Annotated in this window: 101 protein-coding genes, 2 rRNA genes, 5 pseudogenes and 1 riboswitch (1 of these 109 running past the window's edge); of the genes and pseudogenes, 63 read left to right on the forward strand and 45 right to left on the reverse strand. The window is 71.1% G+C overall.

All coding sequences use genetic code 11. The features are described from left to right. The first annotated feature begins 354 nt into the window (after positions 1-354). A 23S ribosomal RNA gene (locus Phou_RS45250) occupies positions 355-3473 on the forward strand. Between the two features lie 69 nt (positions 3474-3542). After that, positions 3543-3659: ribosomal RNA gene (gene rrf / locus Phou_RS45255) — 5S ribosomal RNA — on the forward strand. Positions 3660-3734: 75 nt separating this feature from the next. Here the strand turns inward: rrf and Phou_RS45260 are convergent. Then, on the reverse strand, positions 3735-4361 hold the full coding sequence (locus tag Phou_RS45260) for a hypothetical protein (RefSeq protein WP_173070185.1): 627 nt from the start codon (positions 4359-4361) through the stop codon (positions 3735-3737). Between the two features lie 82 nt (positions 4362-4443). Between Phou_RS45260 and Phou_RS45265 the strand changes: the two genes are divergently transcribed. From Phou_RS45265 to Phou_RS45275, 3 genes are read left to right on the forward strand one after another with little or no spacing between them, the layout of a single operon-like run. Further along, the gene (locus Phou_RS45265) at positions 4444-7059 is read left to right on the forward strand and encodes a valine--tRNA ligase (RefSeq protein ID WP_173070186.1); all 2616 of its coding nucleotides are present in this window, start codon (positions 4444-4446) and stop codon (positions 7057-7059) included. Next, complete coding sequence (locus Phou_RS45270) at positions 7056-8384, forward strand: bifunctional folylpolyglutamate synthase/dihydrofolate synthase (RefSeq protein WP_173070188.1); 1329 nt, start codon at positions 7056-7058, stop codon at positions 8382-8384. Before Phou_RS45265 ends, Phou_RS45270 begins: the two co-directional genes overlap by 4 nt. Further along, positions 8381-8809 (forward strand): DUF4233 domain-containing protein, encoded by a 429-nt coding sequence (locus tag Phou_RS45275; protein WP_173070190.1) that lies wholly within the window; start codon positions 8381-8383, stop codon positions 8807-8809. Before Phou_RS45270 ends, Phou_RS45275 begins: the two co-directional genes overlap by 4 nt. 972 nt (positions 8810-9781) lie before the next feature. Here Phou_RS45275 and Phou_RS45280 read toward each other — a convergent pair. Then, a complete protein-coding gene (locus Phou_RS45280) occupies positions 9782-11107 on the reverse strand; it encodes a VOC family protein (RefSeq protein WP_173070192.1) in 1326 nt (441 codons plus the stop codon). A gap of 103 nt (positions 11108-11210) precedes the next feature. On the opposite strand from Phou_RS45280, the gene ndk reads away from it, so the two are divergent. Continuing rightward, positions 11211-11636 (forward strand): nucleoside-diphosphate kinase, encoded by a 426-nt coding sequence (ndk, locus tag Phou_RS45285; protein WP_173070194.1) that lies wholly within the window; start codon positions 11211-11213, stop codon positions 11634-11636. Here ndk and Phou_RS45290 read toward each other — a convergent pair. Together Phou_RS45290 and Phou_RS45295 are read right to left on the reverse strand one after the other, a co-directional pair. Then, positions 11629-12462: a sigma-70 family RNA polymerase sigma factor gene (locus tag Phou_RS45290; protein WP_246274639.1), complete on the reverse strand. Its 834-nt coding sequence runs from the start codon at positions 12460-12462 to the stop codon at positions 11629-11631. The two genes, ndk and Phou_RS45290, sit on opposite strands and share 8 nt — an antisense overlap. Next, complete coding sequence (locus tag Phou_RS45295) at positions 12459-12893, reverse strand: carboxymuconolactone decarboxylase family protein (RefSeq protein WP_173070196.1); 435 nt, start codon at positions 12891-12893, stop codon at positions 12459-12461. Before Phou_RS45295 ends, Phou_RS45290 begins: the two co-directional genes overlap by 4 nt. Positions 12894-13267: 374 nt before the next feature. Here Phou_RS45295 and ileS point away from each other — a divergent pair, with 374 nt between their 5' ends. Further along, positions 13268-16375 (forward strand): isoleucine--tRNA ligase, encoded by a 3108-nt coding sequence (ileS, locus tag Phou_RS45300; RefSeq protein WP_173070198.1) that lies wholly within the window; start codon positions 13268-13270, stop codon positions 16373-16375. A 302-nt stretch (positions 16376-16677) separates the two neighbouring features. On the opposite strand, the gene Phou_RS45305 is transcribed toward ileS, so the two are convergent. Next, positions 16678-18126, reverse strand: a complete 1449-nt coding sequence (locus tag Phou_RS45305; protein WP_173070200.1) for a cryptochrome/photolyase family protein — start codon at positions 18124-18126, stop codon at positions 16678-16680. 284 nt (positions 18127-18410) lie between these two features. Beyond that, on the reverse strand, positions 18411-19379 hold the full coding sequence (locus Phou_RS54065; protein ID WP_246274835.1) for a hypothetical protein: 969 nt from the start codon (positions 19377-19379) through the stop codon (positions 18411-18413). Between the two features lie 113 nt (positions 19380-19492). Here Phou_RS54065 and Phou_RS45315 point away from each other — a divergent pair, with 113 nt between their 5' ends. The 8 genes from Phou_RS45315 (at position 19493) to Phou_RS45350 (ending at position 28345) form a co-directional block, all read left to right on the forward strand. Next, the gene (locus Phou_RS45315; protein WP_173070202.1) at positions 19493-21427 is read left to right on the forward strand and encodes a TIGR03960 family B12-binding radical SAM protein; all 1935 of its coding nucleotides are present in this window, start codon (positions 19493-19495) and stop codon (positions 21425-21427) included. 60 nt (positions 21428-21487) lie between these two features. Then, positions 21488-22225, forward strand: coding sequence for a TIGR03936 family radical SAM-associated protein (locus tag Phou_RS45320; protein ID WP_173070204.1), 738 nt, complete (start codon positions 21488-21490; stop codon positions 22223-22225). A 134-nt stretch (positions 22226-22359) separates the two neighbouring features. Further along, a complete protein-coding gene (locus tag Phou_RS45325; protein ID WP_173070206.1) occupies positions 22360-25080 on the forward strand; it encodes an Rne/Rng family ribonuclease in 2721 nt (906 codons plus the stop codon). A gap of 10 nt (positions 25081-25090) precedes the next feature. Then, on the forward strand, positions 25091-25609 hold the full coding sequence (locus Phou_RS45330) for a hypothetical protein (RefSeq protein WP_173070208.1): 519 nt from the start codon (positions 25091-25093) through the stop codon (positions 25607-25609). A 131-nt stretch (positions 25610-25740) separates the two neighbouring features. Then, positions 25741-26055 carry a 50S ribosomal protein L21 gene (rplU, locus tag Phou_RS45335; protein WP_173070210.1) on the forward strand — a complete coding sequence of 105 codons (315 nt, stop codon included), beginning with the start codon at positions 25741-25743 and terminating at the stop codon, positions 26053-26055. Positions 26056-26067: 12 nt separating this feature from the next. Beyond that, entirely contained in the window at positions 26068-26325 is a 258-nt protein-coding gene (gene rpmA, locus Phou_RS45340; protein ID WP_173070212.1) for a 50S ribosomal protein L27, read from the forward strand. A 107-nt stretch (positions 26326-26432) separates the two neighbouring features. Then, on the forward strand, positions 26433-27872 hold the full coding sequence (gene obgE, locus Phou_RS45345) for a GTPase ObgE (protein WP_173070214.1): 1440 nt from the start codon (positions 26433-26435) through the stop codon (positions 27870-27872). 62 nt (positions 27873-27934) lie between these two features. After that, positions 27935-28345, forward strand: a complete 411-nt coding sequence (locus Phou_RS45350) for a GNAT family N-acetyltransferase (RefSeq protein WP_173070216.1) — start codon at positions 27935-27937, stop codon at positions 28343-28345. A gap of 10 nt (positions 28346-28355) precedes the next feature. On the opposite strand, the gene Phou_RS45355 is transcribed toward Phou_RS45350, so the two are convergent. Then, on the reverse strand, positions 28356-29990 hold the full coding sequence (locus tag Phou_RS45355; protein WP_173070218.1) for an MFS transporter: 1635 nt from the start codon (positions 29988-29990) through the stop codon (positions 28356-28358). A gap of 319 nt (positions 29991-30309) precedes the next feature. Here Phou_RS45355 and Phou_RS45360 point away from each other — a divergent pair, with 319 nt between their 5' ends. Beyond that, positions 30310-30813 carry a helix-turn-helix transcriptional regulator gene (locus Phou_RS45360; RefSeq protein WP_173070220.1) on the forward strand — a complete coding sequence of 168 codons (504 nt, stop codon included), beginning with the start codon at positions 30310-30312 and terminating at the stop codon, positions 30811-30813. Between the two features lie 11 nt (positions 30814-30824). On the opposite strand, the gene Phou_RS45365 is transcribed toward Phou_RS45360, so the two are convergent. Next, positions 30825-31043 carry a DUF397 domain-containing protein gene (locus tag Phou_RS45365; protein WP_173071469.1) on the reverse strand — a complete coding sequence of 73 codons (219 nt, stop codon included), beginning with the start codon at positions 31041-31043 and terminating at the stop codon, positions 30825-30827. 92 nt (positions 31044-31135) lie between these two features. On the opposite strand from Phou_RS45365, the gene pepN reads away from it, so the two are divergent. From pepN to Phou_RS54070, 10 genes and pseudogenes are all read left to right on the forward strand, one after another. Continuing rightward, positions 31136-33589 carry an aminopeptidase N gene (pepN, locus tag Phou_RS45370; RefSeq protein ID WP_173070222.1) on the forward strand — a complete coding sequence of 818 codons (2454 nt, stop codon included), beginning with the start codon at positions 31136-31138 and terminating at the stop codon, positions 33587-33589. Between the two features lie 66 nt (positions 33590-33655). Then, the gene (nadD, locus tag Phou_RS45375; RefSeq protein ID WP_173070224.1) at positions 33656-34249 is read left to right on the forward strand and encodes a nicotinate-nucleotide adenylyltransferase; all 594 of its coding nucleotides are present in this window, start codon (positions 33656-33658) and stop codon (positions 34247-34249) included. Positions 34250-34302: 53 nt separating this feature from the next. Beyond that, a complete protein-coding gene (gene rsfS / locus Phou_RS45380) occupies positions 34303-34686 on the forward strand; it encodes a ribosome silencing factor (RefSeq protein WP_173070226.1) in 384 nt (127 codons plus the stop codon). Continuing rightward, positions 34683-35312, forward strand: coding sequence for a histidine phosphatase family protein (locus tag Phou_RS45385; protein WP_173070228.1), 630 nt, complete (start codon positions 34683-34685; stop codon positions 35310-35312). Before rsfS ends, Phou_RS45385 begins: the two co-directional genes overlap by 4 nt. A gap of 122 nt (positions 35313-35434) precedes the next feature. Further along, the gene (locus Phou_RS45390; protein ID WP_246274640.1) at positions 35435-35749 is read left to right on the forward strand and encodes a hypothetical protein; all 315 of its coding nucleotides are present in this window, start codon (positions 35435-35437) and stop codon (positions 35747-35749) included. A 78-nt stretch (positions 35750-35827) separates the two neighbouring features. Further along, a complete protein-coding gene (locus Phou_RS45395; protein ID WP_173070232.1) occupies positions 35828-36667 on the forward strand; it encodes a DegV family protein in 840 nt (279 codons plus the stop codon). A gap of 273 nt (positions 36668-36940) precedes the next feature. Next, the gene (locus Phou_RS55935) at positions 36941-38035 is read left to right on the forward strand and encodes a helix-hairpin-helix domain-containing protein (RefSeq protein ID WP_371872270.1); all 1095 of its coding nucleotides are present in this window, start codon (positions 36941-36943) and stop codon (positions 38033-38035) included. Beyond that, a complete protein-coding gene (locus Phou_RS45405; protein ID WP_173070234.1) occupies positions 38032-40395 on the forward strand; it encodes a ComEC/Rec2 family competence protein in 2364 nt (787 codons plus the stop codon). The genes Phou_RS55935 and Phou_RS45405 overlap by 4 nt, the downstream gene beginning before the upstream one ends. 83 nt (positions 40396-40478) lie before the next feature. Beyond that, positions 40479-41519 (forward strand): DNA polymerase III subunit delta, encoded by a 1041-nt coding sequence (gene holA / locus Phou_RS45410; protein ID WP_173070236.1) that lies wholly within the window; start codon positions 40479-40481, stop codon positions 41517-41519. Positions 41520-41752: 233 nt separating this feature from the next. Next, positions 41753-42022 (forward strand): annotated as a pseudogene (locus Phou_RS54070) (hypothetical protein); the annotation flags it as partial. 1007 nt (positions 42023-43029) lie between these two features. Here Phou_RS54070 and rpsT read toward each other — a convergent pair. Both rpsT and Phou_RS45425 read right to left on the reverse strand, forming a co-directional pair. Beyond that, positions 43030-43296, reverse strand: coding sequence for a 30S ribosomal protein S20 (gene rpsT, locus Phou_RS45420; protein WP_173070238.1), 267 nt, complete (start codon positions 43294-43296; stop codon positions 43030-43032). 136 nt (positions 43297-43432) lie between these two features. Continuing rightward, the gene (locus Phou_RS45425; protein ID WP_173070240.1) at positions 43433-44416 is read right to left on the reverse strand and encodes an aminoglycoside phosphotransferase family protein; all 984 of its coding nucleotides are present in this window, start codon (positions 44414-44416) and stop codon (positions 43433-43435) included. Positions 44417-44463: 47 nt separating this feature from the next. Between Phou_RS45425 and Phou_RS45430 the strand changes: the two genes are divergently transcribed. The 4 genes from Phou_RS45430 to Phou_RS45445 all read left to right on the forward strand — a co-directional run bounded on the left by Phou_RS45430 (position 44464) and on the right by Phou_RS45445 (position 47766). Continuing rightward, positions 44464-44994 (forward strand): DUF4240 domain-containing protein, encoded by a 531-nt coding sequence (locus Phou_RS45430; protein WP_173070242.1) that lies wholly within the window; start codon positions 44464-44466, stop codon positions 44992-44994. A gap of 86 nt (positions 44995-45080) precedes the next feature. Further along, positions 45081-46937, forward strand: a complete 1857-nt coding sequence (lepA, locus tag Phou_RS45435) for a translation elongation factor 4 (RefSeq protein ID WP_173070245.1) — start codon at positions 45081-45083, stop codon at positions 46935-46937. Further along, on the forward strand, positions 46934-47437 hold the full coding sequence (locus Phou_RS45440; protein ID WP_173070247.1) for an NUDIX domain-containing protein: 504 nt from the start codon (positions 46934-46936) through the stop codon (positions 47435-47437). The genes lepA and Phou_RS45440 overlap by 4 nt, the downstream gene beginning before the upstream one ends. A gap of 50 nt (positions 47438-47487) precedes the next feature. Then, positions 47488-47766, forward strand: coding sequence for a GlsB/YeaQ/YmgE family stress response membrane protein (locus Phou_RS45445; RefSeq protein ID WP_173070249.1), 279 nt, complete (start codon positions 47488-47490; stop codon positions 47764-47766). A 49-nt stretch (positions 47767-47815) separates the two neighbouring features. Here the strand turns inward: Phou_RS45445 and Phou_RS45450 are convergent, their stop codons facing one another. Then, entirely contained in the window at positions 47816-48628 is an 813-nt protein-coding gene (locus Phou_RS45450; RefSeq protein WP_371872280.1) for a hypothetical protein, read from the reverse strand. Positions 48629-48761: 133 nt separating this feature from the next. Then, on the reverse strand, positions 48762-49553 hold the full coding sequence (locus Phou_RS45455; protein ID WP_173070253.1) for an enoyl-CoA hydratase-related protein: 792 nt from the start codon (positions 49551-49553) through the stop codon (positions 48762-48764). A 17-nt stretch (positions 49554-49570) separates the two neighbouring features. Here Phou_RS45455 and hemW point away from each other — a divergent pair, with 17 nt between their 5' ends. Beyond that, a complete protein-coding gene (gene hemW / locus Phou_RS45460) occupies positions 49571-50767 on the forward strand; it encodes a radical SAM family heme chaperone HemW (protein WP_173070255.1) in 1197 nt (398 codons plus the stop codon). A 232-nt stretch (positions 50768-50999) separates the two neighbouring features. On the opposite strand, the gene Phou_RS45465 is transcribed toward hemW, so the two are convergent. Then, entirely contained in the window at positions 51000-51641 is a 642-nt protein-coding gene (locus Phou_RS45465; RefSeq protein ID WP_173070258.1) for a DUF4870 domain-containing protein, read from the reverse strand. Between the two features lie 166 nt (positions 51642-51807). Here Phou_RS45465 and hrcA point away from each other — a divergent pair, with 166 nt between their 5' ends. From hrcA to Phou_RS45480, 3 genes are read left to right on the forward strand one after another with little or no spacing between them, the layout of a single operon-like run. Next, positions 51808-52830: a heat-inducible transcriptional repressor HrcA gene (gene hrcA / locus Phou_RS45470; protein WP_173070260.1), complete on the forward strand. Its 1023-nt coding sequence runs from the start codon at positions 51808-51810 to the stop codon at positions 52828-52830. A 37-nt stretch (positions 52831-52867) separates the two neighbouring features. Continuing rightward, entirely contained in the window at positions 52868-54001 is a 1134-nt protein-coding gene (gene dnaJ / locus Phou_RS45475) for a molecular chaperone DnaJ (RefSeq protein WP_173071473.1), read from the forward strand. Next, on the forward strand, positions 53998-54711 hold the full coding sequence (locus tag Phou_RS45480; protein ID WP_173070262.1) for a 16S rRNA (uracil(1498)-N(3))-methyltransferase: 714 nt from the start codon (positions 53998-54000) through the stop codon (positions 54709-54711). The genes dnaJ and Phou_RS45480 overlap by 4 nt, the downstream gene beginning before the upstream one ends. A gap of 605 nt (positions 54712-55316) precedes the next feature. Here the strand turns inward: Phou_RS45480 and Phou_RS54075 are convergent. The 4 genes from Phou_RS54075 to Phou_RS45495 form a co-directional block, all read right to left on the reverse strand. Next, positions 55317-56354, reverse strand: a complete 1038-nt coding sequence (locus Phou_RS54075; protein WP_246274641.1) for a glycoside hydrolase family 3 protein — start codon at positions 56352-56354, stop codon at positions 55317-55319. Next, positions 56303-57748, reverse strand: coding sequence for a glycoside hydrolase family 3 protein (locus Phou_RS54080; protein ID WP_246274642.1), 1446 nt, complete (start codon positions 57746-57748; stop codon positions 56303-56305). The genes Phou_RS54075 and Phou_RS54080 overlap by 52 nt, the downstream gene beginning before the upstream one ends. 67 nt (positions 57749-57815) lie before the next feature. Beyond that, positions 57816-58604: a S1 family peptidase gene (locus Phou_RS45490; RefSeq protein ID WP_173070264.1), complete on the reverse strand. Its 789-nt coding sequence runs from the start codon at positions 58602-58604 to the stop codon at positions 57816-57818. 112 nt (positions 58605-58716) lie between these two features. Then, on the reverse strand, positions 58717-59142 hold the full coding sequence (locus tag Phou_RS45495) for a MarR family winged helix-turn-helix transcriptional regulator (protein WP_218579598.1): 426 nt from the start codon (positions 59140-59142) through the stop codon (positions 58717-58719). A 75-nt stretch (positions 59143-59217) separates the two neighbouring features. Between Phou_RS45495 and Phou_RS45500 the strand changes: the two genes are divergently transcribed. Together Phou_RS45500 and Phou_RS45505 are read left to right on the forward strand one after the other, a co-directional pair. Then, positions 59218-60060 (forward strand): NAD-dependent epimerase/dehydratase family protein, encoded by an 843-nt coding sequence (locus Phou_RS45500; protein ID WP_173070266.1) that lies wholly within the window; start codon positions 59218-59220, stop codon positions 60058-60060. Between the two features lie 277 nt (positions 60061-60337). Beyond that, a complete protein-coding gene (locus Phou_RS45505; RefSeq protein ID WP_173070268.1) occupies positions 60338-60691 on the forward strand; it encodes an HIT domain-containing protein in 354 nt (117 codons plus the stop codon). Here the strand turns inward: Phou_RS45505 and Phou_RS45510 are convergent. From Phou_RS45510 to Phou_RS45535, 6 genes are read right to left on the reverse strand one after another with little or no spacing between them, the layout of a single operon-like run. Then, entirely contained in the window at positions 60668-62824 is a 2157-nt protein-coding gene (locus Phou_RS45510) for a glycoside hydrolase family 31 protein (protein ID WP_218579599.1), read from the reverse strand. The genes Phou_RS45505 and Phou_RS45510 overlap by 24 nt on opposite strands. A gap of 5 nt (positions 62825-62829) precedes the next feature. After that, complete coding sequence (locus Phou_RS45515) at positions 62830-63870, reverse strand: glycoside hydrolase family 15 protein (protein ID WP_173070272.1); 1041 nt, start codon at positions 63868-63870, stop codon at positions 62830-62832. Next, positions 63867-65135 carry an ABC transporter substrate-binding protein gene (locus Phou_RS45520; RefSeq protein ID WP_173070274.1) on the reverse strand — a complete coding sequence of 423 codons (1269 nt, stop codon included), beginning with the start codon at positions 65133-65135 and terminating at the stop codon, positions 63867-63869. The genes Phou_RS45515 and Phou_RS45520 overlap by 4 nt, the downstream gene beginning before the upstream one ends. A gap of 15 nt (positions 65136-65150) precedes the next feature. Beyond that, entirely contained in the window at positions 65151-65963 is an 813-nt protein-coding gene (locus Phou_RS45525) for a carbohydrate ABC transporter permease (RefSeq protein ID WP_173070276.1), read from the reverse strand. Further along, positions 65956-66897, reverse strand: coding sequence for a carbohydrate ABC transporter permease (locus Phou_RS45530; RefSeq protein WP_173070278.1), 942 nt, complete (start codon positions 66895-66897; stop codon positions 65956-65958). Before Phou_RS45530 ends, Phou_RS45525 begins: the two co-directional genes overlap by 8 nt. Continuing rightward, positions 66894-68105, reverse strand: coding sequence for an ROK family transcriptional regulator (locus tag Phou_RS45535; RefSeq protein WP_173070280.1), 1212 nt, complete (start codon positions 68103-68105; stop codon positions 66894-66896). Before Phou_RS45535 ends, Phou_RS45530 begins: the two co-directional genes overlap by 4 nt. A 119-nt stretch (positions 68106-68224) precedes the next feature. On the opposite strand from Phou_RS45535, the gene Phou_RS45540 reads away from it, so the two are divergent. From Phou_RS45540 to Phou_RS45580, 9 genes are all read left to right on the forward strand, one after another. Next, positions 68225-69571: a serine hydrolase domain-containing protein gene (locus tag Phou_RS45540; protein WP_173070282.1), complete on the forward strand. Its 1347-nt coding sequence runs from the start codon at positions 68225-68227 to the stop codon at positions 69569-69571. Between the two features lie 165 nt (positions 69572-69736). After that, positions 69737-70795 (forward strand): hypothetical protein, encoded by a 1059-nt coding sequence (locus Phou_RS45545; RefSeq protein ID WP_173070284.1) that lies wholly within the window; start codon positions 69737-69739, stop codon positions 70793-70795. Beyond that, a complete protein-coding gene (locus Phou_RS45550) occupies positions 70792-71316 on the forward strand; it encodes a SigE family RNA polymerase sigma factor (RefSeq protein WP_246274644.1) in 525 nt (174 codons plus the stop codon). Before Phou_RS45545 ends, Phou_RS45550 begins: the two co-directional genes overlap by 4 nt. A 168-nt stretch (positions 71317-71484) precedes the next feature. Next, complete coding sequence (locus tag Phou_RS45555; RefSeq protein WP_173070286.1) at positions 71485-72537, forward strand: PhoH family protein; 1053 nt, start codon at positions 71485-71487, stop codon at positions 72535-72537. 26 nt (positions 72538-72563) lie between these two features. After that, positions 72564-73031 (forward strand): rRNA maturation RNase YbeY, encoded by a 468-nt coding sequence (ybeY, locus tag Phou_RS45560; RefSeq protein WP_173070288.1) that lies wholly within the window; start codon positions 72564-72566, stop codon positions 73029-73031. A 21-nt stretch (positions 73032-73052) separates the two neighbouring features. Then, on the forward strand, positions 73053-74408 hold the full coding sequence (locus Phou_RS45565; protein ID WP_173070290.1) for a hemolysin family protein: 1356 nt from the start codon (positions 73053-73055) through the stop codon (positions 74406-74408). Then, on the forward strand, positions 74401-74790 hold the full coding sequence (locus Phou_RS45570) for a cytidine deaminase-like protein (RefSeq protein ID WP_173070292.1): 390 nt from the start codon (positions 74401-74403) through the stop codon (positions 74788-74790). The genes Phou_RS45565 and Phou_RS45570 overlap by 8 nt, the downstream gene beginning before the upstream one ends. Next, the gene (gene era, locus Phou_RS45575; RefSeq protein ID WP_173070294.1) at positions 74787-75659 is read left to right on the forward strand and encodes a GTPase Era; all 873 of its coding nucleotides are present in this window, start codon (positions 74787-74789) and stop codon (positions 75657-75659) included. The genes Phou_RS45570 and era overlap by 4 nt, the downstream gene beginning before the upstream one ends. A gap of 120 nt (positions 75660-75779) precedes the next feature. Then, positions 75780-76982 carry an acyltransferase family protein gene (locus Phou_RS45580; RefSeq protein WP_173070296.1) on the forward strand — a complete coding sequence of 401 codons (1203 nt, stop codon included), beginning with the start codon at positions 75780-75782 and terminating at the stop codon, positions 76980-76982. On the opposite strand, the pseudogene Phou_RS54085 reads toward Phou_RS45580, so the two are convergent. Then, a pseudogene (locus Phou_RS54085) lies at positions 76931-77632 on the reverse strand (DUF4097 family beta strand repeat-containing protein); the annotation flags it as partial. The gene Phou_RS45580 and the pseudogene Phou_RS54085 sit on opposite strands and share 52 nt — an antisense overlap. A gap of 89 nt (positions 77633-77721) precedes the next feature. Between Phou_RS54085 and recO the strand changes: the two are divergent. Beyond that, a pseudogene (gene recO / locus Phou_RS45585) lies at positions 77722-78466 on the forward strand (DNA repair protein RecO). A gap of 34 nt (positions 78467-78500) precedes the next feature. After that, positions 78501-79274 (forward strand): isoprenyl transferase, encoded by a 774-nt coding sequence (locus Phou_RS45590; RefSeq protein WP_173071479.1) that lies wholly within the window; start codon positions 78501-78503, stop codon positions 79272-79274. Here the strand turns inward: Phou_RS45590 and Phou_RS45595 are convergent. From Phou_RS45595 to Phou_RS54090, 9 genes are all read right to left on the reverse strand, one after another. Next, positions 79267-80184: a hypothetical protein gene (locus tag Phou_RS45595; protein WP_173070298.1), complete on the reverse strand. Its 918-nt coding sequence runs from the start codon at positions 80182-80184 to the stop codon at positions 79267-79269. The two genes, Phou_RS45590 and Phou_RS45595, sit on opposite strands and share 8 nt — an antisense overlap. A 139-nt stretch (positions 80185-80323) precedes the next feature. Further along, on the reverse strand, positions 80324-80641 hold the full coding sequence (locus Phou_RS45600) for a hypothetical protein (RefSeq protein WP_173070300.1): 318 nt from the start codon (positions 80639-80641) through the stop codon (positions 80324-80326). 545 nt (positions 80642-81186) lie between these two features. Continuing rightward, positions 81187-82593, reverse strand: a complete 1407-nt coding sequence (locus Phou_RS45605; protein ID WP_173070302.1) for a peroxidase family protein — start codon at positions 82591-82593, stop codon at positions 81187-81189. Between the two features lie 291 nt (positions 82594-82884). Beyond that, complete coding sequence (locus Phou_RS45610) at positions 82885-83583, reverse strand: HAD family hydrolase (protein ID WP_246274646.1); 699 nt, start codon at positions 83581-83583, stop codon at positions 82885-82887. 4 nt (positions 83584-83587) lie between these two features. Further along, positions 83588-83962: a hypothetical protein gene (locus Phou_RS45615; RefSeq protein ID WP_173070304.1), complete on the reverse strand. Its 375-nt coding sequence runs from the start codon at positions 83960-83962 to the stop codon at positions 83588-83590. A gap of 143 nt (positions 83963-84105) precedes the next feature. Continuing rightward, positions 84106-85800 carry a PHP domain-containing protein gene (locus Phou_RS45620; RefSeq protein WP_173070306.1) on the reverse strand — a complete coding sequence of 565 codons (1695 nt, stop codon included), beginning with the start codon at positions 85798-85800 and terminating at the stop codon, positions 84106-84108. A gap of 116 nt (positions 85801-85916) precedes the next feature. Then, positions 85917-86666, reverse strand: a complete 750-nt coding sequence (locus Phou_RS45625; RefSeq protein WP_173070308.1) for an energy-coupling factor transporter transmembrane component T family protein — start codon at positions 86664-86666, stop codon at positions 85917-85919. Then, positions 86663-88036, reverse strand: coding sequence for an ABC transporter ATP-binding protein (locus tag Phou_RS45630; RefSeq protein WP_246274808.1), 1374 nt, complete (start codon positions 88034-88036; stop codon positions 86663-86665). The genes Phou_RS45625 and Phou_RS45630 overlap by 4 nt, the downstream gene beginning before the upstream one ends. Beyond that, positions 88036-88608, reverse strand: a complete 573-nt coding sequence (locus Phou_RS54090; RefSeq protein ID WP_246274648.1) for an ECF transporter S component — start codon at positions 88606-88608, stop codon at positions 88036-88038. The genes Phou_RS45630 and Phou_RS54090 overlap by 1 nt, the downstream gene beginning before the upstream one ends. A gap of 53 nt (positions 88609-88661) precedes the next feature. After that, a riboswitch (TPP riboswitch) is annotated at positions 88662-88773 on the reverse strand. Between the two features lie 152 nt (positions 88774-88925). On the opposite strand from Phou_RS54090, the gene Phou_RS45635 reads away from it, so the two are divergent. From Phou_RS45635 to Phou_RS45655, 5 genes are read left to right on the forward strand one after another with little or no spacing between them, the layout of a single operon-like run. Next, on the forward strand, positions 88926-89882 hold the full coding sequence (locus Phou_RS45635; protein WP_246274810.1) for a permease: 957 nt from the start codon (positions 88926-88928) through the stop codon (positions 89880-89882). Further along, entirely contained in the window at positions 89879-90607 is a 729-nt protein-coding gene (locus Phou_RS45640) for a TIGR03943 family putative permease subunit (RefSeq protein ID WP_173070314.1), read from the forward strand. Before Phou_RS45635 ends, Phou_RS45640 begins: the two co-directional genes overlap by 4 nt. Continuing rightward, on the forward strand, positions 90600-91352 hold the full coding sequence (locus tag Phou_RS45645; RefSeq protein ID WP_173070316.1) for a sugar isomerase domain-containing protein: 753 nt from the start codon (positions 90600-90602) through the stop codon (positions 91350-91352). The genes Phou_RS45640 and Phou_RS45645 overlap by 8 nt, the downstream gene beginning before the upstream one ends. A 53-nt stretch (positions 91353-91405) precedes the next feature. Then, a complete protein-coding gene (locus Phou_RS45650; protein ID WP_173070318.1) occupies positions 91406-91891 on the forward strand; it encodes a DUF6328 family protein in 486 nt (161 codons plus the stop codon). A 19-nt stretch (positions 91892-91910) separates the two neighbouring features. Then, positions 91911-93830, forward strand: coding sequence for an acyl-CoA dehydrogenase family protein (locus tag Phou_RS45655; protein WP_173070320.1), 1920 nt, complete (start codon positions 91911-91913; stop codon positions 93828-93830). 120 nt (positions 93831-93950) lie between these two features. Here the strand turns inward: Phou_RS45655 and Phou_RS45660 are convergent, their stop codons facing one another. From Phou_RS45660 to Phou_RS45690, 7 genes and pseudogenes are all read right to left on the reverse strand, one after another. Then, on the reverse strand, positions 93951-94550 hold the full coding sequence (locus tag Phou_RS45660; protein ID WP_173070322.1) for a hypothetical protein: 600 nt from the start codon (positions 94548-94550) through the stop codon (positions 93951-93953). 58 nt (positions 94551-94608) lie between these two features. Further along, on the reverse strand, positions 94609-95025 hold the full coding sequence (locus tag Phou_RS45665; RefSeq protein ID WP_281365187.1) for a Fur family transcriptional regulator: 417 nt from the start codon (positions 95023-95025) through the stop codon (positions 94609-94611). Between the two features lie 170 nt (positions 95026-95195). Continuing rightward, positions 95196-95486 (reverse strand): annotated as a pseudogene (locus tag Phou_RS45670) (ArsR/SmtB family transcription factor); the annotation flags it as partial. Between the two features lie 30 nt (positions 95487-95516). Then, complete coding sequence (locus Phou_RS45675) at positions 95517-96392, reverse strand: metal ABC transporter permease (RefSeq protein ID WP_173070324.1); 876 nt, start codon at positions 96390-96392, stop codon at positions 95517-95519. Further along, the gene (locus Phou_RS45680) at positions 96389-97153 is read right to left on the reverse strand and encodes a metal ABC transporter ATP-binding protein (protein ID WP_371872271.1); all 765 of its coding nucleotides are present in this window, start codon (positions 97151-97153) and stop codon (positions 96389-96391) included. Before Phou_RS45680 ends, Phou_RS45675 begins: the two co-directional genes overlap by 4 nt. Continuing rightward, a pseudogene (locus tag Phou_RS45685) lies at positions 97150-98099 on the reverse strand (metal ABC transporter substrate-binding protein). The gene Phou_RS45680 and the pseudogene Phou_RS45685 overlap by 4 nt, the downstream one beginning before the upstream one ends. 48 nt (positions 98100-98147) lie before the next feature. Continuing rightward, positions 98148-98396: a DUF6703 family protein gene (locus Phou_RS45690; RefSeq protein ID WP_173070326.1), complete on the reverse strand. Its 249-nt coding sequence runs from the start codon at positions 98394-98396 to the stop codon at positions 98148-98150. Between the two features lie 24 nt (positions 98397-98420). Between Phou_RS45690 and Phou_RS45695 the strand changes: the two genes are divergently transcribed. The 3 genes from Phou_RS45695 (at position 98421) to Phou_RS45705 (ending at position 100840) form a co-directional block, all read left to right on the forward strand. After that, positions 98421-98774 carry an antibiotic biosynthesis monooxygenase family protein gene (locus Phou_RS45695; protein ID WP_173070328.1) on the forward strand — a complete coding sequence of 118 codons (354 nt, stop codon included), beginning with the start codon at positions 98421-98423 and terminating at the stop codon, positions 98772-98774. 57 nt (positions 98775-98831) lie between these two features. After that, positions 98832-99344: an Rv0361 family membrane protein gene (locus tag Phou_RS45700; protein WP_173070330.1), complete on the forward strand. Its 513-nt coding sequence runs from the start codon at positions 98832-98834 to the stop codon at positions 99342-99344. 116 nt (positions 99345-99460) lie between these two features. Next, positions 99461-100840 carry a glycine--tRNA ligase gene (locus Phou_RS45705; RefSeq protein WP_173070332.1) on the forward strand — a complete coding sequence of 460 codons (1380 nt, stop codon included), beginning with the start codon at positions 99461-99463 and terminating at the stop codon, positions 100838-100840. 131 nt (positions 100841-100971) lie between these two features. Here Phou_RS45705 and Phou_RS45710 read toward each other — a convergent pair whose 3' ends face one another. After that, positions 100972-101496, reverse strand: coding sequence for an XdhC family protein (locus tag Phou_RS45710; RefSeq protein WP_173070334.1), 525 nt, complete (start codon positions 101494-101496; stop codon positions 100972-100974). Between Phou_RS45710 and dusB the strand changes: the two genes are divergently transcribed. After that, entirely contained in the window at positions 101487-102641 is a 1155-nt protein-coding gene (gene dusB, locus Phou_RS45715) for a tRNA dihydrouridine synthase DusB (protein WP_246274655.1), read from the forward strand. The genes Phou_RS45710 and dusB overlap by 10 nt on opposite strands. A gap of 172 nt (positions 102642-102813) precedes the next feature. Continuing rightward, entirely contained in the window at positions 102814-105510 is a 2697-nt protein-coding gene (ppdK, locus tag Phou_RS45720) for a pyruvate, phosphate dikinase (RefSeq protein WP_173070336.1), read from the forward strand. A 57-nt stretch (positions 105511-105567) separates the two neighbouring features. On the opposite strand, the gene Phou_RS45725 is transcribed toward ppdK, so the two are convergent. The 4 genes from Phou_RS45725 to Phou_RS45740 are packed head-to-tail and all read right to left on the reverse strand — an operon-like array spanning position 105568 to position 108058. Further along, a complete protein-coding gene (locus tag Phou_RS45725) occupies positions 105568-105939 on the reverse strand; it encodes a hypothetical protein (RefSeq protein ID WP_173070338.1) in 372 nt (123 codons plus the stop codon). Between the two features lie 43 nt (positions 105940-105982). Beyond that, positions 105983-106456 carry a roadblock/LC7 domain-containing protein gene (locus tag Phou_RS45730; protein WP_173070340.1) on the reverse strand — a complete coding sequence of 158 codons (474 nt, stop codon included), beginning with the start codon at positions 106454-106456 and terminating at the stop codon, positions 105983-105985. Between the two features lie 36 nt (positions 106457-106492). Next, positions 106493-107599, reverse strand: a complete 1107-nt coding sequence (locus tag Phou_RS45735; RefSeq protein ID WP_246274657.1) for a DUF4388 domain-containing protein — start codon at positions 107597-107599, stop codon at positions 106493-106495. Between the two features lie 3 nt (positions 107600-107602). After that, the gene (locus Phou_RS45740; RefSeq protein WP_218579600.1) at positions 107603-108058 is read right to left on the reverse strand and encodes a hypothetical protein; all 456 of its coding nucleotides are present in this window, start codon (positions 108056-108058) and stop codon (positions 107603-107605) included. A gap of 330 nt (positions 108059-108388) precedes the next feature. On the opposite strand from Phou_RS45740, the gene Phou_RS45745 reads away from it, so the two are divergent. From Phou_RS45745 to Phou_RS45770, 6 genes are all read left to right on the forward strand, one after another. Further along, the gene (locus tag Phou_RS45745; protein ID WP_173070341.1) at positions 108389-108742 is read left to right on the forward strand and encodes a VOC family protein; all 354 of its coding nucleotides are present in this window, start codon (positions 108389-108391) and stop codon (positions 108740-108742) included. Between the two features lie 74 nt (positions 108743-108816). After that, positions 108817-110025, forward strand: a complete 1209-nt coding sequence (locus tag Phou_RS45750) for a deoxyguanosinetriphosphate triphosphohydrolase (protein ID WP_173070343.1) — start codon at positions 108817-108819, stop codon at positions 110023-110025. 6 nt (positions 110026-110031) lie between these two features. After that, on the forward strand, positions 110032-111273 hold the full coding sequence (locus tag Phou_RS45755) for an NAD(P)/FAD-dependent oxidoreductase (RefSeq protein ID WP_173070344.1): 1242 nt from the start codon (positions 110032-110034) through the stop codon (positions 111271-111273). Between the two features lie 139 nt (positions 111274-111412). Next, on the forward strand, positions 111413-112177 hold the full coding sequence (locus Phou_RS45760; protein WP_173070346.1) for a thioesterase II family protein: 765 nt from the start codon (positions 111413-111415) through the stop codon (positions 112175-112177). Between the two features lie 17 nt (positions 112178-112194). After that, positions 112195-113607, forward strand: coding sequence for an acyl-CoA carboxylase subunit beta (locus Phou_RS45765; RefSeq protein ID WP_173070348.1), 1413 nt, complete (start codon positions 112195-112197; stop codon positions 113605-113607). A gap of 329 nt (positions 113608-113936) precedes the next feature. After that, positions 113937-115343: the 5' portion of a BREX system ATP-binding domain-containing protein gene (locus tag Phou_RS45770; RefSeq protein WP_173070350.1), read on the forward strand. It continues 1386 nt past the right edge of the window; the window shows 1407 of its 2793 coding nt (coding positions 1-1407); its start codon is at positions 113937-113939; the stop codon falls past the right edge of the window.

A 115343-nucleotide genomic window follows, 5' to 3' on the forward strand; every position in this document is an offset into this window, starting at 1 on the left:
CCTGCGTATGTCGGGTCGGGGTGCTCATTGGCGGAGACACTGGCGAACATTTCTGCCGGCAACGGCCAACTTTCCTAGTACTGCTCGACGTGTTCGAGTGTGGAATGGTGTGTGGTTGGTGCGGCTGGTGGGGATGGTACATGACACCCTGTTGAGTCCTGAGAGAACAAACTGTGTCGCCTTCGGGCGGGGTTTGGGTTCTTTCAGTGTGAGCTGCCAGGCATGGCCTGCTCTGACATACCGATCATTGTTGCGGCCCCGGGTGGGGTTGTGGTGGTGGTGTCTGGTGTTGGGGTGTGGGGTTGTGGGTTGGTTGTTTGTTGAGATTTGCATAGTGGACGCGAGCATCTTTGTGGTCAAGTTGTCAAGGGCGAACGGTGGATGCCTTGGCACCAGGAGCCGATGAAGGACGTGGGAGGCCGCGATAGGCCTGGGGGAGCTGTCAACCGAGCTGTGATCCCAGGGTGTCCGAATGGGGTAACCCGGCACCAGTTGTGTGGTGTCACCTGCATCTGAATGCATAGGGTGTAGGAGGGAACGCGGGGAAGTGAAACATCTCAGTACCCGCAGGAAGAGAAAACAATAGTGATTCCGTGAGTAGTGGCGAGCGAAAGCGGATGTAGGCTAAACCGGTTGCGTGTGATACCTGTCAGGGGTTGCGTAGTCGGGGTTGTGGGAGCCCGCTCACTGTGCTGACACATGGTGGAGGAGTTATAAAGTTTGCTGCTAGTTGAACAGTCTGGAAAGGCTGACCGTAGACGGTGATAGTCCGGTAGGCGAAAGTAGTGGACCTTCTGTGGGTTTTCCCGAGTAGCGGCGCACTCGTGGAATGTGCCGTGAATCTGCCAGGACCACCTGGTAAGCCTGAATACTCCCTGGTGACCGATAGCGGACGAGTACCGTGAGGGAATGGTGAAAAGTACCCCGGGAGGGGAGTGAAATAGTACCTGAAACCGTTCGCCTACAATCCGTCGGAGCTGAGTGCCTTTGTGTACGAGGTGACGGCGTGCCTTTTGAAGAATGAGCCTGCGAGTTAGTGGCATGTGGCGAGGTTAACCCGTGTGGGGTAGCCGTAGCGAAAGCGAGTCTGAAGAGGGCGTTGAGTCGCATGTTCTAGACCCGAAGCGGAGTGATCTAGCCATGGGCAGGCTGAAGCGCGGGTAAGACCGTGTGGAGGGCCGAACCCACCAACGTTGAAAAGTTGGGGGATGACCTGTGGTTAGGGGTGAAAGGCCAATCAAACTCCGTGATAGCTGGTTCTCCCCGAAATGCATTTAGGTGCAGCGTTGCGTGTTTCTTGCCGGAGGTAGAGCACTGGATGGTCTAGGGGCCCTACAAGGTTACCGAAATCAGCTAAACTCCGAATGCCGGTAAGTGAGAGCGCGGCAGTGAGACTGCGGGGGATAAGCTTCGTAGTCGAGAGGGAAACAGCCCAGATCACCAGCTAAGGCCCCTAAGCGTGTGCTAAGTGGAAAAGGATGTGGGGTCGCTTAGACAACCAGGAGGTTGGCTTAGAAGCAGCCACCCTTTAAAGAGTGCGTAATAGCTCACTGGTCAAGTGGTTCCGCGCCGACAATGTAGCGGGGCTCAAGTACACCGCCGAAGCTGTGGCATTCACATGTGTGCTTCGCCTGATCCTTTTGGGGGTTGGGTGCAGGTGTGTGGATGGGTAGGGGAGCGTCGTGCCGGGGGTGAAGCAGCGGGGTGACCCAGCTGTGGACGCGGCACGAGTGAGAATGCAGGCATGAGTAGCGAAAGAAGGGTGAGAAACCCTTCCGCCGGATGACCAAGGGTTCCAGGGCCAGGTTATTCCGCCCTGGGTGAGTCGGGGCCTAAGGCGAGGCCGAGAGGCGTAGTCGATGGATAACGGGTTGATATTCCCGTACCCGCGAAGGAGCGACCATGACGAACCTATCTGTGCTAACTGCCCGCTCAGGGGGATCCTTCGGGTGAACCGGAAAGTGCGCAGGAACCTGGGTGGTAGTAGTCAAGCGATGGGGTGACGCAGGAAGGTAGCTGAGCCCGGCCGGTGGTTGTGCCGGGGTAAGCGTGTAGGCAGGTGTGTAGGCAAATCCGCGCACCGTTAATGCTGAGGCGTGATGCCGAGCCGATTCAGGTGAAGTCAGTGATCCTATGCTGCCGAGAAAAGCCTCTAGCGAGTTCCGAGCGGCCCGTACCCTAAACCGACACAGGTGGTCAGGTAGAGAATACCGAGGCGATCGGGTGAACTGTGGTTAAGGAACTCGGCAAATTGCCCCCGTAACTTAGGGAGAAGGGGGGCCGGACGCGTGAAGCCCCTTGCGGGTGGAGCGTGGTATGGCCGCAGAGAGCAGGGGGAAGCGACTGTTTACTAAAAACACAGGTCCATGCGAAGTCGTAAGACGCTGTATATGGACTGACGCCTGCCCGGTGCTGGAACGTTAAGGGGACCGGTTAGCTCCTTTGGGGGCGAAGCTGAGAACTTAAGCGCCAGTAAACGGCGGTGGTAACTATAACCATCCTAAGGTAGCGAAATTCCTTGTCGGGTAAGTTCCGACCTGCACGAATGGCGTAACGACTTCCCCACTGTCTCAACCACAGGCCCGGCGAAATTGCATTACGAGTAAAGATGCTCGTTACGCGCGGCAGGACGGAAAGACCCCGGGACCTTTACTATAGCTTGACATTGGTATCCGAGCTTGATTGTGTAGGATAGGTGGGAGACTGTGAAGCTGGCACGCCAGTGTCGGTGGAGTCATTGTTGAAATACCACTCTGTTGGGTTTGGGTATCTAACCTTGGGCCCTTATCGGGTTCAGGGACAGTGTCTGGTGGGTAGTTTAACTGGGGCGGTTGCCTCCTAAAGGGTAACGGAGGCGCCCAAAGGTTCCCTCAGCCTGGTTGGCAATCAGGTGTTGAGTGTAAGTGCACAAGGGAGCTTGACTGTGAGACTGACGGGTCGAGCAGGGACGAAAGTCGGGACTAGTGATCCGGCACTTGCGAGTGGAAGCGGTGTCGCTCAACGGATAAAAGGTACCCCGGGGATAACAGGCTGATCTTCCCCAAGAGTCCATATCGACGGGATGGTTTGGCACCTCGATGTCGGCTCGTCGCATCCTGGGGCTGTAGCAGGTCCCAAGGGTTGGGCTGTTCGCCCATTAAAGCGGTACGCGAGCTGGGTTTAGAACGTCGTGAGACAGTTCGGTCCCTATCCGCCGTGCGCGTAGGATACTTGAGAAGGGCTGTCCCTAGTACGAGAGGACCGGGACGGACGAACCTCTGGTGTGCCAGTTGTCCCGCCAGGGGCACGGCTGGTTGGCTACGTTCGGAAGGGATAACCGCTGAAAGCATCTAAGCGGGAAGCCTGCTTCAAGATGAGGTATCCCACCCCTTGTGGGTTAAGGCCTCCAATAGACGATTGGGTTGATAGGCCAGAGCTGTAAGCCAGGTAACTGGTTGAGGTGACTGGTACTAATAGGCCGAGGACTTGACCTACAAAGCTGCTACGCGTCCACTATGCGAATCTGAACCAACAACCAGTCATGGTTGACAGGTTTACAGTGTTACGGCGGTCATGGCGGAGGGGAAACGCCCGGACACATTCCGAACCCGGAAGCTAAGCCTTCCAGCGCCGATGGTACTGCACTCGGGAGGGTGTGGGAGAGTAGGACACCGCCGGACTTCTTAACAATCGAGGCCGTCCCTTCGGGGACGGCCTCGATGTATTTGTCGTGGAGAAGCGGCGGCGGAAGCGGCTCAGCCGCGGGTCTCGATCGTGTCGCGGATCTGGACGAGCAGCTTGGCGCCCTCGTCCTGGGTGCGGCCGGGGAGCAACGCGATCACGACGCTCCCGTGGTCGGCCCAGCCGCAGACGGTCGTGTTGCCCTCCGGTGCCACGCTCTCGCCGCACTTCATCACGCCGCCCAGGTCGCCGGCGTCCACCTCGTGCAGGTCCTTGACCGCGCCGGTGTCGTCGGCGAGGACGTCGAAAAGCGTGTCGAGGTCGCTGCCGGGCGTCCAGATCAGCGTGGTGCCGCCGAAGAGCAGGACGCTGCGCTCGGCGCTGGCCGGGTCGGTGTAGACGACACCGATGCTCTCGTCGAGGTCGATCCGGGCGCCGATCGCGGTGCGCAGGTACTCAGCTGTCTCGTGTGCCCGGTCGCTGTCGTCGAAGCGCAGGCCGGCGACCTCTGGTGGCGTCGTGAGCTGGGCGTCCTTCTGCTGGTACACCCGCCAGCCGACGGTGCCGACGATACCCGTGCCGACCAGGCCGACGGCGAGCAGTGAGCCCAGCACGATGCGGCGGGTGCGGCGGCTGCGAGGTGTCCTCTCCGGCTCCTCCACCGGCTCGCCGGGCGGGGGCGTGACGTCGATCGGCTGCATGGCGTCACCGTAGCTTAGGAGCAGCGCAGCGGAGGCAGGGTGGCGAATGCCACCACCTGTGGCGTCTCCGTAGACTCTACGGGTGACCGAAACACCGCAGACCCAGAGCTCCGCGACACCGACGTTGGCCGCCCAGTACCAGCCGGGCGAGGTAGAGCAGCGGCGGTACGAGGAGTGGGTACGCGCGGGTTACTTCAAGGCGAGCGCGGCCAGCGACAAGCCGCCTTTCACGATCGTCATCCCCCCGCCGAACGTGACCGGGTCGCTGCACATGGGACACGCGCTCGACCACACCATCCAGGACTGGCTCACCCGGCGCAGGCGGATGCAGGGTTACGAGGCGCTGTGGCTGCCGGGCATGGACCACGCCGGCATCGCGACGCAAAACGTGGTGGAGCGGCAGCTGGCGCGCGAAGGGCTGTCCCGCCACGACCTCGGCCGGGAAAAGTTCGTCGAGCGCGTCTGGCAGTGGAAGTCGGAGTCCGGCGGCGCCATCCTCGGCCAGATGCGGCGGCTGGGTGACTCGGTCGACTGGGACCGCGAGCGGTTCACGATGGACGAGGGCCTGTCCCGCGCTGTGCTCACCATCTTCAAGCGGCTGTACGAGGACGGCTTGATCTACCGCGCGGAGCGCATCATCAACTGGTGCCCGCGCTGCCTCACCGCGCTCTCCGACATCGAGGTGGAGCACAGCGACGACGAGGGCGAGCTTGTCTCCATCCGGTACAGCGACGAGATCGTGGTCGCCACCACGCGGGCCGAGACGATGCTCGGTGACACTGCGGTGGCCGTGCACCCCGACGACGAGCGGTACAAGCACCTGATCGGCACCGAGGTGGAGCTGCCGCTGACCGGGCGGCGCATCCCAGTGGTGGCCGACGCGCACGTCGACCCGGCGTTCGGCACCGGCGCGGTGAAGGTGACGCCGGCGCACGACCCCAACGACTTCGAGATCGGCCAGCGGCACGACCTGCCGAGCCTCACGATCATGGACGAGCGCGGCGTGATCACCGCACACGGGCCGTTCCTGGGGCTCGACCGTTTCGAGGCCCGGCCCGCGATCGTCGCGGCACTGCGCGCGCAGGGCCTGATCGTGGCCGAGAAGCGGCCGTACGTCCACGCGGTCGGGCACTGCTCCCGCTGCAAGACCACTGTGGAGCCGCGGCTGTCGCTGCAGTGGTTCGTCAAGACCGAGCCGCTGGCCAAGGCGGCCGGCGACGCGGTGCGCGACGGGCGGGTGCGGATCGAGCCCGGCGAGCTGGCCAAGCGGTACTTCGCGTGGGTCGACAACATGCACGACTGGTGCATCTCCCGCCAGCTGTGGTGGGGGCACCGCATCCCTGTGTGGTACGGGCCGGACGGCGAGATGGTCTGCGTCGGCCCTGACGACCAGGTGCCCACCGGCGAGGGGTGGCGCCAGGACGAAGACGTGCTCGACACGTGGTTTTCCAGCGCGCTGTGGCCCTTTTCCACGCTGGGCTGGCCGGAGCGCACGGCCGAGCTGGAGAAGTTCTACCCGACCAGCGTGCTGGTGACGGGCTACGACATCCTCTTCTTCTGGGTCGCCCGGATGATGATGTTCGGGCTGTACGCGATGGACGGCAAGCAGCCCTTTGACGTCATCGCGCTGCACGGCATGGTCCGCGACGAGCACGGCAAGAAGATGTCGAAGTCGTTCGGCAACGTGGTCGACCCGCTGGACTGGATCGAGCGGTACGGCGCGGACGCCACCCGCTTCACGCTCGCCCGCGGCGCCAACCCCGGCGGCGACGTCCCGGTGAGCGAGGAGTGGACCCAGGGCTCCCGCAACTTCTGCAACAAGCTGTGGAACGCGACCCGCTTCGCGCTCATCAACGGCGCGCACGTCGACGGTGAGCTGCCGGCCGACCTGAGTCCGGTCGACCGCTGGATCCTCTCCCGGCTCCAGCACGTGATCGGCGAGGTCGACCAGCTCTCCGACGCCTTCGAGGTCGCCAAGATCTGCGATGTGCTCTACCACTTCGCGTGGGACGACGTCTGCGACTGGTACGTCGAGCTGGCCAAGCCGGTGCTCGCCGGCGGTGGGCCCGCGGCCGAGCGCACGAAGCGGGTGCTGGGACACGTCCTCGACCAGCTGCTCCGGCTGCTGCACCCGGTGATCCCGTTTGTGACCGAGGAGCTGTGGACCGCACTGACGGGCGGCGAGACGGTCACCACGGCGGCCTGGCCATCGCCGGTAGCAAATCTTGTGGATGATGCCGCGGAGGGTGAGCTCGCCACGCTGCAGCGAGTGGTCACGGAGATCCGGCGTTTCCGTTCCGACCAGGGCCTGCGGCCCGCTCAGCGGGTCGCGGCGCGGCTCGACGGGCTGGCGGCGGCGGGCGTCGCGGCGCACGAGCCGCTGATCCGGTCGCTGGTGCGGCTCGACGAGGCCGGCGACGGGTTCTCCGCCACCGCGCAGCTCGCGGTCACCGGCGACGTGTCGGTGGCGCTCGACACCCGCGGAGCGATCGACGTGGCCGCCGAGCGCGCCCGGCTGGAAAAGGACCGGGCCGCGGCGCTCAAGGAGGCCGAGCAGACGCGGGCGAAGCTGGACAACCCCGCGTTCGTCGGCAAGGCGCCCGAGCCGGTGGTGCGGAAGATCAAGGACCGCCTGGCGGCCGCCGAGGCCGACCTCGCGCGCATCGCCACGGCACTGGAGGCGTTGCCGCCCGCATGAGCAGCGAATTCGAGCAGGTCGACGCGGAGCTCAACAGCCGGGGGTACACCCGGATGGTCTTCGACCTCGGCCGCATCAAGGAGCTTCTGGACCTGCTGGGCAGCCCGCAGCGGGCGTACCCGTCGATCCACCTGACCGGCACGAACGGCAAGACGTCGACGGCCCGGATGATCGACTCACTGCTGCGGGCGCACGGGCTGCACACGGGGCGGTACACGAGCCCGCACCTGGAGACGGTCCGCGAGCGGATCAGCCTCGACGGCGAGCCGGTGAGCGAGCGGCGCTTCGTCGCGGCGTACCGCGAGGTGGCGCCGCTGGCCGCGCTCGTGGACGCCGCGGCCGACGAGCCGTTGACCTACTTCGACATGACGACGGCGCTGGCGTTCGCGACGTTCGCCGACGCGCCGGTCGACGTCGCGGTCGTCGAGGTGGGGCTCGGTGGCGCGGAGGACTCGACAAACGTGCTCGACGCGGGCATCGCGGTGATCACGCCGATCGGGCTCGACCACACCGAGTGGCTCGGCGACACGATCGAGGACATCGCGTACGCCAAGTCCGGGATCATCCACAAGGGAGCGACGGTGATCGCCGCCGCCCAGGAGGAGGAGGCCGCGCGCCCCATCCTGGAGCGCAGCGTCGAGGTCGGGGCCACGATCGCGCGTGAGGGCAGCGAGTTCGGCGTGCTCCGCCGCGCGGTGGCGGTCGGCGGTCAGGTGCTGACGATCCAGGGCCTCGGCGGGGTGTACGAGGAGGTGTTCCTCCCGCTGCACGGCGCGCACCAGGCGCAGAACGCGGCGGTCGCGCTCGCGGCGGTGGAGGCTTTCCTCGGCGCTGGTACGTCCCGCCAGCTCGACCCCGAGGTGGTGCGGGAGGGCTTCGCCGGTACCTCGTCGCCGGGGCGGCTTGAGCGGGTGCGAAACGCGCCGACGATCCTGCTCGACAGCGCGCACAACACGCACGGCATGGCCGCTACGGTGACCGCGCTGCAGGAGGAGTTTGCCTTCTCGCGGCTGGTAGCGGTCGTCGCGGTGCTCGCCGACAAGGACGCGGCCGGGCTGCTCGAGCTGCTGGAGCCCGTGGTCGACGCCGTGGTCGTCACCCGCAACACCTCGCCCCGGGCCATGCCGGCCGATCAGCTGGCCCAGGTCGCCGAGGAGATCTTCGGCGAGAGCCGGGTCGAGATAGCCGCGAACATGCCGGACGCGATCGAGGTGGCGGTGGCGCTCGCGGAGTCCGATGTGGAGGCCGAGCTGGCCGGCGTCGGCGTGCTGATCACCGGCTCGGTGGCGACGGTGGCCGACGCGCGGCGGCTCCTGAAGCGATGACCGAGCCCACCGGCTCCGAGCCGCTGCCGCCGGACGACACGCTGCGCTCCGGCCTGCGAAACCCGATCGCGGCGGCGCGCGGTCTGGGCGCCGGCACGCTGATCCTCGAGACGATCGTGCTGCTGCTCGCCATCCAGCCGATGCGCATGCTCGGCGACGACCTGAGCGGCGCCACGATCGGCGTGATCGTCGCCGCGGCCGTCGCTTGCGTGGCGCTCGCCGGCCTGCTGCGCCACGACTGGGCCTGGTACGCGGCCGCCGCGCTCCAGGCCCTGCTCATGGTGGCTGGCTTTCTGCACTGGGCACTGGCCGGCGTGGGGCTGCTCTTCGGCCTGGTCTGGCTCTACGTGCTGAACGTCCGCCGCACGATCCTGGCACCACCCAAGCGCGACGCGCCTCCACCGCCGCAGGACGGCGACGCGTAGGGCCGGGATGTCGCTCCCGCCCCGCGCTTGATCGTGTGGTCTCGGAGCTCCGCGACGGTGCTTTCGGTCGGCCTCGCCCGACGGCTGAGCAGCGGCCGGAGGTAGCCGGTGCGGGGGATGCGGCGCCGTCGCGCGGACCTTGAAGGCAACGCGGACCAGATCGTGTTACGGATCGGCCCCCATAGGGCGGATCGATACCACGATCGGCCTCCGCGCTTGAGTTGGACCCGCCACCCCTTTGCCGCGGGCGCCTCTCAAGCTGGGCGCACGGATGCGCCCACGGAATCCGGTGGCCGTGTGGGGCCTCGCGGCCAGCGAGACAACAGGCGGGGCCGTCGGGTCTCGCGCGGCGACGGGCTGGGGCGCCGGAAGGTTAGAAGCCGTTTGGCGATGTTCAGAGCAAGGATCAAGCTGGATGCCTTGCCTTTCGCGGCCTCGCGCGGGACAAAGGCAGCGTCGCCGTGGCGGTCCGTGACTATCGATCAAGGCAGGCGGCGTTGGCTTCGAGATCTAGGGAAGTTGGTGCGCCATAGCGACGGCTCGACTTTCGGAGTTGGGATTGCGATCGTCGGGGCGGGAGTGCGCGAGGGCGCCCGCAGTTCGGCGCCGTCGTCGCGGTTTGTGACTGTCGATCAGATGCGGGCGGTGTGCGCTTCGAAATCTTGGTGAGTTTGCGCGTTATTTCGACGCTAACTTGCCAAGATCTGCCGGAGCGGGCTCCTGGGTTGAGCTGGGCGACCGCGGAGGGTGAGGCGGCAACCGCGGGCACAGCGGCAGCTCACCTCTAACTCGGCGTCGGACTTTAAGAGCGCTCACCCTGACCGCGAAAAACGCCCAGACGACGAAACTCCGAAGTCGAGCGACGCCAGCTCACCAAGATCTGCGGGAGCAGGCGCACCGCGGAGGGTGAGGCCGCGGGAGCAACGGTCCGGACCACCGCGGACGTCGCGGTAGCTCAAAGCTCCAAAAGGGTTATGCGCCGTCGTCCATCGCCTGGCGGTCGGCCTCGTCGGCGCGGTTGCGCCACTGGGTGATGGCGATGCCGTGGCCGTCCGGGTCCTTGAAGGCGGCCGCCCACAGCTCCAGCTTGGCGCCCTTGTTGACGGGGCGAGGACCGTACGTGAACTTGACGCCCTTCGACTTCAGCTCGTCGTGCGTGGCCGTGATGTCGCCGACCTCGAGGTTGAGGTGGACGGTGCGCGGGCCGGCGGGTGAGAGGTCGCTGATGACGCGGAGGACGAGGCGGGTGTCGCCCGAGGCGAGGACCGCGTTGCCGTCGCCGCCGTCGATCTCGTAGAAGCCGAGCATGTCGCGGTAGAACTCGATCGAGCGGGCCAGGTCGGTGACCAGCACCGTCACGCCGACGCCGTGGATCGAGCCGCTCGGGCCGGGGTGGGCGCTCGGGTACGCGGTGATCAGGTCGGCGAGGTCGTCGTCATCGCCGGCGGTGGGTGGCAGGCCCGACTCGTCGTCGAGTGGCAGGTCCAGCGGGTCCGGCCCCGAGAGGTCGTCGACGGCCGGACCGGAGCCCGCCGGCTCGGCGACCGCGGTGGCCGCACCGTTGCCGTTGCCGTTGTCGCGCATCGGGCGGGCGCGGCGGGGGAGCGGGACCGAGCGCGGTTCGCTGCTCGACGGCTGCTCCACGACCGTGCCCTCCAGCACGATCGGGCCGCCCGGCGTGGCCTGGTGCACCACGATCGGCGGCTCGTCGCGGATACCGCCGCCGAGGTCGTCGGTGAGGTCGGCGGTCACCGGCTCGTCCGGGCCGCGGCGCGACCACGGCGGCTCGTCCTCCTCGAAGAGGAGGTCGTCGCCCTCGGGGATGTAGTCGCGCTCGGGCTCCATCGTCGCGGCGGCCTCGGCGTGCGTGAGCGCCTCGTCCCAGAGGATCCGCACGTGCCGCAGGTCGTCGACCGCCACCATGATCGGCAGGGTGACGCCGGGCAGCGGCCACTTGGCGACCGGCACCCGCGACTCGCGCACCTTGATCGACGCGGCGGGAAGGCCGGGCGCGTCGATGACGATCTGGAGCTCGCACCGGCCATAGGTGGAAGATGCGGGCGGCTCGGTCGCCGTCATCACGTGCGCGGTGCCGGCGACCCACGCGCGGGCGCCGCCCCGGATCGTGTTGACCAGGACCATGCTGATCGCCAGCACGAGCACCGCCAAGCCGACGGCGACGATCGCCCAGCTCTGCATGCCGGCGCCGAAGAGCATGACGAAGACGGCGAACGTGCCCAGCACCGCGGCGACGAGCTTGCGGACCGGTGCGATCGGCCTCCGACGAGCGTCAGCCACAGTGGACCTCCCTCGGGTTACCCGCCAGGCTAGGCCGGGCAAGCCAGTGATGGGAAGACCGATACCCTAGGACGGTACGTCCGCCCCGCGCACTGGAGGAAGAGTGTCGACGAGCAGCCCGGCCGAGCGCACGTTGGTCCTGATCAAGCCGGACGCTCTCCGGCGGGGACTGCTCGGGGAGATTCTCGGCCGTTTCGAGCGCAAGGGCTTGGCGATCGATGCGCTCGTGCTGCGTGGCATGGACGCCGCGCTGGCCGACCAGCACTACGCGGAGCACGTGGACAAGGCGTTCTACCCGCCGTTGAAGGAGTTCATGACGGGCGGGCCGCTGGTGGCCGCGGTCCTGTCCGGAGACCAGGCGATCGAGGTGGTGCGCACGCTGGTCGGCGCCACCGACGGGCGCAAGGCCGCCGCCGGCACGATCCGCGGTGACCTCTCGCTGTCAAACCGGGAAAATTTGGTACACGCCTCCGACTCGCCGGACAGCGCGAAGCGCGAGATCGCGCTCTGGTTTCCGGAGCTCAGCTGAGCTCGGGAAATCTGCGTAGTTTGTCCGGGTTGCCGATCAGGTAGACGCCGGTCACCACACCGCCGGTGACGTCGAGCGTGAGCACGTGCCGTCCCACGATCGTGGCCGGCTCACCGGCGAGCATGACCGGGCACACCGAGCAGACCCCCGAGTAGATGCCGGCGAAGAAGCGGGCCACCCGGTCGGCGCCGACGATCGGCCTGCGGGCGGCCTTGACCCGCCCGCCCCCGTCCGACCAGGCCACCGCGTCCGCGGCCAGCAGTCGCTTCAGCGCCGCCAGGTCACCCTCGCGGGCGGCCGCCAGAAAGCGGTCGAGCAGCCGCTCCCGCTCGGCCGGCGCCGCGGTGAACCGCCGCTGCGCGGGCAGGTGCCCCGTGGCGCGGTGGTGCAGCTGCCGGCAGTCCTCCGGCGTGCGGTCGAGGATCTCGGCGATCTCCGGGTACGGCAGGTCGAAGGCGGTACGCAGCACGTACACCGCGCGCTCCGGCGGCGTGAGGCGCTCCAGCAGGTGCAGCATCGCCAGCGAGAGCGACTCGCGGTGCTCGGCCGGGTCCACGTCGCCGGCCGGCAGCGGCTCGGGCAGCCACGGGCCGACGTAGGGCTCGGCCTGCCGCGCGCGCAGCCGGTCCATCGCCAGGTGGGTGACGATGCGGGACAGGTACCGGCGCGGCTCGGCGACCGCCGCCCGGTCGGCACCGAGCCAGCGCAGGTACGCGTCCTGGAGCACGTCCTCCGCGTCGTGCGCGCTGCCGAGCAGCCGGTAGGCGAGCCCGAACAGCATCGGCCGGTGCGCGACAAGGTCGGCGGCCGCCGCGCCAGCGGTCACGCCGGCAGCGGGTTGCGGCTGGGGATCGCGATCCGGTTCCACATGTTGATGGTGACAATCGCGAGCAGGAGGTCGGCGAGCTCCTCCTCGGTGTAGACCTTCGCCGCGGTGTCCCAGACGTCGTCGGGCACGCCACCTTCACCCAGACGGGTGACGGAGTCGGTCAGGGCCAGCGCGGCCCGCTCCCGCTCGTCGAAGAGATCCACTTCGCGCCAGGTCGCGACGGCGAAGAGCCGACGCGTGCTCTCCCCGGCCTCGATCGCGTGCTGCGAGTGCATGTCCACGCAGTACGCGCAGCCGTTGATGAACGAAGCGCGCAGCTTCACCAGGAAGAGCAGCTTCTTGTCGAGACGGCGCTGGATGTAGCCCTCCAGCCGCCGCACGTGCTCGAAGCCCTCGGGGGCCACCTCTTGCAGGTTGATGCGTCGCATGACGTACCTCCTTCGCGAGGACGACAGGACGCGGCGGTCCGGGCGTGACAATCCGGGGTGTGAGCTACGGCGCATCCCGGCCGACTGCGGGAGGGCGGATCTGCGGCGGCGTCGCTGTTCAATACGGCGCTGCTCCCGTAGCGGTGGAGTACCCTTGACGGTCGTACAGGCGATGACCCGGCCATCACCGGTGAGCCTCCGGAAGAAAAGGCCTCCCCGCGGGCGGCCCCAGTAGAACCGGACGGGTCCGGCCCGTCACAGCCGGCCAACGAGCGGGCGCTTCGATCCTGGAGCGCCAAGCGGGGTGGTACCGCGGGCTTCGGCTCGTCCTCGCAGTGTGCACATGAGCTTTGTGAGCTGCGAGGAGACCGAGGGTGTACCCGAAGACCGATCCGAAGGCCGGCGTGCCGGCGAGTCCCGACCTGCCCGAGGTCGAGCGCCGCGTGCTCGACCACTGGGCGGCGGACAAGACCTTCCAGGCATCGGTGGACGCGCGGGACGCCGGCGTCGACGGCGCGAACGAGTACGTGTTCTACGACGGGCCGCCCTTCGCCAACGGGCTGCCGCACTACGGCCACCTCTTCACCGGGTACGTGAAGGACGTCGTGCCGCGCTACCACACCATGCGCGGCCGCCGGGTGGAGCGGCGGTTCGGATGGGACACGCACGGGCTGCCGGCCGAGGTCGAGGCGGAGAAGCAGCTCGGCATCTCCACGAAGGCGGAGATCCTCGATCTCGGCGTGGCCCGGTTCAACGACGTGTGCCGCACGTCGGTGCTGACGTACACCCAGGACTGGGAGCGGTACGTCACCCGCCAGGCGCGCTGGGTCGACTTCGCCAACGACTACAAGACGCTCGACCTGGACTACATGGAAAGCGTCATGTGGGCCTTCAAGACCCTCCACGACAAGGGCCTGGTGTACGAGGGCTTCCGCGTGCTGGCGTACTGCTGGCGGTGCGAGACGCCGCTGTCCAACACCGAGACCCGGATGGACGACGTCTACCGCGACCGGCAGGACCCGTCGCTCACCGTGTGGTTCACCCTGGACACCGGCGAGAAGGTGGCGGTCTGGACGACCACGCCGTGGACGCTGCCGTCCAACCTGGCGATCGCCGTGGGGCCCGACATCGAGTACGCGGTGCTCGCCGACTCGGCCGGGCAGCGCTACATCATCGGCGCCGCGCGGTTGGGGGCGTACGAGAAGGAGCTGGGCGACCTCACCCCGGTCGGCGTCGTGCGCGGTGCCGAGCTCGTCGGCCGCCGGTACACGCCGCTGTTCGACTTCCTGGCCGACACGCCAAACGCGTTTCAGGTGCTGGGCGCCGACTTCGTCTCCACGGAGGACGGCACCGGGGTCGTGCACATGGCGCCCGCGTTCGGCGAGGACGACCAGAACGCGTGCAACGCCGCCGGCATCCCCACCGTCGTGACCGTCGACGAGCACACACGCTTCACCTCGCTCGTCCCGCCGTACCAGGGTGAGCAGGTCTTCGACACCAACAAGCCGATCTCCCGTGCGCTGCGCGAGCGGGGCGTGGTGGTGCGGCAGGAGACCTACACGCACTCGTACCCGCACTGCTGGCGGTGCGACACGCCGCTGGTGTACAAGGCGGTGTCGTCGTGGTTCGTCGCCGTGACCCGGTTCCGCGATCGGATGGTGGAGCTCAACCAGCAGATCAACTGGACGCCTTCGCACGTCAAGGAGGGCTCGTTCGGCAAGTGGCTGGCCGGCGCGCGGGACTGGTCGATCTCCCGTAACCGCTTCTGGGGCTCGCCGATCCCGGTGTGGAAGTCGGACGACCCGGCCTACCCGCGCGTGGACGTCTACGGCTCCCTCGCCGATCTGGAACGCGACTTCGGCGTCGCCGTGACGGACCTGCACCGCCCCTCCGTCGACGACCTCGTGCGCCCCAACCCGGACGACCCGACCGGACGGTCGGTCATGCGGCGCGTGCCCGAGGTGCTCGACTGCTGGTTCGAGTCAGGCTCGATGCCGTTTGCCCAGGTGCACTACCCGTTCGAAAACCGCGAGTGGTTTGAGCACCACTACCCCGGCGACTTCATCGTCGAGTACATCGGACAGACGCGGGGCTGGTTCTACACCATGCACGTGCTGGCGACCGCGTTGTTCGACCGGCCGGCGTTCCGCAACTGCCTGAGCCACGGCATCCTGCTGGGCGAAGACGGGCGGAAGATGTCCAAGAGCCTGCGCAACTACCCGGACGTGTACGGCGTCTTCAACTCGCACGGCTCCGACGCCATGCGGTGGATGCTGATGTCGTCGCCGGTGCTGCGCGGCGGGGACATGCCGGTTACGGAGGGCGCGATCCGCGACGCCGTCCGCCAGGTGCTGCTTCCACTGTGGAATGTCTGGTACTTCTTCTCGCTGTACGCCAACGCGTCGGGTTACGAGGCGTCGAAGCGGACCGACTCGACCCACCTGCTCGACCGGTACGTGCTGGCGAAGACCGCCGAGCTGGTGTCCACAGTGCAGCGCCAGATGGACGACTACGACATCTCCGGTGCCTGCGCGTCGGTGCGGTCCTATCTGGACGCGCTGACGAACTGGTACGTGCGGCGGTCGCGGGACCGGTTCTGGAGCGGTGACCGGGACGCGTTCGACACTCTCTACACCGTGCTGGAGACGCTTTGCCGCGTCGTGGCGCCGCTCGCGCCGCTGACCGCGGAGGAGATCTGGCGCGGGCTCACCGGCGAGCGCTCTGTGCACCTGACCGACTGGCCGGAGGCGGAGGCGTTTCCCGCCGACCGCGAGCTTGTCGCGACGATGGACGCCGTGCGTGAGGTCTGCTCGGCGGCCCTGTCGCTGCGCAAGGCGCGCGGCCTGCGGGTGCGACTTCCGCTGGCCCAGCTCACCGTGGCGACGCCGGCGGCCGACGCGCTGCGGCCCTTCGCCGACCTGGTGGCCGACGAGGTCAACGTGAAGTCGGTCGTGTTCACCGGCGAGCTGGCGTCCTATTGCGAGCAGGTGCTGACCGTCGTGCCCCGCGCGCTCGGCCCGCGGGTCGGCGGCGCGGTGCAGAAGGTGATCAAGGCGGTCAAGGCCGGCGAGTGGTCGCTTGTGGACGGTCGCCCGGTCGCCGCCGGCGTTGCGCTGCAGGACGGCGAGTACGAGCTGAAGCTCGTCGCCGCCGACGCCGAGCACTCCGCGCCGCTGCCCGGCGGCGAGGGCGTGGTGGTGCTCGACACCGCGGTCACGCCCGAGCTGGCGGCCGAAGGCCTGGCGCGCGACGTGGTCCGGGTCGTGCAGCAGGCCCGCCGCGACGCCCAGTTCGACGTGAGCGACCGCGTGGCCGTCGCGCTCGCCGGCTCGCCGGAGGTGGCGGCCGCGGTCGAGGCGCACCGCGACTTCGTGGCCGCCGAGGTGCTCGCGACCGAGCTGCGCCTCGACGGGGCCGCGACCGGCTTCGAGGGTGAGGTCGGCGAGGGCGAAAAGGTGACGGTCGCGGTCACCCGCGCCTGACCAGGGGCTTCGGGTCCGCTCGCGGCGGCGACGGACCCGAGCCCATTTCCAGAGACTCTGAGCTACCGCGACGCCCGTCGTGGTCCGGACCGTTGCTCCCGCGGCCTCACCCGCCGCGGGGGCCGGGCTTGGCCCGCGGACCTTGCAGCGGAGGTCGGGGATTTCGGCGAGCCCTGGCGAGCCGCCGACCGGAGCGGTGCCCGCGGGAGCATGCGGTCCGCAGGTGGCGCGGGCGGGGGCAAACATCTGTTTCGCTTCAAGGTGTGGCGGTGCGCTTGCCCACGGGTGGGCGCGCTAAAGGGTTACGGCGCGCGGTCGCCGCGGTCGTGCTCCTGGGCGACGATCTCGGGGAGGTCGGGGATCTGGCCGAGCTGCTTCAGCGCCCGCGTCATCCGCACGTTGCCGTGCAGGCGCTCCCTCGTGCGGTGCAGGTAGGCCCAGTAGCCGCCGGTGAACGGGCAGGCGCCGGTGCCCGCGCGCTGCCTCGGGTCGTACCGGCAGCCGCCGCAGAAGTCGCTGGTGCGGCTGATGTGCGTGCCGCTGACCGCGTGTGCCTCGGTGGTCACCGAGCCGAGCTCGGCGTGGCGGGCCATGCCGGCGACGTTTCCGATCATCACCCACTCGTGCCCGTCGACGAACGCGCGCTCGAACCAGTCGACCATGTCGGTCGGCCGCCAGCCGCGCTGCACCGCGTAGTTGCCGAGCACCGCCTGCCGGACCGCGTGGTGGGCCCAGCCGCGGTCGCGGACGGCCGCGAGCGCGCTGGACAGGCAGCGGGCCTGCACGGACTCGGCGTCGAGCGTGGCGAACCACGAAGGGATGGAGCTGCGCCCGGGTGTGCGGACGCCGGCGGGGTATCCGGCGTCGAGGTACCAGTACAGGTGCCACAGGTAGTCGCGCCACCCGATCACCTGGCGGGTGAAGCGCTCCACACTGGACAGCGGCGCGTGGCCGGCGCGGAACTCCTCCTCGGCCTGCCGCACCGCCGGCAAGGGCTCGAGCAGGCCCATGTTGAACGATGTGGACAGTCCACTGTGCGCGAGCCAGGGATCGCCGGCGAGCATCTCGCCGGTGCGGCCGAAGTGCGGCAGCCGGTGCACGAGGAAGTGCTGCTGCCGGTCGAGCGCCTCGGCGCGGCTCGCGGGAAACTGGCGCGGGCCGTCCCGCCCGATGAACTCGATGCCCTCCGCGGCCCACCGGTCGAGGTCGTCGCGGACCTCGGCGTCGATGTCGTCTTCGACCGGCGCGGGCGGTGGCGGCAGCTCGGTCTGGTGCGGGGCGTCGTTGAACCGGACCTGCCACCGCCCGCCGGCCGGCTCGTCGCCGTCCATCAGCACGCCGTGCGCCTGCCGGGCGTGGCGGTAGAAGTCGTCGAGCCGCGCGGCGCCGCGCCGCCCGTCGGCCCAGGCGGCGAAGTCTTCGTGGCTCGTGACGAAGCCACGCGGAGGGAGCACGGTGACCTTTTCCTGTGCGCGCACGAAGTCACGGGCCCGCCGGGAGGTCGGGTGGCACACCTCGACCACCTCGCCGTACTGCCGGAGCCCGTCGCGGAAGGTCTCGGCCTTGAGGTGCACGGCCTGGTCGCCCAGCTCGGCGGCGCGGTGACGGATCGCGGAGAGGATCAGATGCGCCTTCTGGCGGTGGAGCGCGCGGCGACGGAAGACCGCCTTTGACTCGATCAACAACACCGGTTGGTGCGCCCCGTCGAGGAAGTGCGGCCCCAGCTGGTCAGCGAAGAGCCATCGCCGCATGTCCAGATTCTGCCTCGCACTGCCTGGTTGTCGCCATCCGGCAGCCAACTGGTTTCCGGCCGGCTCCTACCCTCGGCTGACGACCGTGCCGCGGAGGCGCTCCAGGAGCGTGGCGCTGTCGTCCACCGAACGGCGGGTGAAGACGCCCGTCGCCAGGCTCCCGTGGTCGGCCCACCCGCACACCGCGACAGTGGCCTGGCCGTCCTTGCCGATGCCGCAGCGCAGGTACTCGCCGCGGGTGCCGGTGTCCAGCGACTCGATCTCGCGCAGCCGGTACCTCTCGGTCAGCCGGCTGAACTCTTTCTCCAGGTCAGACTCGGGGAGAAGCGGAAACCGGTGGTGCCGAAGAGCGTCACCCGCTTGCCTGCGCCGTCCGCGTACACCCCGGCGAACGTCTCCTCGGCGAGCATGTGGGTGCCCCGCAGGTCGGCCTGCAACTCGGTGGCCACGCGCTGGCTGGCCGCGTCGTCGCGCAGGCTCAGGTCGGAGATTTCGGCGGGGAGCGAGACGGACGCGGGGTACTGCTCCCACATCGGCTTGCCGAAATACGCGGGGCAGCCACAGCAGCACGCCAGCGTCATGAGCAAAAAAACCCACGGCCACTTGCGCCGCCGGCGGCGGACCGGCACCGGCACGTACCCCTGTGGGGGCCGCCAGCCCGGCGGCGGTCCCTGCGGCGGCGGTGGTGGGCCCTTGCGCGACTTCTGCTTTTTGGGAGGTTTGCGCACGTCGGGCAGCACCTGCCGGACCTGGCGGGCCGGGAGGTTCGCGGGTGGCGGCGGCGGTGGCAGCTGCGGCGGTGGCGGCGGGACGGCCGGCTGGTGCCGCGTGGGCGGCAGGGCGCGCGGCGGCGGGGGTGGTGCCGCCGGGAGCGCTGGCGGCGGCGCGTGCGGCACATCCAGCAGGGTTTGCGGGTACGGCTGGTCGAGCGGGTCGGCGTCGGCCCACGGGTCGACCGGCGCCGCGCCCTCGTACGCCCGGCGCTCCTCCTCGGGCAGCTGCATGGTGGGGTCGCGCGGCGGCAGCGAGGGGGCCAGGCCCGGCGCTTCCAGGTCGTGGGCGGTGGCGAGCCAGCGCTTGCGCTTCTTTTCGCTGGGCGGCGGCACGGCCGCGGAGCCGGACCACCGGGGCGGCTCCTTGAGGGTCGGCTTGAGGCCGCTCACGCCGTCGTCGTCCTCGGCGGGCGGGGTCACGGCCGTCGGCTCCTCCCCGGGGAGCTCCCGTCGGGTGGGGTCGGGATCCGGTCCCGGCATTTTCCCGTGCACTCCTTCCACAGCGGCTCGTGACCCCTCCGAGGCTAATACCGCGGCACCACCCGTCATACCGGCGCGTATTCTGGGCGATTGGACAGCACCCTGGAGGTTTCGTGAGCGTCCCGTCCGTCTTTCCGCAGCTCGAGCAGCTGCTGCCACGCATCAGCAAGCCGATCCAGTACGTCGGCGGGGAGCTGGGCGCGGTCGTCAAGGACTGGGACTCGGCGACCGTCCGCTGGGCGCTGATGTACCCGGACGCCTACGAGGTGGGCCTGCCCAACCAGGGCGTCCAGATCCTGTACGAGGTGCTCAACGAGCTGCCCGACGTGCTGGCCGAGCGGACCTACGCCGTGTGGCCCGACCTCGAAGGGCTGATGCGCGAGCACGGCGTGCCGCAGTTCACGGTCGACGCGCACCGGCCGGTGGGCGCGTTCGACATGCTCGGCGTCTCGTTCTCCACCGAGCTGGGCTACACCAACCTGCTCACCGCGCTCGACCTGGCCGGCATCCCGCTTCTGGCGCGCGACCGCACGGCGGAGCACCCGGTGGTCGTGGCGGGCGGGCACGCGGCGTTCAACCCGGAGCCGATCGCCGACTTCGTCGACGCGGCGGTGCTCGGCGACGGCGAGGAGGCGGTCCTCGAGATCACCGACATCGTCCGGGCGTGGAAGTCGGAGGGCAGCCCCGGCGGCCGCGACGAGCTGCTGCTGCGCCTCGCGCGCACCGAGAGTGTGTACGTGCCGCGTTTCTACGACGTCGACTACCTGCCCGACGGCCGCATCCAGCGGGTGGTGCCCAACCGGGCGGACGTGCCGTTCCGGGTGCACAAGCGCACGACGATGGACCTCGACCAGTGGCCGTACCCGAAGAAGCCGCTGGTCCCGCTCGCTGAGACCGTGCACGAGCGGTACGCGGTGGAGATCTTCCGGGGCTGCACCCGGGGCTGCCGCTTCTGCCAGGCCGGCATGATCACGCGGCCGGTGCGGGAGCGGTCGATCACGACGGTGGGCCAGATGGTCAAGGAGGGGCTGGAGTTCTCCGGCTTCTCCGAGGTGGGGCTGCTCTCGCTCTCCTCGGCCGACCACTCCGAGATCGGTGACATCTGCTCCGGTCTCGCCCAGCAGTACGAGGGGACGAACGTCTCGCTCTCGCTGCCCTCGACCCGGGTCGACGCGTTCAACATCACGCTGGCGCAGGAGCTGTCCCGCAACGGGCGGCGCACCGGGCTCACGTTCGCGCCCGAGGGCGGCTCGGAGCGCATCCGCAAGGTGATCAACAAGATGGTGTCGGAGGAGGACCTCATCCGCACCGTCGTCACGGCGTACAGCAACGGCTGGCGCCAGGTGAAGCTCTACTTCATGTGCGGCCTGCCCACCGAGACCGACGAGGACGTGCTGCAGATCGCCCGCCTCGCGCACGAGGTGATCCGGGCCGGCCGCGCGGCGACCGGCTCCAAGGACATCCGCTGCACGGTCTCGATCGGCGGGTTCGTGCCCAAGCCGCACACGCCGTTCCAGTGGGCCTCGATGTGCACGCCCGAGGTGATCGACAGCCGGCTGCGGAAGCTCAAGGCCGAGATCAACTCGGACCGTTCGCTGGGGCGGGCGATCGGCTTCCGGTACCACGACGGCGAGCCCTCGCTGATCGAAGGGCTGCTCTCCCGCGGCGACCGGCGGGTCGGCGCGGTCATCCGCCGCGTGTGGGAGGAGGGTGGCCGCTTCGACGGGTGGAGCGAGCACTTCTCGTACCAGCGGTGGGTGGACGCGGCCACCGCGGTGCTGCCGGACTTCGGCGTCGACCTCGACTGGTTTACCACCCGCGAGCGCGACGAGACCGAGGTGCTGCCCTGGGACCACCTGGACTCCGGCCTCGACAAGGACTGGCTCTGGCAGGACTGGCAGGACTCGATGTCGGAGTTCGAGCAGGACGACTGCCGCTGGACCCCGTGCTTCGACTGCGGCGTCTGCCCGTCGATGGACACCGAGATCCAGATCGGGCCGACCGGCCGCAAGCTGCTGCCACTGACCCCTGTTTCCACCGCCCGCTGAGCCGACGGGAGCACCACGATCAGCAGGAAACCACAGCCGGAGGGCGGCCAGGCTCCGGTCGTGCAGCGAATCCGGATCCGGTACGCCAAGCGCGGCCCGCTCCGGTTCACCTCGCACCGCGACTTCGCCCGTGCCTTCGAGCGGGCGGTACGCCGGGCCGGAGTGCCGATCGCCTTCTCACAGGGCTTCACCCCGCACCCCAAGATCTCGTACGCGTCGGCGGCGCCGACCGGCGTGGCCAGCGAGGCGGAGTACCTGGAGATCGGCCTGCAGGCGGCGACGGACCCGGCGACCGTCCGGGCCTCGCTCGACGCCGCCCTCTCACCCGGTCTGGACGTGCTGGACGCGGTCGAGGCGCGGGCCGGCACGAGCCTTCCCGACCGGATCGACGCGTCTCACTGGCGGATCGAGCTTCCCGGCGTCGGGCCCGACACGCTGGGGCGGGCGGTGGCCGCGTTCACGGCCGCCGAGGAGGTGCTCGTGGAGCGCCTGACGAAGCAGGGCCGGCGCACTTTCGACACGCGGGGCGCAGTGGCCGCCATCTCTGTGATCACCGATTCGGCGGCACCTAGCGAGGTCACGGGCGTACCGTGTGCGATACTCGACCTAGTCGTACGGCAGGTCACCCCGTCCGTACGGCCCGATGACGTTCTTGCCGGCCTCCGCGTGGTGGCCGACCTGGAGCCGCCGGTGCCCCCTCGGGCGACCCGGCTGGCGCAGGGCACGCTGACCGCGCAGGGGGCGATCGTCGATCCGTTGGAGGCGGATCGCGACGAGATACCCATCGGTGAACGCTAGCCGGTCTCCGGCCAGCGCTCAGCAGGCAGACTTCGGTGGCCAGCCCGCCCGGGCAAGCCGCCGGAAACACTTTGCGGCGACCCTGCGTGGCAGCGCTCACCCGCGCCCGGGGCCGCCAGAACTGGAGAACGCCCATGCTCGACAACGAGCCAGAGGGCGGTGACCGGACCGGTTCCGAGCCGGCCGGCGATACCGCCGAAAGCAGCACCCCTGTCAAGCGCACTCGGACCACGCGGCGCAAGGCGGCCGATCCGGCCGAGCCGGGTACCGAGGCCACCACACCGACCCGTCGACGGCGGAAGGTCGCCGCACCGGATGAATCGGGCATAGCGCCGGAAGTCGCTGCGGAAGCCGCGCCGGTCGTCGAAGAGCCCGCGCCGGTCAAGACCACCCGCGCCCGGCGGAAGAAGGCGACCGCGGCGGCGGAGCCGCTGGCCGAGCCGGTCACCGAGGCCGTCGTGACCGAGCCCGCGGCCGTCGAGGCACCCGCCGAAGAGGCGCCGACGGGCCGTCGGCGCCGGGCCGCGCTGTCCGCGCCGACCGTGCTCTTCATGGCGCCCGAAGCCGAGGACGAGCCCCCCGCGAAGGCAGCCCGCAGGGCGCGCGGTGAGAAGGCCGCCGAGCCCGTGGCCGCCGAGCCGGAGGCCGCCCCGGTGGCGGCCGCTGCCGAAGAGGCCACCGAAACGGCGGAGCCTTCTCGCCGGCGACGTCGCGGGCGGCGTACCACCGAGGTCGTCGAAGCGGAGCCGGAGGTCGTCGCGGAGAGCACCACCGTGGAGGCCGAGGAAGACGAAGATGACGACGAGGATGACGAGGAAGGCATCGGTCGCCGGCGGCGCCGCCGCGGCCGGCGCGGTCGCGGTCGCGGGCGTGGCACCGCAGACGACGAGGCCGACGAGGACGAGCCGGCGGCCGAGGCAGCCGACGAGGAAGACGAAGACGAGGACGGCGAGCCGCTGACCCGCCGGCGCCGGCGGCGGCGCCGGAAGGGCGCCAGCGACGTCGAGTCCAGCGCCGACGACGGTGTTCCGACGGTCGTCAAGATCCGGGAGCCGCGGCGCGGTTCCGACGAGGTACAGGGCGTCTCCGGCTCGACCCGGCTCGAGGCCAAGCGCCAGCGCCGCCGTGACGGCCGCGAGCAGCGCCGCACCCGCCCGCCGATCCTGAGCGAGTCGGAGTTCCTGGCCCGCCGCGAGGCGGTCGACCGGGTGATGGTCGTGCGGCAGCGCGGCGACCGCACCCAGATCGCCGTGCTCGAAGACGGCGTGCTGGTCGAGCACTACGTGACCCGCGCGTCGGCCGGCACGATGGCCGGCAACGTCTACCTCGGCAAGGTGCAGAACGTCCTGCCCAGCATGGAGGCGGCCTTCGTCGACGTGGGGCGCGGGCGCAACGCCGTGTTGTACGCGGGCGAGGTCAACTGGGACGCCACCGGCCTGGAGGGTCGGGCCCGCTCGATCGAGCAGGCCCTCAGGTCCGGCGACTCGGTGCTGGTGCAGGTCACCAAGGACCCGATCGGCCACAAGGGCGCCCGCCTCACCAGCCACATCGCCCTCTCCGGGCGGCACCTGGTGTACGTGCCGCACGGCAACGCCTCCGGCATCAGCCGCAAGCTCCCCGACAACGAGCGCAAGCGCCTCCGTGACGTGCTGAAGAAGCTCGTGCCGGACGGTGCCGGCGTGATCGTGCGCACCGCCGCCGAGGGCGCCAGCGAGGACGAGCTCGCCCGCGACGTCAAGCGGCTGCAGGCGCAGTGGGAGGAAATCCAGGCGCGGTCCGCGGAGGGTGGCGCCCCGGCGCTGCTCTACGAGGAGCCCGACCTGGTCATCCGGGTCGTCCGCGACCTGTTCAACGAAGACTTCCGCGACCTCGTGGTGCAGGGCGACGGCGCGTACGACATGGTCGAGTCGTACCTGCAGCACGTCTCGCCGGACCTCGTGGCGCGGCTGCGGCGGCACACCGGCGCGGTCGACGTGTTCGCCGAGAAGCGGATCGACGAGCAGATCCTCAAGGGCCTGGACCGCAAGGTCTTCCTGCCCTCCGGCGGCCACCTGGTCATCGACCGCACCGAGGCGATGACGGTCATCGACGTCAACACCGGCAAGTACACCGGCGCGGGCGGCAACCTCGAGGAGACCGTCACCCGCAACAACCTCGAGGCGGCCGAGGAGATCGTGCGCCAGCTGCGACTGCGCGACCTGGGCGGCATCGTCGTGATCGACTTCATCGACATGGTGCTGGAGTCCAACCGCGAGCTCGTGCTGCGCCGCCTCACCGAGTGCCTCGGGCGCGACCGCACCAAGCACCAGGTCACCGAGATCACCTCACTCGGCCTGGTGCAGATGACCCGCAAGCGGATCGGCGCGGGCCTGCTGGAAGCGTTCAGCGAGACCTGCGAGGTCTGCAAGGGCCGCGGCCTGATCGTCCACACCGAGCCGGTGCCGATGCGCGGGTCCGGTTCGGGCGGTTCCAGTTCCGGCGGCGCGGGCGACAAGGTCAAGGCCGTCGCCGCGGCTCCGCGGACGGAGACGGCGGCCGCCAACGGCTCGTCGAGCGTCGCCAGCGGGCGCCGGCGGGGCCGCAAGAGCGCCGCGAGCTCCGCTCCGGTCGAGCCGGTCGAGGTCGCGCCGACCTACGACGAGGACGACACGATGGGGTACGACCTGTCGCGTTACGAGAGCTCGTTGGAGGACGACCCGGTCGTGACGGAAGCCGTGGAGCCGATGCGCCTGGCCGGGCCGGACGACCCGGACGCGCTCGACGAAGAGGACGAGGACGCCGACGAGGCGGCTGCCGGCTCGGGCGGCCGGCGGCGGACCCGGCGCGGTGGTGCCCGGCGGCGTACGCGCCCGTAGGCTCTCCCTCATGCATCGATCTCCCGCGCTCGTGGCCGTCGTGGCGATCCTTCTGGTGGGGGCGGGGTGCTCGGCCGACCGCCCCGCCGCCTCGCCTTCGAGCAGCGTCTCGGCCGCGCCCGACGGCCCTTCGGGTGCGGCCGGTTCGCCGGGTGCCACGGGCGCGCCCGGCGGTACGACCGAGACCGGCCCGGCCGCGGGCAACGCCAAGCAGGTGTGTGCCGACGCGCTCGCGGCCAGTAGCAAGGGCGTGTCGACGTTCCTGACCGAGCTGGGCGCGATGCTCAAGGCCGCCGGCGAGGGCAATGGAAAGGCCGAGTACGAGGCCCGCCAGAAGGCCGAAGCCGCGCTCGCCACGTGGTCCAACGCGATGAAGGAGCAGGCGGCCAAGGCCACCGACGGGCGGCTGCGCGGCGTGCTGACCGAGATCGGCACGGAAGTGGGCACCATGCGCGCCGACATCGACAGCGTGGACAGTGCGAAGCTGGATCAGCTCCAGCAGCGCCTGGACACCCTCTGCGCCGCCTAGCCGATTTGGCCGCGCGCTCGGGGGTGGCGTATCCTGTCCTTTGGCGCGCGTTCGGCGCGCTCGGGTTTTCGTGTCCTTGAAATGGTGCAGGGCCCGCAGTCATCCGCTTAGCGACAGGGAGTCCGCGTCCGATGTACGCGATCGTCAAGACCGGCGGCAAGCAGTACAAGGTCGCCGAGGGCGACGTGATCGAGGTCGAGAAGCTCGTCGGTGAGCCCGGCGATGCGGTGACGCTCTCCGCGGTGCTCCTCGTCGACGGTGACGACCTCGTCACCGACGCGGCCAAGCTGGCCGAGGTCTCGGTCTCCGCCGAGATCGCCGCCCACACCAAGGGCCCGAAGATCCGGATCCACAAGTTCAAGAACAAGACCGGCTACCACAAGCGCCAGGGCCACCGCCAGCCGCTGACCCAGGTCAAGGTGACCGGCATCTCGAGCGGGAAGTAAGGACGAGGCGAAATGGCTCACAAAAAGGGTGCTTCCAGCTCGCGCAACGGTCGCGACTCGGAGGCGAAGCGCCTCGGCGTGAAGCGGTTCGGTGGGCAGGTCGTCAGCGCGGGTGAGATCCTCATCCGGCAGCGCGGCACCAAGTTCCACCCGGGCGACCTGGTCGGCCGCGGCAGCGACGACACGCTCTTCGCGCTGGCGCGGGGTTCGGTCCAGTTCGGCACCAAGCGCGGGCGCAAGACCGTCAGCATCGTGCCGGTGCAGCAGTAGCATCTCGGCTTTCGAGCGGGCCGGGACCTGGTGTCCCGGCCCGCTTCGCTGTGTTGGCCCAAGCCGTTGACGCGGCTGTCGGGCCCAGGAATTGAAAGGATGGGGGCGTGGCGACGTTCGTCGACCGGGTCGTGCTGCACCTGCAGGCGGGTGACGGCGGGCACGGGTGCGTCTCGATCCACCGGGAAAAGTTCAAGCCGTTCGGTGGACCAGACGGTGGCAATGGCGGTCACGGCGGCGGCGTCTCGCTGGTCGTCGACCCGCAGGTGCACACGCTGCTCGACTTTCACTTCCGCCCGCACATCAAGGCGGAAAACGGCAAGGGTGGGCAGGGCTCCAACCGCGACGGCGCCAACGGCGCCGATCTTGTGCTGAAGGTGCCCGACGGGACGGTCGTGCAGACCGCGGCCGGCGAGACGATCGCCGACCTCGTGGGCGCCGGCACCACGATCGAGATCGCGCGGGGCGGCCGGGGCGGCCGGGGCAACGCGGCGCTCGCCAGCTCCCGCCGCAAGGCTCCCGGCTTCGCCGAGCTCGGCGAGCCCGGTGACCGGCTCGACATCGTGCTGGAACTCAAGAGCGTCGCCGACGTGGGCCTTGTCGGCTTCCCGTCGGCGGGCAAGTCGTCGCTGATCTCCGTGCTCTCCGCCGCCAAGCCCAAGATCGCCGACTACCCGTTCACCACGCTGGTGCCGAACCTCGGCGTCGTGCGGGTCGACAACCACACGTTCACCATCGCCGACGTGCCGGGCCTCATCCCGGGCGCGGCGACCGGCAAGGGGCTCGGGCTGGAGTTCCTGCGGCACATCGAGCGGTGCGCCGTGCTCGTGCACGTGATCGACGCGGCGACGCTGGAGCCGGGGCGCGACCCGATCAGCGACATCGACGCGATCGAGGCCGAGCTCGCCGAGTACGGCGGGCTTGCCGACCGACCCCGCCTCGTCGTGATCAACAAGATCGACGTGCCGGACGCCCGCGACCTCGCCGAGATCACGCGGCCCGACATCGAGGCCCGCGGGCTGGCGGTCTACGAGGTGAGCACCGCGACCCGCGAAGGGCTCAAGGAGCTGACGTACGCGCTGGCCGAGCTCGTGGAGCAGTCGCGTGAGCTGGCGCCCGCGCCCGAGCCGACCCGCATCGTGATCCGCCCGACGGCCGTGGACGACGCCGGGTTCACCATCACCGAGGAAGCCGGGGCGTACGTGGTGCGCGGTCCCCGGCCCGAGCGGTGGGTACGGCAGACCAACTTCGACAACGACGAGGCCGTGGGCTTCCTCGCCGACCGGCTCGAGCGGCTCGGCGTCGAGGATGCGCTGGCCAAGGCGGGTGCCGAGCCCGGTGACCTGGTGCGTATCGGCACGCGGGAGTTCGACTGGCGGCCGACCATCGGCGAGTACACGTCGGGTCCGCGGGGCACCGACGCCCGGCTGGAGGAGGACTCGGCCCGGGCCACCGCCGCGGAGCGCCTGGCCGCCCACCGCGCCCGCCAGCCGGTGCGCGATGCGAAGAGCGGTGCGATGGTGGAGTCGGACTCCACGGACGAATAGTGTCCGTATCTGGGCCACATGCACGAAACCTGTCGGAAATCGCGTCCGACTACTTTGGACCTGTGTTAATCGAAGCCCGCCCTGTCAACGACGCCGAGCTGGGCACGCTGATGACGGCGTTGCAGCGGGAGCTACAGGAAGCCGGCGGCGGGCTGGATCTCACCTTCGAAGACGGCGCCCAGCACCTCGTGGGCGTGGTCGAAGGGCGGGCCGTGGCCTGCGGGGCCCTCCAGAGGATCGACGCGCAGACCGGCGCCATCAAGCGCATGTACGTGCGACCCGCGTTCCGTGGCCGGGGCATCGCCCGCCAGCTGCTGGCCGCCCTCGAGGAGATGGCTCTCGACGCGGGACACGTGGTGCTGCGGCTGGAGCCCGGTGTTTACCTGCCGGCCGCCTTGGCCCTGCTCCTCTCGGCGGGGTACGGCAGGACCGTCACGCTCGGCTTCGAAAAACGCATCCTCGTCGCCGCCTGACCTGCGAGGCTCAGCCGCTGACCGTGGCGTGAGCCGCGTCCTGCTCGCGCTCGGCGGTGCGGGTGCGGCCGCGGATGAAGAGGCAGGAGAGCGCCGCCGCGGCGAGGACCGCCAGCGGCAGGATCAGCGTCAGCCGCATCGCGTGCGTGAAGCCCTCGTGGAACGCGCGCTCCGCTGCTCCGGTGATCACCTGTTTGACCTGGTCCGGCAGGCCGGGCGGCAGCGAGACACCGGTCTGCCCCGAGCCGACGTGCAGGCTGCCCGTGTTGGCCTGGCTGAACCCGTCGACGAACTGCCCCCGGTACTGCTCGGGCAGCGCGCTGGCCTCTTCCCGAGCGGCCGCCGGCAGCTGGGTCGCGAGCTGGGCCTGCAGCAGCGCACCGACCGCCGCGGAGCCGACCACACCGCCGAGCTGGCGGCTGGTGTTGATCAGGCCGGAGGCGGCGCCGGCCATGCGCGGGGCGATGTCCCGCATCGCGATCGTCTGCAGCGGCGCGAACGTCATGCCCAGGCCGGCGCCGGCGACCAGCAGGCCGGGCAGCAGCGTCCACTGGCCGGCGTCCGCCTCGGCCAGCCACACCACCAGCGCCATGCCGCCGGACCAGAGCGTGAGGCCGGTGAACAGGATCCACTTGCCGCCCATCCGGTCGGCGGCGCGCCCGGCGAACGGGGCGATGACCATCGAGAGCAGCGACATCGGCGCCACCGCTAGACCGGCCTGCAGCGCGCTCAGCCCGATCACCGACTGCAGGTAGATGACCAGGGGCAGGAAGAGCCCGAGCATGCCGAACGCGATCGCGCCGACCACCCAGTTCATCAGCGAGAAGTTGCGGTCCGAGAAGATCGAGAAGGGTATGAGCGGCTCTTTCATGCGGGTCATGTACTGGTGCACGAAGAAGATCACCATGATCAGCACGCCGGCGCCGATCAGCTCGGCGATGGTGATCGGACCCCACACCTTGCCCCAGTGGTGCGACTCGCCCTCGATCAGGCCGTACGTGATCAGGAAGAGCCCCACCGTGGCGAGCACGGTGCCGGTCCAGTCGAGCCGGTGGCGGCGGTTGAGCTTGAGGTTGGGCATCACGACCGCGGCGAGCGCGACCGTGACCACGCCGACCGGCACGTTGACGAAGAAGATCCACTCCCAGCCCCAGTCCGTGACCAGGTACCCGCCGAGCGTGGGGCCGGTGACGGTCGCCACGCCGGCCACACCACCCCAGACGCCGAACGCGGCGCCGCGCTTCTCCGGCGGGAAGATCACCGTGATCACCGAGAGGGTCTGCGGCGTGAGCAGTGCACCGCCCACGCCCTGCACCACGCGGGCGACGACGAGCTGGCCCGGGCTGTTGGCGAACCCGCAGGCGGCCGAGGCCAGCGTGAACACCACCAGGCCGACGATGAACAGCTGCTTGGGGCCGTACAGGTCGCCGAGGCGTCCTGCGGTGATCAGGAGGACGGCGTAGACCAGCACGTACGCGTTGACGATCCACAGGATCTGGTCCAGCGACGCGTTGAGGTCGGCGCTCATGTCCGGGATCGCGATGTTCACGATCGTGGTGTCCAGCAGGATCATGAAGAAGCCGAGGCAGAGCGTCGCGAGCACCAGCCAAGGGCTGTGCTGCCGAGCGGTCGTGTCCTGCGTCATGGGTACACACTCCCTCCTTCGCCATGATCCCTACCCGATACCGGCGATGTCACGCGATCCGGCCGCGTGTGATCCCGCGTGCGGTGCACCGTTTCGACTGTGATGTCCCAGGGCGGCGCCGTGTGGCCGCGCGCAGCAGGGGCCAGGTGCTGGCCCCTGTGTTGGCTCCTCCGGTGGGGTGTGGGGGTGGGCTTGACTGGGCGCGGTTCAAAGGGGCATGGCCGGCCCGCGACGGGCCCGGAGCGTAGCCGGGGCACCCATCCGTGGGCCCACCTGCCGCGTGTGACCAGGCTGTGCCCGGGTTCCGGAGGAGGGGGTCGTGGAGCTTCAGGAGTTCGTGCTGGTGGTGGCCGGCGTGCCGAGCAGGGCCCTCCTGCGGCCGCATCGCGACCTCACACCGGCACCAGGCCCGCGTGACGGGGTGGGCGCGGTGGTCGTGCGACGGCACGCTTCCGACCTGGCCGAGGCGGTCACATCCGCGGTACGTGACGTCGAGTCCGCCGGGCTCCGCCCTATGCGCGTGGCCACCGGCGACTGGGTCACGCTCGCCGATGTCGCGGCGCGGATCGGCCGGTCGCGCGAGATCGTGCGACTGTGGTCCATCGGCCGGCAGGGTCCGGGCGGGTTTCCACCACCGCTGAACCCGGGGTGCGACACGTCGTTCTACAGCTGGAGCGAGGTCGCACAGTGGCTGCGCCGCCGGCTGGGCTACGAGCTGCCCGACGAGGAGCCGGTGCTCGTCGCGATGAACCTGGCCCTTCAGCTTCGCCGGCTCGCGTCCCGGATCACCCGGATGGACGCGGTCCGCGACCTGGTGGCGTGAGCCGTCCGTGCTCAGTCGATGTCAAACTCGCCGTCCTGGGCGCCGCCGACAAAGGCGTCCCACTCGTCCCTTGTGAAGACAAGCACCGCGCCGTCCGGCTCACCGGAGTTGCGCAGGCCGATCAGGTCGTCGACGAAGGCGACCTCGACCGCGCTCTCCGACTCGTCGCCCTTGGCCCGCTGCCACACCGCCCGGCTCAGGTCGAAATCACCCTTGGGGTGCTGGGCCATCGTGTTCTCCTTAGCCGAGGCGCCCGCCGAGGGCGCCATGGGACCGGTCACCGTGGAAGGCTATACCGCGCGTGATCGGGCAGGATGGGCGGATGCGTAGCCTCACCCGGGCCGAGGCGGCCGAGCGTGCCGAGCTGCTCACCGTCGATTCGTACGATGTGGAGCTGGACGTCACCGGCGGTCCCGAGTCGTTCGACTCCACCGTCACGATGCGCTTTCGCGCAACGCGACCGGGGGCGGAGACCTTCGTCGAGATCAAGCCGGCGGAGCTGCGGTCGGCCACGCTCAACGGCACGCCGCTCGACGTTGCCACGCTCGACGGCAATCGGCTTCCCTTGACCGGGCTCGCCGAGGTCAACGAGCTGGTGGTCGAGGCCGCGATGGCGTATTCGAACACCGGCGAAGGGCTGCACCGCTTCGTCGACCCCGCCGACGGCGAGACGTACCTGTACGCGATGTCCTTCCTGGACGCCGCGCAGCGCATCTTCGCCTGCTTCGACCAGCCCGACCTCAAGGCGCCGCTCACGCTGACCGTGCGCGCGCCGGAGGGCTGGCTCGTGGCGGGCAACGGGGTGGGCGAGGGTGACGGGCGGTTCGCGACGACGCCGCCGCTGGCCACCTACTTCGTGTCGCTGGTCGCCGGCCCGTACCACGCGCGCTACGACGAGCACGATGGCATCCCGCTCGGCCTCTTCTGCCGGCGGTCGCTCGCGGCCCACCTCGACAAGGACGCCGACGAGATCTTCGAGATCACCAAGGCGTGCTTCGACAGGTACCACGAGCTGTTCGGGGTGCGGTACCCGTTCGGCAAGTACGACCAGGCTTTCGTGCCGGAGTTCAACGCGGGCGCGATGGAAAACCCGGGCCTGGTGACGTTCCGCGACGACTACATCTTCAGGTCGGCGGTGACCGACGGCGACCGCGAATGGCGGGCCGTGGTGATCGCGCACGAGATGGCGCACCAGTGGTTCGGCGACCTGGTGACCATGCGCTGGTGGGACGACCTGTGGCTCAACGAGTCGTTCGCGGAGTACCTGGGTGTGCGGGTCACATCGGAGGCGACCCGCTTCGACCGCTCGTGGACCACGTTCGGCCTGCGGCGCAAGGCTTCGGGGTACATCGCCGACCAGCGCCCGTCGACCCACCCGGTGGCGCCGGAGGAGGTGGTCGACGCGGCGCACGCGCTGCTCAACTTCGACGGGATCTCGTACGCGAAGGGTGCCTCGGTCCTCCGCCAGCTGGTCGCGTGGCTGGGCGACGAGGCGTTTTTCGCGGGGCTGCGGGCGCACTTCGCGGCGCACCGCTTCGGCAACGCGACGCTCGACGACCTGCTCGCCGCGCTCGCCGAGGCCAGCGGGCGCGACCTGCGCGGCTGGGCCGACCTGTGGCTGCGCCGTTCCGGCGTCGACACGCTGCGCGCCGAGGTGACCACTGTGGAGGGCACGTTCAAGAGCGTCCACATCGTACAGTCGGGGGCGCCGCGACCCCACCGCGTGGGCCTCGGGGTGTACGACGGCTCGGCGCTGCGCCTGCGCGTACCCGTCGATGTCGAGGGCGAGCGCACCGAGGTGGCCGAGCTGGCCGGTGAGCCGTTGGCCGACCTGCTGCTTGTCAACTCCGGCGACCTGACCTTCGCCAAGGTGCGGCTGGATCCCGCCTCGACCGCGGCGGTGCCCCGGATCCTGCCGGCGCTCGACGACTCGCTCGACCGCGCGGTGCTGTGGGCGACGACGCTCGACGCGGTACGCGACGGAGAGAGCTCACCCGCCGACCTCATCGCCCTCATCGTGACCGCGCTGCCGCTGGAGACCGAGCCGCTCGTGGTCGAGGGCGTGCTGGGCATGACGCGCGACCTGCTCGACCGTTACCTCGAGCCGGTGCCGCGGGAGATCGCGCTGCAGCCGGTGGCGATGGCCTGCGCCCGGCTGCTCACCACCGCGCCGCCCGGCGGCTCGCTGCAGCTCGCGGCCGCCCGCGGCCTGGTCGCCGTGAGCACCGACGCGCGACTGCTCACCGGCTGGCTCGGTGGCGACGGCGTACCGGAAGGGCTGCGGATCGACACCGACCTGCGGTGGGCCATCTGCTACCGCCTTGCGGTGCTCGGCGCGGCCGGCCCGGACAGGATCGAGGCGGAGCTGGCGACCGACCGGAGCGCGACCGGCGAGCAGTGGGCCGCCAAGTGCCACGCCGCGCTGCCGGAGGCGGCGGCCAAGGAACGCGCGTGGCGCATCCTCACCACGGACACCACGCTTTCCAACCGCCTCATCGAGGCGAACGCGGCGGGCTTCTGGCATCCGGAGCAGGCCGACCTGACTCGCTCCTATGTGGACAAATACTTTGCCGAGATGCCGGCCGCCGCGCGGTTGCGTACCCCCTGGGTGGCCGACCAGGTCGCCAAGAGTGCGTTTCCCCGCTACGCCGTCGCCGCTTCCACCCGGAAGGCGGCCCGGGCGCTGCTGGCCCGCGATGACGTGGAGCCCGGACTGCGCCGGGTGGTAATCGACGCGGACGACGACCTGCGGCGGGCTCTCGCGGCGCGCCGATGAGAGGGTCCCGCGACCTGCGACGCCCTTGTGTCACGTAGCCGATCGGCAGCGATCTACGATTCGGCCATGGCGGACGATACGCGCCGGATCGGCATCATGGGTGGCACTTTCGACCCGATCCACCACGGGCACCTCGTGGCGGCGAGCGAGGTGGCCAACCGGTTCTCGCTGGACGAGGTGGTGTTCGTGCCCACCGGCGAGCCGTGGCAGAAGGCCGACGTCCCGGTGAGCCCGGCCGAGGACCGCTACCTCATGACGGTGATCGCGACCGCCTCCAACCCGCAGTTTCACGTCAGCCGCGTGGACATCGACCGCGACGGACCCACCTACACCGTGGACACCTTGCGTGACCTGCGCGCCGAGTACGGCCCGAAGGCGCAGCTCTTCTTCATCACCGGAGCGGACGCGCTGCAGAAGCTGCTGTCGTGGAAAGACACGGACCAGATGTTCGAGATGGCGCATTTCATCGGGGTGACACGCCCCGGTTTCGCGCTCTCTGGCGACCACCTGCCGGCCGACACGGTGAGCCTTGTGCAGGTGCCGGCGATGGCCATATCGTCCACCGACTGCCGGGCGCGCGTCGCGATGGGCAAGCCGGTCTGGTACCTCGTGCCGGACGGTGTGGTGCAGTACATCGCCAAGAGGCGCCTTTACAGGTGATTTGTCGCCTTTACTGCTGCGCGGTACATGGGCGGGTGTGAGAGGCTAGTCGGGTGACTGCATCCGAGCGCGCCCGCGAGATGGCGCTGAGCGCCGCCCAGGCCGCCGCCGACAAGAAGGCGCAGGACATCGTCATCATCGACGTGGCCGACCAGATGGTCATCACGGACGCCTTCGTGCTCGCCTCCGCGCCAAACGAGCGGCAGGTGCAGGCGATCGTGGACGCGATCGAGGAAGCGCTGGTCAACCTGCCGGAAAAGGCCAAGCCGGTGCGGCGCGAGGGTGAGCGGTCAGGCCGCTGGGTCCTCCTCGACTACGTCGACATCGTGGTGCATGTCCAGCACACCGAGGAGCGCGAGTTCTACTCCCTCGACCGGTTGTGGAAGGACTGCCCGACGATCCCGTTCGTGGATCGCGCCCTGGTAGAGGCGGAATGACGCGTCTCATCGTCTGGCGCCACGGCAACACCGACTGGAATGCCACGGATCGCGTTCAAGGCCAGACCGACACTCCCCTCAACGACCTCGGTCGCGAGCAGGCGGAGGCGGCCGCGCCGCTGCTGGCGAGCCTGCGCCCGGACGCGATCGTGGCGAGCGACCTGCAGCGTGCCGCCGACACGGCCGCGGTGCTGGCCGCGCTGACCGGCCTGCCGGTGCGGACGGACGCGCGGTTGCGCGAGCGGTCGTACGGCAAGTGGCAGGGCCTCACGATGGCCGAGGTGGCCGAGCGTTTCCCGACCGAGCACGCCCGCTGGCGGGCCGGCGAGCAGCCGCAGGGCTGCGATGTGGAGACGCTCGACGACCTGGGCAAACGGGTGGGGCAGGCGCTTCAGGAGGCGGCCGACCAGGTGCCCGGCGGCACTGTGGTGGTGGCGACGCACGGCGGCGCGGCGCGGCAGGGCTGCGGTTTCCTGCTGGGCTGGCCGACCGAGGTGCTGCGCCGGGTGGGGCCGCTGCAAAACTGCCACTGGACCGACCTCGGCCACGACACCGTGCGCGGGTGGTGGCTGCGCGCCCACAACACCGGGCCCTCCGCTCACCGCCCCACGCCATCGCCCGTGTGAGGAACCACGCGCGGGTGGGTAACGTCGCATCTGACATGGGTATTCGCCCCGTACTCGCCGTTTTGGTGGCAGCCGCGCTGCTGGGTGGTTGTGCCGGCACCGACTCGCCCGGAGGTGGCGACGTGAGCCCCACTCCTCCGCCTTCGCCCTCCGCGTCCCCGTCCCCGTCGTCTCCGGAAGACCTGCCCACGCCCACGCCGTCCGGCAAGCCCTCGGGCTCCGCGGCGACGATCGAGATCAGCGGCACGGTGGTGGAGGGCGTCGAGATGGGCTGCCGCCTGCTCGACCAGTACCTGCTGCTGCCCGGCCCCGGCATCAACCGCGACGACCTGCGCGTGGGCGCCACGCTCACGGTCCGCGGGCGGGTGGAGCGGGGCATGATGACGACCTGCCAGCAGGGGACACCATTCGTGGTCACCGAGATCGTGTCGCGTTGACAGCCTGATCCGCTACCGTGCCCGCATGAGCGAGCGCGGCCAGCGAATCATCGGGCCCATTGCGGTCGGGATCGCGCCGTGAGCGTCGCGGTCGTCACCGACTCCACCGCGTACCTGCCGGCTGGGCACGACATCACCGTCGTCCCGCTCACCGTCGTGATCAACGGGGTCGAGGGCCGCGAGGGCCTGGACGCCACCTCCGCCGAGGTGGCCAAGGCACTCGGCGCGCGGCGGGTCGCCGTGACGACCTCGCGGCCGGCGCCGGAGCTGTTCGCCGCCACCTACCGCCGCCTGCTCGACGCCGGCGCGTCCGCCGTGGTGTCGGTGCACCTGTCGGCCGAGCTGTCCGGCACCGTCGAGTCCGCCACCCTCGCGGCGGCCGACCTGGGGGAGCGGGTCGCGGTGGTCGACGCCAGATCGACCGGGATGGGCCTCGGCTTCCCGGCGCTCGCGGCCGAGGCGGCCGCCGCCGGGGGTGCCGACCTTGATGGGGTACGCCGCGCGGCAACCGAAGCCATCGACCGCACCACCACGCTGTTGTATGTGGACACGCTTGAGTTCATCCGTCGCGGTGGCCGCATCGGCCCGGCCTCGGCGCTGCTGGGCACGGCGCTGTCGGTCAAGCCGATCCTGCACGTGTCGGACGGCGCGATCGTGCTGCGTGACAAGGTCCGCACCGCGAGCCGCGGCCTGGCCCGCCTGGTGGACCTGGCCGTGGAGACCGCCGGCGAGTCCGATGTGGACGCCGCCGTGCACCACCTGGGCGCCGGCGAGCGCGCGGCGGCGCTGGCGGAGGCGCTGGGTGAGCGTTTGGGCGGGCGGCTGCACGAGCGGTATGTGACCGAGGTGGGCGCGGTGGTGGCCGCACACGTCGGTCCGGGCCTGCTCGGCATCGTCATCCACCGCCGGCTCCCGTAGCGGGCGGGGCCTTGCGCGGGTCGCCGGCTTTGGGGCGCGCGGTGGGTCTTTGGGCTGGTCGCGCTGGTTGTTGGGGTTACGGCGGTCGTCGCGGTCCGGGCGGTGTTCGTGTGCGGTCGCCTGAGGTCGTACGGAGGTTGGGTGCGGCGGTCTGCGGACCGTCGTCATAGCAGGTTTGGGCTTGATCAGGGCGTTGTCCACAGGCGTCGCGGCCGTCCACAGCGGACCCCACGATCGACTCGCCGGCGACCCGATCCGGCCTAGCGTCGCGGCGTGCACGGGGCATCGAAAGACGAGCAGAGCGCGGTCCGGCAACGCCTTCATCGCCTGACCGCTCAACCCGACGGCGGCGGGCATGCCGGCCCACCGGAAGGTGGTGGCCTGCCGCCACCCGCCGTGTCAGTGGGGCGCGCACCGGTTCCCCAGCCGGCCGTCCCACTCCCGCGCGCCGCCCGTTCGACCGTGTCCGGCCCGGCGCCGGCCCCGTCGCGCCGCGCTGCGCCTGGCCCTGACACCTGGCCGGCTGAGCTGAGGGTGGGCGTCGCAGCGCCCGATCCTCCGCAGGGGCCGCGTGGCGGCGGGTGGGAAAGTTCGGGTGATCCTGTGGCGCGCGGCTCGGGCATCGGCCACCCTGTGCCTGATCCCGCGGGTGTCAGGCTCGGGTCGCACCATCCGGTCGCAGCGGCCGGCTCCGGCGGGCACGGCGACGACCGCCCGAGTCGGGCTGGAGGCGGTTCGGCGTTCGATCCGGGGCGGCGGGGAGTGCGGGCGCTGGCGGCGGTGGCGGCGGTTGTCGTCCTGATCGCAGCGGCGATCGCCTGGTATTCGCGGCCACACGCCGAGCCCGTGGCGGCCGAGCCGCTCCCGGCCGTCACGGATGAGGCTCCACCCGACCGTGCAGCGCCTTCGCCCGGCGGCGGGGAGGTCGTGGTCGCGGTGGCCGGCAAGGTCCGCAAGCCCGGTCTCGTCCACCTGCCCGAGGGCGCCCGGGTGGCCGACGCCCTCGCCGCGGCCGGTGGTGTGCTGCCCGGCACCGACATCGCCCTGCTCAATCTGGCCCGCAAGGTTACCGACGGCGAGCTGATCCTCGTCGGTGTCACCGCACCACCAGGTGCCGCTGGCGACCAAGGTGCCGGCGGGCCCGCCGATGGTGCGAGTGGCGGTGGTGCCGCGGGCGGAAAGGTCAACCTCAACACCGCGACGCTCGCCCAGCTCGACTCGCTGCCAGGTGTCGGGCCGGTGCTCGCGCAGCGAATCCTCGACCACCGCGAAAAGAGCGGCCCGTTCCGGACGATCAGTGATCTGCGGCAGGTCGACGGCATCGGCGACGCGCGGTACGAGCAGCTCAAGGAGCTGGTGACGGTATGAGCGGGCCGCAGCCCGTCAGCCCGGCCGGTGGGCGGCTGCCCGACCTGCGGCTCGCTGGTCTCGCGGTGGCGACCTGGCTGTCCGCGCTGGCCGCTCTCTACATGCCGGTGCGCGGCGCGATCGTGACCGCCGTCTCGGGTGCAGTTGCCGCGGGCACCGTGGCGGCGGTCATGCGGTGGCGGGCGCTGCCGCACGGCTGGGTGGTCGCGAGCGTGCTGCTCGGTGTGAGCTGTGGCAGCGCCGCGACGGCGGCCCGGGTCGCGACGCGTGATGCCGCGCCGATCGCCGCCTTGGTCCGCGAGCACGCGCGCGTGGATGCCGATCTGGTGGTGCGCGACGACCCGCGGCCGATCCGCTCGCTCGCCGGCCGTCCGCAGACCTACCTGGTCGCCGCGCACCTCCGCGGTGTGCGGCCGGCGGAGGGGGCGATCGCGGTGCGGGCACGGGTGGTCGTCCTCGCCAGCGATCCACTGTGGCGTGATCTCTTGCCGGGGCAGCGGGTAACGGCGACCGGCCGGCTGCTGCCGGCGGGGCGCGGCGACCTCAGCTCGGCGCTGCTTTCGGCCACTGGCCCGCCGATCCGGCACGGCGAGCCGTCATGGGCACAGCGCGCCGCCGGTGCGCTCCGGGCGGGTCTCCAGAGGGCCTGTGCCCCGCTGCCGGACGCGCAGGGCGGCCTGCTGCCCGGACTGGTCGTCGGAGATACCAGCCGCCTCGATCCGGCGGTCGACGACGACTTCCGCGCCACCGGCATGACGCACCTTGTGGCGGTCAGCGGTGCCAACGTAGCGATCGTCATCGGCGCGGTGCTGCTGTTGGCACGGTGGGCCCGCGCGGGTCCGGCGCTGTCTGCGGCGCTCTGCGCGGTGGCGCTCGCCGGGTTCGTGATCCTGGCCCGCCCGTCGCCGAGCGTGGTCCGGGCCGGCGCGATGGGTGCCATCGGGCTCATCGCCCTCGCCAGCGGGCGACCGCGTGCGGCCGTGCCCGCGCTGGCCGTGGCGGTGACCGCACTGGTGGTGTGGGATCCCGAGCTGGCCGGCGACGCGGGGTTCGCGCTCTCGGTGCTGGCCACCAGCGGGCTCCTGCTGCTGGCACCGCGCTGGCGGGACGGTTTGCGGCGGGCGGGAGTGCCGCCCGGGGCGGCGGAGGCATTGGCTGTCCCGGCCGCCGCGCAGTTCGCCTGTGGGCCGGTCGTCGCGGGCCTGTCCGGCACGGTGAGCCTCGTGGCGGTGCCGGCAAACCTCCTGGCCGTGCCCGCGATCGCGCCCGCCACGCTCCTCGGCGTGGGCGCGGCGGTCATCTCACCGATCTGGCCGGCGGGGGCCGCGTTCGCCGCGTGGCTTGGCGGGTGGCCGGCATGGTGGCTGGTGATGGTCGCGCACTTTGGAGCGCGCGTGCCCTCAGGCAGCCTTCCGTGGCCCGGTGGCGTGACCGGCGCGCTCCTGCTCGGCGCGATCTCGCTCGCCTTTCTGGTCGCGGCGCGCCGCAGGCTCGTCCGCCGGCTGACGGCCGTAGTCGCCGCGGCGGTGGTGATCGGTGCGCTGCCCGTGCGGCTCGTGGCGTCGGGCTGGCCGCCGAGCGGATGGATCGTGGCGGTCTGCTCCGTGGGGCAGGGTGACACGGTGCTGGTGCCCGTGGGCCAGGGGCAGGCGGTGGTTCTCGACGCGGGTCCGGAGCCGGCGGCCGCCGACCGTTGCCTGCGGCGGCACGGCGTTCGCGCGGTGCCGCTGCTGGCGGTCACTCACTTCCACGCCGACCACGTCGGTGGGCTGGCCGGTGTCCTGCGTGGACGGTCGGTGGGCGCGATGGTGACCACGGCGTGGCCCGAGCCGGCGTACGGGCGCGACCTCGTCATGCGGGCCGCTGCCGCCAAGCGTGTGCCGGTCGAGCCGGTGACCGCGGGCTGGACCCGCGTGGTGGGTCGGGTGCGCGTCGAGGTGGTCGGGCCGCCGCACGAGCTGCGCGGGACACGTTCGGATCCCAACAACAACTCCCTGGTCGTGCGCATCTCGGCTGGCGGGCTGAGCGTCCTGCTGACGGGTGACGCGGAGAGCGAGGAGCAGCGCGCGCTGCTCGACCAGGTGGGAGCCGCCGGGATCCGGGCGGACGTGCTGAAGGTCGCCCATCACGGAAGCGGATACCAAGATCCGGAGTTCCTCGACGCGGTGGATCCGGCACTCGCGCTGGTGTCGGTGGGCGTCGACAACGGATACGGCCACCCAAACGCGGCGGTGCTCGGCCGCCTCGCGCGCGGCGGTGCCCGGGTCCTGCGCACCGATGTGGACGGTGACCTTGCGGCCGTCCGCACGACGGCCGGGGGTCTCGCCGTCGCGGTACGGGGCCGAGATCCACCGCGGTGATTTGTCCGCTTTGGCGGTGAGTGGTGCGTAGGCAACCCGATCGAGTGAGCGAACGTGATACTCAAACGATCAGCCGTGCAAGTATGGGCTGCGTGACTGCAGGAGCCACCGACTCGATCGTGCTCGTCTCTGGTGACGAGGAACTTCTGGTCACGCGAGCCGTGGCCCATGCCATCGAGACCGCGCGAGCCGCCGACCCGGGGGCTGACGTGCGGGAGTACGAGGGTGGTGCGGTCAGCCCCGGCGAGATCGCGGAGATGACGAGCCCCTCGCTCTTCGGGGGGCGCCGGGTGCTCGTGCTCCGCAACGGCCAGGACGCCAAGAAGGACCTGACGGCGGCCCTGCTGGCGTACGCGAAGCAGCCCGATCCCGACGTCACGCTCATCGTCACGCATCCGGGCGGGGCCAAGGGCAAGGCGCTTGCCGACGGCCTGAAGTCTGCCGGTGCCACCGTGGTCCAGGCGATGAAGCTCAAGGGCAACCGCGAGCGGGTGGCGTTCGTGCGCGACGAGTTCCGGCGGCTGGGCGGCCGCTGCACCGAGGATGCCGCCGAGGCTCTGCTCGCCTCCGTCGGCAACGACATGCGCGAGCTCGCGGCGGCCTGCTCGCAGCTCGTGGCCGACACGGACGGGCGGATCGGCGCCGACACCGTCGCCCGGTACTACCGGGGGCGGGCGGAGGTCAGCGGCTTCACGGTCGCGGACGCGGCGATGGTCGGTGACGTGCCCGGTGCCCTTGAGGCGCTGCGGTGGGCGCTGCATATCGGCGTCGACCCGGTGCCGATCGCGGACGCCATCGCCGACGGCGTGCGTACCGTGGCGCGGGTCGCCTCGGCCGGGCGCGGCAACGCGTACCAGCTCGCGAGCAGCCTCGGCATGCCCGCGTGGAAGATCGAGCGGGCGCAGCGCCAGGGTCGCGGCTGGAGCCCGGAGGGCCTCGTCGACGCGATGCGGGCGGCCGCGGAGTGCAACGCGGAGGTCAAAGGCGGCTCCGACGACCGCGGGTACGCCTTGGAGCGTGCAATCTTCGCCGTGGCCGCGGCCCGCCACGGCACATCCTCCGGCGGGCCGGGAGCGGGCCAGGCGGCCACACAGGGCGCGCGACGAGGGGGTGGCAGCCGATGAGCAAGCAGGCGACGACACACGTGGCGGATGCGGGCCAGCGCCCCGAGGCGAGGCACCAGACGCCTGAAGCGGGACGACGCGCGGCGCGCGAGGTCGCTGCGACGCGTTCCGCGGAGGCCGACGCCCGCGGGGCGGTGCACGGGCCGGCGGGCAAGGCGCGACACCGGCCCGCTGACAAGCGGGTCCTGACCCGCACGACTGAGCCGGGCGCGCCGGAGACGCGGTACCGGCCGATGTACGCCCGGGCGCTGCGACTGCGCCACCTCTACCCGGGCGGCATGTTGTGCTTCGTGTACTTCGAGGGGGCCATCGCGCTCGGCCTGCTGCTGGCGCTGGCCGAGCTCGTGAGCTGGTGGGTCGTGCTCATCCTGCCGGTGTCGGTCGCGCTGATGGTGAAGGTCAACGACTTGGTGGCGGGCGCGGTTGCCCGTTCGGCGGCGCGGACTCCGGAGCGGGAGCGGGAGCGGGTGCGGCGCGAGGTCATCGCATTCATGCCGACCGCCGGTCACCCCACGATCGGCCCGGAGCGGAACGAGGCGACAGCCCCAGCGGGCAGCCACCCGACGATCGGTCACCCCACGATCGGGCCCGAGCGGAACGAGGCCGCCGCCTCACGGGGCGGTCACCCCGCGATCGGCATGGAGCGGAACGAGGCTTCCGCCGCACCAGGCGGTCACGAGCGGAACGTGGCGACCGTCCCACCGGGCGACCACCCCACGGTCGGCCCCGAGTGGAGCGAGGCGACCGTCCAACCGGGTATCCAACACGACACAACGGGCCACCTGGGTGGACGGGACGACACACTCGCGCCGGGGGAGAGCGGGGCGGTGACGGCTCTCACCGAGCCGACCGTTCAGTTGCCGGTCGCGGCTCGGCGGGACAAGGACGTGGAGACGACCGCGCAGTTTCCGGTCGTGCCGCCAGCGGAGCAGGACGCCGGGCGGCGAGCAGAGACAGGCGGCGGGTATGCGGCGGCCGGGCGCTACCTGGATGCGGCTTGGCGGCAGCACGCCTACGCGATGGCCCACCATGTCGAACACACCGACGCGCCCAGCCAGCGGGAGCGCCAGTCCGCGAGTCGCCGCTACGAGTAGGCACGACGCCAGGTCGCCAAAGGCCAAAGACGCCATGCCGAGCAAGGCCAAGACGCCAGGCCCGCCCAAAGCCAAAGCGCAAGGCCAGGACGCCAGAGCTAAGGACGCCAGGCCGCCCAGGGGCCGGAGACGCCAGGCCGGACCCGAGGGCCAAAGACGCAAGGCCAAGGACGCCACGCCCACCCAAAGCCAAGGCGCAAGGCCAAGACGCTAGGCCGCCCAAAGCAGAAGGAACGCCAGGCCAACCCTCGCCAGGCCGCCCACAGGCTAAAGCGGGCAAAGACGGCAAGCCGGCCCCACAAAGCTAAGCGGGCAGAGACGCCAGGCCGCTGCCCCGCAGGCTGAGCGGGCAAAGCGACGGGCACCGCTCGCGGAGATTAACCTCTCCGGCGGTGCCCGAAGGTCGTGCGAAAGCCTCAGGCGGCCAGCGTCTGGAGGCGCTTGGCGATCGCCGACTTGCGGTTGGCGGCCTGGTTTTTGTGGATCACGCCCTTGCTGACGGCCTTGTCCAGCTTGCGCGAGGCGTCACGCATGAGGGCGGCGGCGGTCTCGGTGTCGCCGGCCTCGCTCGCCTCGTTGAACTTCCGGATGGCGGTCTTCAGCGACGACTTGACCGACTTGTTACGCAGCCGGCGCTTCTCGTTCTGCCGGTTGCGCTTGATCTGGGACTTGATGTTCGCCACGCGACAGCCTCGTCCTTGTCGTTCTTGGGGTTTCGGTTTCGGGATCTTGAGCGCACGCGACATCTACACGTCACCATGCGCGACGCACCAGACTACCAGCCAGCCCGGCACACATCCAAAACGGGCAGCGGCGCGGTCATGCCCACCCCCGCCGGGAGGCAAGCCAGGCCAGCGCCACCTCGCCGGTCCAGCGCTGGTGGCTCACCAGGTGCGGCGACGCGCCGGTGGGGCCTGCCTCCGCGCGGGTGAGCATGTACCCACCCAGTGCCGCCAGCGCCGCGTCCAAGCCCTCGGGCGGCGCGTCTTGGGCGGTGGGATGGGCCGCGAAGAGGGCGTCCGCGTCGAGGCCGCTCGCGTACGCCGTGAGCAGCAGCGACGCCGTGTCCCACCAGGCCGGCCCGAAGCAGACCCAGGTCCAGTCGCACAGGTGGGCGGCGCCGGCGGTGTCGATGATGACGTTGTCGAGGCGCAGGTCACAGTGGGTGGCCGCGTCCGTGTGGACGTACCCGGGGAGGGCTGCCTCCAGCGCGACGAGGTCGTCCAGCTGCTTTTCCACCCACGGCGGCGCCTGGGGCATGGCCTCGCGGCCCGCGGTGATCTCCCGCCACCACGAGAGGTCGCTGCGCACGAGGTCGGAGAGCCACGGCAGCCCCACCGCCACCAGCTCCTTGGGCGGCTCGCGCAGCGCGTCGGCGGCTACCGCCCACGCGGCCAGCGTGGCGTCCAGCTCGGCCGGCCGCCAGGGGAGGTCCGGCATGTTGCCCTCGATCGCGTCAAGGCAGATCACGTAGTGCCCTGCGGCGGTCAGCGTCCACCGCGGGCGTGCCGCCGGGACCGTGGCGGGCAGCGCGGCGGTGACCGCGACCTCCCGCGCGTACCAGTCGGTGAGGTGCCGCTGCGTGCTCAGCGAGGCCGCCTTGACGAAGACCCGCTGCCCGTCGGCCGTGTCCACCACGGCCGCGAAGCCGCGTGTGAAGCCTCCGCCGGCGGTCGTGGCCCAGACCACCTGCGAGCCCAGCCGCGCGCTGATCGCGGCCCGCAGGTCGGCGGGCAGGTCGGCCCAGGAGGGGCGCACCGCGGTGGACGCGTACGGGACCGCCGGCATCGGCATCCTGGACATGCACCCATAGTGCCCTGGTGTCACACCTGTCTGGCACAGTCGGCGGCATGAACACGAACGAGTTCTGGGCGCTGATCGGCGACGCGGCACGCGACGGCGGCACCCCGGACGCGGTGGCGGGCCGGGCCGTCGCCACGCTGGCCAAGCGCGACGCGGCCGAGATCGTCGGCTTCGAGCAGCACCGGCGGCGGGTGCTCGACGCGTCGTACAAGGTGGATCTTTTTGGGGCTGCCTACCTGGTCAATGGTGGCTGTTCCGACGAGGGCTTCGACGCGTTCCGCGGTTGGCTGATGGCGCAGGGCAGGGAGGCGTTCGCGCGCGCGGTCGGCGAGCCCGACTCGCTGGCCGAGCTGCCGGCCGTCAAGCGGGCCGCGCTCACCGGCGAGGAGCTGGGCTCGGAAAAGATGCTGGCTGTCGCCGTGGACGCATACCGCGAGGCCACCGGCGAGGAGATGCCCGAGGAGCCGGCGACAAAACGCCCCAGTACCGACGATTTCTGGGATTTCGACGATGAAGAGGAGGTCCGTCGCCGCTTCCCGCGCCTGGCGGCGCTCTTCAACGAGGCGCCGGCCGAGTAGCGAGCAAAGCGTGGGACCATAGAGAACGGCCGGCCATTCGCCGGCCGTTCCCGCAGGTTGAACGAGAACGGACGACTGTGCCACCGATGAGCGCAAACAGCCCGGGCGCGACCGACCCTGGCCGCATCCGCAACTTCTGCATCATCGCCCACATCGACCACGGCAAGTCGACGCTGGCCGACCGGATGCTGCAGCTCACCGGCGTGGTCGACGCCCGGCAGATGCGCGATCAGTACCTGGACCGCATGGACATCGAGCGCGAGCGTGGCATCACGATCAAGAGCCAGGCCGTGCGCATGCCGTGGACGGTGCGGGAGGGCGACCACGCTGGCGAGTCGGCCGTGCTCAACATGATCGACACGCCGGGGCACGTCGACTTCACGTACGAGGTTTCGCGCAGCCTGGCCGCCTGCGAGGGTGCCGTGCTGCTTGTCGACGCCGCGCAGGGCATCGAGGCGCAGACGCTGGCCAACCTGTACCTGGCGCTGGAAAACGACCTGCACGTCATCCCCGTGCTCAACAAGATCGACCTGCCGGCCGCCCAGCCGGACAAGTACGCGGAGGAGCTGGCCCACCTCATCGGCGGCAGCCCCGAAGACTGCTTGCGGGTGTCGGGCAAGACCGGCGAGGGCGTGCCCCACCTGCTCGACGAGATCGTGCGGCAGTTCACCCCGCCGAAGGGCGAGGCCGACGGGCCGGCTCGCGCGATGATCTTCGACTCGGTCTACGACGTGTACCGCGGCGTGGTCACCTACGTCCGCGTGATCGACGGCCGGATCGAGGCCCGCGACCGGATCAAGATGATGTCCACCGGCGCGGTGCACGAGCTGCTCGAGCTCGGCGTCATCTCGCCCGAGATGCAGAAGGCGCAGGCCATCGGCGTCGGCGAGGTCGGATACCTCATCACCGGTGTGAAGGACGTGCGCCAGTCCCGCGTGGGTGACACGGTCACCATCAACTCGCGGCCGGCCAAGGAGGCGCTCGGCGGGTACAAGGATCCCAAGCCGATGGTCTACTCCGGCCTGTACCCGATCGACGGCTCCGACTACCCGGACTTCCGCGACGCGCTCGACAAGCTGAAGCTCAACGACGCCGCGCTCAACTATGAGCCGGAGACAAGCGCGGCGCTGGGCTTCGGCTTCCGCTGCGGCTTCCTCGGCCTGCTCCACCTGGAGATCATCCGGGAGCGGCTGGAGCGCGAGTTCGACCTGGATCTGATCTCGACCGCTCCCAACGTCGTCTACCGCGTCGTCATGGAAGACGGCTCCGAGCACGTCGTCACCAACCCGAGCGAGTACCCGGACGGAAAGATCGCCGAGGTGCACGAGCCGGTGGTCCGTGCGACCGTGCTCACGCCGAACGACTACGTCGGCGCGGTCATGGAGCTGTGCCAGGGCCGGCGCGGCACGCTGCTGGGGATGGACTACCTGTCCGCCGACCGGGTCGAGCTGCGCTACACGCTCCCGCTCGCGGAGATCATTTACGACTTCTTCGACCAGCTCAAGAGCCGCACCAAGGGGTACGCGAGTCTCGACTACGAGCCCAGCGGCGAGCAGCAGGCCGAGCTCGTCAAGGTGGACATCCTGCTGCACGGCGAGGCGGTCGACGCCTTCAGCGCGATCGTCCACAAGGACAAGGCGTACAACTACGGCGTCACCATCGCGGCCAAGCTGCGCAGCCTGATCCCGCGCCAGCAGTTCGAGGTGCCGATCCAGGCGGCGATCGGCAACCGCGTGATCGCCCGCGAGACGATCCGGGCGATCCGCAAGGACGTGCTCGCCAAGTGCTACGGCGGTGACATCACCCGTAAGCGCAAGCTGCTGGAAAAGCAGAAGGAAGGCAAGCGGCGGATGAAGATGGTGGGCCGCGTCGAGGTGCCACAGGAGGCGTTCATCGCGGCACTGTCCACCTCGGACGGTGGGGACAACAAGGCGAAGAAGTGACCGTAGAGGCGCGCTTCTGTCCCCGCTGCGGCGCTGGGTTGCACGACAAGCCACCCACCACCTGCGTCGCCTGTGGCTACGAGCTTTACGTCAACGCCCGGCCCACCGCCAACCTGATTGTCCACGATGGACGGCGGTTCCTCGCGCTCAAGCGGGTGCTGGAGCCGGGCGCGGGGCTCTGGGAGCTGCCCGGCGGCTTCTGCGACGGCTGGGAGGAGCCCGCGGCGGCCGCGGTGCGCGAGGCCCGCGAGGAGCTCGGCGTCGCCATCACCCTCGGCGATCTCATCGCGATGTACATCGGGACGTACGACTACCAGGACGAGCGCCTGCCCGTGCTCGAGTGCTTCTACCTGGCCACACTGGCCGAGGGGGCGCGGCTGGTGCTCGACCCGCGCGAGTCCTCCGACCACGCGTGGTTCGACATCGACAGGCCGCCGTCGCTGGCGTTCGGGTCGATGGATCGGGCGATAGCTGAGGCGGCGCGGCGTTTAGGGCGGTGAAGTCACGGGCACCTTTGCGGTCAGAACGAACCCCCGATTGGAGGACGACCGTGACCGCAACCGGCATTATTTCCGCGCTCATCATCGGGCTGATCATCGGCGCGCTGGGGCGGCTGGTGGTTCCCGGCCGCCAGAACATCCCCATTTGGCTGACGATGCTCATTGGCGTCGGCGCTGCCCTGCTCGGCACCGTGATCGCGCGGGCCGCGGGTGTGGCCAACACCTCGGGCCTGGACTGGACCGAGATCTTTATCCAGGTCGTGCTGGCCGCCATTGGTGTGGCGCTGGTGGTGGGCGTAGCCGGACGGCGTGGCGTCAGTCGCTACTGACGCACGGAGAGACGAGATGGGGCCCCGCGGGTGGGGCCCCATCGCCGTGTCAGGGCTCGGCGAAGACCTCGGCCACGACGTGCTGCGCCTGGTCGGGCTGCGTGATCTTGGCCCAGGCGCCGTCGTCGGCGGTCCACTCCAGACCGCCGAACCGCACCCGCTTCACACCGTGGTCGGTGGCGTGGGAGACCAGCCAGTGTGCGTACCGCCAGCCGGCCTGAGGGCTTGCCGCCGGCACTGTCAGACCGGTGACCTGCGCGGACGCCTCGAGGCGGCCCCAGTCGAGGCGAAGTCCATTGTCAAGTGCCGTCGCCGCGGCGGCGCCGCGCATGGCCGGCTCACCGTCCACGGTGCACGCCACCGCACCCGTCGCGTTGCCGAGCAGGGCCTTGGTGAGCACCGTCGACTCGTCGGCCCACTTCTGGTACGCCTCCGGGTAGGCCGAGCGCTGCACCCGCTGCGCCGCGTCGGTGACCCGCATCTTTTCCCAGCCGCGCACCCTGTTGAGCGCGGCGTAGAACTTGTTGGTCGCGTACCTCGGGTCGCTGATCTGCTCCGGCGTCCCCCACCCCTGGCTGGGACGCTGCTGGAAGAGGCCGATCGAGTCGCGGTCGCCGCCGGAGAGGTTTTCCAGCTTGGACTCCTGGAACGCGGTTGCCAGCGCCACCACGACCGCCCGCTCCGGCATCCGCCGCTGCATGCCGATGGCGGCGATCGTGGCCGCGTGCGCCATCTGCTCCGGGTTGAGGGCGACCTCGCCGTCCGCCTGGACGGTGCAGGCGCGGCTGTGCGGGCGGGGGAGCTTGAGGTCAGGGGTCCAGTCGTGCTTGCCGACGACCAGCCCGATGACCGCGACGAGCATCAGGCCGACGGCTGCCACTACCCCTGCCCGAATACGCACCGTCACCCCTCACTGAGTTGTCCGTCCAGGGTACGACGTGATCCTGCCGGCGACCGTACCCGTGGCCGGTTTGGCGCGGAAGGGGGAGTTAACCTCAGGCCAACCCCTCGGGCACCCATGACGCGTGGCGTTTCTCCCGAAAAGCCCGGACACCTTCCTGCCCTTCTTCGGACTGGAAGTAGCCCACCGAAAGGGCCGACAGCTCGGAAAGCTCTTCACGTACCGTAGCGGTCGGCCGCCGGTGCAGGATGCCTTTCGTGCCGGCGAGCGCCTCCGGACCGCCGAGCACCAGAGCACGGCAATACGCCGCGACGGTGGCATCCAGCGACTCTGCGGGTGCCGCTTGCGTAACCAGGCCGATACGCTCTGCTCGCCGCCCGTCGAACGTGTCTCCGGTCAGAAAGAGCTCGGCCGCCGCGCGAGGGGTGAGGCGAGGGAGGACGGTCGCGGAGATGACTGCGGGCACCACCCCCAGCCGTACCTCGGAGAAGGCGAACGTGGCCTCCTCGGCACAGATCGCGATGTCGGCGGCGGCCACCAGGCCGAGGCCACCGGCGCGTGCCGGCCCGCCCACGCGCGCCACCACCGGCTTGGGGCACTCCCAGATCGCGGCCAGCACGTCACCGAGCATCGCCACAGGTATGCGGCCGCTGGCCACCGCCTCGGCGGTCTCCTTGAGGTCGGCGCCGGAGCAGAAAACGGGTCCGGTGTGGGTGAGCACCACGACGCGCACCGACTCGTCGCCCTCCATCGCCTCCAGCGCCGCCAGCAGCTGGTTCATCAGCGGCGTGGAGAGCGCGTTGCGGTTGTGCGGGCTGTCCAGAGTGAGCGTCGCCACGCCCTGCCCGGTCTCGACGCGGACCAGCGACTCACCAGTAGAAGTCATGCGGGCAGACTAGAACCATGCCCGGAGCACTCCCAGAAGGCGAGGCCGTGCCTCGCGACGGCAGCCTGCCGCCGGGCGCCGGCCTGGGCGGGCGCGGCTTCGGTGTGTACGTGCACGTGCCGTTCTGCGCCAGCCGCTGCGGCTACTGCGACTTCAACACGTACACCTCCGCTGAGCTGGGCGGTGGCGCGAGCCGCGAGGCGTACGCGGACACGGTGCTCGCCGAGCTGGCCCTCGCGGCGCGGGTCGTGACGCCGGCGCGGGTGGACACGGTCTTCGTCGGCGGCGGCACGCCCACGCTGCTCGATCCGGATGACCTCGCCCGCATCCTCGACGCGATCGACAGCACGTGGGGGCTGGCCGCCGACGCCGAGGTCACGACCGAGGCCAACCCCGAGTCGGTGACGCCGGCGTCGCTGCAGCGGCTGCGCAAGGCCGGGTACACGCGGGTCTCGCTCGGGATGCAGTCGATCTCGCCGGGCGTACTCAACCTGCTGGAACGCCGCCACACCGCGGGCCGTGCGCCGGCCGCGGCGGTCGAGGCGCGCGAAGCCGGTTTCGACCATGTCAACCTCGACCTCATCTACGGCACGCCGGGCGAGACGGCGGACGACTTCGCCGCGTCGCTGGCCGCGGCTGTGGGGGCCGGCGTCGACCACGTCAGCGCATACGCCCTGATCGTCGAAGACGGCACCCGCCTCGCCACCCGGATGCGCCGCGGCGACCTGCCGTACCCGGACGACGACGTCGCCGCGGACCGCTACCTGGCCGCGGACGCCGCCCTCGAAGCGGCCGGCCTGTCCTGGTACGAGGTCTCCAACTGGGCGGCCGGTCCGGCGGCGCGGTGCCGGCACAACCTCCTCTACTGGAACGGCGGCGACTGGTGGGGCCTCGGCCCCGGCGCGCACAGCCACATCGGCGGCGTGCGGTGGTGGAACGTCAAGCACCCGTCGACCTACGCCGCCCGCCTGTCCGCCGGCGAGTCGCCTGGACACGCGCGGGAGGTGCTGTCGCCGGCCGACCGGCACGTCGAGGATGTGATGCTGCGCCTGCGCCTCGCGTCCGGCCTGCCCCTGTCCGCGCTCGGCGCCGCCGGCCGCGAGGCCGCCGCACGCGCCGCCGCCAGCGGCCTGCTCGAGACGCGGGCCGGCCGCGCGGTGCTCACCCTGCGCGGGCGACTCCTGGCCGACGCGGTGGTCCGCGACCTTCTGTAACGACATTTGAGGCAGATATACCCCGGTCCGCCTCACCTGCGGACCGCACGCGCGGGCCCCGGGGAAGACGTGGAGCGCAGCGGAGCGTTTTCTTTGGGTGCTTTCCCGCGGGCACCGCTGGGGTCGTCGGCGAGCTGGCGCTCGCCGAAATCCCCGACCTCCGCTGCCGGGTCGCGAGTCAAGCCCGGGCAGACGGGAGCCCGGGACCTCGCGGTCCCGGGCTCCGGTCGGCTCACTTGATGATCGAAACGCTCATCGGGTAGTTGTACAGCTGGCCGTCGTTGGCCTTCACGCCGCCGATGATGCCGAAGACGATCGCGATGATCGCCGCGATCGGGGCGAGGATGGCGCCGATCAGCACGCACACGAGGATCCAGCAGATCACCGTGATGATCGACCACAACAGCTGGAAGTTGAGTGCCGCGATCGCGTGGGCGCGTACGGTCGGCGACTGGTTGCCCTTCGCCAGCAGCGCCACGAGCGGGCCGACCCAGCCCAGCGTGCCGCCGCCGATGAAGGCGCCGGCCGCGCCGCCGAAGTGGGCGACGAGCGCCCACGTCTTCTCGTCGTTGTTGGCGTAGCCCGACGGTGCCGGGCCGGCCGCGTAGTAGCCGCCGGGGGGACCCTGCGGCGGGTAGCCAGGCGGCGGGTATGAGCCGCCGGCGGGCGGCGGGTAGCCGGCACCCGGTGGCGGGTAGTCGGTCCCACCCGTGGGCGGCGGCGGTGGCGGTGCGTCACTCGGTGGTGGTGCGTAACCGGGAGAGGGTGCCTCGCCCGGCATCGAGTAGGACGCTGGGGGTGTCGGCGGAGAGGTCGGCTCCGGCGGCGTCTGGCCGGGCTCACCCTCTCCGGGAGGGCGAGGTGGTTCTGTCATGGAGGTCACGGTAGGGGCACGAATCAACCGGCGCTACGCAACACTCTTACGGAGGTGCGGACATTGTGCCCAAAGAGATCATCCCGGCCATGCGGGGGTGCGACGTAGACTGGCACTCGCTACAGTCGAGTGCCAGTCCTCTCATCTGGTGCGGCAGGGGGTGACAGTGAGTCTCGATGACCGCAAGCTCGACGTGCTCCGGGCTATCGTCGAGGACTACGTCGCGACCCAGGAGCCGGTCGGCAGTAAGGCACTTGTGGAGCGACACCAGCTGGGCGTCTCACCTGCCACCGTGCGTAACGACATGGCCGTCCTTGAAGAGGAGGGCTACATCAGACAGCCCCATACGAGCGCCGGTCGCGTCCCGACCGACCGTGGCTACCGGCTCTTCGTCGACCGCCTCTCCCGGGTCAAGCCGCTGAGCCCGGCCGAGCGGCGGGCGATCGAGCGGTTCCTCGCCGGCGCGCTCGACCTCGACGATGTGGTGCACCGCACAGTCCGGCTCCTCGCGCAGCTCACGAGGCAGGTCGCGGTCGTGCAGTACCCGACACTTTCCCGCACCTCCGTGCGCCACCTGGAGCTGGTGCCGATCTCCACCACCAGAGTGATGCTCGTCATGATTGCCGACACCGGCCGGGTTGAGCAGCGGCTCGTCGAGCTGCCGGCACCCGTCCAGGTCGACGCGGTCACCGACCTGCGCCGCCTGGTCAACGAAAAGCTCGTGGGCAAGCGGCTCTCGGACGCGCCGCCGCTGATCCAGGCGCTGGTCGACGAGGTGGCGCCCGATGATCGCAACACCATGGCCACCCTCGCCTCGGTATTGCTCGAAACCCTCGTCGAGCGGCACGATGAGCGCATCGCACTAGCCGGCCGGGCCAACCTGACCCGTGGCGGTTTACTCGACTTCCAGGGCTCCCTTCGCCCGATCCTCGAGGCCCTCGAGGAGGAGGTCATCCTGCTCAAGCTCCTTGGCGAGGTCGACGCGGACACCCTCAGGATCCGCATCGGCGACGAAAACGAGATCGACAACCTGCGGTCCACCTCAGTTGTCAGCACGGGTTACGGTCCAGGCGCCACAATCGTGGGTGGTCTCGGCGTCCTCGGGCCGACGAGGATGGATTACCCCGGCACCATCGCCACGGTGCGCGCCGTGGCACGCTACGTAGGCGACCTGTTGGGAAACAACTAGCCCGGGACAGCGCGAGAGCATGAGGACACGGAACCAAGTGGCCAAGGACTACTACGGGATTCTCGGCGTCAGCCGGGACGCATCCGACGACGAGATCAAGCGCGCCTACCGGAAGCTGGCTCGCCAGTACCACCCGGACGTCAACCCGGACCCGGATGCGCACGAGAAGTTCAAGGACATCAACGCCGCCTACGAGGTGCTCTCCGACGACCAGAAGCGGCAGATCGTCGACCTGGGTGGCGACCCTCTCGCCCCGGGCGGCGGGGGGCCGGGTGGTGGCCCTGGGGCTGGACCGTTCGTCGGGTTCCAGGACATCATGGACGCGTTCTTCGGCACGGCGGCGGGGGCGCGCGGCCCGCGTTCGCGCACGCGGCCGGGTGCCGACGCGATCTTGCGGCTGGAGCTTGAGCTGACCGAGACGGCGTTCGGCGTCGAGGCGCCGATCACTGTCGACACGGCCGTGCTCTGCACCACCTGCACCGGCGCCGGCACCGCCGCTGGCACCCACCTCTCCACCTGCGAGGCGTGCGGCGGGCGCGGCGAGGTCCAGTCGGTGCAGCGCACCTTCCTGGGCCAGGTCGTCTCGTCCCGCCCGTGCACGGTCTGCCAGGGCTACGGCACGGTGATTCCGCACCCCTGCGCCACCTGTGGCGGCGACGGCCGGGTCCGCACCCGCCGCTCGCTGACCGTCAAGATCCCCGCTGGCGTCGAAGACGGCATGCGCATCCGCCTGGCCCAGCAGGGCGAGGTCGGCCCCGGCGGCGGCACGGCCGGCGACCTCTACGTGGAGATCCACGAGCGGCCGCACGACGTGTATTCGCGCAAGGGCGACGACCTCCACTGCCGCGTCACCGTCCCGATGACCGCCGCCGCGCTCGGCACCCGGCTGACGATCAAGACGCTCGACAGCGAAGAGCAGCTCGACGTCAAGGCCGGCACCCAGCCCGGCGCGACCCTCCGGCTGCGCGCCCGCGGTGTGCCCCACCTGCGCGGCACCGGCCGCGGCGACCTTTTTGTGCACCTCGACGTGCGCACGCCCACCAAGCTCGACCCGGAGCAGGAGCGGATCCTGCGCGAGTTTGCCAAGACCCGGGGCGAGGAGGTCGCCGAGCTCACCAAGCAGGGCGGCTTCTTCTCGCGGATGCGGGACGCGTTCAACGGCCACCAGTGAGCCTTCCGCTCTTCCTCGTCGACGCCCTGCCCCAGGCTGACTCCTACACCCTGGATGGGCCCGAAGGACACCATGCGGCCACCGTCCAGCGGCTGCGCGTGGGCGAGGAGCTGCTGCTCGGCGACGGTCGCGGCGGCACGGCCACCGCGGTGGTCACCGCCGCCGGCCGGGGCATCCTCGACCTGCGGATCACCTCCGTCGTGCACCTCGACGCGCCGGACCCTCGCCTGGTGGTGATCCAGGGCATCGCCAAGGGTGAGCGGGGCGAGCTGGCCGTGCAGGCGATGACCGAGGCCGGCGTCGACGAGATCGTCCCCTGGGCTGCTGCCCGCTCGGTGGTCCAGTGGCGCGGTGAGCGGGGCGACCGGGCCCGCGACCGCTGGTCCGCGACCGCCCGGGAGGCCGCGAAGCAGGCCCGCCGATCGTGGCTGCCGCTGGTCGCCAGCGCCGCCACGACGCGCGAGGCCGCCGCCCGCGCCACGCTGGTCCTGCACGAGGAGGCAAAGGACCGCCTGACGACGGTCGACCTCCCGACGGCGGGCGAGATCGCGCTGGTGGTGGGCCCCGAGGGCGGCATCGCGCCGGAGGAGCTGGCCACGTTCGAGGCGGCCGGCGCCCGCTCGGTCCGCATGGGCGACCCGGTCCTGCGCACCTCGACGGCGGGCGTCGCGGCACTCGCCGTGCTTTCTACGCGCCTCGGCCGCTGGTAACGCGACGACCTGCGCCAGCCGCCCTAGCCGGTCGATGCCAAGGATCGCCGGGGCACGTGGACACGTCGCCGGGCACCGGGTCAGCTTGATCGCGGCGGCGGCGCCGACCAGCACGCCGCGCCACCGGGGTGGGGTCAGCCCGAGTCAGGTGGCCCGCCTCGGCCAGGTTCAACGCCGGGCGGCCGTTATATGAGTACGTGGCAACCAATCGCCGCGACGGCTCGACCTCTCGACCTGGGCGAAGGAAGGCGGTGACCGCGGCAGCGACTCAACCGACCAACCCGAGTTAGATGTGAGCTGCCGCTGTTCCCGCGGTTGCCGCCTCACCCTCCGCGGTCGCCCAGCTCAACCCAGGAGCCTGCTCCGGCAGATCTTGGTGAGTTAGCGTCGAAATATCGCGCTAACTCACCAAGATTCGAAGCTCACACCGCCTGCACCTGATCGGCAGTCACAGACCGCGACGACGGCGCCGAACCGCGGGTGGACTCGCGCACTCCCGCCTTGAGGACCGCGGAGGGTGAGGCTGCGGGAGCAACGGTCCGGACCGCGGGCATCGCGGTAGCTCGCATCTGTTTCGGGTTGGATTTCCAGCCCTCGATGGTCCCTCAGATCGTGAGGGTGGTGTGCAGGCGGCGGTCGGCGACGCTGTGCGCGGCCTCGATCAGGTAGTCGCCGGGGACCTCGCGCCAGCCGCCGTCCCACACCTGGAACGCGCGCGCGGGCAGTGACACCCGCAGCGTGACGGCCTCGCCCGGCTCGGCCTCGGCGGCGGCGAAGCCCACCAGCCACCGGCGGGGGCGTGCGGGGTCCGGTGTGGAGGGTCCGGCGTAGAGCTGTACCACCTCACGGCCCTGGCGGGCGCCGGTGTTTCGCACCGTCACCGCGGCGTGGCCGTCCTCGACGGACAGTGACTCGTACGTCCATTCGGTGTAGCCGAGCCCGTGGCCGAACGGGAAGAGCGGGTCGGCCGGGTCGGCGCGGTAGCCGAGGAAGACGCCCTCGTCGTAAGGCAGGGTGCCGTCCGTCGGGGTTACCGGCAGCGCGTCCGCGTCGCGGCGGGGCCAGGTGGTGGGGAGGCGGCCGCCCGGCTCGGAGTGGCCGAGCAGCACGCTGGCGAGCGCGGCGCCCGCCTCCTGCCCGGGAAACCAGGTGAGCAGGATGGCGGCGACCTCGCCGGCCCAGGGCATCAGCACCGGCGAACCGGCGTTGACGACCACGACCGTGCGGGGGTTGGCGGCGGCCACCCGCGACACGAGCTCGTCCTGCCGGCCGGGCAGCGCGAGCGTGCTGCGGTCGAAGCCCTCCGACTCGACCTCCTCGGTGGTGCCCACGACCACGACCGCGACGTCGGCCTCGGCCGCGGCGCGTGCCGCCTCGTCGAGCAGCGCGTCCGGACCGGGCGAGGGCGGCGCGTGGCCGATCGCAAAGGACACGAAGCCGGGGTTTCCGCCGTGCTGGGTGAGCGTGACGTCCACCGGCTCGCCCTCGGCCAGCTCGACCGGGAACCGCCGCTCCGCCCCGCCGCGGAACACATCGGACTCGTCCTGCTCGCGGTAGAGCGGGCCCTCGAAGAGCGTGCGCCCACCGGCCGTCAGCGTGAAGTCGCCGAAGCCGACGATCGCCAGCTCGTGCGTGCCGCCCACGGCGGGCGTGAGACACGCGGAGAGCGAGAGCTCGGCGAGGTCGGCCGGTGGCACGCCGGGTGGCGGCTCGCCCATCCAGCGGATGTACGCGCTGGGCAGCGACGAACGGAAGAGCTCGCGCCCGCCGGCCGCGCGGAGCACACCGGTGATGTCGGTCCACTGTGCACCTTGGGCGACCGGCACCCGGCGGCGCGGGTCGGCGCCGACGGAGTAGCTGACGGCGGCGGCGTTGACCACCGCCGCGTACGCGGAGGCCTCGCCCCCACGGCCATCGTCTGCTCACCGGCGAGCGCCGCGGTGAGGCCGTCGAGCGGGGAGATGACGTGGGCCGGCTGGACCAGCGCGCTACCGCCACCCTGCACGCGCGCGTCGGCGGCGAGCGCGCCGGAGACCGCGACCGTGCGCAGGCGCGCCGGGTCGAGGGGGAGCAGGCCGCCCTCGTTCCGGGCGAGGACGAACGAGCGGGTGGCTGCCTTCCGCGCGACAGCCGCGCCGTCGAGTGTGGACGGACGGGCGGACTCGGCGACGGCGGGCTCAGCGCCGTCGAGGATGCCGACGCGGGCGGCGAGGCGCAGCACACGGCGTACCTTGTCGTCGATCACCTCTTCCGGCACCTCGCCGGAGCGGACCGCGGCGACCAGCGCCTGACCCCACGGGTCGCCGCTCGCGGGCATGACCACGTCGAGACCGCCGTTTGCCGCAGGGGCGGTGGTGCGGGCGGCCGTCCAGTCGGAGACGATGACGCCGTCGAAGCCCCACTCCCGCTTGAGCACACCGATCTGCAGGTCGGCGTGCTCGGTCATGGTGCTGCCGTTCACCCCGTTGTACGCGGCCATCACGCCCCACGCGCCCGCGCCCACGATCCGCTCGAACGGCGCCAGGTACAGCTCGCGCAGCGCCCGCTCGCCGACCCGCACGTCCACCGTGAACCGGTCGGTCTCCGAGTCGTTGGCCACGAAGTGCTTGACGGTGGTGCCGACGCCCTGGTCCTGCACGCCCGCCATGTACGCCGCGCCGATCTCGCCGGTGAGCAGCGGATCCTCGGAGTAGCACTCGAAGTGGCGGCCGCCGAGCGGGCTGCGGTGCAGGTTGACGGTCGGTGCGAGAAGCACGTGCACGCCCTTGCGCCGCGCCTCCTGCCCGAGCGCCCGCCCGGCCGTGCGGGCGAGCTCCGGGTCCCACGTGGCGGCGAGTGCGGTGGGGCTGGGCAGCGCGATGGACGGATCGTCGGGGCGCCAGCCGATGCCGCGCAGGCCGATCGGCCCGTCGGACATCACCAGCGAGCGCAGGCCGATCTCGGGGATGGCGGGGAGGGTCCAGAAGTCCTGGCCGGAGAGCAGCTTGACCTTGGTCTCGAGGTCAAGGGCCGCCAGCGCATCCTCGATGACCGACATCGCCCGATCCTAGACGCGGTACGGGGCGTCCCGCACTGGGACGCCCCGTACCGTTGGGCGGTGGGGGTCAGCCGCCCAGGCTCGCCGCCGCGGACTGAATCGCGGAGGCAAACGTGCTGACCTCGGTGTAAACGCCGGGGAAGTTGGGACGGGCGCACCCGTTGCCCCAGCTCGTGATGCCCACCTGCACCCACGCGTTGCTGGCGTCGCGGCGGAACATCGGTCCACCCGAGTCGCCCTGGCAGGTGTCCACACCACCGGAGGTGTAGCCGGCGCAGATCTCCTCGTTGACGATGATGTCGCCGCCGTACATCGAGTCGCAGCTCGAGTCGCTGACAAACGGCACGGTGGCCTTCATCAGGTACCGCTGCTGCGCCCCGCCCTCACGCGTGGCGCCCCACCCGGCGATCGTGAAGGTGCCGCTGTTGTACGCGGTCGTCGTCGCGATCGGCAGCGTGGCGAGGCCGGTGACCGGGCTGGCCAGCCGGATCAGCGCCCAGTCCTTGCCTGCGCCGTTGTAGCCGGGCGCGCGGTAGACGTAGTTCGAGCGCACCTGGATGCGGCTCGACGACTGCAGGTCGACGACGCCCAGCGTCGCCGTGATGCTGCTGTTGGTGCCGGTACGGCCCACGCAGTGCGCGGCGGTCAGCACCAGGCGCGGGCTGTAGAGCGCCCCGCCACAGCCCATCGACAGCCGCACCATGAACGGGAACTCGCCCTGTGCGGCCCGCGTCCCGCCCACGACGAACGGCGTCACGTCCGTCGCCGCGGCCGGTGCCGCCGGTACGGCGACCGTGAAGCCGCCCACGGCCAGTGCCGCGGCAGCCATCCCCACGAGTTTGCGCCAGCGAACCATTGGATCCTCCCCACACGGATGGCGCACCTCGTGAGCGCGCACATGTCACGATGCCGGGAGCGTACGGATTTCGATTTACAGATGGCAATGAGTCAATGCCATCCCAGCTACGTCATACCGTCGGGGTCGTGAGGTTTGCCCGGACCTCGTTCAGGTATCCGATGAAGCGCTCGCGGTCGGCCTGGTCCAATGTGCCCAACGCCTTTTCGGTGAGCGTGGCGACCTCGGCGGTCATGAGCTCCTTGAGCTCGTGACCCCGCTCGGTGAGGCGCAGCCGCACCAGCCGCGCGTCGGTGGGGTGCGGCTCGCGGCGCAGGATGCCGGCCGACTCCATGCGGGTCGCGGTGCGGGTGACGGTGGGCACGGCGAGGCCGAGCCGCCGGGCCAGCTCGCCCGGGGTGAGGCCGTCTTCGTCCCACAGCTCGTAGAGGAGGAACTGCTGGCCGGCGCGCACGCCGTGCCGCTTGTACGCCTCCTCCGAGGCGGTGGCCATCGCCCGCTTGGCCGCCCAGAACGCGGCCTGGAATTCGCCACCCACCCTTGCCCCAAAGTCGTTAGCCGGCTAACGTATGCTCATTGCCTGGCTAATGATACCGACGGAGGGAGAGGTGCCGTGCGCACCCTCATCACCGGGCCCACCGGGCGGGTGGGCAGCCGATACGTGCGTCGCCAGCTCGACCTGCACCGCCCGGTGCGGGTGCTGGTGCGGTCCGAGGCCCAGGTCGCCCCGTGGTGGAACGGCGGTGCCGAGGTCGTCGTCGGCGACCTGCGCGAGCCGGAGACCTCCCGCCGTGCGGTCAAGGGTGTCGACGCGGTGGTGCACATCGCGGCGGCGTTCCGCGGCGTGCCCGACGACGAGGCGTGGGCGGTCAACCGCGACGCCACGATCGCGCTGGCGCGGGCCGCGCTGGAGGCCGGCGTCGGCCGGTTCGTGTTCGTGAGCACAAACCTCGTCTACGGCCCGGGGCGCGGCCGCCCGTCCAACGAGCGCGACGACCCGCGGCCCGCGGGTGCCTACCCGGCCGGCAAGGCTGCCGCCGAGACCGAGCTGCTCCGCCTGCACCGCGAGCACGGCCTGCCGGTGCGGATCGCGCGCCTCGCGTTTGTGTATGGGGACGGCGACCCGCACCTGGCCGAGTCGCTGGCGTGGGCCCGCCGGTGGGCGCCGCACCAGCGGCTGCACCTCGTGCACCACGCCGACGTGGCTCAGGCCCTCGATCGCATCCTCGCGGCCGAGGGAGTGGACGGCCAGGTCTTCAACGTCGCCGACGACGCACCGATGACCGCGCTGGAGCTGCTGCGGGCAAACCTGGAGGAGCCGGACCCCGAGGCCGCCGCCCGCCCGCTCGACGACCCGTGGGCCGGCATCGTCGACACCCACCGCATCCGCGCCGAGCTGGGCTACCGCCCGCTCTACCCGACCCTCTACACCGCACAGGCGGCGGGCGCTCTCTAGGCCCTGTTGCCGCCTGGGCCCGGCGCGGCCAGGCAAGGATCAAACCCTGCGAGAGGCTGTTTGCCCGGGTCCGCGTCAGTGCGGACCGTCGCTCCCGCCGGAGACCGCGCAGGTCGGCGGCTCGCCAGGGCTCGCCGAGATCCCCGACCTCCGCTGCCACGTCCGCGGGCCAAGCCCACCGCGCGGGACGATCTGCGGGCGCCACCGCAGGCGTAGGGGTGACTGTGAAGCGGGGAGTGCGTGGGATCGAGGGGTTGCGGCACTAGCATCGGCGGGCGTGACCACTACCGACTGCCTCTTTTGCAAGATCGTTGCTGGCGACATCCCGGCCACGAAGGTGCACGAGACGGAGACCACGCTCGCCTTTCGTGACATCGGTCCCAAGGCCGCCGTCCACGTGCTCGTGATCCCGAAGGCGCACCACGCCGACGTCGCCGCGCTCGCCGCCGCCGACCCGGCGCTCGGCGGTGACGTGCTGGCCGCGGCCGCCGCCGTCGCCGAGGCCGAAGGGCTGCTCGACAACGGCTTCCGGATCCTCTTCAACACCGGGCGGTACGCCGGCCAGGAGGTCTTCCACGTCCACGCGCACGTGCTCGGCGGCGAGCCGTTAGGCCCGATGATCGCGAAGTGAGTACACGGGGATCTCGTCGAGCGGCACCGGCCGGTCCACGGTGACCGGTCCGGTGTGGTGCTCGCCGGTGAAGTAGTCCACCCACTCGCCCGCCGGCAGGTACACCCGCCAGGTCGTGGCGCCGGGCTCCGTCACCGGCGCCACGAGCAGGTCGTCGCCGAGCCGGTACTGCAGCGGGAAGTCCCACACCCGCTCGTCGCCCGGGTGGTCGAAGAAGAGCGGCCGCATCAGCGGGCGTCCGGAGGTGACCGACCGGTCGGCCTGCTCCACGAGGTACGGCACCAGGTTCTCGCGCAGCTTGGCGAAGCGGCGGAACACCGCCAGCACGCCGGGGTCGCCCGTGCGCTCGGCGATGTTCCACGGTGTACGGTCGCGCGACGGCGTGCGGTGGTGGTTGAACTCCGAGTGGTACTGCATCAGCGGCGCGAAGCAGGCCGCTGCCGCCGACCGCAGGTAGAGCTCGGCGTCCGGGATGTCGCCGGAGAAGCCGCCGAGGTCCCAGCCCCAGAAGAAGATGCCGCTCACACCGGCGGTCAGCCCGGCGGTGACGGAAGCCCGGAAACCCTCCCATGTGGAGTCTTCGTCGCCGGCCCAGTGCGCGGGAAACGCGGCCGACCCGGTGAACCCGGCCCGGCTGAACGTCACGGGAGCGAGCTCGTGGTAGGCCGCCGCGTACCACACCGGGAAGAGGTTGTTGGCCGCGTCGCCGCGTGAGCCGTCGAAGTAGCGCAGGTCGTGACCCCACGCGTGCTCGCCGCCGTCCGTCTTGAACCCGTCCACGCCAAGCTCGTCGACGAGGTAGCGGCGCTTTTCCAGCCACCAGCGGCGGGCGTCCGGGTTGGTCCAGTCGGGCAGCAGCGCGCCGGGAAACCACCAGCCGCGGTTGCGGTGGACCGAGCCGTCGGCCTCGCGGACGGCGTACCCCCGCTCCTCCATCGTGGACAGGTCGGCGGCCACCTGCCCGGTGGAGCCGCGGTCGGTCGGCACCAGCGGGATCTGCCACAGCAGCACCTTCACGCCGGCCGCGTGCAGCTCGTCCACCATCGCCTTGGGATCGGGCCAGGCACCGTCCGGCGGGAAGTCGAAGTCGGCCAGCCGGTGCGGCGCGCCGTCCGGGTGCACGGCGGCCTTGGCGTCCCGAAACGCCACGAACGTCTCCTCGTCGCTCCACGCCTCGATGACCACCGCGCCGACCGGGATGTCCTCCGCCAGGCTGCGCCGCACCTCGGCGAGAACGCGCTCCTGCGTGTTCCACTCGTTGCCGCTCATCCACGGCCGGAACACCCACGCCGGCGGCACCGGCGGCCGCCCCGTCTCGGCCAGGAACGCACTCACCACATCGGACGGCCCGCCCGTGTAGAAACGCAGCGGCAGCACCGGATCGGCCGGGTCGACCTCCGCCTCGACCACGAGCCGGGTGGGGTCGGTGGCGCCGACGTCGTACCAGGTGCGGCGGCTGGTCGCCACGTGGAAGCCCCAGCACGCGTCGGCACCCACCACGAGCGCGAACGGCGTCGGCAGGTACGTGCGGTGCCCCTGCCGCTTGTACTGCTCGAACACCGTCGCGTCGAGCACCTCGCCGCGCTGGTCCAGGCCGTGGAAGCGCTCGCCGAAGCCGATCACGTGCGCGTCCGGCGCCAGCTCCAGCGCAAACCTCACCCGCCGCGGCCCCTCGCTGCCGACAAGCCACTCCACATCGGAGGCCACACCGGGGCCGGCCACGTCGAGCCGCCCTCCCTCGGGCCGCCACGAAAGGGGCCGCACGCCGAAGGGACCCACCGTCGTGGTCCCGCCACTGATGGAGTACGCGTCATCCGCCGTGGCCACCGCACGAGCGATCCACGCCACGTCGCCTCCGGTGTCCGGCGCGGCCGCCGCGGCACCGGCGAGGTGCCCACCGGAGTCACCCACGGGCGGCGCCGGCCGCGCTCCGAAGTCGACGGTCAGCGTGGCCGGGTCCACCCGCTCGGCCCGGACACTCGCGCCGCTGGCGAAGGAGACGACGACCTCGGTCACGTCCGGCGAGGCGAGCACCCGGATCTGGTACTCCGCGCCCACCTCGGGCCGGGAAGGCACCCGCTGGTCGAGGTCGTACCGGTACGGATGCTCGGTGCCGAAGGGACGGTGGCTCACTGACATCACAGCACTCCCAGTTCGATGGCGAGCGTCACGTACATGGCGTGCGACCACAGCAGCGGCGTCGCCACCGGACCCCACCGCGCGGTCCACTCCGCGATGAACTCCGGCCGCTGCGTCGCGCGGCTCACCTGCTCCGGCAGGTGACCCTCCGGTGTGGCCTGAGCGGCGACCCAGTCCAGCCTGGACAGTGCGAGGTCCCGCCGGCCGGTGCGCGCCTCGTGCCAGCCCAACCAGGCGGTGAGGATGAGCCACTCGCCGCCGCCGTAGAACGTGTCGCCGAGGTACCGGTGCACCCCGCCGCGCAGCAGGTCGTGCCGCACCCGCTCGTACGTGCGCTCGGCCACCGGCCCGGCCGGGTCGACCACCTCGAACGGCGTCAGGCAGGCGAGCAGGCTGCCGTCCACCGCCGTGCTCCCCACCCACTTGGGGAGGTGGTCGCCGGCCGGGATCAGCGCGTCGACGGCAGGGCTGGCGGCGCCGGCGGCCCGGAGCCCCGCCGACACCGCGCCCAGCGTGGCCACGTGCCGGTGCTCGGCGTGCTCCTCCCACCAGTCGTAGCAGGGCCGGTCACCGAACGCCAGCAGGTACTCCACAGTGAATCCGATCGCGGCCGCGTACGGCGCGAGCGGCCGCCCGTGCCGCGCGGCGTGCGCGTGCAGCGCCCACAGCCACGTGCCGTACCCGTCGAGCTGGAAGTCCCACCACGGCTCGTCGCCGTCGCCACCCTCCAATGTGTACCTCGTCGGTAGCATGCGCTCGACCGGAGCGGCCGCGCCCAGCGCGACAAGCTCGGCAATCCGCCCGGCCCGGGCCTCGATGACCCGGGCACACCAGCCGAAGAACGCCTCGGCGCTGTCCGGCCGGCCCGCCCGGCTCATCGCGTCCGCGATGAACGCGCCGTCCCGCAACCAGCAGTACCGGTAGACGGGATAGCTCGGGCAGGCCGGGTAGGCGCCGGACGGGTGCTGGTGCGCGGCGATCAGCGCGACGCTGGACTCGGCGAGCGCGCGCAGGTCGGCGCGGCGGGCGGTGTCGATCACAGCAGCGCGTCCACCGACTTGGCGGCCTCGTCGAGTGCCTCCTGCGCGGACGCCTGACCGGACGCCGCCTTCTCCAGCGCCTGCGTCACGATGTCCTGCATCTTGGCCTGCTGGGTGTCCACGACCGGCGGCAGCGCGATCGCGTCCAGCGCGTCGAAGACCGCCTTGCGGTTGGCCGGCGGGGTCTGCTTCATGTACGCGTCGAAGGCGGCCTGGTCGTTGACCGCCGGCAGCTCCCAGTTGGAGGTGAGCCGCGTCTGGACCGTCGTCGGCGAGGTGGAGAGGAAGCGCGCCCACTTCCACGCCGCGGCACCCTTTGACGTCTTGGCCGAGACGGCGGTGGCGTTCATGAAGACCGCGTTCGCCTTCGCCGTGTTGCCCGGCTCGGTGACGATGTCGTAGTCGAGCCCGGCGTCCGCCAGCCCGGCGAACTGCCAGATCCCGTTGTGCCACATCGCGAGCTTGCCCGACTTGAAGAGCGCGGTGTCGTAGTCGGCCTTGCCACCGATCTCCGCCACCGTCGGCTGCACGGTGCCCGGCTTGCCGAGCAGCCAGTTGGCCGCCTCCAGCCCCTTGGCGTCGTTGAAGGTGGCCTTCTTGCCGTCGGCGGAGAAGAACGAGCCACCCGCCTGGGCGAGCGCCTTGTAGAACTCGTGGAACGTCACGGGCTGGTAGTCGCCGAAGACGCCCTTGCCCTTGTCGGTCAGCTTCTCCGCCGCCGCCTTCTCGTCGGCCCACGTCCAGTCGGCGGTCGGGTACGCCACGCCGGCCGCGTCGAAGAGCTTCTTGTTGTAGAAGAGCACGACGTCGGAGAAGGTGGTCGGCATCCCGTACTGCTTGCCGTCGTACTTGAACGCCTCAAGCGCCTTGGGGTAGACGCGGGCCGGGTCGTAGCCGTCGTCCTCGCCGGCGAGCGTGTCGAGGTCGAGCAGCGCGCCCGCGCGGGCGTAGGTCACGAAGTTTTCGTAGTTGAGCTCGAACGTGTCCGGCGCGGTGCCGCCGGCAATCGCGGTCTGCAGCTTGGTGAAGTAGTCGTCGTACGCGGCGGTCTGCACCTGTACGGTGATGCCGGGGTTCTGCTTCTCGAACTCCGCCTTGATGGCGTCGAGGTCCTTGAGGTGGTCCGGGGCGGCGGAGAACGTGAAGTACGTGACCGTGCCCGTGGCGCCGCCGTCGCCCGAGTCGCCGGAGCCGCCGCCGTCACCGCACGCGGCGAGCAGGCCCGCCGCCGCGACGAGCGCCGCGACCTTCCTGAACGTGCCCATGTGATGGTTCTCCTTCTAAGACTTGATACCGGTGAACGTGATGCCGCGCACGACGTACCGCTGCGCGAAGACGTAGAGCGCGAGGATGGGCAGGACGGAGACCGTCGAGCCGGCCATGACGACGTTCCAGGCGGTGCTGTACCGGCCCTGGAGCAGCGACAGGCCCACGGGCAGCGTCATGTGCGCCTCGGTCTGCGCGATGACGAGCGGCCACAGGAATGCGTTCCAGCTGGACATGAACGCGAACACGGCGAACGTGGCGAGGGCGGGTGCGACGAGCGGCAGCAGCACCTGCGCGAAGACCCGCACGTGCCCCGCACCGTCCACATAGGCCGCCTCGTCCAGCTCCTTGGGCAGGGCCATGAAAGCCTGCCGGAGCATGAAGACGCCGAAGCTGGAGACCACCGTGGGCAGCAGCAGGCCGGCGTAGCTGTCGACGAGGCCCAGGTACCGCATCTCGATGAAGAGCGGCACGATGATGACCTGCATCGGGATCATCATGGTGGCCAGGTAGAGGAGGAAGACGAGGTTGCTGCCGCGGAAGCGCAGGCGGCTGAACGCGTACGCCGCCGTGGCGCTGGTGAACAGCTGCAGCAGCGTGGACGCGACGGCCACGCCGATGCTGTTGGCCGCGAAGCGCCAGAAGGGGAACGCGTCGCCCAGCCGCGCGTACGGGTCCACTGTGGCCGGATCGGGCAGCAGCGGCGCATCGACCCGGCCGAGCTGGGTGTCGCCGGTGACGCTCGTGAGCACCATCCACACGAACGGGCCCACCATCGCGATCGCGCCAATTGTCAGCGCCGCGTACCGCAGGATGGTCCTACTCATAGTGCACCCACCGGCGCTGGAGGCGGAGCTGCACCGCCGTGACCGCCAGGATCACGAGGAACAGCACGATGCTCATGGCCGAGGCGTAGCCGACCCGGCCGTACGAGAACGCGTACTCGACGATCTGCTGGACCACGACGGTGGAGGCGCCGCCAGGCCCGCCCTCGGTCATCACCCAGACCTGGTCGAAGACCTGGAATCCGTTGATGAGGCTGATGACCGTCACGAAGAACAGCGACGGCGAGAGCATCGGCAGTGTGATGCTGCGCAGCTTGCGCCAGGCGCCGGCACCGTCCAAAGCGGCCGCTTCAAGCAGGTCTCGGGGGATCGCCTGCAGCCCGGCCAGGAGGATGACCGCGACGAAGCCGACGTCCTTCCACGCCGAGGCGAGCACCACGGACGGCATCGCCCACTGCGGGTCGGTCCACCAGCCGGGTCCGCTCACGCCGACCCAGCCCAGCGCCCGGTTGACCAACCCGTCGGCCGGGTTGAGCAGCCACTTCCACAGCAGGGAGACGGCTACCCAGCTGCTGATCACCGGGAGGAAGAACGTCGCCCGGTAGAGCGTCATCGCGGGCAGCTTGGCGTCCAGCAGCAGGGCCACCGCCAGCCCGAGGATCAGCACGAGCGGCAGGTAGCCGGCGAGGTAGAGCAGCGTGTGGCCGAGCGCGGCGCGGAACCCGGCGTCGCCGGCCAGCTCGGTGTAGTTGTCGAAGCCGACGAACTCGGCGGTGCCGATGAGGTTCCAGTCCTGCAGGCTCACCCACAGCGTGCCCACCATCGGGCCGATCCAGAACGCGAGCAGCATGACGAGGCTGGGGGAGAGGAACGCGGCGGCCGCGCCGGCGGTGCGCCACCGCCGGGCCCGCCCCGGGCGGCGCCGTGCCGCGGGCTTCGCCACGGGCGGCCGGGTGGCCACCTGGGTGGCGCTCATTGGACAAGCTCCGCGCCGGGGAACGCGGCCAGCCGCGCCCGCACCGCGGCCGCCTGTGGCTCGCCGCTCAGCGTGAACGGCGTCCGCAGCACCAGCGCTGCCGCGCCGAGCGCCCACTTGGCGTCGTCCCACGGGTCGACGTGCACGCCCACCGCGTCGGCGAGCGGCGGAAACATCCCTTCGCGGAACGCCGGCAGGAAGCCCTCGGCCAGGTGCGTCCACGCGAGCGTGCCCTCGCCACTGACCAGCACCGCCTGCGGGTCGAGCACCGCGGCCAGGCCGGCCGTGATGCCGCCCAGGCGGGCGCCGGCCTCGCGGTAGACCCGGCGGGCACCGTGGTCGCCCCCGTCGGCGGCCGCGCGCAGCTCGGCGGGGCCCGCCACGGAAAGCCCTCCGGCGCGCGCCCGGTCGACGAGGGCGGCGTCCGAAACGTACGTCTCCAGGCAGCCGCGCTTGCCGCAGTGGCAGGGCGGCCCGGCCGGGTCGACCGGCAGGTGGCCCAGCTCGCCGGCCGCACCGTGCCCGCCCCGGCGCAGGTCGCCGCCGCTGACCACCGCCGCGCCGACGCCCTGCCCGAGCGTGACGGTGAGGAAGTCGTCGAACGGGCGGCCGATGCCGTACAGGTGCTCGTACGCCGCGAGCGTGTTGACGTCGTTGTCGACCAGCACGGGCACGTCGAGCAGGCGGCTCAGGTACTGCGGGAGGGGCATGTGCCGCCAACCGATAAGCGGCGCCTCGACCAGGCCGCTGCGCCCGTCGACGAAGCCCGGCACGCCCAGCCCCACGCCGAGCAGCGGGGTGTCGCCAGCGTCCTCCACGTACGGCCGGAGCAGCTCGGACAGGGCGTCGAAGGGGTTTGCGGCGATGGCGTCGAACGGTGCCGAGAACTCGGCCAGCACCGTGCCGTCGAGGTCGGCCCGGATGCCGGTGACCCGGTCGGAGGTGACCTTGACGCCGATCGCGACGGCGGCCGAGCCGACCACGGCCAGCAGCTCGCCCGGCCGCCCGCCGCGTGGCTCGGCGTCGTCCACCTTGCGGATGACGCCCGCCTCCATGAGCGCCCGGCTGACCGCGGTGACGGTGGGCGGGCTGAGGCCGAGCCGGCGCGCGATGTCCGCCCGGGAGATCGGGCCGTGCCGGCCGACCAGGGCGAGCACCGCGACCCGGTTGACGTCGCGCAACCGGGCGCCGGACGTGGCGGAGGTCATCTGGGACGCCTTCCTTCAGCAGCTTTGTTAGTTGGCTGAAGAAAGCTTCCGAATGTTTCGTCGCGATGTCAAGGTCCATTCGGGCGATACGATCGCCAGGATTTCGGGGAGGGCCGCGGATGTCGAAGAAGCTGGCCAGGATGGCGCAGCGGGTGCAGGCTGAGGCGCGGGTGCCGGCGCTGTCCGCGGCGCTGCACCGGGCGGACCGGCCGCTCTGGCAGGTGCAGGTCGGCGGGGCGGGGCCGGAGAGCCAGTTCCGGATCGGGTCGGTGACCAAGACCTTCACCGCCGTGCTCGCGCTGCAGGCCCGCGACGACGGCCTGCTCGACCTGGACGACCCGATCGGCCACCACCTCGACGTGCCCGCCCACGGCGACCTGACCGTGCGGCGGCTCCTCTCGCACACGTCCGGCCTGCAGCGCGAGCCGTACGGCGACGTGTGGGACACGCTCCTCGCGCCGGACGCCGACGGGCTGCTCGCCGAGCTCGACAAGGCGGAGCGGGTGCTGCCCACCGCCCGCCGCTTCCACTACTCCAACCTCGGCTTCTCCGTGCTCGGGCACGCGGTCGCCCGGCTGCGCGGTGGCACCTGGGCCGAGGTCCTCGAAGACCGCATCCTGCGCCCGCTGCGACTCGCCGCCACGACGGTCCAGCCGACCGGCCGCGCGGTGACCGGCTACCTCGTCGAGGCGTACAGCGACCACGCCAAGCCCGAGCCGCCGGCGGACTTCGGCGGCGTGGGGCCGGCCGGGCAGCTGTGGAGCACGGCCGCGGACATGGCGCGGTGGGCCGCGTTCCTCGCCGACCCGGCCGCGGTCGACCCGGGCGCCGAGGTGCTCACACCGTCCACCCTGGACGAGATGCGCTGGCCGCTCGCCACCACCGACGAGGCGTTGTGGGGCACGGCTTTCGGGCTCGGATTGATGATCTTCCCGCAGGGCGACCGCATCGTCCACGTCGGACACGGCGGCGCGATGCCCGGCTTCCTCGCCGGCGTGTACGGCCGCCGTCCCGCACCCGAAGGGCTCGGCGACGGTACGCCGCGGGCGATGGGGTGCGCCGTGCTCGGCTCGTCCGGCACCGCTATTGCCACGACCGAGCTGCCGCACAAGCTGCTCGCCGCCTCGGTCGAGGAGGACCCGGCGGACATCGAGCCGTGGGCACCGGGCGAGGCGGCGCCGCAGGAGTACCGGTCGGTGCTGGGCCGCTGGTGGGGCGAGGGTTTCGAGTACGTCTTCTTCTGGCGCGACGGCGCGCTGCGGGCCCGCGACGCGGACGACCCGCCCGGCCGCCCGCCGGCCACCTTCGCGCCTGTCCCCGACCGCACCGACGTGCTGCGCGGCGTCTCCGGCCGCGAGGCCGGCGAGCTGCTGCGGCTGACCCGCGACGCGGACGGCGCGGTGGTGCGCATGCACTGGGCCACGTACCGCTTCACCCGCGACCAGCAGAGCTTCGCCGGCGAGTAGCCGCCGCAGGCGGCTCGGGCTGACCGCGACCGGACGCGGAGGGCGAGGCCGCGGGAGCGACGGTCCGGACCACGACGGGCGTCGCGGTAGCTCAAAGTGTCTTGAAATAGAGGGAACCTGCTGTCGCCTCCACCGCCTTTCGGGTGGTGAAGAGGGAGGTACGGCATGTCGGGACGGGTGAAGGACCTGCTGGACCAGGCGGTCGCCGGCATCGAGCCGCGCGATCCGGACCCGGTGGGGGTGGTGATCCGGCGCGGCCGTAACCGGCGTGCCGCCGCGGTGGTCGCCACGGCGGTGGCAATGGTCGCGGTGCTCGCCGGCGGCGCGGTGGCCGGGACGGCGCTGAAGGAGGGGCCACCGCCCGACACGGCGGTCACGAAGGCCGCCCCGAAACCCGCGACCCGCCCGGACCGGCCGCCGGTTCCGCGGCTGGAGAAGGGCCGGATCGCCGCCGGAGACATGAGCGTGGCCGTGCCGGACGGCTGGCAGGTCATGCCGGTCGAGAGCGCGCCGTGCGGGCACCAGCACCAGACGGTGGTATTCGGCGAAGGGGGCAACCCCTGGGGCCCCAGCATCTACTGCGGTACCTCGGAGATCGAGGTCCTGAGCACCTTCAATGTCTTTCCGTCCATCTGGACGATGACCGGAAAGGCCCCTGAAGCGCCCGACGCGTGGCAACAGACGCCCGCCGACCCGTACCGGATGGTGACGCTGGAGGGCGGCGCGGCGGCCTGGCTGCGGACCGACCCCGACGGCGCGTACCGGGTGGTGCTGCCGTGGTCGCGGGTGGAGGTGATGATCCGCGGAGGCGCGGACGTGCGCCAGCGGATCCTGGACTCGCTGGAGACCGGCCGCTGGGCGCCGCGAGCGCTGGTGCTGCCGACGGCGACGGAGTATGCAGGGCTGATCGGACACTTCGGTACAAACGGCCTGAGCCGGGTGGAGGTCGAGGACCCGGCGAAGGTCCGGCGCGCTTTGGAGATCCTCGGCGCGGCGACACCGGTCGCACAGGGCGAGAGCTGTGCGCGCGAGGACCAACCCACCGTGGCGCTCGAGATCGGTAAGTCGCCGGTCAACCCCAACCTGCCGGAGGACATGGGCTCCCTGGTCATCAGCCTCGCGCCCGGCTGCCACGAGGTCGTGTCCGAGGAGGGCGGCCGGGGGCGCCTGGACGTCGACAGCCTGACCGAGCTCGGCGAGCTCTTCCAGGTGGAGCTGCCGTGATTGGGGCGGGAGGGGCGCCGGAGGGCTTCGCGGAGTTCGTCCGGGACCGCTATCCGGCGCTGGTGCGCCACGGCGCGATCCTCACCGGTGATCCCGGCCACGGAGAGGATCTCGCGCAGGAGGCGCTGGTCAAGACGTACCGCGCGTGGCGGCGGCTGCACCCGGACGGCAACCCGGAGGCGTACACCCGGCGGGTGATGGTGCGGGCAGCCTGGCGGGCCGGCCGGCGGCTGTGGCGGCGCGAGGTGCCGACGCACGCGCCGCCCGACCTGGCCGGCACGGACCCGTACGACGGCACCGACACGGCACAGATGGTGTTTCAGGCGCTGCGTTCGCTGCCGGCCCAGCAGCGGGTCGTGCTGGTGCTGCGCTACTGGGCCGGGCTTTCGGAGCAGGAGATCGCGGCTGAGCTGGGCTGCTCGGTGGGCACGGTGAAGAGCCGGGCCAGCCGGGCGGTGGCCGCACTCCGGCGCCTGGACGGGCCGCTCGCCGACGCCTTCGCTCCCGCCGAGGTGCAGTAACATCCCGTTTATCCGGTTCCGACAATCTCCTGCCGAGACCGTCGCCCGGGCGGAAATGGGCGCGGTGGTGAGGGCGTTGAGCCGATACGATGGAGCAGTCACGCACGTCGCGCCACCGGGCGCGGCACTGAGACCGAGAGCAGGTGGCGTTGGCCCAAGGGCCGATCTATGACCACTACATCCCCCACCGAGCAAACCCGCGTGCAGACCAAGATCACGGTTCCTAACTCGCAGATCATGGTGAACCTGCTCGGTGCCGGGGATGAGATTCTCCGGCTCATCGAGCGTTCGCTCGCCAGCGATGTGCACGTGCGCGGCAACGAGATCACCGTTACCGGGATCCCGGCCGACAACGCGCTGGCCGAGCGCCTCTTCACCGAGCTGCTCGAGCTGATCGAGAAGGGCGAAACACTGACCACCGATGCTGTCCGGCGCACCGTCGGCATGCTCGAGCAGGGCACGACCGAGCGGCCCGCCGAGGTCCTCACACTCAACATCCTGTCCCGGCGCGGTCGGACCATCCGTCCGAAGACGCTCGGGCAGAAGCGCTACGTCGATGCGATCGACGGGCACACCATCGTGTTCGGCATCGGCCCGGCGGGCACCGGTAAGACGTACCTGGCGATGGCCAAGGCCGTCCAGGCGCTCCAGGCCAAGCAGGTCAACCGGATCATCCTGACCCGGCCGGCCGTCGAGGCCGGTGAGCGGCTCGGCTTCCTGCCCGGCACGCTCTACGAGAAGATCGATCCGTACCTGCGCCCGCTCTACGACGCGCTGCACGACATGCTCGACCCCGAGTCGATCCCGCGGCTGATGCAGGCCGGCACGATCGAGGTCGCGCCGCTGGCGTACATGCGGGGTCGCACGCTCAACGACGCGTTCATCATCCTCGACGAGGCGCAAAACACGACGCCCGAGCAGATGAAGATGTTCCTGACCCGGCTCGGCTTCGGTTCCAAGATCGTCGTCACGGGTGACATCACGCAGGTCGACCTGCCCGGCGGCACCACGAGCGGCCTCAGGGTCGTGCGCGACATCCTCGAGGGTGTCGAAGACGTGCACTTCGCCCAGCTCGGCAGCTCCGACGTGGTGCGCCACAAGCTGGTCAGCGACATCGTCGACGCCTACGCGCGGTATGACGCGGAGCGCGAGACGCAAAACGGGCAGGGCGTGCACGCCGTGCCCGGCCGTACCGCCGCCCGCGCGGGCCGGCGTCGCTAGTCCGAAGGCTCCTGGGGGAAAGCACGTTGTCCATAGAGATCGCCAACGAGTCCGGCGTCGACGTCGACACCGATGCCGTGATGGCGGTGGCCCGGCACGCGCTCGACGAGATGGGTGTCAACCCGCTCGCCGAGCTTTCGGTCCTGCTCGTCGACGTCGACTACATGACCGAGCTCAACCACCGCTGGATGGGCAGTGACGGCCCGACCGACGTGCTCGCGTTCCCGATGGACGAGGGGAGCGTCGACCACGGTCCCGGCGAGGCCGGCGCGGGCGAGCCCGCGCTGCTCGGCGACATCGTGCTGTGCCCGGAGGTGGCGGCCAAGCAGGCGGCCACCGCCGGCCACTCGCCGGCCGACGAGCTGCACCTGCTGACCGTTCACGGCGCGCTGCACCTCCTCGGCTACGACCACGCCGAGCCGGAGGAGGAGCGGGAGATGTTCGCACTGCAGGCCCGGCTGCTGTCCAGCTGGCGGGCCTCCAGAGTCCAGTGAGCGAGTGAACCAGGTGTTGCTGTGAGTGGGTTAGCGGCCACGGGGGCCGCCGCGGGTGGTGGGTTGCCCGACCTGCAGCTGCTGATCTTCGCGGCCGGCCTCGTGGTGCTGGCCGGCATCGTGGCGATGACCGACGCCGCGCTCGCCGCGGTCTCGCCGGCGCGCGCCGCCGAGCTGGCCCGCGAGGGGGTGCGCGGCGCGCGTGCGTTGCAGATCGTCGCTTCCGACGTGGTCCGCCACCTCAATCTGCTCCTGCTGCTGCGGCTGCTCTGCGAGCTGACCGCGACGACACTTGTCGCCCTGGTCGCGGTCGACACATTCAGCGCCGGGTGGACCGCCGCGCTGGTCACGGCCGGCGCGATGACCGTGGTCAGCTTCGTCGTCGTGGGCGTCGGCCCGCGCACGATCGGGCGCCAGCACGCGTACGCGGTGGGTCGCACCACCGCGCCGCTGGTCCGCTGGCTGGGTCGGGCGCTCGGCCCGCTCGCCTCCCTGCTGATCCTGATCGGCAACATGGTGACGCCCGGCAAGGGCTTCCGCGAGGGCCCGTTCGCCACCCAGATCGAGCTGCGCGAGCTTGTCGACCTTGCCGAGCAGCGGGGTGTGGTGGAGCACGGCGAGCGCCAGATGATCCACTCGGTCTTCGCGCTGGGCGACACGATCGCCCGTGAGGTGATGGTGCCGCGCACCGAGATGGTGTGGATCGAGTCGCACAAGTCGCTGCGGCAGGCCCTCGTGCTCTTCCTCCGCTCGGGCTTCTCCCGCATCCCGGTGATCGGTGAGAGCGTCGACGACGTGCTCGGCGTGCTCTACCTCAAGGACGTGATCCGGCGCACCCAGAGCGGCGACCCGAGCGCCGACGCCACGGCGGTGGCCGAGCTGATGCGCGAGGCGCGCTTCGTGCCGGAGTCAAAGCCGGTCGACGACCTGCTCTCCGAGATGCAGGCGGCGCGCACCCACCTGGTGATCGTCGTCGACGAGTACGGCGGGACCGGCGGCCTTGTCACGATCGAAGACATCCTCGAGGAGATCGTCGGCGAGATCACCGACGAGTACGACGTGGAGCGCCCGCCGGTCGAGCGGCTCGACGACGGCGCCGTCCGGGTGACCGCCCGCCTGCCCGTCGAGGACCTCGGCGAGCTGTTCGGCGTGGAGCTGCCCGACGACGAGGTGGAGACCGTCGGCGGTCTGCTCGCCCAGGCGCTGGGGCGCGTGCCCATCCCGGGCGCGGAGGCTACGGTGAGCGGGCTGCAGATGGTCGCCGAGGGCACCACCGGCCGGCGCAACCGGATCGACTCGGTCCTGGTCCGCCGCGCCGCCCCCGACGACGTTCCCGCCGAGTCACCTGAGCAAGAGAGGCAAACCGCCGATGCCTGAGCCGACAGCGAGCGGCGCGAGCAGCGCAGCGCCCGTCGGGGCCGCCGCCGACCTGGACGCCGAAGACGCCAAGCTCGTCGTGCTGGCCCGCGGCGCACGGGCCCGGATCGGGGCTGTCGAGGGTGCGGCGGTGCGCGACCAGGACGGCCGTACCTACGCGGCGGCCACCGTGGCGCTTCCGTCGTTGACGGTCACCGCACTCCAGCTCGCCGTGGCATCCGCGGCCGCGGCCGGCGCCAAGCGGCTCGAAGCGGCCGCGGTCGTGACCGAGGCGTCCACACTGGACGGCGCCGGCTACGCCGCGGTCCGCGACCTGTCCGGCGACGCGCCGGTGCACGTGGCCGGCCCGGACGGCAAGCTCATCGGCACGGTCGTCGCGTGAAGGCCGGGTTCGCCTGCTTTGTGGGCCGGCCCAACGCCGGCAAGTCCACGCTCATGAACTCGATCGTCGGGCAGAAGATCGCCATCACCTCCAACAAGCCGCAGACCACGCGGCACATCATCCGTGGTGTGCTGCACCGCGAGGACGCGCAGCTCGTCCTCGTGGACACGCCGGGACTGCACCGTCCGCGCACGCTGCTCGGCGAGCGGCTCAACGACCTGGTCCGGCAGACCTGGAGCGAGGTCGACGTGATCGGCCTGTGCATCCCCGCCGACGAGGAGATCGGGCGGGGCGACCGGTTCATCACCGGTGAGCTGGCCGAGCTGAAGGCCACGGTGCTGGCCGTGGTGACAAAGGCCGACCTCGTCGACAAGGGGCGGCTGGCCGAGCAGCTCGTCGCGGTAAGCCAGCTCGCCGACTTCGCCGAGGTGGTGCCGGTAAGCGCGGTCTCCGGATACCAGGTGGAGACGCTTGTCGACGTGATGAGCGGATACCTGCCCGACTCGCCACAGCTCTACCCGGACGACATGCTCACCGACGAGCCCGAGCAGGTGATGGTCGGCGAGCTGATCCGGGAGGCGGCGCTCGAAGGCGTGCGCGACGAGCTGCCCCACTCGATCGCCGTGGTGGTCGAGGAGATGCTCCGCGAAGGCGGGCTGACGAAGATCTACGCCGATGTGTACGTGGAGCGGACGAGCCAGAAGGCCATCGTGATCGGTGCCAAGGGCAGCCGGCTCAAGGACGTCGGCACCCGCGCCCGCGCCGAGATCGAGGCGTTGCTGGGCACGAAGGTCTACCTCGACCTGCACGTACGCGTCGCCAAGGACTGGCAGCGCGACCCGAAGCAGCTGCGCAAGCTCGGCTTCTGAGGCGGCTGCCGGGATTTGTGCGCTTCCTCACGCGCACGTTTCCGTTTGAGCTGGTTCATCGGTTGGTCCGCGGGGTAGGGCGGTAGCTACCCCCTCGCCCCCGGCCTCCCGATTGGACCCATGCGAAACAGGTACGTCGATCTTCTGCGCGCGCTGGCCATCGTCCGAGTCGTCGTTTACCACACCACACATTGGGCGTTCCTCACGATCGCGTTCCCGGCAATGTCGGTGATGTTCGCGCTCGCCGGCTCGCTCATGGCGGCCTCTTTGGACAGTCACGGCGTACGCGCGGTCGGCCGGCGGCTGCGCAGGCTGCTGCCCGCGCTGTGGGTGCTCGCCGCGGTGTTCGTACCGGCGATGCTGCTCACCGGCCTGCCGGTGGACCGGCGGCTGCTCTACTGGGCGCTGCCGCTGCTCGACCCACCGGCCAACGCGTGGGGTGCACTGGCCCTCAGCGCCATCTGGTACCTGCGTGACTACCTGTGGTTCGTCTTGCTCTCGCCGCTGGCGCTGCCGCTCTTCCGCCGCTTCCCGATCCCGACGCTCGCCGCGCCGTACCTGCTGCTCGTGCTCATCGAGCTTGGCGTGGTGCCGGCGCACACCGTGCTCAAGGACGTGGGCCTTTACTTCGGCGCGTGGCTGCTCGGTTTCGCGCACCACGACGGCATGCTGCGCCGCCTGTCGTGGCGCCTGCTCGCGCCGTGCGTGGGAGTGCTGGCGGTGGCCGGCGCGGCGTGGTTTCTGACGCATCCGGGGCCGCGCGGCTACGACCTCAACGACATCCGGCTCGGCAACGCGCTCTGGTCCGCCGCGTTCGTGGTCGCGCTGCTCGGCTTCGCGCCCGCGACCACCGCGTGGCTGGAACGGCGAGCCACGCTGCTGCCCGTGGTCACCGTGCTCAACAGCCGCGCGCTGACCATCTACCTGTGGCACATGCCGGTCGTCATCGGCGTGGGCGCCGTCTTGTCGCTCGGCCTGGGCGCCCGGCTGGCCGCGGTGACGCTGCTGGTGGGCGTGGCCGTCGCGCTCTTCGGCTGGGTGGAGGACGTCTCCGCGCGGCGCCGCCCGGTGCTCGTGCCCGGTGGTGCGCGGCGCCGCGCATCCCTGCCTCAAACCTCCCGGAGCGCTCAGACCTCCCGGAGCGCTCAGACCTCCCGGAGCGCTCAGACCTCCCGGAGCGCTCAGACCTCCCGGAGCGCTCAGACCTCCCGGAGCGTGATGTCCCCGCTGCCGGTCTCCAGGTCGAGCAGGTACGTCCCCGTCGGCGAGCTGGTCACGCCGAGCACCTTCTCGCCGGATCCGGTTCGCGCGTCGATCCGGTAGGAGCCGGCCGGCACCGCGAGGTCGAGGTTGCCACTGCCGGTGTGCGTGCGCACCGCGCCGCTCTTGGCGAGCGCCAGCGAGACGTCGCCGGAACCGGTGCGGACGGTGTTCATCTTGCCGGCGAGGCCGCGGGCGTCGATGTTGCCGGAGCCGGTGCGCGCGTCGAGGTCTCCGGCGACCTCGGCGATCGTCATGTCGCCGGAGCCGGCCTGCACCTTGACGGCGCCGGAGGCCTCGGTGATGCCGACGCTGCCCGAGCCGGTCCGCAGGTCCACGGTGGACACACCGCTCAGGGAGAGGTCGCCCGAGCCGAGCTCGCCGCTGATGGCGACCCCCTTAGGGGCCACGATCTCGTAGTCGATGGTGCAGAAGCGGCCGCACTCGGTGTCGAGCTGGAGCGTCGTCCCGTTGACCTGGTACGACGTGGCCGGCTCGTCACCCCTATACCGCACGACGCGCCGGATGTCGACCTGCTGCGCGTCGCTCGTGCTGATCGTGACGTCGCCGGCGCCAGGCTTGATGACGATCTCCTTGACCGCCACCTTCTCGGTGTTGCTGTAGTCCAGGCGGGTCTGTGCGACGTCGTCGCAGCCAACCAGGCCGGCCACGGCGACGACGCCGAGCACCGCGAGCAGCTTTCGTGGATCCATGATGAGCACGCTACGGGTGGGCGACCCCGGGACACATCCGGAGCGGTCACCGAGAGGACCCTGAGCACCTGGTAGGGGAGAATGGGCCGATGCCCGGATACCGCCGCCCGCTGTACCGCGACGATGCGGTGGTGCTGCGCGTGCAGAAACTGGGCGAATCGGACCGGATCATCACGCTGCTGACCCGCCGGCACGGCCGGGTGCGCGCGGTGGCCCGGGGGGTGCGGCGGACCACGTCGCGCTTCGGTGCCCGGCTGGAGCCGTTTGGTCACATCGACCTCCAGCTCGCCGAGGGCCGTCGCTGCACACGGTGAGCCAGGTGGAGGGCATCGAGCTGTACGGCAAGCGGTTCCTCGACGACTACCCTCGGTACACCACGGCGAGTGCCGTCGTCGAAACCGCCGAGCGGCTCACGCCCGTGGAGCAGGAGCCGTCGCTGCGGCTCTTCCTGCTCACGCTCGGCGCCCTGCGCGCGCTGGCCGAGGGTGCGCACGCGAGCACGCTTGTCCTCGACGCCTACCTGCTGCGGAGCATGGGCGTCGCCGGGTGGGCGCCCGCACTGGCCGAGTGCGCGGTGTGCGGCACGCCGGGGCGGCACGGCGCGTTCTCGGTGCCCGCCGGGGTTGTGTCTGCCCGGACTGCCGGCCGCCTGGGGCGGCGCATCCGGCGCCGGCCACGATCGACCTGATGTCCGCCCTCACGTCGGGTGACTGGCGGGTGGCCGACGGCGCGGAGACGGCCAGCCGCCGCGAGTGCAGCGGGCTGGTGGCGGCGCATTTGCAGTGGCACCTTGAGCGCGCGCTACGCTCGCTGCCGCTGGTCGATAGGGGATAAAGCCGTGGTTCGAACACTTCGCCGCCGGCAGCCGATGGCGCCGACGCCGCATCCGTCCGGTGCGCGCCCGCCCGCGCTGCCCAAGGAGAGCCTGCCGCGTCACATCGCGATCGTGATGGACGGCAACGGGCGGTGGGCCAAGGAGCGCGGCCTGGCCCGGACAAAGGGGCACGAACAGGGCGAGTATTCCCTCTTCGACACGATCGAGGGCGCGATCGAGCTGGGCATCCCGTACCTGTCGGCGTACGCGTTCTCGACCGAAAACTGGCGCCGCTCGCCGGAAGAGATCCGGTTCCTGATGGGCTTCAACCGCGACGTGATCCGCCGCCGCCGCGACCAGCTCGTCGACCTCGGCGTGCGGGTGGTGTGGTCGGGGCGGACCGGCCGGCTGTGGAAGAGCGTGATCTCCGAGCTCGTCACCGCCGAGGAGATGTCCCGCGGCAACTCGACGCTGACACTCCAGTTCTGTGTCAACTACGGCGGCCAGGCCGAGATCGCCGACGCCGCCGCCGCGATCGCGCGTGACGTCGCCGCGGGCAAGCTCTCACCCGACAAGGTGAACGAGAAGCTGATCGCGCGGTACCTCTACCACCCCGAGGTGCCCGAGGTCGACCTCTTCCTGCGCCCCTCGGGTGAGCAGCGCACGTCAAACTTCCTGCTGTGGCAGTCGGCGTACGCGGAGATGGTCTTCCTGGACACGCTCTGGCCCGACTTCGACCGGCGCCACCTGTGGTACGCCTGCGAGCTCTACGCCCAGCGCGACCGCCGCTTCGGCGGCGCCCTGCCCAACCCGGTGGCGCCTACCTGAGCCGGCCCGCGGCGTTGAGCACCGCGAGCGCGTCCGCCGTGATCCACTCATTGGCGCGGCGGGCGTCGGTGCCACCCCAGTCGAGCGGATCGCCGGCCTTGGTGGCGAACGCCTTCTCCGCCGGCCAGCCACCGTCCGGCAGGCGCTTGGACTCCAGCAGGTCGAGGGCGTCAGCGCACCGGGGGTCGCCGATCGTGCCCGCCTCGACCATCCCGACCAGGCCGCCGAGCACGTCATAGTGCCAGTACAGCGGGTGGTGCAGCCGCGCGAAGTCGGGGTGGATCAGCGCGCCGGTCGAACGCCGCCACGCGAGCCGGCGCGCCAGGAACACCTCGGCGGCCCGGCTGGCGGCGGCCGCGTCGTGGCTCACCAGCCCGCGCATCGGCAGCAGCGTCTCCATGAACGACGAGCTTTGCGCGGTGGGGTTGCGGTCACAGTTCCAGCCGCCGTCCGGCCACTGCCACTTGACCAGCCGCTCGGTGAGCGTGCGCGCGTCGCCGTCGTCGAGGATGCCGAGCGCGGTGAGGTAGCGCAGGGCGTTGCCCTGTTGGGAGGCGCATCGGCGGTACCGCCCCTGGATGAGCGGCACGTCGACGTCTCGCAGCCAGCGGCGCAGGACCTGGTCGCGCAAGGGGTGCAGCGCCTCGTCGCCGGGTGGGTAGCCGAGGTCGGCGAGGGAGGCGAGCACCCAGTGGGCGCCGCGCCATTTGGCGTACACCTGCTTGGGGTTGGTGATCCGGCCGTCCGCGTCGCGGGCCGCGAGGAGGCGGCGGACCCGGGGTGACTGGCGGATCTCCTCGCGCAGCCGCCGTGCGGCCTTGCCGTCCGTGGGCTCGCCAAGCACTCGCGTGCGGACCTTCCACCTGATGGAGGGCTCATCGGACCGCAGGAGGGCGTCGACGGTGCTCACGGTCGTCTATCGTCCTCCTCCGGACGCGCGTGCGAGAAGAGGACCGGGGCGACCGGGCGGGCCGCCGGCCTCTCGGTCGGTGGCGGCGGAGGTGGTGGGGGCGGCGCCGGGGGAGGCGCGGCGGGCTGATGTTCGCCGGTCAGGACCAGCAGCTGGTACGCCCGCTCCACCGGAATCCGCTCCGTGCTGATCGCGATCCGCAGCGGCACGGGAGCGGCGCCCGGAAACGCGTCGACGGGCAGGTCAAGCACCCGCGGCTGGACCCCCGCTCGGCCAGGTAGGCGGCCGCCGCCGGCGGCAGGTCCTGCCAGGCCCGCACGGTCTCGACGGTGAAGCCGTGCGTGATCCACTCCTCGGCCCGCTCGGCCACCCGGTCCGCCACGTGCCCAGGCACGACGTCGCGGCCGCCGAGATCGTCGCTGAGCAACGCGCGGGCCATCGGGGAGAGCTCCGTCACCGGCACCCACCGGTCACGTGCCCCACGGCGACGAGCCGGCAGGTCGCGGCGGTCGGGGTTGGGCATAACCCCATCCAAACATGATCGACACTCAGGACCTGCGAGTGGGTACCGCGTGGCGGGCGTTCGCCACATCCTGGGCGCGCGGGTCGGGCCCGGACGCCATTGTTTCACGTCAATCCAAGAGGGCCGCAGGGCGGGATTTCGGCACACCCCCGGGGGTGTGGATCTGGATGAGAGCTGCCGCGACGCCCGTCGTGGTCCGGACCGTTGCTCCCGCGGCCTCACCCTCCGCGGTCGGGCAGCTCACCCAAAAGAGCCTGTAGTGGTCCGGACCGTCGTTCAGGTCCGCGGCTCGGTGGGGGCGCGGAGGCTACAGCGCCGGGCGCGACGGAGGGTGTGGCTGGAGGCCGTGCGTGAGGCCGCGAGAGCAACGGTCCGGCGCGAGACTGTCCACTGCGGAGGGTGGGGTGCGATCGAGGGATGACGCAGGCGGGTGCGCCCGGCCCCACGCCGAGCGCACCCGCGCCTAAGGAGATGGCTAGTTACTGTCCGCGGCTCGCCGGGTCCACGCGGGCCCAGCGGAGAAGGTCGGTCATCCGGAAGTTTCCGGGGGTGACGGACGGCAGGGTGGGCCTCCATGTGGGTTGGGTGCGCACCCAACTGTTGGGGTCGAGCTGGAGCAGGCCGATGAACACCTCGGCCACGAGGCGGCCGCCGCACGGGCCCAGGGTCACGCCGTTGGTCATGCGCTCGGCTTCGGCCAGCACGTAGTACCAGAGCGGGGTGTGGTTTTCGAGGGCCACACCGTAGCCGGCAAGCTCCTGGAGCAGGAGCTGCGGGTAGCCCATGCGCTGGGCGATCAGCTGGCCCGCCGGCACGCCCCACGTCATCGTGCGCAGGAGGTTGCGGGTGGGCAGCGAGGTCGGCGGGTCGCCGCTCGCGATGGCGCCCAGCGGCAGGTTGAACAGCGGAGTGGAGATGCGGGTGTCGATGCGCTTGTTGGGCCGCACGTGCTGCGTCTGGTCGCCGCCGAAGTCGAAGAACGTCTGCCAGCCCACGAAGCGGCGCCGGGCCCGCCTCCCGCCACGCAGGTCGACGGGGTCGGCCTGACCCTCACCGGCCGGGTCGAAGATGAAGCCGAAGAACGGCGTGCCGTCCGCGTTGCCAGCGAGGTTGAGGCGGTACGACGGGCGGATCATGCTGTGGCCGAAGCGGTACGCGATCTGGAACTCCACCGGGATGAAGGCCGGCGAGGGGTCCGGCCGGTACCAGCGGCGGCCGCCGCTGAGCACGGTGTTGACCATGGACTGACCGCAGATGTTCGGCAGGAACTCCCTGAGGATGATCCAGTGGTAGTGCCAGGTGAGCAGGCGCCTGGCCTGCGCAAACTGCTGGTCCGCCGGCACGCCCTGGCTGCGCAGCTGGTCGACGATCCGGTTGTGGGCGAGGATGAACGCGCTCTGGAAGCCGGAGATCATCGTGTTCTCGTCGTTGCGGGGGTCACCGATGATCGCCGTGCCGTTCGACTGGCGCGGCACATCCTCGAAGAGGCCGCCGTTTTCGATGCGCAGCTTGACGCGGTCGGGCTCGTAGAGGGTGGGGCTCGCGACAGGACCGCCGCCGTACACAGTGTCCAGGTCGAAGGAGGGCGTGCGGCTGTTCGGCGACGACTCCGGCGTGGTCGGGATGCCCAGCGGCGACGTCGTGTCGAACGTCATGTCGTGGTCGAGGAACTGGCCGAAGAACGTCACACCCGCCGTCATGTGGATTGTCGTGCCGTCCTGGCTGTCGCGGTTGTTGGGGCTGAGCTCGGGGTTGGTGATCAAGCGGATCGGGCCCTCCTGCAGAGGGTCCTTGGCGTCCATGAGGCCGCCCATGCGCCCGATGTCCATGAGCGCCGCCCGCCGCCGGTCGTCAGCGGGGATGAAGGGACCGAGGTCGGGGAACATGCGCCCGAAGCGGTCGGGTGGGGTCGCCGCGTAGGCCGCGTGTGAGCCGGTAAACGGAGAGGGTGCCGCGCCAATCGCTACTGCACCGGCCGCCGCTCCGCCGACGCGCGTAATGAAACCTCGCCGGCTGACGGAGGGTGTGGAGTCGGACCGGGGTCTACGTCGCGAAGGCATGCGCTGCCGCCTTTCGGAGCATTTGTGGGGAACGAGCCGAATTGGCTAACTTGGATTCCTTCTAGAGTTTGGAACCGCTCCCACACACAGCGCAGGACCCCAAGGGGGTTTTAGCGATCAGTCCGCGAGGAGATCGACGACTGCCTCGACGTCGCTGAGGTCGTCGAGGACCACGTGCGCTCCGGCCGCCGCGAGCGCCTCTGCGGAGGTGCCGCCGGTGGCGACGGCCACGGCGGTGACGCCGTTGGCAAGCGCGGCGGTCACGTCGTACACCGTGTCGCCGACCACGATCACGTCGGACGGCGCGAACGCGTGACCGTACTTCGCTGCGGCCCGCTCGAGCGACCGCCGCACCAGCGTCGCCCGCACCACGTCGTCGGTGCCGTACCCGCCGATCTCGAAGTCCACGAACGCGGCGAGGTCGAACGCGGCAAGCTTGTCGACCGCCACCGGCCGGATGTTGCCGGTCACCAGCGTCTGCACGACCTGCGGTCGGGTGCCGAGCGCGGCCAGGACCTCGCGGGCGCCGGGCAGCACCCGCCCCTGGTGGGCGAGCAGCTCCCGGCGGGCGGCGAACTCGGCCGCGAACACGGTGAAGAACGCGTCCAGGTGCGGCTCGCAGTCGTCGATGCCGTGCATCGCAAACGTCTCGACCGCGATGTCCCAGTCGGTGCGGCCGGCCGGGTGCGCCATCTCCCGCCACACCACGCCGGTGACGGCGGTGAAGGCGGGGGCGTACGCCAGCCGGGCGACGCCACCGGCGGCCAGCAGAGTGTGATCGACATCCCACATGACGAGGCGGGTGGCACGAGACATGGCGTCAGTGTGCGCCACCGCAGCACGGCGTGGGGTTGGGAAACTCGAACGGCGCCAGCCGACCGCCCGGTGCCGGCGTGGCGACCAGCGTCAGCTCGCCCTCCATCCACTCTGGACGGACGAAGTCGCGGGTGACGATCTCCGTCGCGGGGTCGGCCACCGCCCCGCCGAGCACCTTCACGCGCGAGATCGCACTGCGCGCGAGCAGGTCGCCGACCGTGACCGTGCCGGTGAGCGCCTCGACGCCCGCGAAGAGGAACGCCCGGCCGCCGCGCCGCGCGGCGTGGTCGGCGGCCGCCCGGTCCGCGGACGCGCGCAGGTCGTCGGGCACGTCCGGCAGGTCGGCCCAGGCACCGTCCGGCAGCGCGAGGCTCACCACGACATGGGGGTACGGCGCGCGCGCCAGATGCGTGCACGCCTCGACACCGGCCGGGAGGCCGAGCGTGTGGAGCCAGTGCTCAGCCTCCCGGTTCGCCCCGTGACCGAGGCCTCCCCCTACGTATCGAACGTGTTCGACGTGACTCAACTCGGGAGCACCCAGATGGGGTTGCCGTAGAACCACAGGTCCAGCCACGGGTCGGCGTCACCGATCACGTCCATCGCCGGGCCCGACGGGTCGACAGCCGCACCGAGCAGGCCGGGCGCGCTGCGCTTGCCGTCGGTACCGCGCACCCGGACGTAGAACGGCTGGTCCACGCGGCCGAAGGAGTACGTGAACGAGGCTTTGCCGGTCGCCTTGTTCACCTCGAAGGACTTGACCACCTTCGTGTCCGGTGCGGTGAAGGTGTCGCGGTCGGACACCGCACCCGTCACCGAGCCGGCGATCACGTCGACGCGCGCCAGCACCGGTACGAACTGGGCCCAGTTGGGGCCGTTCGCGAGGTCGATGTCGATGGTCAGCTCGACCTTCGTGCCCCGCCGCACGCGCATGACGCCGCCCAGCGGGGTGCCCGAGCCCGGCCGCCGGTCGCCGGCCACCCGGGCCCGCACGTCCAAGCCGCTGATCAGGCCGCCGTGGTCGACCCACACGCGGCCGGAGCGGATGCCGTCCATGACCGCGCGGTACGCGAACGACGTCGAGCCCACGTGTGTGCGGCTGTACTGGCCGGGCCAGTAGTCGCCGGCCTCGGTGAGCAGCGGGCCGTACACCGGGTCGTTGTAGCGGCCGTTGAGCTCGAAGTTGCCGTCCGGCCCGCGCTGCGACGTGTCGAGGTAGTTGACGTGCGAGTCCGAGTTGGCGCTGATCCACCACGCCTTGCCCTCGGCGAGCAGGCTGTCCCAGAGGCCGCCGACCGTGGCGGTCATCCAGTCGAAGCCGCCCCAGGTGCGGTAGCTCTCCAGCGGGTAGCCGGGGAACGAGGCCGACGAAGGGCTGCCCTCGTAGAAGCCGCGGCCGCCCGCGTTGCCATTGGGCAGGCCGGCCGCCTGGTGGCCGGGCGCGCCCTCGAAGCCCACCGCCACGCTCGGGTCGGCGTCGCGCCACGCCCGGATCTCGTGCGGCGAGTCGACGCCCCGGCGGGCCGGGTGGTTGGCGAGGAAGAGGGCGCCCTCGACGCGGCGGCGCTTTACGGCCTCGCCGAGAAACTTGATGCCGGCCACCGCCAGCGCCTCGTTTTCCGGCGTGGGGCTGCTCGCGCCCTTGACCGAGCCGTCGTACGCGTTTTCGAACTCCTTGAGCACCGCCACCTCGTTCCGCCCGGGGTGGACGAAGACGGTGCCGTGCTCGGCGGCCGGGATGTTCCACTCCAGGCCCTGGAAAACGAGCAGGTTGTCGAGCTCTTCACGGGTCGCGACGATGTCCGGGTTGACCTTCTCGACGCCGATCTTGGCGTGCGTCACGCTGCCGTGGTCGGTGATGACGATCCAGTCCAGGCCGTACGCCCGCGCGTGCCGCGCCTGGTCGAGCACCCGGTACTGGGCGTCCGAGCTGTACTGCGTGTGGATGTGGTGGTCGCCGGCGAGCCACAGGAAGCCGCCCTTGCGGTCGTGGTCTCCGCTCGAACCGTGGTCGTGGTCGTCGCCGTGCGCGTGTGCGACGCCGGGCGTCGCGAGGACGCTCGCCGCCGCGCCGGCACCGAGAAGGCCGGCGCCGCGCAGGAAGCCGCGCCGCGAGACGTCCGCGGGCGAGAGCTCGCTGTCCGGGATGGACAGGTCGAGAGCCTCGGGTACGTCGGCGGGCTGCCCGCCGAGATCGTGATGGTGGTGGCCGTGGCCCATGGGTCCGCTCCTCGTGTTCGCGATGATCCAGCGCTCAATCTGGTCCTCATCGGCGAACGGGAGGTGGCCTCACGGCTGCGCACATGCGAACATGCGCAGCCTGGCATGGTTGGCCTTCAGGTGACGGTGCCGGTCAGCAGCACGGCCGCGGCGAGCAGCAGCGCGCCGGCTATGAGGGCCGCGTCGGCGGCACGGAAGCGCTGCGTACGCGCCTGGCTGCGCGGACCGCCCCGGTCGAATCCGCGCGCGTCCATCGCCACCGCCAGCCGGGTGCCGCGCCGGATCGCGCCGACGAGCAGTCCGAACGCGGTCGAGACGAAAAGGCGCGCCGCGGCGGCAGGGTTGCGGCCGGCGTCCACGCCGCGGGCCCGCCGGGCGAGGCGGAGCAGCTGCCACTCCTGGCCGAGCAGCGGCACGAGGCGGAACGCGGCGAGCGCGCCGATCGCGAACCGGTACGGCGCACGCACGTTCTGCACGAGCGCGTCGGCGAGGTCGGTCGGATCGGTGGAGGCGAAGACGAGCACGCCGGGCAGCGCGATCGCGATGACCCGCAGCGCGAGGCCGAGCGCGCTGCTGAGCACGCTCGTGGTGACCTCGACGGGACCGGCGTGAAAGAGCGTGTCGCCGGTGCGTTCGGCGGCGAAGAGCACCATCGTCAACGCGACGCCGGCCGCGCTGATCAGCAACGGCCACGCGCGGCGGGCGAGCGTGCGGTAGCCGACGCCGAAGAGCGGCACCAGCGCCAGCTCGACCGCGATGGCCACGGCCGGCGGCACCGGGTCGAGCGTCGTGACGAGCGCGACGGTGAAGACGAGCGCGGCGGCGACCTTGGCGACCGGGTTGCGGCGCGCGAGCACACCGCTCATAGCCGCAGCGTCCGGTCGGCGAGGGCGGCGACGAAGTCGGCGTCGTGGGTGACCGTCACGATGGCGCGGCCGGCGTCGCGCAGGCCGGCGAGCAGGTCGACGAGCTCGATCCAGGTGCGCCGGTCCTGGCCGAAGGTGGGCTCGTCCAAGACCAGCAGCGCCGGGGCGGCCGCCAGCGCCGTCGCCACGCTCAGCCGCCGCGCCTCGCCACCGGAGAGGGTGTACGGGTTGGCGCCCGCCAGCCGCTCCAACCGCAGCCGCGCGAGCAGGTCGTCCACTGTGGACTTCACAGCCTCGTCGGGCGAGCCGGTGCGGCGCGGGCCGAGCGCCAGCTCGTCGTACACGGTGGACGTCACGAACTGGTGCTCGGGGTCCTGGAAGACCGAGCCGATGCGGCGGGCCAGCGCGGGCGCCCGCCAGCGGTGCGGGGCAGTGGCCGCGTCGGCGCCGGCGAGTGCGGCGGTGGCGGCGACCCGCCCGCCGTCCGGCTTCAGCAGGCCGCCGAGCAGCAGCGCCAGGGTCGACTTGCCCGTGCCGTTCGGGCCGAGGACGGCCGTGGACTCGCCCTCGCGTACCAAGAAATCGACGGGGGCCAGCCGATCCCGGATGGTGGCCTTTTCGGCGGCGAGCAACCCCTCTCCCGGCGGCGCGCCAGCGCGCCGGGGCGCCACCGGATGACCCGGCACCCAGACCCCCTCGGCGGCCAGGCGATCACCGTGGCCGGCGAAGACCTCGTCCGGCGGGCCGTCGGCCCGGATGCCGCCGCCCGGCTCCAGGACCACCACGCGGTCGACGAGGGGGAGCGCCTCGGCCACCCGGTGCTCCACCAGCACCACGGTCGTGTCGGGGTCGAGCGCGTCGCGGAGCGCGCCGCGGACCAGGTCGGCACCGGCCGGATCGAGGTTGGCGGTGGGCTCGTCGAGCAGCAGCACCTCGGGGCGAAGGGCGAGCGCGCCGGCCAGCGCCAGCCGCTGCTGCTCGCCGCCGGAGAGCGCGGCGGTGGAGCGGTCGCGGCCGTAGGGGAAGCCGACGCGGGCCAGCGCCTCGTCGACCCGGCGCCAGATCTCCTCGCGCGGGACGGCGTGGTTTTCCAGCCCGAACGCCACGTCGTCGCCGGCCCGCGCCATCACGATCTGCGTCTCCGGGTCCTGGAAGACGATGCCGACCCGCCCGTCGACCTCGACCGTGCCCTCCCGCTCGCCGGAGTCAGCCGCGAGCAGGCCGGCGAGCGCGGCGAGCAGGGTGCTCTTGCCGGCGCCGGACGGGCCCAGCAGCAGCACCCGCTCGCCGCGCTCGATACGCAGGTCGAGCCCCCGCACGGCCCACGCCTTGCGCCCCGCGTGCCGCCACCCGAATCCTTTGGCCCGGATCACACCAGCGCGCGTTCGCGGCCCGCGGGGAAGCGGTCGAGTACTCCGGTCTGTGCGAGCGCGCGGGTGAGGAGCCAGCCGCCAACGCCCGCGATGATCGCCGAGCTGAGCACGAGGAGCGCGGCGTACGCCCACTTCCAGGCGGCGCTCGTGTCGGGGTAGTAGTTGATCACGTCGAGCAGCGTGGCCGCGCCGCCGGCAAGCGCCCCACCCACGATCGCGGTCGGCAGTCGCCAGCTCCGGTAGCCGGTCGCGGCGAACGCGAACTCGCCCGCGGCGCCCTGGAACAGCCCGTACAGCAGGGTGACAAGTCCCCACGGCGAGCCGAAGAACGTCGAGACCGTGGCCGCCACGAACTCGGTGAAGATGCCCGCGCCGGGCTTGCGGATCACCAGGGGCCCGAGCACGGCGGGCACCAGCCAGATGCCGTAGATGAGCGCCCGCCCGGGCAGCGGGATGGCACTGGCCGGGCCGTCCCACAGCAGGCCCCAGGCCCAGAAGATGACGCCGAACGCGACACCCAGTACGGCCGCGACAACGACGTCGACGGTACGCCAACGGTTGTTGTTCATATGAAAACCTCCCAGTCCTCGCGAACCAGGAGAAGACGCACGCCGGATGCTGGCGAGCCTGAGAATCGACTCCCTGCGCTGGCATTACCCAGATCAGGTTCGAGGGTCTGCGGCCACCTCGCGGCACCCGCACTCTCAGCGCTTTGCGCTCCCCTGTCGGTTGTTTCCAGTCAACGTAACACCCGATACCCTGAGGCGGCCTGCGTGAGTGAAGGGGATTACCTGCTGTGACCGCCGCAGACCGTGCGACCGCCCAGCGGGCAGTGCCCGAGACTCCACCGCCGCCTCCCGAGGAGCCGCACGAGCCGCGCCGGCGGATCTTCGGTGACCGGATCGGCTCGGTCGAGGTCCTGGCGGTGCTGCTCGTCCTCCTCGTGCTCTTCCGGGGCCCGGTCGCCGACGCCATCTCCAACCCGCGCCTGCAGACCTGGACCACCGTCTTCGTGTCGGTGATGGTGCAGGCGGTGCCGTTCCTCGTCTTCGGCGTCGTGCTCTCCGCGATCATCGCGGTGTACGTGCCCCGCTCCTTCTGGGCCCGCGCGCTGCCCCGCCACCCCGCACTCGCCGTGCCGGTGGCGAGCTGCGCCGGTGTGGTGCTGCCCGGCTGCGAGTGCGGGGCGGTGCCGATCGCCGGCTCGCTGATCCGCCGCGGGGTCACGCCCGCCGCCGCGCTGGCCTTCCTGCTCGCCGCGCCCGCGATCAACCCGATCGTGCTGGCCGCCACGGCGGTGGCGTTTCCGAACAACCCGGAGATGGTGGTCGGCCGCGGCGTGGCGAGCCTCATCGTCGCCATGATCATGGGCTGGCTGTGGCTTCGCCTCGGCAAGGCCGAGTGGATCCGGCTGCCGCACCGGCCCGACATCGAGGGCGCGTCAAAGGGGCGCGCGTTCTGGGCGTCGGTACGCCACGATGTCGTGCACGCGGGCGGCTTCCTCGTGCTGGGTGCCATGGCCGCCGCGACCATCAACGTCGTGGTGCCCGAGCGCTGGCTCCAGACGCTCGCCGACAACCCGGTCCTCTCGGTGCTCGCGCTGGCCGTGCTCGCCGTGCTGCTGTCGATCTGCTCGGAGGCCGACGCGTTCGTGGCCGCGTCGCTGTCCCAGTTCTCTCTCACGTCGCGGCTCGTCTTCCTCGTCGTCGGCCCGATGGTCGACCTGAAGCTCATCTCGATGCAGACCGGCGTCTTCGGCCGCCGCTTCGCGTTCCGCTTCGCTCCGGCGACGTTCGCGATCTGCATCCTCGTCGCGGTCGGAGTGGGGGCGGTAGTGCTATGAACCGGCAGGCGCAAGCGGTCGTGATGCTGCTGCTCGGTGGCGCGATCGTCAGGGCGAGCGTGACCGACATGTACCTGCGTTACGTGAAGGAGTCGCTCCAGCCGTTTCTCATCGCGGCCGGGGTGGTCCTGATCGCCGGCGCGGTGATGACGCTCTTCTACGAGATCCTGCGTCCCAAGCCGCACGCCGACGAGCACAGCCACGACCACGGCGACGGCAAGCCGCACCGCGAGCCGTGGGTGGCGTGGCTGCTGATCCTTCCCGTGCTGGGGCTGCTGCTCGTCGCGCCCCCGGCCCTCGGGTCGTACGCCGCGGGCCAGGCCGGCACCGCCCTCTCCAGCCAGCAGATCTCCGACTACCCGCCGCTCCCGCCCGGCGACCCCGCCAAGATCAGCGTGCTCGACTACGCGTCGCGGGCCGTCTTCGACAAGGGCGTCTCGCTCGGTGACCGCACCGTTCAGCTCACCGGCTTCGTCGCGCAGGGACCCAACGGCGAGCCGATCCTGGCCCGCATCATCCTGAGCTGCTGCGCGGCAGACGGGCGCCCGATCAAGGTGGGCATGTCCGGCAACGCGCCCGCCGGGCTGGCCGACGACACGTGGGTCGAGGTGGTCGGCAAGTACACCGATCGGACCGTCACCGACCCGGTCAACGAGGAGACGATCCCCTACGTCGAGGTCGAGACCTGGACCCAGATCGACCCGCCCAAGCAGCCGTATGAGTGAGCTGAGCGCCGACGCCTATCTGCACGTCGTCACCGAGACGGTCCAGCGCGTCTCGGCGAGCCAGCGCGACGGCGTCGAAAAGGCCGCCGAGATGATCGTCGCGGCGCTGCGCGGCGGCGGTGTGGTGCACGCGTTCGGCAGCGGGCACTCGGAGGCGTTCGCGATGGAGGTCGCGGGGCGGGCCGGCGGGCTCGTGCCCACCAACCGCATCGCGCTGCGTGACCTCGTGCTCTTCGGCGGCGAGCCGCCGAGCGTGCTCGGGCCGATGCTGGAACGCGACCCGTCGGTCGCCCGCCGCCTCTACGAGCTGGCGCCGGTCCAGCCCGCCGACATCTTCGTCTTCGCGTCGAACTCTGGCGTCAACGGCTCCATCGTGGAGTTCGCCACGCTGGTCAAGGAGCGCGGGCACGGCCTGATCGCGGTCACCTCGCTGGCCCACTCGGCGGGCGTCGACTCGCGCCACCCCTCCGGCCGCAAGCTCTCCGACATCGCCGACGTGGTGCTCGACAACGGCGCGCCGTACGGCGACGCCACCCTCCCACTGCCCGGCGGCGGCGCGGTGGGCGCGATCTCGTCGATCACCGCGGCGCTACTGGCCCAGCAGGTGGTGGTGGAGGTGGTGCGCCGGCTGGTCGAGGCGGGCGAGGTGCCGCCGGTGTACCTGTCCGCGAACATCCCCGCCGGCGACGAGCACAACAAGGAGTTGGAGGCCCGCTACGCCGGCCGCATACGCCGCGGCGCCTGAGGTCGTGATCAAAATGGGTTTGATCTTGGGCTTGGCTGGGCACTGTGCGCGGCGTGCCGGAGACCGACAAGGAACGCTATGAGCGCAACTTCGCCGATCTGCTGCAGGAGCTTCGCGTCGCGCAGACCGGTGTGCAGATCCTGTTCGCCTTCCTGATGACGCTGCCGTTCAGCTCGGGCTTTGACAAGGTGAACGCCTTCCAGAAGGACGTGTACATCATCGCCCTGCTCGCCGCGGCCGCCGCCGCGGCCACGCTGATCGCGCCCGTGGCGTACCACCGGGTGCTCTTCCAGCGCGGTCGCAAGGCGGAGCTGGTCCGCTCCGCGCACCGGATGGCCTCGCTCGGGCTCGCGTTCATGCTGGTGGCGATGGTGAGCGCGGTACTGCTGATCACCGACTTCATCCTTGACCGGTGGCTCGCCCTGCTGCTGAGTGGGATAACCGCTGTCTGGTTCCTGCTGCTATGGCTCATCCTTCCCCTGCTGCGCCGCGACGACCGCGACGACAGCGAGGTCGAGGATGTCCCTACCGCGGGGTAACACCAGCGGGTAGCGTGGCATGGAGCCGTCCTCGTCAAGGGGGTATGCCGTGACCGCGACCGTTTCGGAAAAGCAGGCCAGGCAGGTCGCCGAGGCCGCGCGCGAGTCGGAGTGGCGCAAGCCGAGCTTCGGCAAGGAGCTGTTCCTCGGGCGCTTCAGGCTGGACCTGATCGACCCCTGGCCCACCGCCTCCCCGGAGTCCGTGGCCGGCGCGGAGGAGTTCCTGGCCAAGCTCGACGCGTACGTGCGGTCCGACGTGGACGGTGCGCGGATCGAGCGCGAGGCGCGCATCCCGGACGAGGTCTTCCGCGGGTTGGCGGCGCTGGGCGCGTTCGGCATGAAGATCGACAAGAAGTACGGTGGGCTCGGACTCTCCAATTTGCACTACTGCAAGGCCCTCACGCTCGCCGGCTCGGTCAACCCGTCGATCGGCGCGCTGCTGTCCGCGCACCAGTCGATCGGCGTTCCGCAGCCGCTCAAGCTCTTCGGCACCGACGAGCAGAAGAAGAAGTACCTGCCCCGCCTCGCCGGCGGTGAGGTCTCCGCGTTCCTGCTCACCGAGCCGGACGTCGGCTCCGACCCGGCCCGCCTCGGCACGATCGCCGAGCCGGTCGAGGGTGGATACCGGCTCAACGGCGTCAAGCTGTGGGCCACCAACGGCACCGTCGCCACGCTGCTGGTCGTGATGGCACGCGTGCCCGACAAGGGCATCACCGCATTCGTGGTCGAGGGCGACTCCGAGGGCATCACGATCGAGCGGCGCAACGAGTTCCTCGGGCTGCGCGGGCTGGAAAACAGCGTCACCCGCTTCCATGACGTGTTCGTGCCTGCCGAAAACGTCATCGGCGGTCTCGGCAAGGGACTCAAGATCGCCCTGACCACCTTGAACACGGGACGCCTCTCCCTGCCCGCGATGTGCGTGGGCGCCGGCAAGTGGTCGCTCAGCGTGGCGCGGCAGTGGTCCGCGGAACGCGTGCAGTGGGGCCGCGCGGTCGGCAAGCACGAGGCGGTCGCCAAGAAGATCGCGTTCATTGCCGCGACCACGTACGCGATGGAGTCCATGCTGGACCTCTGCTGCCTCATCGCCGACGACGACAGCAACGACATCCGCATCGAGGCCGCGCTGGTCAAGCTCTACGCCAGCGAGATGGCCTGGCAGGTGGCCGACGAGCTGATCCAGATCCGCGGCGGCCGGGGGTACGAGACGGCCGACTCGCTGGCCGCCCGCGGCGAGCGTGCGGTCGAGGTCGAGCAGATCCTCCGTGACCTGCGGATCAACCGGATCTTCGAGGGCTCCACCGAGATCATGCATCTGCTGATCGCCCGCGAGGCGGTCGACGCACACCTCTCCGTCGCCGGCGACATCATCGATCCGGACGCCGGCCTGGGGCGCAAAGCCCGCGCCGGCGCTCGTGCGGGCGCCTTCTACGCGAAGTGGCTGCCGACCCTCGCCGTCGGTCGCGGGCAGGTCCCGACGGGGTACGGCGACTTCGGTCCACTCGCCGCCCACCTGCGGTACGTGGAGCGCGCCTCCCGCAAGCTGGCCCGGTCGACGTTCTACGCGATGTCCCGCTGGCAGGGAAAGCTGGAGCGCAAGCAGGGCTTCCTCGGCCGCATCGTGGACATCGGCGCGGAGCTCTTCGCGATGTCCGCGGTCTGCGTGCGCGCACACGCCGAGCGCTCCGCGCGACCCGAAGGCCTCGAGCTGGCCGACCTCTTCTGCCGCCAGGCGCGGCTGCGTGCGGAGGCGCTCTTCGCCGCCCTGTGGGACAACACCGACTCGCTGGACAGCAAGGTCGCCAAGCGGGTGCTGGACGGCCGGTACGAGTTCGTGGAGGACGGCGTCGTCCCACCCCCGTCGACCGGGGCGTGGGTCTCCACGTGGGAGCCCGGCCCGTCGACGGCACAGGACGTGCGCCGCCGCATCCCACCCGAGTAAAGCCCCGAGCCTTGTTGATCAGGGACTTGGTGCCGCGCCACGCCGCGTGACACGCCCACCAACTCCCTGATCAACAGCGAGAGGCCGCGCCCTGATCAACAGCGAGAGGCAATGGCGGCGTCAGGGGCGTAGGCCGAGCGCCTTGAGTTCCAGCGCGGCCAAAGCGGCGACGGTGGCCTCGTCGCCGCGGCGCCAGGACTGGGCCACGTCAGGGTCGATCCTGGTCAGCTTGGTCAGGGGTTGGGTGGCCAGGGCGCGCAGGGCGAGCAGGTCGCGGCCCGCTGCGGCGCCGCGGAGGGTGGCGGCGGCGCCGGCTCGGCGCATCCAGCGGACCCGGAGCGGGAGCCACACGAAGAGCACCAGGCCCAGGGGAAACACGAGCAGGCCGAGGGAGAGGGCGAGCGCCAGGTCGTTGACCACGTCCTGCTGCTGCTGGCCCGCCCCGGCGAGTGAGCGGGCGGCGTCGGCGGCACCGTTGAACGGTGCGGTCAGGTCGTCGCCCACGATCGGTACCCGATTGATCTTGCTGCCGACGTCGGACAGGCCGTCGGCGAGTCCCGTGCCGGCGCCCTCCAGCCGCTGGCCGGGCACGGCGAGCTTCTGCACCAGGTCGTGCAGCCACATCGCGGCCCGGATCGCGAAGTACACCCAGGCGACGACGAGCAGATCGGTGATCAGTTGGCGAGCGGCGACGGGGGCGCGATCGGCGTAAATCTTCACAGGGATCAGCGTCCCGCACACCCTTCAAGATCACCCGGAACCACGGGCGGGCGCGGGGCTATTCGGTGCGTGCGGCGCACTCCGGGCAGGTACCGAAGATCTCCAGGGTGTGGCTCACGCCGACGAACCCGTGCTGCGCCGCCACCCGGTCGGCCCAACTCTCCACCGCCGGGCCCTCGACCTCGACCGTGCGCCCGCAGGAGCGGCAGACAAGGTGGTGGTGATGGCCCTCGCTGCACCGGCGGTAGAGGTGCTCCCCGCCCGGCGGGCGCATCACGTCGACCTCGCCCGAGTCGGCCAAGCCCTGCAGCGTGCGGTAAACCGTGGTCAGGCCCACCCGCTCACCCCGCTCGCGCAGCATCGCGTGCAGCTCCTGCGCGCTGTGGAAACCCTCCACCTCGCCCAGAAGTGAGCTGACCGCGGTGCGCTGGCGGGTGTTGCGGACCGCCGCCCCGGTCCCCTCGTCGATGGTCAATGTTTCTCCTCGATCGCTCGCTCCCCGTCGTCGTGCGCCGGTGCCGTCGGGCCCTGCTGGCTGGCTCGCTCAGCTCGCTTCGGCCCCGGCTGCCGGCTCAATCCGGGCTGCTCGCTTCGCGGCCAGCTCCGGGTTGAGTCAGCCTCGGGGCCACGCTCTCTCACGTGTGCCTCGCGTGCGTGGGTGACGGCGTCGGCCACGATGTGCGCGATGTGCTCGTCGACCAGCGTGTACGCGATCTCACGGCCGCGCCGCGCACCCCGCACCACGCCCGCGCCCCGCAGGACGCGCAGGTGCTGGGAGACGAGTGGCTGCGCCGCGCCGAGCTTGTCGACAAGCTCGTGCACGCAGCGCTCGCCGCCGGCAAGCTCGGTGACGATCGCGACCCGGATCGGCGCGGACAGGGCGCGCAGCAATTCGCCAGCGCCCTCGTACGCCTCGTATCCGGCTGTCGTGGTCACCTCGCAACCGTAGTCCAAAACGGGAGGCGATCAGCGCTCGAGGACGACGTCCGGGGGTTCCACGTCGACGGTATGGGGGATTGCCTGAACCCGGCGGCGCACCAGCCGCCACAGCCCGGCCCCGGCGGCGATGGCCACGAAGCCGGCGATGGCGAGGACCACGATCGTCGCGCCGGCTGCGGTGTCCGCCTCGCCGGCCAGCCACACGCCGAGGCCGGCGGAGAGCACGCCCAGCCCCATCGCGAGCGCCATCGTGCCGCGGAACCCCCGGGTGACCTGCTGGGCGGCCGCCACCGGTACCACCATCAGCGCGCTGACCAGCAGCAGCCCGACGGTGCGCATGGCGATCGTGACGGTGACCGCGGCGGTGACCGCGATCAGCACGTTGAGCGTGCGGACCGGGAGGCCGGAGACGCGGGCGTACTCCTCGTCGTGGCAGATCGCGAACAGCGCGGGGCGCAGCAGCAGCATCGCGGCGAGCACGGCCGCGCCGAGGACCACGATCACGATCAGGTCGTTGCGGGAGGTGGTGGTGAGCGAGCCGAAGAGGTACGCCATGAGGTTGGCGTTGCTGCGGTTGTCGGAGAGGCCGACGAGCATCACGCCGCCCGCGATGCCGCCGTAGAAGAGCAGCGCGAGGGCCTGGTCGCCGGAGGTGCGGCCGCGCTCGCGGAGCAGCTCGATCGCGACGGCGCCGATCGTCGAGACGATCACGGCGGTGAGCACGGGGGAGCGGTCGAGCAGCAGGCCCACGCCGACGCCGGTGAGCGCCACGTGGCCGATGCCGTCGCCGATCAGGGACATCCGGCGCTGCACCAGGTAGATGCCGAGCGCGGGCGCGGACAGCCCGATCACGAGCGCGCCGATCAGCGCACGGATCATGAAGTCGTACTGGAACATGCTCATGCGTGGAAAACCCCGTGCGGCGCCGGATGCTCGTGCGGGTGGACGTGGTCGTGACCGGGCAGGGCGTGATGGCCCGCCGGCGGTGGGCACGCGCCGTCGTGCGCGATCTGTCCATCGTGTACCACCACCGCGCGCCCCACCAGCGGCTGCAACGGCCCCAGCTCGTGCGCCACCAGCAGCACCGTCCCGCCGCCGGACACGAACCCGCCCAGCGCCTCGGCGAACGCCTCCTGGCTGCCCGCGTCGACGCCGGCGGTCGGCTCGTCGAGCACCAGCATCTCGGGCTCGCCGGACAGCGCGCGGGCGATCAGGGTGCGCTGCTGCTGCCCGCCGGACAGGGTGGACACCGGGTCGCCGGCCCGCTCGGCGAGACCCACGGCCTCCAGCGCGGCGCTCACCGCGGCCCGGTCGGCAGCGCCGGGAGGCCGCAGCACGCCACGCCTGGCCAGGCGGCCGGAGGCGACGACCTCGCGCACCGTGGCGGGCACGCCGCTGCCGGCGCCCACGCGCTGCGGCACGTACCCGATCCGGTGCCACTCCCGGAAGCGCCGCAGCGGCGTGCCGAACAGCGAGATGCCGCCCGCGCGGAGCGGGATGAGCCCGAGGATCGCGCGGATCAGGGTCGACTTGCCCGAGCCGTTGGCGCCGAGGATCGCCACGACCTCGCCGGCCGTGACGCACAGTGAGACATCACGCAGGACGGGGCGGTCGCCGTACGCGACCACCCCGTGCGTGACGTCCACCACGGCACGCTCGCTCACGTGCCGCAGCCCAGCGCCGGCCCGAGGGTGGCAAGATTTTTCCGCATCACCGAAAAGTAGTCGTCGGAGCTGCCCGGCTGCAGCCCTTCAATGGGATCGAGAACCGCGGTCTTGGCTCCGACCTCGCTCGCGATGGTCTCGGCGACCTTCGGGCTCACCAGCGTCTCGAAGAAGATCGTGGTCGCCTTGTGCTCCTTCGCCTCCTCGGCCACCTCGGCCAGCCGCTGCGGCGAGGGCTCGTCCTCGGGGTGAGGCCGGTGATCCCGATCTGCTCCAGGTCGTACCGGTCGGCCAGGTACCCGAACGCGGCGTGGCTTGTCACGATCTCCCGCCGCTGGCAGGTCTTGAGCCCGGCCGCGTACTCCTTGTCCAGCGCATCGAGGTCGGTCCGGAGCGTCGCCGCGCGGGCGGTGTAGTCGGCGGCGTGGTCGGGGTCGGCCTGGCCGAGCCGCTCGGCCACCTTTTCGCCGATGGTGGCGAGGCGGGTGGGGTCGAGCCACACGTGCGGGTCCTTGCCGCCGGCCTCCTCGGCGTGCTCTTCGCCGCCGGGCTCCTCGCCCTCGTGTGAGTGGCCGGCATCGGTGGCGTCGAGCAGCGGCACGGCCGTCGACACGTCGAACGCGCGGTCGCCGCCCTGCTGCTCCACCGCCTCGTCGACGGCCGGCTGGAAGCCCTTGAGGTAGACGACGACCTTGGCGTCGACGATCTGGGCCACCTGGTCGGCGTTGAGCTCGAGGTCGTGCGGCTCGGCGCCGGGTTTGGCGAGGTTGGTGACGTGCACCGCGTCGCCGCCGACCTTCTCGGCGACGAACTGGAGCGGGTAGAAGGCAGCGACGACGCTGAGCTGGTCCGAGCTGGCGCCGGTGGCGTCGTCGCCGCAGGCGGTCAGGGCGCCGATGGCGAGGGCCGCGGCGAGCAGCGCCCGAGGGGTGGGGCGGTTTCGCATACCACCACTCTCCGCCGAGATGACAATGATTGTCAAAAGCGCATGGGTCTACAGGATCTTGAACAGCGCCGCCAGGAGCAGCAGCCCCAGCATGAACACCCGGATCGTTCGCGTCTGCGGAGAGGTCACCGGCCACGTGCGGCGCATCAGGTAGATGAGCCCGCCGGCCAGCGCCAGCAGCACCACCCCGCCGAACACCCCCGGCGCGAAGAGGCCGATGAGCACGACGACCAGCGCACCGAGGAACGCGGTGGTCGGGTTGATCCGGGCCAGCCGGGCTTCACGCGTACCCTTCATGGATTCAACCTTAAGGAGGCGCCCGTGCTGGTCATGAACCGGTTCGTGGTTGAGGAGGCCGCGGCCGGATCGTTCACCGAGCGGGCACACGCCGCGCTCGCCGCACTGGCGGCGCGCCCCGGCTACCTGCGGGGCCGGCTCACCCGCGCGCTCGACGAGCCGTCGCACTGGTGCCTGGTCACCGAGTGGGAGTCCGTCGGGACGTACCGGCGGGCGCTCGGCGCCTTCGACGTGAAGATGTACGCCACCCCGCTGCTCGCCGAGTCGCTCGACGAGCCCTCCGCGTACGAGGCGCTGGCCGAGGCCGCACCCGGCGGCGAGGTGGTCACGGCGGCGAGCGACCGCGCGGCCGACCAGGGGCCGCCTTCGCCCAGGTGACCTCCGCTTTCCCACGGTGACCCTGCTCGCGGGCGGAAGCGCACTACGCTTGCCGTCATGACGCTGGCAGCCGGCGCCCCCTCGCCCACCGACGTGCCACCGCCGCCGCCCGGGCCGGGCGTGACGCCACCGTTCGCGGCGCCACCCATCGAGGGGCGTAACGCGCGGATGTGGCTGTCGCTGGGCGTGGCCGGCCTCGCCGCCGTCCTGTGCTGCGGTGCCGGCGGCACCGCGCTGGTCGGGCTCGTGATCACCCAGGCGGAGTCGCTCAACGAGCAGGCGCAGACCATCGTGGGCGGCTACTTCGACGCCCTGTCCGAGGGCAACTACCAGGACGCCTACAAGCTGCTCTGCGACGACGCGCAGGAGGACGAGACGCCGGCGCAGTTCACCGCCCGCGTGTCCAGCGGGCCGCGGATCACGTCGTACGAGGTGGGCGACGTCGCCATCCCCGCCCTGACGGTGCCGGCCGACGTGACGTACGCGACAGGTGGGCAGGACCGGCTCGAGATCACGCTCGCCCAGGACGCGGGCACCGGCCAGTTCGAGGTGTGCGGCATCGCGGGGTAATCTGCTGGGGTTTGGCCCGCCGGTAACCGTACGGTGGCGGTAGCCGTTGTAAATCCCGTCCGCAGTCCTTCCCTTTGGTCCCCGCCGACCGCCAGCCGGCGCAGGAGGAAATCACAATGCCAGCCGACCGCATCGACGCCGTTGTCAGCCTCGCCAAGCGCCGGGGCTTCGTCTTCCCCTCCAGCGAGATCTACGGGGGCACCCGGTCGGCCTGGGACTACGGTCCGCTCGGCGTGGAGCTGAAGGAAAACGTCCGGCGCCAGTGGTGGCGCACGATGGTCCAGCAGCGCGACGACATCGTCGGCATCGACTCCGCCGTGATCCTGTCCAAGGACGTGTGGGCAGCCTCGGGCCACCTCGACGCGTTCGTCGACCCGCTGACCGAGTGCCTCTCCTGCCACAAGCGTTTCCGCGCCGACCACCTGGAAGAGGCGTTCGAGCACAAGCACGGCCGCCCGCCGGCCGGCCTCTCCGAGATCAACTGCCCCAACTGTGGCAACAAGGGCACCTTCACCGAGCCGCGCATGTTCAACGGCCTGATGAAGACCTACCTCGGCCCGGTGGAGAGCGAGGAGGGCCTGCACTACCTGCGGCCCGAGACCGCGCAGGGCATCTTCGTCAACTACCGCAACGTGGAGACCGCCGCGCGCAAGAAGCCGCCTTTCGGCATCGCGCAGGTCGGCAAGTCGTTCCGCAACGAGATCACGCCGGGCAACTTCATCTTCCGCACCCGCGAGTTCGAGCAGATGGAGATGGAGTTCTTCGTCGAGCCGGGCACCGACGAGCAGTGGCACGAGTACTGGCTGCAGGAGCGGTGGAACTGGTACATCGACCTCGGTCTCTCGCCGGACAACCTGCGCTTCTACGAGCACCCGAAGGAGAAGCTGTCGCACTACTCGAAGCGGACCGTCGACATCGAGTACCGCTTCCTGTTCGGCGGCACGGAGTTTTCCGAGCTGGAGGGCATCGCCAACCGCACCGACTTCGACCTCAGCACGCACAGCAAGCACTCCGGCGTCGACCTGTCGTACTTCGACCAGGAAAAGCAGGAGCGCTGGATGCCGTACGTGATCGAGCCGGCAGCCGGCCTCACCCGCGCGGTGCTCGCCTTCCTGCTCGAGGCGTACGACGAGGATGAGGCGCCGAACACCAAGGGTGGCGTCGACAAGCGCACGGTGATGCGCTTCGACCCCCGGCTGGCGCCGATCAAGGTGGCGGTGCTGCCGCTGTCGCGCAACCCCGAGCTCTCGCCGAAGGCCCGCGAGCTGGCCGCCACGCTCCGCAAGCGGTGGATCGTCGAGTTCGACGACTCGCAGGCGATCGGCCGCCGCTACCGCCGGCAGGACGAGATCGGCACGCCGTTCTGCGTGACTGTCGACTTCGACACCCTCCAGGACAACGCCGTGACCGTCCGCGACCGCGACACGATGCAGCAGGAGCGCGTGCCGCTCGACCAGGTCGAGCGCTACCTGATCGACCGCCTCCCCGGCTGCTGACCGCCCGTCGCCCCTGGTCCGGGGGCGCGCATGTGCCTCCGGACCATTTGACAGGGAGCTACCGCGACGTCCGCCGTGGTCCGGACCGTTGCTCCCGCGGCCTCACCCTGCGCGGTTGGTCGCGCTTTCGATCAAAAGGCGAAGCCGCCCGGGCGGCCGTTGCGGTCCGCGATCAGGCCGGCCAGCGTGGCGATGGCGATCTCGGCGGGCGTCCGGGAGCCGATGTTGAGGCCGATCGGGCGGTGCACCCGAGCGATCTCCGCCTCGTCGACGCCCAGCTGCTTCAGCGCCTCGATGTGCGGCGCACTGTGCCGCTTGGCGCCCATCACGCCGATCCACCGCGCCTTGCTGTCGAGCGCGTCGCGCAGCAGGGCACCGAGCTCGGGGCGGTCGTGATCGGTGACGACCACGTCGCTGTGCTCGTCGACGCCCGCGGCGGTGACGCTCGCCACCGTCTGGTCGCCGTGCGGCTTGGGGGTGCCGGCCAGCAGCCGCGGCTGGGGCTCGACGAGGACCGTGCGGTAGCCCAGGTCGGCGGCGAACCGGATCAGGTGCTCGGCGACCGGCGACTCGAAGACGGCGACGAGCGTGCGCGGCCCATGATCGGGCGGCAGGTCACCGTGTGCCGTGTCGCACGCCGGATCGGATGTGGTCACCGACCCAAACTACCCTGGTTGGCGTGAGTGGAACGTTGATGCTGGGTCGACACGGGATCGACCCGCCGGTGGTGCTGGCGCCGATGGCCGGCATCACCAACGTGGCGTTCCGCCGGCTCTGCCGGGAGTACGGCGCGGGCCTCTACGTCTGCGAGATGATCACGACGGTGGCGCTGCACCACCGCAACCCGAAGACCGAGCGGCTGATCGAGTTCGGCGCCGACGAGCACCCGCGCAGCATGCAGCTCTACGGCGTGGACCCGGACATCACCGCCAAGGCCGTGCGGCGCGTGGTCGACGAAGGGCTGGCCGACCACATCGACCTCAACTTCGGCTGCAGCGTCAAAAAGATCACCAGCAAGGGCGGCGGCTCGGCGATCCCTTGGAAGCGGCGGCTGTTCGGCGCGATCGTGCGCGCGGCCGTCGACAACGCCGCCGGACTGCCGGTCACCGTCAAGATGCGCAAGGGCATCGACGACGACCACCTGACGTACGTCGAGGCCGGGCTCACCGCGCAGGACGCGGGCGTGGCCTGGGTCGCCCTGCACGCGCGCACCGCCGCCCAGCGCTACTCCGGAGCGGCTGACTGGGAGGCGATCGCCACGCTCAAGCAGGCACTCGACGTGCCGGTGCTGGGCAACGGCGACATCTGGGAGGCCGACGACGCCCTGCGCATGGTGGCCGAGACCGGCTGCGACGGCGTGGTCGTCGGCCGGGGCTGCCTGGGCCGCCCGTGGCTCTTCGCCGACCTCGCGGCCGGGTTCGCGGGTCGCCAGGAGCGGGTCATGCCCGCGCTCGGCGAGGTCGCCCGGGTCATGCGCCGCCACGCCGAGCTGCTGGTCGACTGGTGGGGTGCCGAGCGCGAGGCGGTCACCGACTTCCGCAAGCACGTCGCGTGGTACCTCAAGGGCTTTCCGGTCGGCGCCGAGCTGCGCCGGTCGATGGCCATGGCCTCGTCCCTCGCCGAGCTCGACGACCTGCTGGGCAAGGTCGACGCCAGCGAGCCGTTCCCGGCCGACGTCCTCGGCCAGCCGCGCGGGCGCACAAACGCGCCGGCTCGCGTCGTCCTGCCGTACGGCTGGTTGGATGACCGCGACTCCGAGGCCGTCCCGGATGACGCCGAGCACGACGACTCAGGCGGCTGAGCGCGCAAAACTGCTCGTGGGACCGTTCCCAGGCGCCCCAATGAACCTCACACGTCCCTGGGGTGTGCGGCTGGTCACCGAACACTCCCGAGACGTGGCGTATCTCGCTTAACCTTCGCCCACCATTGGGTACTAAACCCTCGTTCAACGGTGAACGTGGCAGGAGGCCAAGGTGGCAGCGAACGAAGACGTCTACGTGTACGACTTCGCCGAAGGCAACAAGGAGATGGCGGACCTCCTCGGCGGTAAGGGGGCCAACCTCGCCGAGATGACGAACCTCGGGCTGCCCGTGCCGCCGGGCTTCACGATCACCACCGAAGCGTGCCGCGCGTACCTGACCACGGGCCGCGAACCGGACGGGCTGCGCGAGCAGGTCGACACCCACCTGGTGGCGCTGGAGCAGGCGCGCGGCAAGCGCCTCGGCGACGCGGCCGACCCGCTGCTGGTGTCGGTGCGTTCGGGTGCCCGCTACTCGATGCCGGGCATGATGGAGACCGTCCTCAACGTGGGGCTCAACGACGAGAGCGTCGCCGGGCTCGCCGCGCAGGCCGGCGGTGACGAGCGTTTCGCGTGGGACTCGTACCGCCGGCTGATCCAGATGTTCGGCAAGACGGTGTGCGAGGTGCCCGGCGAGGAGTTCGAGCACGCGCTCGACGAGGCCAAGGCGGCCCGGGGCACGGACAACGACCTCGACCTGGACGCGGCCGACCTGCGCGCGCTGGTCGACGACTACAAGAAGATCTTCGCCAAGCACACCGGTCGCGAGTTTCCCCAGAACGCCCGCGAGCAGATGGACCTCGCCATCCGCGCGGTCTTCGAGTCGTGGAACGCGGACCGGGCCGTGCTGTACCGCCGCCAGGAGCGCATCCCGGCCGACCTCGGCACCGCCGTGAACGTCGTGGCGATGGTCTTCGGCAACCTCGGCCCCGACTCCGGCACCGGCGTCGCCTTCACCCGCGACCCCGCCTCCGGCACGCAGGGCATCTACGGCGACTACCTGGCCAACGCTCAGGGCGAGGACGTCGTCGCGGGCATCCGCAACACGATCCCGCTGCAGGAGCTGGAGCGGCTGGACAAGAAGTCGTACGACGAACTGCTCGGCATCATGGCCACATTGGAGGGTCACTACCGCGACCTGTGCGACATCGAGTTCACCATCGAGCAGGGCAAGCTGTGGATGCTGCAGACCCGGGTGGGCAAGCGCACCGCGGCGGCCGCGTTCATCATCGCCGGGCAGCTCGTCGACGAAGGACTCATCGACCTCGACGAGGCGGCGCGGCGGGTCACCGGCGCGCAGCTGGGTCAGCTCATGTTTCCCCGCTTCGACCTCGCCGGCAAACCCAAGCCGCTGGCCAAGGGCGTCGGTGCCTCGCCGGGCGCGGCGGTCGGCAAGGTCGTCTTCGACGCGGAGCGCGCGGTCGAGCTGGCCAAGGAGGGCGAGGCGGTCATCCTGGTACGGCGGGAGACCAACCCGGACGACCTCCCCGGCATGATCGCCGCGCAGGGCATCCTCACCTCGCGCGGTGGCAAGACGAGCCACGCGGCGGTTGTCGCGCGGGGCATGGGCAAGACGTGCGTCTGCGGCGCGGACACGCTCGATGTGGACGCTCGCGGCAAGAAGTTCACTGTGGACGGTACGGCGATCGGCGAGGGTGAGGTCATCTCGATCGACGGCACGACCGGCCGGGTGTACGTCGGCGAGGTGCCGGTGCGACCGTCCGAAGTGGTCCGCTACTTCGAGGGCGAGGTCTCCCCGGAGCAGGGCGACGCGGATCCGCTCGTGTCGGCGGTACACCGGATCATGTCGCACGCCGACGCGGCGCGGCGGCTGCGGGTAAGGACGAACGCGGACACCGGGCGGGACGCGGCGCGGGCGCGGCGGTTCGGCGCCGAGGGGATCGGCCTGTGCCGCACCGAGCACATGTTCCTGGGTGACCGGCGCGAGCTTGTCGAGCGCCTCATCCTCGCCCGCACCGACGGCGAGCGGCAGGAGGCGCTGGACGCGCTGCTTCCCCTGCAGCGGGCCGACTTCGTCGAGATCTTCGAGGCGATGGACGGGCTGCCGGTGACCGTGCGGCTGATTGACCCGCCGCTGCACGAGTTCCTGCCGCCGCTGGAGGAGCTGGCCGTGAGCGTGGCGGTCGCGCACGAGCGGGGCGAGGACGCGGCGAAGGCGGAGGCGCTGCTCGCGGCCGTACGCCGCATGCACGAGCAGAACCCGATGCTGGGCCTGCGCGGCGTGCGGCTGGGCCTTGTCATCCCGGGCCTGTTCGCCATGCAGGTGCGCGCGATAGCCGAGGCCGCGGCCGAGTGCGCGCGCCGCGGCGGCAACCCGCGGCCGGAGATCATGGTGCCGCTCGTGGGTGCCGTGCAGGAGCTGGAGACGGTACGCGGCGAGGCCGAGCGCATCATCGCCGAGGCCGGCGCCGGCGAGGTGTCGATCGGCACGATGATCGAGGTGCCGCGGGCCGCGCTCACGTCGGGGCAGATCGCCGAGGCCGCCGAGTTCTTCTCGTTCGGCACCAACGATCTGACGCAGATGGCGTGGGGCTTCTCCCGCGACGACGTCGAGGGCGCGTTCTTCTGGCGCTACATCGAGCTGGGCATCTTCGGCATCTCGCCCTTCGAGTCGCTCGACCGGGACGGCGTGGGCCGGCTGGTGCGCATCGCGGTCGACGAGGGGCGCGCGGCCCGGCCCGACCTCAAGCTCGGCGTGTGCGGCGAGCACGGCGGCGACCCCGAGTCGGTGCACTTCTTCCACGAGGTGGGGCTTGACTACGTCTCGTGCTCGCCCTTCCGCGTGCCCATCGCACGGCTGGAGGCCGGCCGCGCGGCGATCGAGACCGCGGCGGCGTCGGACAGCCGGTAGCGCGGTGGTCCGCCGGCCGGGCAGGGCGTGCTCCCCGGCCGGCGGACGGCTGGCCGCTCAGACGTCGAGGCTCGCCTCGATCTGGCGCAGCTGGTGACGGGCCATGGCGAGGTTGGCACGGGTCTTGAGCAGGGCGACGTACAGGAACAGGCCCTTGCCCGCGCGGCCGCTCAGTGGCCGGATCATGTGGTACTGAGTGTCCAAAGTAATCAAAATATCTTCGATGGTCTCCTTGATGTTGAGCATCTCCATCGCGCGCAGCTTGGCCCGCACCACGTCCGTGTTGCCGGCGGCCGCGACGGCCAGGTCGAGGTCCTTGGTGCCGCCGATCGTGCCGAGGGCCATGCCGCTCGTGTAGTCGGCCACCGCGGCGCCGACGGCGCCGTCGATCTGCATGATTTCCTTCAGGCTCGCGTCCATGTCGGCCATGAGGTGAACTCCTGTCCTGTGTGGATTGTCTGGGTGCCGGTATCTATCGGGTGATCGTGGCCATGGGTGTGCGGCGGGCGAGGCGGGGCCGCTCGGATGCGGCGGCCTGCGCCGGTACCGGCGGCGGAGGCGCTGCCGGAGCGTCGATGATGCCGCCGAGGCGTGACGCGACCCGGCGGGCCTCGTAGTGCAGCCGGGCCAGGTTGGCGTGCGGGCAGGCGAGCACGGTCAGCAGGCCACGGCGGCCCGCGGCGTACGTGACGACGGAACCTCCGTCCGCCTGTATCACCGTCTCGCGCAGGTGACCCTGCTGGACGGTGGCGGCGAACCGCTGTCCCAGCCCGAGGCTCGCCGCGGCCAGCGCGGCGACGGTCTCCGCCTCCACGCCACCGGGCGCGCCGTCCTTTCCAGTGCCCATGTCGCTTGCGATGAGCATGCCGTCGGTGCTCGCGAGCACCGCACCGGCGATGTCGGGCAGCCGCTGGCGCAGCGCCCGCAACTCGGCGATCCCGTCCAAGGATCATCCCCCTTCGGTTGTGGTTTCTCTGTCACGTCACAGGGCTTGCAAGCCCGACCTGATACGGGAGAGCAGGGCCTCATCCGGCTCGTCCCCGAGCGCGAGTGGAGGGTCCGGCCCGGACATCTGCTCTCCGGGTGTCCGGCGGGGCAGCCGGGCTTCGGCCTGTGCCGGGCGGCCGCCGGTGGGCGGTGTGGCCGCGACGGCTCGCCGGGAACCGCTCGTCCGCCGCGCGGCGGACGCGCCGTTGCCCTTGTCTCGCGCCGCTCGTGCGGCCGGCTTGGCCGCTGGACCCGGCTTGGCGGCGCTCGCTTCGCTCGCGGAGGGCTCGGGTCCCCCGGAGTCGCCCTTCGTCACCGGCGCCCGGCCCACGGCCTTTTCGCTGTGCGGCGCGCCGTCGCTGGTTAAGTGCTCCTCCTCCGCGGGCGGGCCGGCGCCGCCCTCGTCGGGCTTGGGCTGCTCCGGCGGCGTGGCGATGACCAGGCCCGCGGCGACGAGGCGGCGCAGCTCCAGCAGCGTGGTGTACCCGGCCCGCCCGAGCAGGCGAGCGAGGTCGCTGGCGGTCCGGTGGCCGTCGCAGTGGACGATCAGCTCCCACTGCGGCGCCGTGACGACAAGCCGTGGCGTCGGCGCGCGCGGGGTCGCCCGCAGCCGCCCGGTGTCCACATCGGAGGACGGGTGCGCGTCGTCAAGCAGCTTGCGGCGCCGGGTCAGCTCGCGGGCGAGCACCGCGGCGTCGACCTGGCACACGGGTCCGAGCCAGTGCCGCTCGCCGGCCTCGAAGCGGATCCGCGCCGGCGCCGGCGACAGCACGAAGAAGGCCGCGTCGTAGATCGCGCCGAGCGTGCAGAGCTCCAGCTCGCCCTGGGTGAGATGGCCCTGCGCGACCAGCAGCGGACCGACGTCCTCACCGCTCGCGGCGGCCGCTTCCCACACGACCGCGGGGAGGCGGCCCGAGGTCGTGAGCAGCTCGCCGACGCCGGGCGAGCCCGGGCTCTCGACATAGCTGACCCAGCCGTCCTTCAGGTACAGCACGCCGCCGGGCTCGCCCTCGACGTGCAACGCGCCGGTCTCGCCGGCGGCGGCGAGCTGGGTGAGGGTGCGGCGAGGGGGCACGGCCTTGCCCGTGCGCGCGGTCTTCACCGCCTACCGCCTTGCGGAGGGGACCGGAGCGGTCGCCGAGGCGCGCGCGGCCGGGATCACGGCGGCACGCGGGTCGGCCGGGGCGCCGGCGAGGCCGTCGGCGAGCAGCCGCAGCTGCCTGCGGGCCATCGCCAGGTTGCCCTGCGTGCGGTCCAGCCACAGGTAGAGCACCAGCCGGCTGTCGAACACCGTGTGCACCTGCTGGATCAGGTGATAGCCGTCGAGCGTGGTGATGATGACGTCTTCGACGCGGTCACCCGGTCGGGCCGAGGCGAACGGCGCGCCGGTGGCCGCCACGTTGACGATCTCGGCGGTGCCGGCCCAGGTCGCGTCGGCGTCGTCGGTGGGGGCCCGCCCTACCGCCCCGACCGCGAAGCCGGTGGTGTGGTCGATGATGCTGGCGCCGATGGCACCGTGTATCGCCATGGCCTGCGCGAGGCAGTCGTCAATGCCGGACACCCAATGCTCCTCGGCCCGGAGGAGCGCTCGCCACCCAGTCCGGCCTGGTGGGTGTCGAGCTCCGGGCATAGTTATATGTCGACCAGCAGCCGCCACGCCGGTCCGGTCGTTGTCGCGCCAGCACGTTACCGCGTGCGGCTGTCCGAATACGGCCGGCGATCGGACATCAAGTCTCGGATGATCGGTGGTTGCCACTCGGCCCCGCCCGGGGTCACAAGTACCGGCGTCACCCGCGATGATGATCCTGGGCGTAACGTGGTCGTCACTTTGATGTCGTCTGGCGATAACGCGTCGTCGGCGACAACTGGGGACAAATCGGGAGGCGTATCTATGGGCAGCCGCTGGGAGAACCTGGTCGTCGATGCGCTCGATCCGGCGCGCCTCGCGCGCTGGTGGGCCGAGGCGCTCGGCTACCAGATCACTCACGAGCGGCCCGACGAGGTGGAGATCCGCCGCGCGCCGGACGAACTGCCCGGCCTGATCTTCGTGCCGGTGCCGGACGCCAAGGCCGGCAAAAACCGCCTGCACGTCGACCTCCGCCCCGCCGACCAGGAGGCCGAGGTCGAGCGCCTGGTCAACATGGGTGCCCGGCACGTCGACGTGGGCCAGGGCGGCAAGGCCGGCTGGGTGGTGCTGGCCGACCCCGAGGGCAACGAGTTCTGCGTTCTCAAGCAGCGCGGATAAGGCGCCCCGGCGGGGTGGGTCCCGCTCGCGCTCGACAGCCTTCCCGGCACCCGGCAGGGCGATAGAGTCAGGGCGTGATCGAGGCCGAGCGGTTCGTGCCCGAGCCGCGCAAGGACACGGGGCACGGGCGCAGCCCGTTCGAGCGGGACCGGGCGCGGGTGCTCCACTCGGCGGCGTTCCGCCGGCTGGCCGCCAAGACCCAGGTGCACACCGCGGGCTCCGACGACTTCCTGCGCACCCGGCTCACCCATTCGCTCGAGGTCGCGCAGATCGCCCGGGAGATGGGCGCCCGGCTGGGGTGCGACCCGGACGTGGTCGACGTGGCCGGGCTCGCGCACGACCTGGGGCATCCGCCCTTCGGGCACAACGGCGAGGAGGCGCTCGACGCGGTCGCGCAGGAGTGCGGTGGGTTCGAGGGCAACGCGCAGACGCTGCGGGTACTCACGCGGCTGGAGGCCAAGATCGACGGCGCCGGCCTCAATCTCACCCGGGCCTCGCTCGACGCGACCTGCAAATATCCCTGGCCGCGCCGCCCCGGGCGGCGCAAGTTCGGTGTGTACGCCGACGACGCGGAGATCTTCGCCTGGGTCCGCGAGGGCGTGGCGGGGGAGGCGCGATGCCTGGAGGCCCAGGTCATGGACTGGGCGGACGACGTGGCCTATTCGGTGCACGACGTCGAGGACGGCGTGTTCGGCGGCTACATCCCGTTCGGCCGGCTGGTGGCCGACCCCGACGAGCGGGCCGCGCTCTGCGCCGACGTGGCGGCCGCCTACTCCGCCGAGACGCCCGGTGACCTGGCCGAGGTGCTCACCGGCCTGCTCGCCGACCCCGCGCTCGCGCCGCTGGCCGGATACGACGGCAGCTACCGCGCGCAGGCCGCGCTCAAGGGCGCGACGAGCGTGCAGATCGGCCGTTTCGTGGCCACCGCGGTCGAGGCCACCAAAGCGGCGTACGAGCTGCCGCAACCGCTCCGCCGGTACGCCGCCGACCTTGTCGTCCCGCGGCTTGTGCGGGCGCAGTGCGCGCTGCTCAAGGGCATGGCCCTGCGCTACGTGATGCGCCGCGACGGTGCCGAGAAGTGGTACCAGCAGCAGCGCGAGATCCTCACCGATCTGGTCCGTGTGCTCGCTTTGCGGGCGCCCGACGGGCTTGACTCGATCTTCGCACCACTGTGGAAGGTCGCACCGGATGACGCCGGTCGGCTTAGAGTGGTCATCGACCAAGTGGCCTCCCTGACCGATCCGGCGGCCGTGGCCTGGCACAAGCGACTGAGTGGAGACTGACCTCCCATGTATTTGATAATCGGCGCCTCCCTGTCCGGCGCGAAAGCCGCCCAGACCCTGCGCGAGGAGGGTTACACCGGCCGGCTCGTGCTGGTCGGCGAGGAGACGCACCGGCCGTACGAGCGGCCCCCGCTCTCCAAGGGCTTCCTGGCCGGCAAGGAGCCGGAGGAGAAGGCGTTCGTGCACGACGCGGGTTGGTATGCGGAGCACGACGTCGAACTGCTGCTCGGCCGTCGCGCCACGCACCTCGACGTCGCCGCGCACACGGTCACCCTCGACGGCGTCGACGAGCTGCGCTACGACAAGCTGCTGCTGGCCACCGGCTCGCGCGTGCGCACGCTCGACGTGGCCGGCGCCGACGCGCACGGCATCCGCTATCTGCGCACAATGGACGAAGCCGAGGCGCTGCTCGACGGCCTGCGTGCCGGGGGCAACGTGGTCGTGATCGGCGCCGGCTGGATCGGCCTGGAGGTCGCCGCGGCGGCCCGCGAGCACGGCTGCACCGTCGACGTGATCGAGATGGCGCCGCTCCCGCTGCACAACGTGCTGGGGCACGAGGTCGCCGCGATCTTCCGCGACCTGCACGAGGCGCACGGCGTGCGGTTCCACTTCGAGGCGGGCGTGCGCGAGATCGGCGCGGTCAGCGGCCGGGTGTCCAATGTGGTTCTCGAAGACAACACCGAGGTCGCGGCCGACCTGGTGCTCGTCGGTGTCGGCATCCGCCCGGCCACCGAGCTCGCCGAGACCGCCGGCCTCACCGTCGACGACGGGGTGGTCACCGACGCGTCGCTGCGCACCGCCGACCCGGACGTGTTCGCCTGCGGCGACGTGGCCCGCTTCCACAGCCCGCTGGTCGGCGACCGGATCCGCGTCGAGCACTGGTCCAACGCGCTCAACGGCGGCCCGGCCGCGGCCCGCTCGATGCTCGGCCAGGCCGTGGAGTACGACCGGGTCCCGTACTTCTTCACCGACCAGTACGACCTGGGTATGGAGTACGCCGGCTGGGTGCCGCCGCGCGGCTACGACCGCGTCGTCTTCCGCGGTGACCCGTCCATCGTGGACGGCAAGACCCCGGAGTTCGTGGTCTTCTGGACCAAGGGCGGCCGCGTCCTCGCCGGGATGAACGTCAACGTGTGGGACGTCCAGGACCAGATCCAGGCGCTGGTGCGGGCCGGTTACGCCGGCACGGCCGTCGACCTCGACCGGCTGGCCGACCCGTCGGTGCCGCTGGACTCGCTGGTCGGCTGAGCGCCGTCCCGGGAGGCTACCAGCGGATGGGCTGCCCGATGCCCGCACGTACCCGTAACGGACCCCTATCGGCCGCCGTGCCCCTTGCGCCGCCCGTAGCTCCCCTCGAAGCTGGGACGCGAATCGAGGGGAGAACCGCATGAGCGACGCAAACGACGAGGGCTTGTGGATCCGCCAGTACCACCCGGCGCCGGGCAGCCCGGTACGGCTGGTGTGCCTGCCGCACGCGGGCGGCTCGGCGTCCTTCTACTTCCCGGTGTCGCGCTCGCTCTCGCCGGACGTCGACGTGCTCGCCGTGCAGTACCCCGGGCGGCAGGACCGGCGGCACGAGCCGATGGTGGCGGACATCCCGGCGCTGTCCCGGCACGTCGCCGACCAGCTGGCCGGGTGGCTGGACAAGCCGTTCGCGCTGTTCGGGCACAGCATGGGGGCGAGCCTCGCGTTCGAGGTGGCCCGGATCCTGCGGCGTGAGCGCGACGTCGAGCCGGCGCACCTGTTCGTCTCCGGGCGGCGGGCGCCGTCGCGCTTCCGGGACGAGCGGGTGCACGAGGAAGACGACGACGGCCTGATCGCCGAGATGCGCAAGCTCGCCGGCACGGCGGGCAGCATCCTCGGCGACGAGGAGATGCTCCGCATGATCCTGCCGGCGATCCGCAACGACTACCGGGCCGCGGAGACGTACCGGTACGAGCCCGGGCCGCCGCTCGCCTGCCCGGTGACCGCGTTCGTCGGCGCCGACGATCCGAAGGTGACGGTCGACGAGGCGCGGGCCTGGGGCGAGCACACGACCGGCGACTTCGAGTTCGAGGTGTTTCCCGGTGGCCACTTCTACCTCACCGACCACTCGGCCGCGCTGCTGGAGCGCATTAGGGGCGCGCTAGGGGTAGGAGTCGCCGCCGTCTGATCGATACCGTCCCGGGCATGACGGCGGTCGTACAGCCCATTGTCGACAGTGACCCGCGCTCGCCCGGCGCCCGGCTGCTCGCGCTGCTGGATCCGGGATCGATGGAGCCGTTCGGCCCTGACGACGGCGCCGAGGTGCGCGCCGCCTGCGGCCTCGTCGACGGCAACCCGGTCCTCGCGTACTGCACCGACGCCACGCAGCGGGGCGGTGCGCTCGGCGCGACCGGCGCGCAGCGCATCATCGACACGATCCAGGCCGCCGTGCGCCAGCGGTGCCCGGTCATCGGTATCTGGCACTCCGGTGGCGCCAAGCTCGCCGACGGGGTCGAGTCGATGGACGGCGTGGGGCGGATGTTCGCCGCGATGACGCACGCGTCGGGCCTCGTGCCGCAGATCAGCGTCGTGCTCGGCCCGGCCGCCGGCGCCGCGGCGTACGGCCCGGCGCTCACCGACATCGTCGTGATGTCCGAGGCCGGCCGCATGTTCGTGACCGGGCCGGACGTGGTGCGCAGCGTCACCGGCGAGAGCATCGACATGGAGTCGCTCGGCGGGCTGAAGGTGCACAGCCGCAGCTCCGGTGTGGTGCACGTGCCGGCCAAGGACGACGCGGACGCGTTCGCCCAGGCCCGGCGGCTCACGGCCATGCTGGCCAGCCAGGGCCGGGTGGACATGTCCCTGGCCGACGGCGGTGCCGACCTCGGGTCGTTCCTGCCTGCGGAGAGCCGGCGGGCGTACGACGTGCGGCCGCTCGTGCGCGGCCTCGTCGACGCCGAGCCGGGCTTCGTCGAGCTTCAGCCGAAATGGGCCACGAACATGGTGGTGGGTTTCGGCCGTCTCGCCGGCCGGACGGTGGGTGTACTCGCGAACAACCCACTTCACAAGGGCGGTTGTCTCGATTCGTTGAGTGCCGAAAAGGCTTCACGTTTTGTGCGAATGTGTAATGCGTTCGGAGTTCCAATGGTGGTCATTGTCGACGTGCCCGGTTATCTGCCCGGCGCCCGCCAGGAGTGGGAAGGCGTCATCCGCCGCGGTGCGAAGCTTCTGCACGCGTTTGCCGAGGCTGTGGTGCCGCGGGTGACGCTCGTGACCCGCAAGTCCTACGGTGGTGCCTACATCGCGATGAACTCCCGCTCACTCGGGGCTACCGCCGTTTTCGCCTGGCCGCAGGCCGAGGTCGCCGTGATGGCGGCGGAGGCGGCCGCTGGCGTGCTCTACCGCAAGCGGCTCGCGGCGGCGCCCGAGGAGCAGCGCGCTGAGCTGCTGGCTGGCTTCGTGGCCGAGGTCGAGCGCGAGTCCGGGGGCGTGACCAGGGCACTTTCGCTTGGCGTCGTGGACGGCGTGGTTTCTCCGGCCGACAGTCGCCGCCGCATCGCCCAGGTGCTCGCCGACGCGCCGGCGTCCCGTGGCCGGCGGGGCAACATCCCGCTCTGACCGGTACGCTACGACTGCCCCGCCCGGGACCGGGTCGGGGCACTTAGCGCATTAGTCCACTTTGGGCAGTCTCAAGAATTGCTCAGTTCGGCTTCCCGTTACCTCCGCGTGATCAAACGAACCTTGCTGTGATTGAATCCATAGCGTTTCATGTGTGAATGGTTGTCACGCACGACGCCATGAGGACGCTGATGCCGCAGCGTCGCGGGATGTGCTTTCCTCGTGCGGCCGGTCGTGCACGTGCCTTGTGTGCCGTGTGTCTGTAAGCGACCTTGCGGATTGATTCGCCCCTTGGTGGTTCTGCCGAGCACAAGCTTATGGGGGGTTTCATGCTTGTCGGACGAGATAGAGAGCTGCTGGTAGAGCGCGACAGAGAGTCAGCACAGCTGGCCTCGTCGATGGCGGAATGTTTAAGCGGAAAAGGCGCAGTGGTTACGGTCAGCGGTCCGGTCGGCTCCGGAAAGACCGCGCTGCTGCGGGCCTTCGCCCGCCGTGCCGTCGAGGCGGGCTTCGTGCACCTCAGCGCGAAGGCGTCCCGCACCGAGCGCGGCGCCGCCATGGGCATCATGGGCCAGATCTTCGGCGGCGCCCGCCTTCCCGACGACACGACCGACAAGGTCGTGCGCCTGCTCGACGACGCCGCCCTGACCGCGATGCTGCGCGACCGTGACGACGAGTCGGCCGACCGGGTCGACGTGCAGGTGCGGCGCGGGCTGGGCGGCGCGCTGCTGGAGCTGGCCGAGCCGGCGCCGCTGCTGATCAGTGTCGACGACGCGCACTTCGCCGACGCCGAGTCGATGCAGTGCCTGCTCTACCTGATCCGGAGGATCGAGAGCGCCCGGGTCCTGATCGTGCTGACCGGCACCGCCGGCATGCGACCACCCTGGCCACGGCTCGTCGCCGAGCTGCTCAGCCAGCCAAACTGTAGACAGTTGCGGCTCAACCTGCTCTCGCCCGAGGGTGTGGCTTCGCTGCTCGCCGACCGGATCGACTTCGGCGACGCGGAGCCCGAGTTTTGGCACAGGCTCAGCGGAGGGAGCCCGTTGCTGCTCAACGCCCTTGTCGAGGATCACCTGGCGGTGTCCGGCGCGCCGGACGGACCGCCCTGTCCCGTCGGCGTGGCCGGCGAGGCGTTCACCCAGGCGGTGCAGACCTGCCTGTACCGCGGCGACGAGTCCATGCTGCCGGTCGTCCGGGCGCTCGCCGTGCTCGGCGAGCCGGCGTCGCCCGCGCTGCTCAGCGAGCTGCTCGGCGACGCGTGCCCGTCGGCGGCCGGCGGCTTGGAGGCGGCGACCGAGACAGGCATCGTCGACGCCGGCCTGTTTCGCCACCCGCGCACGGCGGCCGCCGTGCTCGACGCCATGAGCACCCACGACCGCATTGAGCTGCACGACAGGGTCGCGCACGTGCTTTACCGCAACGGCGCCGCCGCCGTGACCGTGGCGAGGCACGCGCTCGCCGCCCGGCGCACCGAGGCGCCCTGGTCGGTGCCGGTGCTGCGGGAGGCCGCCGACCAGGCGATGGAGCAGGACGACACCGGCATGGCGCTGGACTGCCTGCGCCTGGCCGAGCGGAGCCGGGTCGACGTCGGCGAGCGGGCCGCGATCCACGCCGCGCTGCTGCGGGCCAAGTGGCGGCTCGACCCGATGTCCGCCGAGCGGTACGCGCGCGAGCTCATGCCGGTCGCCCACGCCGGACGGCTCCGCTCGGACCTCGCGTTGATGCTGGTCAAGCAC

The organism is Phytohabitans houttuyneae (assembly GCF_011764425.1).
Lineage (GTDB): Bacteria > Actinomycetota > Actinomycetes > Mycobacteriales > Micromonosporaceae > Phytohabitans > Phytohabitans houttuyneae.

Excerpts from the sequence above, each read along its gene's own strand:
- Phou_RS45260 (WP_173070185.1), bottom strand. The coding sequence starts at position 4,361 with ATGCAGCCGATCGACGTCACGCCCCCGCCCGGCGAGCCGGTGGAGGAG.
- Phou_RS45270 (WP_173070188.1), top strand. The coding sequence starts at position 7,056 with ATGAGCAGCGAATTCGAGCAGGTCGACGCGGAGCTCAACAGCCGGGGG.
- Phou_RS45275 (WP_173070190.1), top strand. The coding sequence starts at position 8,381 with ATGACCGAGCCCACCGGCTCCGAGCCGCTGCCGCCGGACGACACGCTG.
- Phou_RS45295 (WP_173070196.1), bottom strand. The coding sequence starts at position 12,893 with ATGCGACGCATCAACCTGCAAGAGGTGGCCCCCGAGGGCTTCGAGCAC.
- Phou_RS45305 (WP_173070200.1), bottom strand. The coding sequence starts at position 18,126 with ATGCGGCGATGGCTCTTCGCTGACCAGCTGGGGCCGCACTTCCTCGAC.
- Phou_RS54065 (WP_246274835.1), bottom strand. The coding sequence starts at position 19,379 with ATGCCGGGACCGGATCCCGACCCCACCCGACGGGAGCTCCCCGGGGAG.
- Phou_RS45325 (WP_173070206.1), top strand. The coding sequence starts at position 22,360 with ATGCTCGACAACGAGCCAGAGGGCGGTGACCGGACCGGTTCCGAGCCG.
- Phou_RS45330 (WP_173070208.1), top strand. The coding sequence starts at position 25,091 with ATGCATCGATCTCCCGCGCTCGTGGCCGTCGTGGCGATCCTTCTGGTG.
- rplU (WP_173070210.1), top strand. The coding sequence starts at position 25,741 with ATGTACGCGATCGTCAAGACCGGCGGCAAGCAGTACAAGGTCGCCGAG.
- rpmA (WP_173070212.1), top strand. The coding sequence starts at position 26,068 with ATGGCTCACAAAAAGGGTGCTTCCAGCTCGCGCAACGGTCGCGACTCG.
- Phou_RS45355 (WP_173070218.1), bottom strand. The coding sequence starts at position 29,990 with ATGACGCAGGACACGACCGCTCGGCAGCACAGCCCTTGGCTGGTGCTC.
- Phou_RS45365 (WP_173071469.1), bottom strand. The coding sequence starts at position 31,043 with ATGGCCCAGCACCCCAAGGGTGATTTCGACCTGAGCCGGGCGGTGTGG.
- pepN (WP_173070222.1), top strand. The coding sequence starts at position 31,136 with ATGCGTAGCCTCACCCGGGCCGAGGCGGCCGAGCGTGCCGAGCTGCTC.
- nadD (WP_173070224.1), top strand. The coding sequence starts at position 33,656 with ATGGCGGACGATACGCGCCGGATCGGCATCATGGGTGGCACTTTCGAC.
- Phou_RS45385 (WP_173070228.1), top strand. The coding sequence starts at position 34,683 with ATGACGCGTCTCATCGTCTGGCGCCACGGCAACACCGACTGGAATGCC.
- Phou_RS45405 (WP_173070234.1), top strand. The coding sequence starts at position 38,032 with ATGAGCGGGCCGCAGCCCGTCAGCCCGGCCGGTGGGCGGCTGCCCGAC.
- holA (WP_173070236.1), top strand. The coding sequence starts at position 40,479 with ATGGGCTGCGTGACTGCAGGAGCCACCGACTCGATCGTGCTCGTCTCT.
- Phou_RS45425 (WP_173070240.1), bottom strand. The coding sequence starts at position 44,416 with ATGTCCAGGATGCCGATGCCGGCGGTCCCGTACGCGTCCACCGCGGTG.
- Phou_RS45430 (WP_173070242.1), top strand. The coding sequence starts at position 44,464 with ATGAACACGAACGAGTTCTGGGCGCTGATCGGCGACGCGGCACGCGAC.
- lepA (WP_173070245.1), top strand. The coding sequence starts at position 45,081 with ATGAGCGCAAACAGCCCGGGCGCGACCGACCCTGGCCGCATCCGCAAC.
- Phou_RS45450 (WP_371872280.1), bottom strand. The coding sequence starts at position 48,628 with ATGCTCGTCGCGGTCATCGGGCTGGTCGTCGGCAAGCACGACTGGACC.
- Phou_RS45455 (WP_173070253.1), bottom strand. The coding sequence starts at position 49,553 with ATGACTTCTACTGGTGAGTCGCTGGTCCGCGTCGAGACCGGGCAGGGC.
- hemW (WP_173070255.1), top strand. The coding sequence starts at position 49,571 with ATGCCCGGAGCACTCCCAGAAGGCGAGGCCGTGCCTCGCGACGGCAGC.
- Phou_RS45465 (WP_173070258.1), bottom strand. The coding sequence starts at position 51,641 with ATGACAGAACCACCTCGCCCTCCCGGAGAGGGTGAGCCCGGCCAGACG.
- Phou_RS54080 (WP_246274642.1), bottom strand. The coding sequence starts at position 57,748 with ATGTCGGTCATCGAGGATGCGCTGGCGGCCCTTGACCTCGAGACCAAG.
- Phou_RS45490 (WP_173070264.1), bottom strand. The coding sequence starts at position 58,604 with ATGGTTCGCTGGCGCAAACTCGTGGGGATGGCTGCCGCGGCACTGGCC.
- Phou_RS45520 (WP_173070274.1), bottom strand. The coding sequence starts at position 65,135 with ATGGGCACGTTCAGGAAGGTCGCGGCGCTCGTCGCGGCGGCGGGCCTG.
- Phou_RS45525 (WP_173070276.1), bottom strand. The coding sequence starts at position 65,963 with ATGAGTAGGACCATCCTGCGGTACGCGGCGCTGACAATTGGCGCGATC.
- Phou_RS45530 (WP_173070278.1), bottom strand. The coding sequence starts at position 66,897 with ATGAGCGCCACCCAGGTGGCCACCCGGCCGCCCGTGGCGAAGCCCGCG.
- Phou_RS45535 (WP_173070280.1), bottom strand. The coding sequence starts at position 68,105 with ATGACCTCCGCCACGTCCGGCGCCCGGTTGCGCGACGTCAACCGGGTC.
- Phou_RS45540 (WP_173070282.1), top strand. The coding sequence starts at position 68,225 with ATGTCGAAGAAGCTGGCCAGGATGGCGCAGCGGGTGCAGGCTGAGGCG.
- Phou_RS45545 (WP_173070284.1), top strand. The coding sequence starts at position 69,737 with ATGTCGGGACGGGTGAAGGACCTGCTGGACCAGGCGGTCGCCGGCATC.
- Phou_RS45555 (WP_173070286.1), top strand. The coding sequence starts at position 71,485 with ATGACCACTACATCCCCCACCGAGCAAACCCGCGTGCAGACCAAGATC.
- Phou_RS45570 (WP_173070292.1), top strand. The coding sequence starts at position 74,401 with ATGCCTGAGCCGACAGCGAGCGGCGCGAGCAGCGCAGCGCCCGTCGGG.
- Phou_RS45580 (WP_173070296.1), top strand. The coding sequence starts at position 75,780 with ATGCGAAACAGGTACGTCGATCTTCTGCGCGCGCTGGCCATCGTCCGA.
- Phou_RS45590 (WP_173071479.1), top strand. The coding sequence starts at position 78,501 with ATGGCGCCGACGCCGCATCCGTCCGGTGCGCGCCCGCCCGCGCTGCCC.
- Phou_RS45605 (WP_173070302.1), bottom strand. The coding sequence starts at position 82,593 with ATGTTCCCCGACCTCGGTCCCTTCATCCCCGCTGACGACCGGCGGCGG.
- Phou_RS45610 (WP_246274646.1), bottom strand. The coding sequence starts at position 83,583 with ATGTCTCGTGCCACCCGCCTCGTCATGTGGGATGTCGATCACACTCTG.
- Phou_RS45620 (WP_173070306.1), bottom strand. The coding sequence starts at position 85,800 with ATGGGCCACGGCCACCACCATCACGATCTCGGCGGGCAGCCCGCCGAC.
- Phou_RS45625 (WP_173070308.1), bottom strand. The coding sequence starts at position 86,666 with ATGAGCGGTGTGCTCGCGCGCCGCAACCCGGTCGCCAAGGTCGCCGCC.
- Phou_RS54090 (WP_246274648.1), bottom strand. The coding sequence starts at position 88,608 with ATGAACAACAACCGTTGGCGTACCGTCGACGTCGTTGTCGCGGCCGTA.
- Phou_RS45640 (WP_173070314.1), top strand. The coding sequence starts at position 89,879 with ATGAACCGGCAGGCGCAAGCGGTCGTGATGCTGCTGCTCGGTGGCGCG.
- Phou_RS45645 (WP_173070316.1), top strand. The coding sequence starts at position 90,600 with ATGAGTGAGCTGAGCGCCGACGCCTATCTGCACGTCGTCACCGAGACG.
- Phou_RS45655 (WP_173070320.1), top strand. The coding sequence starts at position 91,911 with ATGGAGCCGTCCTCGTCAAGGGGGTATGCCGTGACCGCGACCGTTTCG.
- Phou_RS45675 (WP_173070324.1), bottom strand. The coding sequence starts at position 96,392 with ATGAGCATGTTCCAGTACGACTTCATGATCCGTGCGCTGATCGGCGCG.
- Phou_RS45690 (WP_173070326.1), bottom strand. The coding sequence starts at position 98,396 with ATGAAGGGTACGCGTGAAGCCCGGCTGGCCCGGATCAACCCGACCACC.
- Phou_RS45700 (WP_173070330.1), top strand. The coding sequence starts at position 98,832 with ATGACGCTGGCAGCCGGCGCCCCCTCGCCCACCGACGTGCCACCGCCG.
- Phou_RS45705 (WP_173070332.1), top strand. The coding sequence starts at position 99,461 with ATGCCAGCCGACCGCATCGACGCCGTTGTCAGCCTCGCCAAGCGCCGG.
- dusB (WP_246274655.1), top strand. The coding sequence starts at position 101,487 with ATGTGGTCACCGACCCAAACTACCCTGGTTGGCGTGAGTGGAACGTTG.
- Phou_RS45725 (WP_173070338.1), bottom strand. The coding sequence starts at position 105,939 with ATGGCCGACATGGACGCGAGCCTGAAGGAAATCATGCAGATCGACGGC.
- Phou_RS45745 (WP_173070341.1), top strand. The coding sequence starts at position 108,389 with ATGGGCAGCCGCTGGGAGAACCTGGTCGTCGATGCGCTCGATCCGGCG.
- Phou_RS45755 (WP_173070344.1), top strand. The coding sequence starts at position 110,032 with ATGTATTTGATAATCGGCGCCTCCCTGTCCGGCGCGAAAGCCGCCCAG.
- Phou_RS45760 (WP_173070346.1), top strand. The coding sequence starts at position 111,413 with ATGAGCGACGCAAACGACGAGGGCTTGTGGATCCGCCAGTACCACCCG.
- Phou_RS45765 (WP_173070348.1), top strand. The coding sequence starts at position 112,195 with ATGACGGCGGTCGTACAGCCCATTGTCGACAGTGACCCGCGCTCGCCC.